This is a genomic window from Streptomyces narbonensis (genome assembly GCF_014649015.1).
Taxonomy (GTDB): Bacteria; Actinomycetota; Actinomycetes; order Streptomycetales; family Streptomycetaceae; genus Streptomyces; species Streptomyces narbonensis.
The window spans coordinates 115,343-227,608 of record NZ_BMSF01000012.1 but is presented as its reverse complement, the minus strand read 5'-3'; the positions used below and the strand labels follow the sequence as shown (position 1 = coordinate 227,608).

Annotated in this window: 108 protein-coding genes, 1 tRNA gene, 1 pseudogene and 2 riboswitches (2 of these 112 only partly in view); of the genes and pseudogenes, 69 read left to right on the top strand and 41 right to left on the bottom strand. The window is 72.7% G+C overall.

Annotated elements, in window-relative coordinates:
• The 3 genes from IE124_RS23660 to IE124_RS23650 all read right to left on the bottom strand — a co-directional run.
• Positions 1–847 carry the 5' portion of a DUF11 domain-containing protein gene (locus tag IE124_RS23660; protein WP_189509944.1) on the bottom strand. It extends 128 nt beyond the left edge of the window, so 847 of the gene's 975 nt are visible here — the first part of the coding sequence; its start codon is at positions 845–847; its stop codon lies beyond the left edge, outside the window.
• A 250-nt stretch (positions 848–1,097) separates the two neighbouring features.
• Positions 1,098–1,784 carry a TetR/AcrR family transcriptional regulator gene (locus tag IE124_RS23655; protein WP_189509943.1) on the bottom strand — a complete coding sequence of 229 codons (687 nt, stop codon included), beginning with the start codon at positions 1,782–1,784 and terminating at the stop codon, positions 1,098–1,100.
• Positions 1,785–1,851: 67 nt separating this feature from the next.
• Positions 1,852–2,643 (bottom strand): IclR family transcriptional regulator, encoded by a 792-nt coding sequence (locus tag IE124_RS23650; protein ID WP_189509942.1) that lies wholly within the window; start codon positions 2,641–2,643, stop codon positions 1,852–1,854.
• Between the two features lie 197 nt (positions 2,644–2,840).
• Between IE124_RS23650 and IE124_RS23645 the strand changes: the two genes are divergently transcribed.
• Entirely contained in the window at positions 2,841–3,098 is a 258-nt protein-coding gene (locus IE124_RS23645) for a WhiB family transcriptional regulator (protein WP_055640486.1), read from the top strand.
• A 37-nt stretch (positions 3,099–3,135) separates the two neighbouring features.
• On the opposite strand, the gene IE124_RS23640 is transcribed toward IE124_RS23645, so the two are convergent.
• From IE124_RS23640 to IE124_RS23630, 3 genes are all read right to left on the bottom strand, one after another.
• Positions 3,136–4,110 carry an acyl-ACP desaturase gene (locus IE124_RS23640; protein ID WP_125742070.1) on the bottom strand — a complete coding sequence of 325 codons (975 nt, stop codon included), beginning with the start codon at positions 4,108–4,110 and terminating at the stop codon, positions 3,136–3,138.
• Positions 4,111–4,447: 337 nt separating this feature from the next.
• A complete protein-coding gene (locus IE124_RS23635; RefSeq protein ID WP_189509941.1) occupies positions 4,448–4,690 on the bottom strand; it encodes a hypothetical protein in 243 nt (80 codons plus the stop codon).
• A 14-nt stretch (positions 4,691–4,704) separates the two neighbouring features.
• On the bottom strand, positions 4,705–5,556 hold the full coding sequence (locus tag IE124_RS23630) for a helix-turn-helix domain-containing protein (RefSeq protein WP_189509940.1): 852 nt from the start codon (positions 5,554–5,556) through the stop codon (positions 4,705–4,707).
• Positions 5,557–5,736: 180 nt separating this feature from the next.
• Between IE124_RS23630 and IE124_RS23625 the strand changes: the two genes are divergently transcribed.
• Entirely contained in the window at positions 5,737–6,210 is a 474-nt protein-coding gene (locus tag IE124_RS23625) for an ATP-binding protein (RefSeq protein ID WP_229832761.1), read from the top strand.
• 43 nt (positions 6,211–6,253) lie between these two features.
• Here the strand turns inward: IE124_RS23625 and IE124_RS23620 are convergent, their stop codons facing one another.
• The 3 genes from IE124_RS23620 to IE124_RS23610 form a co-directional block, all read right to left on the bottom strand.
• Complete coding sequence (locus tag IE124_RS23620) at positions 6,254–7,894, bottom strand: ABC-F family ATP-binding cassette domain-containing protein (protein ID WP_189509939.1); 1,641 nt, start codon at positions 7,892–7,894, stop codon at positions 6,254–6,256.
• A gap of 232 nt (positions 7,895–8,126) precedes the next feature.
• Positions 8,127–8,543 carry a spore wall synthesis regulator SsgD gene (gene ssgD, locus IE124_RS23615; RefSeq protein WP_189509938.1) on the bottom strand — a complete coding sequence of 139 codons (417 nt, stop codon included), beginning with the start codon at positions 8,541–8,543 and terminating at the stop codon, positions 8,127–8,129.
• Positions 8,544–8,685: 142 nt separating this feature from the next.
• Positions 8,686–9,198, bottom strand: coding sequence for a (4Fe-4S)-binding protein (locus IE124_RS23610; protein WP_370468807.1), 513 nt, complete (start codon positions 9,196–9,198; stop codon positions 8,686–8,688).
• Between the two features lie 173 nt (positions 9,199–9,371).
• On the opposite strand from IE124_RS23610, the gene IE124_RS23605 reads away from it, so the two are divergent.
• On the top strand, positions 9,372–10,490 hold the full coding sequence (locus IE124_RS23605) for a WD40/YVTN/BNR-like repeat-containing protein (RefSeq protein WP_189509936.1): 1,119 nt from the start codon (positions 9,372–9,374) through the stop codon (positions 10,488–10,490).
• Here the strand turns inward: IE124_RS23605 and IE124_RS23600 are convergent.
• Entirely contained in the window at positions 10,487–10,786 is a 300-nt protein-coding gene (locus IE124_RS23600) for a YciI family protein (RefSeq protein ID WP_189509935.1), read from the bottom strand. The two genes, IE124_RS23605 and IE124_RS23600, sit on opposite strands and share 4 nt — an antisense overlap.
• A 235-nt stretch (positions 10,787–11,021) precedes the next feature.
• Here IE124_RS23600 and IE124_RS23595 point away from each other — a divergent pair, with 235 nt between their 5' ends.
• The gene (locus IE124_RS23595; RefSeq protein ID WP_189509934.1) at positions 11,022–11,726 is read left to right on the top strand and encodes an endonuclease V; all 705 of its coding nucleotides are present in this window, start codon (positions 11,022–11,024) and stop codon (positions 11,724–11,726) included.
• A gap of 133 nt (positions 11,727–11,859) precedes the next feature.
• Entirely contained in the window at positions 11,860–12,231 is a 372-nt protein-coding gene (locus IE124_RS23590) for a VOC family protein (protein WP_189509933.1), read from the top strand.
• Between the two features lie 30 nt (positions 12,232–12,261).
• Here the strand turns inward: IE124_RS23590 and IE124_RS23585 are convergent, their stop codons facing one another.
• On the bottom strand, positions 12,262–13,641 hold the full coding sequence (locus IE124_RS23585; protein WP_229832759.1) for a saccharopine dehydrogenase family protein: 1,380 nt from the start codon (positions 13,639–13,641) through the stop codon (positions 12,262–12,264).
• A 181-nt stretch (positions 13,642–13,822) separates the two neighbouring features.
• Here IE124_RS23585 and IE124_RS23580 point away from each other — a divergent pair, with 181 nt between their 5' ends.
• The 4 genes from IE124_RS23580 to IE124_RS23565 are packed head-to-tail and all read left to right on the top strand — an operon-like array spanning position 13,823 to position 19,661.
• Positions 13,823–15,004, top strand: a complete 1,182-nt coding sequence (locus IE124_RS23580; RefSeq protein WP_189509932.1) for a CaiB/BaiF CoA transferase family protein — start codon at positions 13,823–13,825, stop codon at positions 15,002–15,004.
• Positions 15,001–16,143: an acyl-CoA dehydrogenase family protein gene (locus IE124_RS23575; RefSeq protein WP_189509931.1), complete on the top strand. Its 1,143-nt coding sequence runs from the start codon at positions 15,001–15,003 to the stop codon at positions 16,141–16,143. Before IE124_RS23580 ends, IE124_RS23575 begins: the two co-directional genes overlap by 4 nt.
• Positions 16,144–16,188: 45 nt before the next feature.
• Positions 16,189–17,403 carry an acetyl-CoA C-acetyltransferase gene (locus tag IE124_RS23570; protein WP_189509930.1) on the top strand — a complete coding sequence of 405 codons (1,215 nt, stop codon included), beginning with the start codon at positions 16,189–16,191 and terminating at the stop codon, positions 17,401–17,403.
• 47 nt (positions 17,404–17,450) lie between these two features.
• A complete protein-coding gene (locus IE124_RS23565; protein WP_189509929.1) occupies positions 17,451–19,661 on the top strand; it encodes a 3-hydroxyacyl-CoA dehydrogenase NAD-binding domain-containing protein in 2,211 nt (736 codons plus the stop codon).
• Here IE124_RS23565 and IE124_RS23560 read toward each other — a convergent pair.
• Positions 19,648–20,376, bottom strand: a complete 729-nt coding sequence (locus IE124_RS23560; RefSeq protein ID WP_189509928.1) for a MerR family transcriptional regulator — start codon at positions 20,374–20,376, stop codon at positions 19,648–19,650. The two genes, IE124_RS23565 and IE124_RS23560, sit on opposite strands and share 14 nt — an antisense overlap.
• A 76-nt stretch (positions 20,377–20,452) precedes the next feature.
• On the opposite strand from IE124_RS23560, the gene IE124_RS23555 reads away from it, so the two are divergent.
• Together IE124_RS23555 and IE124_RS23550 are read left to right on the top strand one after the other, a co-directional pair.
• A complete protein-coding gene (locus IE124_RS23555; RefSeq protein WP_189509927.1) occupies positions 20,453–20,935 on the top strand; it encodes a macro domain-containing protein in 483 nt (160 codons plus the stop codon).
• Between the two features lie 93 nt (positions 20,936–21,028).
• Positions 21,029–21,511, top strand: a complete 483-nt coding sequence (locus tag IE124_RS23550; protein WP_189509926.1) for a hypothetical protein — start codon at positions 21,029–21,031, stop codon at positions 21,509–21,511.
• Between the two features lie 72 nt (positions 21,512–21,583).
• On the opposite strand, the gene sph is transcribed toward IE124_RS23550, so the two are convergent.
• On the bottom strand, positions 21,584–22,588 hold the full coding sequence (gene sph, locus IE124_RS23545) for a sphingomyelin phosphodiesterase (RefSeq protein ID WP_189509925.1): 1,005 nt from the start codon (positions 22,586–22,588) through the stop codon (positions 21,584–21,586).
• Positions 22,589–22,746: 158 nt separating this feature from the next.
• Here sph and IE124_RS23540 point away from each other — a divergent pair, with 158 nt between their 5' ends.
• A complete protein-coding gene (locus IE124_RS23540) occupies positions 22,747–23,235 on the top strand; it encodes a F0F1 ATP synthase subunit B family protein (protein WP_189509924.1) in 489 nt (162 codons plus the stop codon).
• A 139-nt stretch (positions 23,236–23,374) separates the two neighbouring features.
• Positions 23,375–24,259 (top strand): oxygenase MpaB family protein, encoded by an 885-nt coding sequence (locus IE124_RS23535; RefSeq protein WP_189509923.1) that lies wholly within the window; start codon positions 23,375–23,377, stop codon positions 24,257–24,259.
• 39 nt (positions 24,260–24,298) lie between these two features.
• Here IE124_RS23535 and IE124_RS23530 read toward each other — a convergent pair whose 3' ends face one another.
• Positions 24,299–25,849 (bottom strand): M1 family metallopeptidase, encoded by a 1,551-nt coding sequence (locus IE124_RS23530; RefSeq protein ID WP_189509922.1) that lies wholly within the window; start codon positions 25,847–25,849, stop codon positions 24,299–24,301.
• Between the two features lie 213 nt (positions 25,850–26,062).
• On the opposite strand from IE124_RS23530, the gene IE124_RS23525 reads away from it, so the two are divergent.
• The 3 genes from IE124_RS23525 (at position 26,063) to IE124_RS23515 (ending at position 29,848) form a co-directional block, all read left to right on the top strand.
• On the top strand, positions 26,063–28,105 hold the full coding sequence (locus IE124_RS23525) for a Xaa-Pro dipeptidyl-peptidase (protein WP_189509921.1): 2,043 nt from the start codon (positions 26,063–26,065) through the stop codon (positions 28,103–28,105).
• Positions 28,102–29,430 (top strand): M14 family metallopeptidase, encoded by a 1,329-nt coding sequence (locus IE124_RS23520; protein WP_189509920.1) that lies wholly within the window; start codon positions 28,102–28,104, stop codon positions 29,428–29,430. Before IE124_RS23525 ends, IE124_RS23520 begins: the two co-directional genes overlap by 4 nt.
• A 118-nt stretch (positions 29,431–29,548) precedes the next feature.
• Complete coding sequence (locus IE124_RS23515) at positions 29,549–29,848, top strand: hypothetical protein (RefSeq protein WP_189509919.1); 300 nt, start codon at positions 29,549–29,551, stop codon at positions 29,846–29,848.
• 89 nt (positions 29,849–29,937) lie between these two features.
• On the opposite strand, the gene IE124_RS23510 is transcribed toward IE124_RS23515, so the two are convergent.
• Entirely contained in the window at positions 29,938–30,894 is a 957-nt protein-coding gene (locus tag IE124_RS23510; RefSeq protein WP_189509918.1) for an FAD-dependent oxidoreductase, read from the bottom strand.
• Positions 30,895–30,976: 82 nt separating this feature from the next.
• Here IE124_RS23510 and IE124_RS23505 point away from each other — a divergent pair, with 82 nt between their 5' ends.
• The 4 genes from IE124_RS23505 (at position 30,977) to IE124_RS23490 (ending at position 34,301) form a co-directional block, all read left to right on the top strand.
• Complete coding sequence (locus IE124_RS23505) at positions 30,977–31,435, top strand: hypothetical protein (protein WP_189509917.1); 459 nt, start codon at positions 30,977–30,979, stop codon at positions 31,433–31,435.
• 85 nt (positions 31,436–31,520) lie between these two features.
• On the top strand, positions 31,521–33,158 hold the full coding sequence (locus IE124_RS23500) for an ABC-F family ATP-binding cassette domain-containing protein (protein WP_189509916.1): 1,638 nt from the start codon (positions 31,521–31,523) through the stop codon (positions 33,156–33,158).
• Between the two features lie 10 nt (positions 33,159–33,168).
• Complete coding sequence (locus IE124_RS23495) at positions 33,169–33,903, top strand: 2-phosphosulfolactate phosphatase (protein ID WP_189509915.1); 735 nt, start codon at positions 33,169–33,171, stop codon at positions 33,901–33,903.
• Positions 33,900–34,301, top strand: a complete 402-nt coding sequence (locus IE124_RS23490) for a hypothetical protein (RefSeq protein WP_189509914.1) — start codon at positions 33,900–33,902, stop codon at positions 34,299–34,301. The genes IE124_RS23495 and IE124_RS23490 overlap by 4 nt, the downstream gene beginning before the upstream one ends.
• 74 nt (positions 34,302–34,375) lie before the next feature.
• On the opposite strand, the gene IE124_RS23485 is transcribed toward IE124_RS23490, so the two are convergent.
• Positions 34,376–36,832, bottom strand: coding sequence for a Tex family protein (locus tag IE124_RS23485; protein WP_189509913.1), 2,457 nt, complete (start codon positions 36,830–36,832; stop codon positions 34,376–34,378).
• A 118-nt stretch (positions 36,833–36,950) separates the two neighbouring features.
• Positions 36,951–37,817 (bottom strand): SCO6745 family protein, encoded by an 867-nt coding sequence (locus IE124_RS23480; RefSeq protein WP_189509912.1) that lies wholly within the window; start codon positions 37,815–37,817, stop codon positions 36,951–36,953.
• A gap of 140 nt (positions 37,818–37,957) precedes the next feature.
• Between IE124_RS23480 and IE124_RS23475 the strand changes: the two genes are divergently transcribed.
• On the top strand, positions 37,958–38,929 hold the full coding sequence (locus tag IE124_RS23475; protein ID WP_189509911.1) for a GlxA family transcriptional regulator: 972 nt from the start codon (positions 37,958–37,960) through the stop codon (positions 38,927–38,929).
• A gap of 72 nt (positions 38,930–39,001) precedes the next feature.
• Positions 39,002–39,646: a DJ-1/PfpI family protein gene (locus tag IE124_RS23470; RefSeq protein WP_189509910.1), complete on the top strand. Its 645-nt coding sequence runs from the start codon at positions 39,002–39,004 to the stop codon at positions 39,644–39,646.
• A 15-nt stretch (positions 39,647–39,661) separates the two neighbouring features.
• Here IE124_RS23470 and IE124_RS23465 read toward each other — a convergent pair whose 3' ends face one another.
• Complete coding sequence (locus tag IE124_RS23465) at positions 39,662–40,405, bottom strand: enoyl-CoA hydratase/isomerase family protein (protein WP_189509909.1); 744 nt, start codon at positions 40,403–40,405, stop codon at positions 39,662–39,664.
• 66 nt (positions 40,406–40,471) lie between these two features.
• Between IE124_RS23465 and IE124_RS23460 the strand changes: the two genes are divergently transcribed.
• The gene (locus IE124_RS23460) at positions 40,472–41,164 is read left to right on the top strand and encodes an HdeD family acid-resistance protein (RefSeq protein ID WP_189509908.1); all 693 of its coding nucleotides are present in this window, start codon (positions 40,472–40,474) and stop codon (positions 41,162–41,164) included.
• A 130-nt stretch (positions 41,165–41,294) separates the two neighbouring features.
• Positions 41,295–41,816, top strand: coding sequence for an ATP-binding protein (locus tag IE124_RS23455; protein ID WP_229832771.1), 522 nt, complete (start codon positions 41,295–41,297; stop codon positions 41,814–41,816).
• Here the strand turns inward: IE124_RS23455 and idi are convergent.
• From idi to IE124_RS23440, 3 genes are all read right to left on the bottom strand, one after another.
• Positions 41,782–42,402 (bottom strand): isopentenyl-diphosphate Delta-isomerase, encoded by a 621-nt coding sequence (gene idi / locus IE124_RS23450; RefSeq protein WP_189509906.1) that lies wholly within the window; start codon positions 42,400–42,402, stop codon positions 41,782–41,784. The genes IE124_RS23455 and idi overlap by 35 nt on opposite strands.
• A gap of 152 nt (positions 42,403–42,554) precedes the next feature.
• Positions 42,555–43,817, bottom strand: a complete 1,263-nt coding sequence (locus tag IE124_RS23445; RefSeq protein WP_189509905.1) for a bifunctional class I SAM-dependent methyltransferase/N-acetyltransferase — start codon at positions 43,815–43,817, stop codon at positions 42,555–42,557.
• Between the two features lie 198 nt (positions 43,818–44,015).
• Positions 44,016–44,957, bottom strand: coding sequence for a cation diffusion facilitator family transporter (locus IE124_RS23440; RefSeq protein ID WP_189509904.1), 942 nt, complete (start codon positions 44,955–44,957; stop codon positions 44,016–44,018).
• Between the two features lie 412 nt (positions 44,958–45,369).
• Between IE124_RS23440 and IE124_RS23435 the strand changes: the two genes are divergently transcribed.
• From IE124_RS23435 to IE124_RS23350, 18 genes are all read left to right on the top strand, one after another.
• Positions 45,370–47,190: a DUF5941 domain-containing protein gene (locus IE124_RS23435; protein ID WP_189509981.1), complete on the top strand. Its 1,821-nt coding sequence runs from the start codon at positions 45,370–45,372 to the stop codon at positions 47,188–47,190.
• Positions 47,187–47,939 (top strand): phosphocholine cytidylyltransferase family protein, encoded by a 753-nt coding sequence (locus IE124_RS23430; protein ID WP_141298927.1) that lies wholly within the window; start codon positions 47,187–47,189, stop codon positions 47,937–47,939. The genes IE124_RS23435 and IE124_RS23430 overlap by 4 nt, the downstream gene beginning before the upstream one ends.
• Positions 47,927–48,988 carry an iron-containing alcohol dehydrogenase family protein gene (locus IE124_RS23425; protein WP_189509903.1) on the top strand — a complete coding sequence of 354 codons (1,062 nt, stop codon included), beginning with the start codon at positions 47,927–47,929 and terminating at the stop codon, positions 48,986–48,988. The genes IE124_RS23430 and IE124_RS23425 overlap by 13 nt, the downstream gene beginning before the upstream one ends.
• Complete coding sequence (locus tag IE124_RS23420; protein WP_189509902.1) at positions 48,966–49,745, top strand: CDP-alcohol phosphatidyltransferase family protein; 780 nt, start codon at positions 48,966–48,968, stop codon at positions 49,743–49,745. Before IE124_RS23425 ends, IE124_RS23420 begins: the two co-directional genes overlap by 23 nt.
• A 47-nt stretch (positions 49,746–49,792) precedes the next feature.
• Complete coding sequence (locus IE124_RS23415; RefSeq protein WP_189509980.1) at positions 49,793–50,638, top strand: glycosyltransferase family 2 protein; 846 nt, start codon at positions 49,793–49,795, stop codon at positions 50,636–50,638.
• A gap of 48 nt (positions 50,639–50,686) precedes the next feature.
• Positions 50,687–51,616: an ABC transporter permease gene (locus IE124_RS23410; RefSeq protein ID WP_189509901.1), complete on the top strand. Its 930-nt coding sequence runs from the start codon at positions 50,687–50,689 to the stop codon at positions 51,614–51,616.
• Positions 51,609–52,394 (top strand): ABC transporter ATP-binding protein, encoded by a 786-nt coding sequence (locus tag IE124_RS23405; RefSeq protein WP_189509900.1) that lies wholly within the window; start codon positions 51,609–51,611, stop codon positions 52,392–52,394. Before IE124_RS23410 ends, IE124_RS23405 begins: the two co-directional genes overlap by 8 nt.
• A 137-nt stretch (positions 52,395–52,531) precedes the next feature.
• The gene (locus IE124_RS23400; RefSeq protein WP_189509899.1) at positions 52,532–53,182 is read left to right on the top strand and encodes a TetR/AcrR family transcriptional regulator; all 651 of its coding nucleotides are present in this window, start codon (positions 52,532–52,534) and stop codon (positions 53,180–53,182) included.
• Positions 53,183–53,494: 312 nt separating this feature from the next.
• Positions 53,495–54,406, top strand: coding sequence for a squalene synthase HpnC (gene hpnC / locus IE124_RS23395; protein ID WP_189509898.1), 912 nt, complete (start codon positions 53,495–53,497; stop codon positions 54,404–54,406).
• Positions 54,403–55,353, top strand: coding sequence for a presqualene diphosphate synthase HpnD (hpnD, locus tag IE124_RS23390; protein ID WP_189509897.1), 951 nt, complete (start codon positions 54,403–54,405; stop codon positions 55,351–55,353). The genes hpnC and hpnD overlap by 4 nt, the downstream gene beginning before the upstream one ends.
• 133 nt (positions 55,354–55,486) lie before the next feature.
• Positions 55,487–56,887, top strand: coding sequence for a hydroxysqualene dehydroxylase HpnE (gene hpnE / locus IE124_RS23385; RefSeq protein ID WP_189509896.1), 1,401 nt, complete (start codon positions 55,487–55,489; stop codon positions 56,885–56,887).
• Complete coding sequence (locus IE124_RS23380) at positions 56,884–57,984, top strand: polyprenyl synthetase family protein (protein ID WP_189509895.1); 1,101 nt, start codon at positions 56,884–56,886, stop codon at positions 57,982–57,984. Before hpnE ends, IE124_RS23380 begins: the two co-directional genes overlap by 4 nt.
• A 108-nt stretch (positions 57,985–58,092) precedes the next feature.
• Positions 58,093–60,111, top strand: a complete 2,019-nt coding sequence (gene shc, locus IE124_RS23375; protein WP_189509894.1) for a squalene--hopene cyclase — start codon at positions 58,093–58,095, stop codon at positions 60,109–60,111.
• A complete protein-coding gene (locus tag IE124_RS23370; RefSeq protein ID WP_189509893.1) occupies positions 60,111–60,800 on the top strand; it encodes a phosphorylase family protein in 690 nt (229 codons plus the stop codon). The genes shc and IE124_RS23370 overlap by 1 nt, the downstream gene beginning before the upstream one ends.
• Before the next feature lie 7 nt (positions 60,801–60,807).
• On the top strand, positions 60,808–61,830 hold the full coding sequence (gene hpnH, locus IE124_RS23365; RefSeq protein ID WP_189509892.1) for an adenosyl-hopene transferase HpnH: 1,023 nt from the start codon (positions 60,808–60,810) through the stop codon (positions 61,828–61,830).
• A gap of 10 nt (positions 61,831–61,840) precedes the next feature.
• Positions 61,841–63,226 carry an aspartate aminotransferase family protein gene (locus IE124_RS23360; protein ID WP_189509891.1) on the top strand — a complete coding sequence of 462 codons (1,386 nt, stop codon included), beginning with the start codon at positions 61,841–61,843 and terminating at the stop codon, positions 63,224–63,226.
• A gap of 145 nt (positions 63,227–63,371) precedes the next feature.
• Entirely contained in the window at positions 63,372–64,001 is a 630-nt protein-coding gene (locus IE124_RS23355; protein WP_189509890.1) for a helix-turn-helix domain-containing protein, read from the top strand.
• A 33-nt stretch (positions 64,002–64,034) separates the two neighbouring features.
• Positions 64,035–64,190 (top strand): DUF6126 family protein, encoded by a 156-nt coding sequence (locus IE124_RS23350; RefSeq protein ID WP_189509889.1) that lies wholly within the window; start codon positions 64,035–64,037, stop codon positions 64,188–64,190.
• Between the two features lie 35 nt (positions 64,191–64,225).
• On the opposite strand, the gene IE124_RS23345 is transcribed toward IE124_RS23350, so the two are convergent.
• Complete coding sequence (locus tag IE124_RS23345) at positions 64,226–65,047, bottom strand: tyrosine-protein phosphatase (protein WP_189509888.1); 822 nt, start codon at positions 65,045–65,047, stop codon at positions 64,226–64,228.
• A 388-nt stretch (positions 65,048–65,435) separates the two neighbouring features.
• A riboswitch (cyclic di-AMP (ydaO/yuaA leader) is annotated at positions 65,436–65,600 on the top strand.
• A 2-nt stretch (positions 65,601–65,602) separates the two neighbouring features.
• On the opposite strand from IE124_RS23345, the gene IE124_RS23340 reads away from it, so the two are divergent.
• Together IE124_RS23340 and IE124_RS23335 are read left to right on the top strand one after the other, a co-directional pair.
• Positions 65,603–66,613 (top strand): M23 family metallopeptidase, encoded by a 1,011-nt coding sequence (locus tag IE124_RS23340; RefSeq protein ID WP_189509887.1) that lies wholly within the window; start codon positions 65,603–65,605, stop codon positions 66,611–66,613.
• Between the two features lie 162 nt (positions 66,614–66,775).
• Positions 66,776–67,570 carry an SGNH/GDSL hydrolase family protein gene (locus IE124_RS23335; RefSeq protein ID WP_189509886.1) on the top strand — a complete coding sequence of 265 codons (795 nt, stop codon included), beginning with the start codon at positions 66,776–66,778 and terminating at the stop codon, positions 67,568–67,570.
• On the opposite strand, the gene IE124_RS23330 is transcribed toward IE124_RS23335, so the two are convergent.
• Genes IE124_RS23330 through IE124_RS23310 form a run of 5 tightly spaced genes read right to left on the bottom strand, consistent with a single transcriptional unit; the run spans position 67,557 to position 72,815 of the window.
• Entirely contained in the window at positions 67,557–68,438 is an 882-nt protein-coding gene (locus IE124_RS23330; protein ID WP_189509885.1) for an STM4011 family radical SAM protein, read from the bottom strand. The two genes, IE124_RS23335 and IE124_RS23330, sit on opposite strands and share 14 nt — an antisense overlap.
• A gap of 9 nt (positions 68,439–68,447) precedes the next feature.
• The gene (locus IE124_RS23325; protein ID WP_189509884.1) at positions 68,448–69,797 is read right to left on the bottom strand and encodes an STM4012 family radical SAM protein; all 1,350 of its coding nucleotides are present in this window, start codon (positions 69,795–69,797) and stop codon (positions 68,448–68,450) included.
• Complete coding sequence (locus tag IE124_RS23320) at positions 69,794–70,615, bottom strand: STM4013/SEN3800 family hydrolase (RefSeq protein WP_189509979.1); 822 nt, start codon at positions 70,613–70,615, stop codon at positions 69,794–69,796. The genes IE124_RS23325 and IE124_RS23320 overlap by 4 nt, the downstream gene beginning before the upstream one ends.
• A gap of 11 nt (positions 70,616–70,626) precedes the next feature.
• Positions 70,627–71,835, bottom strand: a complete 1,209-nt coding sequence (locus IE124_RS23315) for an STM4014 family protein (protein WP_189509883.1) — start codon at positions 71,833–71,835, stop codon at positions 70,627–70,629.
• The gene (locus IE124_RS23310; protein ID WP_189509882.1) at positions 71,832–72,815 is read right to left on the bottom strand and encodes an STM4015 family protein; all 984 of its coding nucleotides are present in this window, start codon (positions 72,813–72,815) and stop codon (positions 71,832–71,834) included. The genes IE124_RS23315 and IE124_RS23310 overlap by 4 nt, the downstream gene beginning before the upstream one ends.
• Before the next feature lie 184 nt (positions 72,816–72,999).
• On the opposite strand from IE124_RS23310, the gene IE124_RS23305 reads away from it, so the two are divergent.
• The 3 genes from IE124_RS23305 (at position 73,000) to IE124_RS23295 (ending at position 75,405) form a co-directional block, all read left to right on the top strand.
• Positions 73,000–73,326: a DUF8820 family protein gene (locus IE124_RS23305; RefSeq protein WP_189509881.1), complete on the top strand. Its 327-nt coding sequence runs from the start codon at positions 73,000–73,002 to the stop codon at positions 73,324–73,326.
• Positions 73,327–73,352: 26 nt separating this feature from the next.
• Positions 73,353–74,420 (top strand): DUF6745 domain-containing protein, encoded by a 1,068-nt coding sequence (locus tag IE124_RS23300; RefSeq protein ID WP_189509880.1) that lies wholly within the window; start codon positions 73,353–73,355, stop codon positions 74,418–74,420.
• 139 nt (positions 74,421–74,559) lie between these two features.
• Positions 74,560–75,405: an SIMPL domain-containing protein gene (locus IE124_RS23295; protein WP_268246750.1), complete on the top strand. Its 846-nt coding sequence runs from the start codon at positions 74,560–74,562 to the stop codon at positions 75,403–75,405.
• Between the two features lie 209 nt (positions 75,406–75,614).
• Here IE124_RS23295 and IE124_RS23290 read toward each other — a convergent pair.
• Positions 75,615–76,217, bottom strand: a pseudogene (locus IE124_RS23290) (TetR/AcrR family transcriptional regulator); the annotation flags it as partial.
• Positions 76,218–76,287: 70 nt separating this feature from the next.
• Positions 76,288–77,466 (bottom strand): glutamate dehydrogenase, encoded by a 1,179-nt coding sequence (locus IE124_RS23285; protein WP_189509879.1) that lies wholly within the window; start codon positions 77,464–77,466, stop codon positions 76,288–76,290.
• Positions 77,467–77,587: 121 nt separating this feature from the next.
• Between IE124_RS23285 and IE124_RS23280 the strand changes: the two genes are divergently transcribed.
• Complete coding sequence (locus tag IE124_RS23280) at positions 77,588–78,787, top strand: MBL fold metallo-hydrolase (RefSeq protein WP_189509878.1); 1,200 nt, start codon at positions 77,588–77,590, stop codon at positions 78,785–78,787.
• Positions 78,788–78,876: 89 nt separating this feature from the next.
• On the opposite strand, the gene IE124_RS35415 is transcribed toward IE124_RS23280, so the two are convergent.
• The 3 genes from IE124_RS35415 to IE124_RS23270 all read right to left on the bottom strand — a co-directional run bounded on the left by IE124_RS35415 (position 78,877) and on the right by IE124_RS23270 (position 80,133).
• Positions 78,877–79,011, bottom strand: a complete 135-nt coding sequence (locus IE124_RS35415) for a hypothetical protein (RefSeq protein ID WP_268246749.1) — start codon at positions 79,009–79,011, stop codon at positions 78,877–78,879.
• Positions 79,008–79,226: a hypothetical protein gene (locus IE124_RS23275; RefSeq protein ID WP_189509877.1), complete on the bottom strand. Its 219-nt coding sequence runs from the start codon at positions 79,224–79,226 to the stop codon at positions 79,008–79,010. The genes IE124_RS35415 and IE124_RS23275 overlap by 4 nt, the downstream gene beginning before the upstream one ends.
• 223 nt (positions 79,227–79,449) lie before the next feature.
• Positions 79,450–80,133 carry a TetR/AcrR family transcriptional regulator gene (locus IE124_RS23270; RefSeq protein ID WP_189509876.1) on the bottom strand — a complete coding sequence of 228 codons (684 nt, stop codon included), beginning with the start codon at positions 80,131–80,133 and terminating at the stop codon, positions 79,450–79,452.
• Between the two features lie 90 nt (positions 80,134–80,223).
• On the opposite strand from IE124_RS23270, the gene IE124_RS23265 reads away from it, so the two are divergent.
• On the top strand, positions 80,224–82,047 hold the full coding sequence (locus tag IE124_RS23265; protein WP_189509875.1) for an ABC transporter ATP-binding protein: 1,824 nt from the start codon (positions 80,224–80,226) through the stop codon (positions 82,045–82,047).
• Positions 82,044–83,759, top strand: a complete 1,716-nt coding sequence (locus tag IE124_RS23260) for an ABC transporter ATP-binding protein (RefSeq protein WP_189509874.1) — start codon at positions 82,044–82,046, stop codon at positions 83,757–83,759. Before IE124_RS23265 ends, IE124_RS23260 begins: the two co-directional genes overlap by 4 nt.
• Here IE124_RS23260 and IE124_RS23255 read toward each other — a convergent pair.
• Positions 83,711–84,520 (bottom strand): helix-turn-helix domain-containing protein, encoded by an 810-nt coding sequence (locus tag IE124_RS23255; RefSeq protein WP_189509873.1) that lies wholly within the window; start codon positions 84,518–84,520, stop codon positions 83,711–83,713. The two genes, IE124_RS23260 and IE124_RS23255, sit on opposite strands and share 49 nt — an antisense overlap.
• A 79-nt stretch (positions 84,521–84,599) precedes the next feature.
• Between IE124_RS23255 and IE124_RS23250 the strand changes: the two genes are divergently transcribed.
• The 6 genes from IE124_RS23250 to IE124_RS23225 all read left to right on the top strand — a co-directional run bounded on the left by IE124_RS23250 (position 84,600) and on the right by IE124_RS23225 (position 90,026).
• Complete coding sequence (locus tag IE124_RS23250) at positions 84,600–85,634, top strand: LysR family transcriptional regulator (protein WP_189509872.1); 1,035 nt, start codon at positions 84,600–84,602, stop codon at positions 85,632–85,634.
• 432 nt (positions 85,635–86,066) lie between these two features.
• Positions 86,067–88,040, top strand: coding sequence for a sensor histidine kinase (locus IE124_RS23245; protein WP_189509871.1), 1,974 nt, complete (start codon positions 86,067–86,069; stop codon positions 88,038–88,040).
• Between the two features lie 7 nt (positions 88,041–88,047).
• Entirely contained in the window at positions 88,048–88,482 is a 435-nt protein-coding gene (locus IE124_RS23240; protein ID WP_189509870.1) for a roadblock/LC7 domain-containing protein, read from the top strand.
• Between the two features lie 2 nt (positions 88,483–88,484).
• The gene (locus IE124_RS23235) at positions 88,485–88,856 is read left to right on the top strand and encodes a DUF742 domain-containing protein (RefSeq protein WP_189509869.1); all 372 of its coding nucleotides are present in this window, start codon (positions 88,485–88,487) and stop codon (positions 88,854–88,856) included.
• Entirely contained in the window at positions 88,834–89,457 is a 624-nt protein-coding gene (locus IE124_RS23230; protein WP_189509868.1) for a GTP-binding protein, read from the top strand. The genes IE124_RS23235 and IE124_RS23230 overlap by 23 nt, the downstream gene beginning before the upstream one ends.
• Positions 89,454–90,026, top strand: coding sequence for a GAF domain-containing protein (locus IE124_RS23225; protein ID WP_189509867.1), 573 nt, complete (start codon positions 89,454–89,456; stop codon positions 90,024–90,026). Before IE124_RS23230 ends, IE124_RS23225 begins: the two co-directional genes overlap by 4 nt.
• A gap of 82 nt (positions 90,027–90,108) precedes the next feature.
• On the opposite strand, the gene IE124_RS23220 is transcribed toward IE124_RS23225, so the two are convergent.
• Positions 90,109–91,317, bottom strand: a complete 1,209-nt coding sequence (locus IE124_RS23220; RefSeq protein ID WP_189509866.1) for an acyl-CoA dehydrogenase family protein — start codon at positions 91,315–91,317, stop codon at positions 90,109–90,111.
• A gap of 579 nt (positions 91,318–91,896) precedes the next feature.
• On the opposite strand from IE124_RS23220, the gene IE124_RS23215 reads away from it, so the two are divergent.
• The 3 genes from IE124_RS23215 (at position 91,897) to IE124_RS23205 (ending at position 93,558) form a co-directional block, all read left to right on the top strand.
• A tRNA-Pro gene (locus IE124_RS23215) sits at positions 91,897–91,973 on the top strand.
• A gap of 66 nt (positions 91,974–92,039) precedes the next feature.
• Positions 92,040–92,765, top strand: a complete 726-nt coding sequence (locus tag IE124_RS23210; protein ID WP_189509865.1) for an aminotransferase-like domain-containing protein — start codon at positions 92,040–92,042, stop codon at positions 92,763–92,765.
• A gap of 76 nt (positions 92,766–92,841) precedes the next feature.
• Positions 92,842–93,558, top strand: coding sequence for a maleylpyruvate isomerase family mycothiol-dependent enzyme (locus IE124_RS23205; RefSeq protein ID WP_189509864.1), 717 nt, complete (start codon positions 92,842–92,844; stop codon positions 93,556–93,558).
• A gap of 91 nt (positions 93,559–93,649) precedes the next feature.
• On the opposite strand, the gene IE124_RS23200 is transcribed toward IE124_RS23205, so the two are convergent.
• From IE124_RS23200 to IE124_RS23185, 4 genes are all read right to left on the bottom strand, one after another.
• Positions 93,650–94,618 (bottom strand): LysR family transcriptional regulator, encoded by a 969-nt coding sequence (locus IE124_RS23200; protein WP_370468804.1) that lies wholly within the window; start codon positions 94,616–94,618, stop codon positions 93,650–93,652.
• Between the two features lie 104 nt (positions 94,619–94,722).
• Positions 94,723–95,418 carry a type 1 glutamine amidotransferase domain-containing protein gene (locus IE124_RS23195; RefSeq protein ID WP_189509862.1) on the bottom strand — a complete coding sequence of 232 codons (696 nt, stop codon included), beginning with the start codon at positions 95,416–95,418 and terminating at the stop codon, positions 94,723–94,725.
• A gap of 166 nt (positions 95,419–95,584) precedes the next feature.
• Positions 95,585–96,229: a hypothetical protein gene (locus tag IE124_RS23190; protein ID WP_229832756.1), complete on the bottom strand. Its 645-nt coding sequence runs from the start codon at positions 96,227–96,229 to the stop codon at positions 95,585–95,587.
• A 101-nt stretch (positions 96,230–96,330) separates the two neighbouring features.
• Positions 96,331–97,656 carry an MFS transporter gene (locus IE124_RS23185; RefSeq protein WP_189509860.1) on the bottom strand — a complete coding sequence of 442 codons (1,326 nt, stop codon included), beginning with the start codon at positions 97,654–97,656 and terminating at the stop codon, positions 96,331–96,333.
• Positions 97,657–97,836: 180 nt separating this feature from the next.
• Here IE124_RS23185 and IE124_RS23180 point away from each other — a divergent pair, with 180 nt between their 5' ends.
• The 9 genes from IE124_RS23180 (at position 97,837) to IE124_RS23140 (ending at position 106,621) form a co-directional block, all read left to right on the top strand.
• Positions 97,837–98,871, top strand: a complete 1,035-nt coding sequence (locus IE124_RS23180; protein ID WP_189509859.1) for an ABC transporter substrate-binding protein — start codon at positions 97,837–97,839, stop codon at positions 98,869–98,871.
• Entirely contained in the window at positions 98,861–100,096 is a 1,236-nt protein-coding gene (locus IE124_RS23175) for a FecCD family ABC transporter permease (protein WP_229832754.1), read from the top strand. The genes IE124_RS23180 and IE124_RS23175 overlap by 11 nt, the downstream gene beginning before the upstream one ends.
• Positions 100,093–100,902, top strand: a complete 810-nt coding sequence (locus IE124_RS23170; protein ID WP_189509858.1) for an ABC transporter ATP-binding protein — start codon at positions 100,093–100,095, stop codon at positions 100,900–100,902. The genes IE124_RS23175 and IE124_RS23170 overlap by 4 nt, the downstream gene beginning before the upstream one ends.
• A gap of 11 nt (positions 100,903–100,913) precedes the next feature.
• Positions 100,914–101,852, top strand: coding sequence for a Rossmann-like domain-containing protein (locus tag IE124_RS23165; protein WP_229832751.1), 939 nt, complete (start codon positions 100,914–100,916; stop codon positions 101,850–101,852).
• Positions 101,849–102,967, top strand: coding sequence for a GHMP family kinase ATP-binding protein (locus tag IE124_RS23160; protein WP_229832749.1), 1,119 nt, complete (start codon positions 101,849–101,851; stop codon positions 102,965–102,967). Before IE124_RS23165 ends, IE124_RS23160 begins: the two co-directional genes overlap by 4 nt.
• Positions 102,888–103,943, top strand: a complete 1,056-nt coding sequence (locus IE124_RS23155) for a pyridoxal-phosphate dependent enzyme (RefSeq protein ID WP_189509857.1) — start codon at positions 102,888–102,890, stop codon at positions 103,941–103,943. Before IE124_RS23160 ends, IE124_RS23155 begins: the two co-directional genes overlap by 80 nt.
• A gap of 104 nt (positions 103,944–104,047) precedes the next feature.
• Positions 104,048–104,326: a polyprenyl synthetase gene (locus tag IE124_RS23150; RefSeq protein ID WP_189509856.1), complete on the top strand. Its 279-nt coding sequence runs from the start codon at positions 104,048–104,050 to the stop codon at positions 104,324–104,326.
• Positions 104,316–105,371 carry a polyprenyl synthetase family protein gene (locus IE124_RS23145; RefSeq protein WP_189509855.1) on the top strand — a complete coding sequence of 352 codons (1,056 nt, stop codon included), beginning with the start codon at positions 104,316–104,318 and terminating at the stop codon, positions 105,369–105,371. Before IE124_RS23150 ends, IE124_RS23145 begins: the two co-directional genes overlap by 11 nt.
• A gap of 107 nt (positions 105,372–105,478) precedes the next feature.
• On the top strand, positions 105,479–106,621 hold the full coding sequence (locus IE124_RS23140; protein WP_189509974.1) for an oxygenase MpaB family protein: 1,143 nt from the start codon (positions 105,479–105,481) through the stop codon (positions 106,619–106,621).
• Positions 106,622–106,646: 25 nt separating this feature from the next.
• Here IE124_RS23140 and metE read toward each other — a convergent pair whose 3' ends face one another.
• Both metE and IE124_RS23130 read right to left on the bottom strand, forming a co-directional pair.
• A complete protein-coding gene (metE, locus tag IE124_RS23135; RefSeq protein ID WP_189509854.1) occupies positions 106,647–108,965 on the bottom strand; it encodes a 5-methyltetrahydropteroyltriglutamate--homocysteine S-methyltransferase in 2,319 nt (772 codons plus the stop codon).
• A gap of 166 nt (positions 108,966–109,131) precedes the next feature.
• A riboswitch (cobalamin riboswitch) is annotated at positions 109,132–109,351 on the bottom strand.
• A 122-nt stretch (positions 109,352–109,473) separates the two neighbouring features.
• Positions 109,474–110,739 (bottom strand): serine hydrolase domain-containing protein, encoded by a 1,266-nt coding sequence (locus IE124_RS23130; protein ID WP_370468803.1) that lies wholly within the window; start codon positions 110,737–110,739, stop codon positions 109,474–109,476.
• A 289-nt stretch (positions 110,740–111,028) separates the two neighbouring features.
• Here IE124_RS23130 and IE124_RS23125 point away from each other — a divergent pair, with 289 nt between their 5' ends.
• Complete coding sequence (locus tag IE124_RS23125) at positions 111,029–111,676, top strand: maltokinase N-terminal cap-like domain-containing protein (protein WP_189509852.1); 648 nt, start codon at positions 111,029–111,031, stop codon at positions 111,674–111,676.
• Between the two features lie 8 nt (positions 111,677–111,684).
• On the opposite strand, the gene IE124_RS23120 is transcribed toward IE124_RS23125, so the two are convergent.
• Positions 111,685–112,266, bottom strand: partial view of a trypsin-like serine peptidase gene (locus tag IE124_RS23120; protein ID WP_189509851.1) — the 3' portion only. Its footprint extends 507 nt past the window's final position; the window shows 582 of its 1,089 coding nt (coding positions 508–1,089); its start codon lies off the right edge, out of view; it ends in the stop codon at positions 111,685–111,687.

The window sequence follows — 112,266 nt, the reverse complement described above, 5'->3', positions numbered from 1 at the left end:
CGGTGGCGGCCCCGCCCCTGGGCAGCGTGCCGAACGAGCAGGTCACGGTATCCGTGGTGCCGGTCGGCGGGGTATCGCAGTGTCCCGTGGTGGGGCTCGCGGAGGCGTAGCGCACAGAGGCGTGCAGCGGGCTAGTGAGGACCACGTTCTCCGCGGCGGTCGGACCGTAGTTGTGGACGCGCACGGTGTAGGTCAGCGTCCCGCCGTTGGCGACCGGCTCGGGGCTCGCCGCGATCGACGTCGCCAGGTCGGCCGACGGTCGGACCACACTGAGGCTGTGCTCGTCGCCGACGGCGATCGTCGTGGCGCCTTCGAGGAACCGTGTGCAGGGCGCGGTCTGGCCCTGGGCGCAGACCCGGACGGGCTCGTTGCGCCCGGTCTTGGTGCCGTCGCCGAGCTGGCCGAAGGTGTTGCGTCCCCAGGCGCGGACCGTGCCGTCGGAGCGAAGCGCGAGGCTGTGCAGACTCCCGGAGCCCGAGGCGACGGCGGTGACACCCGTCAGGACTCCCGCGCAGCCGCCCGGCGCGCACACCTGGATCGGTACGGACCGGTCGAGGTTGTGCCCGATGCCGAGCTGCCCCTGGTCGTTGTCGCCCCAGGCGACGGCGGTTCCGTCACCGCGTGCCGCGAGGCTGTGGAACGCCCCTGCCGCCACGGACTTCACGCCCGAGAGGAACGCGGTACAGGGGGCGATGTGCGCGACCGCGCAGACCGGTACGGGAGTCGTCTGCTGAGCGCCGACGCCGTCGCCCAGCTGCGCTCCCGTGCCCCAGGCGCGGACGGAGCCGTCACTGCGGGCCGCGACACTGTGGAAGACACCGCCCGCCACGGATACCGCGTTGCCCACGGCGGGCGCCGGGACGGGTGTCCGAGACGGACATACGCGCTCCTCTCACGGGGCGGACCGGACCGCGGGCGGGATCGCCGAGGGCTCCGGCCGACGCGCTCACCATGGGGGCGCGCCCCGGCGTGGACGCGTGAACGACACCCGGGCTTCACCTGATCAGTTCCCGGGCGGGAGTCGGGTGGACGGTCCGTAGTGCGGAGACCGGCGGGACGTGAGAGGAAAGACTCTTGGGGCGAGAAGGCGGAGGGGCTCAGGCCTGTTCGGCGAGTGCCGCGCGGCCCCGGTCCGTGGCCGCGGACCGCAGCCGGGTCGTGATGCCCCGCTCCGCGCGGCCGTACGCGCGGGTGTCGCCGAGCAGCACGGACTGGGCGTTGGCCGCCTCCATGAGGGCGATCACCTCGAAGGCCAGCTGCTCCACGTCCAGGTCCTCCGGGAAGTCCCCCACCGCGCGGGCCTCCGAAAGGGTCCGCTCCATGTACGCGGTCCAGTCGAGGCGCGTCCGGGCCACCGCGTCGTGGACCGGACCCGTACGGGCGTCGAACTCGGCCGAGACCGCGTAGAAGAAGCAGCCGCCCGAGAAGACGCGGTCCGAGGAGTACGTGAGCCAGTTCCGGCACAGCGTGCGTACGCGCTCCGCTCCCGGGGGCACGTCCTTCAGCGGCGTGACGACCTGTTCGGCGAAGACGGCGACGGCGGCCCTGACGGTGGCGAGCTGGAGTTCCTCCTTGGAGCCGAAGAGGGCGAAGACGCCGCTCTTGCTGAGCTCCAGCTCGGTCGCGATCCGGCCCAGGGACAGGCCTTCGAGCCCCTCGACGGACGCGATGTCCATGGTCCGGCCGAGCACGAGGCGCCGCGTCTGGTTGCCGCGCTCGACGCGTCCGTCCGTCTTGGTGTCGGTGCCGGTACCCGTGGTGCCGCTTCCGGTGCTGCCGCTCATGCCCTCATCGTACTGAACGCACGACCGTGCGGAAATCTCCCTCCGTCCGGTCGCGCCGCCGGAATCGTCAGGCCCGTCCCCGGGGGTCGCGCCGTTCCGCCGGGGTGAGCAGGAGGACCTCCAGCGCCCTGGCACACTCCTGTGCCTGCGCCAGGTACCAGCCGAGCCGCCCTTCGGTGATCAGCTCCGGCGCCGCGCGGACCGCGAGCGCGAACCGCGCGTGTCCCGCCCGCTCCAGGACCGGTACGGCCACGGTCCGCACCCCGTGGGCCGACTCGCCGTCGTCGAGGGCGTATCCCGCCTCCTGTACGCGCGCCAGCTCGGGTGTCAGGGAGGAAGGGCCGGAGAGGGGCCGGTCGGTGAGAACGGTCGGCGCCGGCAGGGCGCGGGCTTCGTCCTCGGCCCTGCGCGGCCAGGCGAGCAGCACCTTCCCGAGGGCCGTGGAGTGCAGGGGCCTCCGCAGACCGACTCTCGGTGTCACCGAACCGCCCGCCACGATCACCACGTGCGGGCCGCTGCGCAGCGCCAGGTCGGCGGTGCCGCCCGTCCGGCGGGCCAGATCGGCGAGCTCGGGCGTGGCCAGGTGCAGCCCCCGCTGGTGGTAGGCGAGACGTCCCAGCTCCGTCATCGCCGGGCCGAGCCGGTAGCGGGCGGTCCGCGCGTCCTGCTCCAGGAAGCCCGAGCCGAGCAGGGTCCGCGCCAGCCGGTGCGCCGTGGAGGTGGCGAGCCCGAGCCGGCGCGCGAGGTCGGAGGCGCTCAGATCGGGGCCGTTGTCGTGGAAACAGTGCAGCACGTCCAGCGCGCGGCGGACCGCCTGGGCGCCGGCCGGGGGTCGGACGATGCCGGCCTCGGTCGTCATAGGGTTCGCTCCCCGTGGGTGATCGGGCTCCCACGCTGCCACATGACGGGAGCCGAATCGGGTGGCCCGACGGGTCGGAAACACTTTGTTCATCGACGGCCGCGGGTCCGCTGCCGCGCGTAGTCCATTGATCGCGCGTATACGCCATTGATCGAACGTTGATGGCTCGTTTACGCCCGGCAGGCAACGTGTCGGTCATGCAGACGGATACCGACGTGCTGACCGCTCCCGACTTCTCCTGGCGTGAGAACGCCCTGTGCGCCCAGGCGGGCCCGGAGTTCTTCTTCCCGGCCCCCGGCTCGTCGACGCGCGAGGCCAAGCAGCTGTGCGGGGCGTGCGAGGGACGCGTGGCGTGCCTGGAGTACGCGATGGACCACGACGAGCGGTTCGGGGTGTGGGGCGGGCTCTCCGAGAAGGAGCGCGTGCGGCTCAAGCGGCAGCAGGGCCGTCGCTGAGCCGCACGCGCTCCTCCCCGGGGCGCCGCAGCGTGGATCAGCCGGCGGCGCGGGCCGCCATGCGGGCCTTGCGGGCCGCGAGCTTCTCGTCGAACTTGGAGGCCTCGCTGTCCAGGCCGTTCATGTACAGACCCAGCTCGTCCTGGGCCTGGAGGCCCTCCGGGCCGAGCCCCTCGATCTGCAGGACCTTGAGGAAGCGCAGGACGGGCTGGAGCACGTCGTCGTGGTGGATGCGCATGTTGTAGATCTCGCCGATCGCCATCTGCGCCGCGGCCCGCTCGAAGCCCGGCATGCCGTGTCCGGGCATCCGGAAGTTCACGACCACGTCCCGCACGGCCATCATGGTCAGGTCCGGGGCGAGCTCGAAGGCCGCGCCCAGCAGGTTCCGGTAGAAGACCATGTGCAGGTTCTCGTCGGTGGCGATACGCGAGAGCATCCGGTCGCAGACCGGGTCGCCCGACTGGTGGCCGGTGTTCCGGTGCGAGATGCGGGTCGCGAGCTCCTGGAATGCGACGTACGCCACGGAGTGCAGCATCGAGTGCCGGTTGTCGGACTCGAAGCCCTCGCTCATGTGCGACATCCGGAACTGCTCCAGCTTGTCCGGGTCGACGGCGCGCGAGGCCAGGAGGTAGTCGCGCATCACGATGCCGTGGCGGCCCTCCTCGGCGGTCCAGCGGTGCACCCAGGTGCCCCAGGCACCGTCACGGCCGAAGAGGCTGGCGATCTCGTGGTGGTAGCTCGGGAGGTTGTCCTCGGTGAGCAGGTTGACCACGAGGGCGATCTTGCCGATCTCGGTGACCTTGGACTGCTTGGGGTCCCAGGCCTCGCCGTCCTCGAAGAAGCCCGGGAAGTTCCGGCCGTCGGACCACGGCACGTACTCGTGCGGCATCCAGTCCTTGGTGACCTTCAGGTGCCGGTTGAGCTCCTTCTCCACGACCTCTTCCAGCGCGTAGAGCAGGCGCGCGTCGGTCCACTCCGCCGAGCTGCCGAGGTGGGGAGAGGTGAGCGTCACGGGGACTCCTGGGGACGGAGAGAAGGGCATAAGGGAATACCTACGGATTCGTAGGTTACGAGACCGTAGGTTAAGGCTCCGTAAGGCGTCGGCCAAGCCCGTTCGGACGATGTCCGATTACGTTCCGTTATGTGTGCTGCTCCGCCGGGGTGCTGGAGACGCAGGTCACGTCCGGATCGGCCCTTTCGCGCCGTCGGGTCGGCTACGCAGAGCAGACGATGCGGAGCGGAGGGTTCAGGGCGGACGTCGGGGTGGACGGTCGAGGGCGGACGTCGGGGTGGACGGTCCAGGGCGGACGTCGGGGTGGACGGTCCAGGACGGGCGTCGGGTGGACGGTTCAGAGCAGGTGGTCGGCCGCGCCTGCCTTCACCGCGGAGATCAGGGCGCGGAGCGCCTCCACCGAGTCGCTGACGTACTCGCCGGGGGTGAGGGTCGAGCCGATGTAGGCCCGGCCGGAGTCGTCGAGGCCGAACCGGAAGCAGTTCGCGCCCTCGCTGCAGAAGGCCTCGTTCCAGTCGATGTCGACGGCAGCCGGAGCGGTGGTGCGGGCGGTGGTGTGGGGGGTGGTGGTGACGTTCATGGTGGGGCGGTCCTTCACAGATCCTGGGCGATGGCGCGTATGAACGCGCGCGAGTCGGTCGTGGTCAGGGCGAGCCCGCGCAGCCGGTTTAGGAGCCCCCGGTAGCGGCGGAGCTGCATGTCGGCGTCGAGGAGGATCGATCCGTGGGAGGAGTCGAGCTGCACGGTGTCGAGCTGCGGCACGGGCGCGGACACATAGGTGAACGACTGGCCCGCGCCCGGGAAACCCCCCGCGGTGAAGGGGATGACGCGGACGGTCAGGGTGTCCCGCTCGGAGCACGCCAGGATGTGCTCCAACTGGGCGCGCGCGACCTTCGGCCCGCCGAACTGCATGCGCAGCGCCGCCTCGTGGATCACGACCTCGTACAGCACGGGCCGGTCCCGGTCCAGCACCTCCTGACGGCGCAGCCGCAGGGCGAGGCGGGCCTCCAGGTCGGGGCCCGGCAGGAGCGGGACGGCGGTGTCGAAGACGGCCCGCGCGTGCTCCTCGGTCTGCAGGAGGCCCGGGATGTGGGTGGTGACGGCGCTCTGCAACTCCGAGGCGTGGAACTCCAGTTCGGCGATGTCGATGAGTGCGGGCGGCAGCAGGCCGCGGTGCTCCTCCCACCAGCCCCGGTCCCGCTCCTGCGCGATGCCGGCGAGGAGGTCGACGAGTGCCGTGTCGGGACAGCCGTAGTTGAAGGCGAGGGTGCGGACGCGCTCGGCGCTGATGCCGAAGCGGCCCGACTCGATGTTGGGGATACGGGTGCGGTCGACGCCCAGGAGGGCGGCGGCCTGCTGCGCCGACATGCCCGACTGTTCGCGCAGTCTGCGCAGTTCGCTCCCGAGGCGCTGCTGTCGCGCGGTCGGGCTGCTCCTGGGTGGCACGCTCGATCTCCCCTTGCGTTGCGTGACGTCGGCGACCCCCACGGATGCCGTTTCGGCCGGAATGGCACGACTACCCGCAAGTAGTAGCACTGTGCTCCGCTTGTGCGCTACGGTCGGTAGCGCAAGTCTCACACGGGGCGACCGACCCGTGTGTGCGTACCCCCCCAATGCGCAAGAAATGTGAGCAACCCGATGAAGGGCGCACTGCGTTGCCTCCCGTCCGCCGTCGCGGCCGGCCCCATACCTCCCGCCACGGAGAACCTCAGCTACTCGATGCTCCTCCCCGGAGGCGCCTACTGCGCCGGACTCGCCCGTGAGTCGGTCAGTACGCTCCTCACCCGGCACGGTCTCTCCGAGCTCTGCGAGACCGCCGCGCTCGCCACCTCGGAACTGGTCGCCGCCGCATACCGCTTCACACCCGACCGCGAGATGATCCTGCGCGTCCGCTGGCAGTACGAGGCGCTGCGGATCGTGCTCTTCGACCAGCACCCGGCCCACTCCGCGCCCGTCGCCGCCGAGGAATGCCGCGACCGCCGCAGCCGCAGCATGTGGCTGCTGGCCGCGGCGGTCGACGCGCACGGAGGCGACTGGGGCCTCGCCCCCGTACTGACACCGGGCGGCGGCACCAAGTCCTGGGCCTTACTCCATCGTTGAGACATCAACGCCCCGCCTCCACGGTGCGCCCCGTCCCGGCGCCCTAACCCTTCGACGTCACTCCCCGGACCTCTTCCGCCGTCGTCGGCCGCAGCTCACCGTCGAGCAGCAGCCAGCGCGTGATGCCCAGCGACTCCAGGAACGTCACGTCGTGGCTCGCCACGATCAGTGCCCCCTCGTACGCGTCGAGGGCCGCCGTCAGCTTCCGGACCGACGCCATGTCCAGGTTGTTCGTGGGCTCGTCCAGCATCAGCAGCTGCGGAGCCGGCTCCGCCAGGAGCAGCGCCGCGAGCGTCGCCCGGAACCGCTCCCCGCCCGAGAGGGTGCCCACGAGCTGATCCGCCCGCGCTCCCCGGAAGAGAAACCTCGCCAGCCGCGCCCTGATCGCGTTCCCCGTCGCCGTGGGCGCGAAGCGGGCCACGTTCTCCACCACACTCAGCCCGTCGTCGAGGACGTCGAGCCGCTGCGGCAGGAAGCGGAGCGGCACCCGCGGGTCCACCTCGCCCGACAGGGGCTCCAACTCTCCCGCGATCGTCCGGAGCAGCGTCGTCTTGCCGGCGCCGTTCCGGCCGACGAGCGCGATCCGCTCCGGGCCGCGCAGCGCGAACTCGCCGTCGACCCCGGCCCCGTAGCGCAGGTCCAGGTCGCGCAGGAACAGGACCTCGCGGCCTGGCGGCACCGAGGTGCGGGGCAGTTCGACGCGGATCTCGTCGTCGTCCCGTACCGCCTCCACCGCCGCGTCGAGCCGCTCCCTCGCCTCGGAGAGGCGCTCCGAGTGCAGGGTCGTCTGCTTGCCGGCCGTGACCTGCGCGTCCCGCTTGTTCGCGTTGGCCACGAGCTTCGACGCGACCTTGTTCTCGAAGCTCTTCTGCCCGTACCGCTTCCGGCGGGCCGACTTCATGTGACTGTCGGCGAGTTCCCGCTTCTGCCGCTGGACGTCGGCCTCCGCGACCCGCACCATCCGCTCCGCCGCCTCCTGTTCGGCGGCGAGCGCCGTCTCGTACGCGGACCAGTTGCCGCCGTACCAGGTGACCTCGCCGTCCCGGAGGTCGGCGATCTGGTCGACGCGCTCCAGGAGTTCACGGTCGTGGCTGACCACGACCAGGACCCCGGACCAGCCCTCCACCGCCTCGTACAGACGGGCGCGGGCATGACGGTCCAGATTGTTCGTCGGCTCGTCGAGCAGCAGGACGTCGGGGCGGGCGAGCAGCAGCGCCGCGAGGCGCAACAGGACGGACTCGCCGCCCGAGACCTCGCCGACGGTCCGGTCGAGACCGACGCCGGAGAGCCCCAGCTGGTCGAGGGTGGCGCGGGCCCGCTCCTCGACGTCCCAGTCGTCGGCGAGTGCGGTGAAGTGCTCCTCGGCGGGATCACCCGCCTCGATGGCGTGCAGCGCGGCCCGCTTCGCCGCGATGCCGAGGATCTCGTCGACCCGGCGCGAGGTGTCCAGGACCACGTTCTGCGGCAGGTAGCCGAGCTCGCCCGTGACGCGCACCGTCCCCTCCGTCGGGGTCAGTTCTCCCGCGAGGAGTTTCAGCAGGGTCGACTTGCCGGAGCCGTTGAGCCCGATGAGTCCGGTGCGGCCGGGGCCGACCGTGAGACGGAAGTCGTCGAGGACCTCGGTGCCGTCGGGCCACGAGAAGGAGAGAGAGGAGCAGGTGAGAAAAGTGGGGTGATGCGCCATGGAGGCCTCCCGGTTGCGCGAGCGCGAGCGTGAATGGGCGACGCGAGAGACACCGGGGCGCGGGCTGTCGAAAGAACGGCTCGTACGCCGAGGTCGAGAACGGCACACGCGGCACTAAGGGGGCACGCGCGGCACGGTGTCTCGCAACCTCAGACGAGCAACGTCCTTCTCCGATCAACGACAACAAGGTCAGGTACGACCGTACGGCGTGGGCCGGGAGGGGGCAAACGAATTACGGGCGCTCGCGCAGCAGCTCCGCCAGGTCGTGGTCCCAGTCCAGGTAGTCGCGCTCGCTCCCGGCTGGCACCAGGTGCTCCGAGCGGGCCAGGAAGCGGCGCAGTTCCGAGGTCCGGACGTGCACCATCGCGACTCCCTCCGGGGCGTGGAACTCGACCACCGTACGGTCGTACCCGTACGGCCGCAGGCGGACGTCGCCGACCCCCGCCGGGCGGTCGACGCCCTGGACGAGCAGTTCACGGGCGAAGGCCCAGGAGACCTCGACGCCCTCCAGGGTCGCCGGAGGCGGGAAGGCCATGCTCACGGCGTACGGGTCCTGGCGGTCGTACCGCAGGGTGGCGGGGACCGTCTCCATTCGGGGGGCGGATGCGACCAGACGGGCCTGGACGGACTGCTCGATGACGGCGGGCAAGACCGGCTCCTCTCGCGCGGGCTGCGGATCCTGTGCGTCTCCCCGACACCGGGGCACCTCACACAAGGGAAGACGAGCGGTGCGGCCGGAACGTGCACTCGGTGACCACGTGACCTGCGTCACCGCGTGGGGGCGTCCGAGGTCAGCGCCGCTCCGCGTCGTCGTCGTCCGGCTCGGCGCAGGGGCCGGAGTGGTCGCAGTACGGCTGATTCGCGGAGGCGCCGCAGCCGCACAGCATCACCCGGGTCTCGTGCCGCTCCCCGTACGAGCCGGCCACGAGCAGGTCCCCGCGCAGAACGAGCTGGCCGGAGGGGGTGCGGCGCACGGAGACGGGGGAGTCCGGGGGTTCGGCGGCGGCCGTCTCCGCCGGGCGGTGGTGGTACTGGAGCGCCCCCGAGGGGCAGCGGCGGATCACCTCGGCGACGAGGCCGGGCTCGGCGGCGTCGGGCATCACCCACGGGCGCCGGGACAGATCGAAGACCTGGGGCAGGCCGCGTACGCACTCGGCCGCGTGCAGACAGCGGCGTGGCTCGAAAGTGACGGTGATGCCCTCGCCGTCGTACTCCTTGAGCTTCGGCTTCCCTTCTAGCTCGGGCTTTCCTTCGAGCCCGGAATTCCTCTCCGGTCGCGGCTCCCCTTCGAGCCCGGAATGCACCTCCGGCCGGGGCTCGCCTTCGAGTCCGGCCTGCTCCTCGCCCGGCGCGCGCTCGTCCGTACGATCGCTCATGCCACTCAGCCTAGGAACGCCCGGCTGGGGTCGCACCCCGGACCGCACCCGGGGGACGCACCCTGGACGGGGACCGCCCCGGGGCACTAGCTTCCGGCGCCATGACGTCCATGGGGAAGACGAGACGAACGATGTCGGTGGGGCTGATCGGGGCGGCGCTCGCGCTGAGCCTGGCGGCCCCGGCGCGCGCCGGGGAGACCCCCACGGCCGCGGCCGGCTGGCAACTGACACCGACCGGCACCGACGCCCGCTTCCGCGGGCTCGCGGCGGTCGACCGCAGGACCGCCTGGGCCGCGGGCTCCAAGGGAACGGTGCTGCGCACCACGGACGGCGGCCGAAGCTGGCGAAACGTCTCGCCCCCCGGCGCGGGCGAGCTCGAGTTCCGCGATGTGGAGGCCTTCGACGCCCGCCGGGCCGTGGTCCTCGCCATCGGCGAGGGCGAGGCCTCGCGCCTGCTGCGCACCGAGGACGGCGGCGTCACCTGGACCGAGTCCTTCCGGAACACCGACCCGCGCGCCTTCTACGACTGCGTCACCTTCTTCGACCGGCGGCACGGGCTCGCCATGAGCGACCCCGTCGACGGGAAGTACCGCATCCTCTCCACCAGCGACGGCGGCCGCTCCTGGCGGGTGCTGCCGAACGCGGGGATGCCGGACGCGCTCCCCGGCGAGGCCGGCTTCGCCGCGAGCGGCCAGTGCCTGGTGTCCTCCGGACCCCGGGACGTCTGGCTCGCGACGGGCGGCGGCGCCACGGCCCGCGTCCTCCACTCCGCCGACCGCGGCCTCACCTGGACCGCGACCGCCACGCCGATCCCCGCCGGGGACCCGGCAAGGGGCGTCTTCGGACTCGCCTTCCGCGACCGCACGCACGGCATCGCGGTCGGCGGCGACTACCGCAAGGACCAGGCGTCGCCGCAGGCCGGCGCCGTCACCCGGGACGGGGGCCGCACCTGGCGGGCATCCGACGCGGCCCCGCCGGCCTACCGCTCCGGAGTCGCCTGGCTCCCGCACAGCAAGTCGGCCGCGCTGGCCGTCGGCCCGACCGGCACGGACCTGACGACCGACGGCGGCCGCACCTGGCGCACGCTCGACACCGGCTCGTACGACACGGTGGCCTGCACGAACGACGGCTCGTGCTGGGCCTCCGGCGAGAAGGGCCGCATCGCCCGCCTCGACCGCGGCCTCGGCCACGGTCTCGGCCCGGGCTTCGGTCGGAGCTAGGAGGGCAGCTGCTCCCGGTACGCGGCGATCCCGTCGGCCGTCTTGGTCGCGTAGAACTCCGTGATCCGGTACGCGCACACGCCCTCGGTGCTGAACGGGTCGGCCGCCGTGATCTCCTCGATCTCCGCGCGGCCGACCCCGGCGGCCAGGATCACGCCGCCGTCGCGCGGGTTCTTCCGCCCCGAGGCGAGGAAGACCCCGGCGGCGTACTGGGCGTCGAGCCACTCGACGTGCGCGTCGAGCAGCGCGTCGACCCGCTCGACGGGCGCGGTGTAGGTCAATTCCAGTACGAACATGATCGCCAGGCTACCGGCCGCCCGGCCCGCGCCGACGGGCCGTCCCCAACCTCGGAACGGCGGCCGGACCCGACCGGAAGCCGACCGGATACGGGACCTGAAGAGGGACCGGAAGCCCAACGGATACGGGACCTGAAGAGGGACCGGAAGCCGAACATATACGGGACCGGAAGAGGAACCGGAATGGGAAACCGGAAAGGGCCCGACGCTGGGGGACCGTAGGGTGGCCCGCACTATGACGATCATCGGCATTCCGGCGGGCTGGCCCGCCGACGAGGACACCGCGCGGGACGTCCAGCGGGAGCTGCGCGGGCGGATCGTGCTCGACGAGCCGGGACCGGCCGTCGGCGAAGGGCACGTCACCGGGCTCGACGTGGCCTACGACGACGAGCGCGACCTCGTCGCCGCCGCGGCCGTCGTCCTCGACGCCCGCACCCTCGACGTGGTCGAAGAGGCCACGGCCGTCGGCCACGTCTCCTTCCCCTACGTCCCGGGGCTCCTCGCCTTCCGGGAGATCCCGACCGTGCTCGCCGCGCTCGACTCCCTGACCGCCGACCCGGGCCTGCTCGTCTGCGACGGCTACGGCCTCGCCCACCCGCGCCGCTTCGGACTCGCGAGCCACCTCGGGGTGCTCACCGGGCGTCCGTCCATCGGCGTCGCCAAGAACCCCTTCACCTTCACGTACGAGCAACCCGGCGCCGCTCGCGGCGACTTCGCCCCGCTCCTGGCCGAAGGCGAGGAGGTGGGCCGGGCCCTGCGCACCCAGTCCGGGGTGAAGCCGGTCTTCGTCTCCGTCGGCCATCGGGTCTCCCTCGCCAACACCTGCGCCCACACCCTCCACCTCGCCCCGCGCTACCGCATCCCCGAGACCACCCGCCACGCCGACTCGCTCTGCCGCCGCGCCCTGAAGGAGGCGCTCGGCGGACCACAACTCCCGTGACCTAGGCGCGTGGGGTCGAGTACCTCAGGCGGTTCTGAGTATGTGTACGGATGTCGGCCCCGACACGGCCCGGCATAGTGGGGTTCATGACAACACCCCTTTCCCTGTACGTCCTCGTCGTCCGGACCCCGGTGTGATCGGGCGGCTGCGGAGCCTTGTGCTCGATTGTCCGGACGCCCGGGAACTCGCGGAGTTCTACCGGGAGTTGATAGGCGGTCAGGTGGAGAGTCCGGAAGCCCGGTGGGCCGTCGGTGAGGGTTCCGCCGTGCTGCGGGGCGAGCGCGGACCGGTCCTCGCCTTCCAGAGCGTGGCGGACCACCGGCCGCCCGTCTGGGGTGCGCCCGAGCAGCAGTTCCACCTCGACGTGCGGGTCGAGGACCTGGGCACCGCCCATGAGGCCGTCCTCGCGCTCGGGGCCGTACCGCTCGGCGACGGAGGCGGTGACGCGGCCTGGCGTGTCTATGCCGACCCTGCCGGTCACCCCTTCCGTCTCGTGCGGTTCTGAGGCCGGCCGCGCCCCGATCCGCTGCGCGGATCACCCCCGGTGCGCCACCCGGAAGCCGATGCCCGCCGCGCGGAGCCGCTCGATCAGCGCGTCGCCCATCGCGACCGCCGTCGTCACCTGGCCCGCCGTCTTCGGCAGCGCGTCGAAGGCCAGGCAGAGCGCCGACTCGGCGAGCATCTTGGCCGTCTCGTCGTACCCCGGGTCGCCGCCCGACACCTCGGTGAACACCCGCCGCCCGCCGCCCTCGCCGACGAACCGCACCGAGAACCAGCTTCGGGCGCGCCGCTCCTCCGACGGCCCCTGGCCCGGTCGGTAACGGTCCATCAGCCAGCGCCGCACGGGCGGCAGTTGGGCCGCCGCCACGCCGGCACCGACGGCCGCCGTGCCGCCGAGGGCCATCGGGAGCGTCTTCACGGAGGCGTAGTGGCGGTAGCGGAAGTCCGGCCCGTACCGGTCGAGGGCGGCGGCCGAGCGGGCCACGACCTGCGGGTCGAGGGTCGGCAGCGGCAGGGCCCAGGTGCCCGTCTCCCGGCTGAAGCGGGGGCTGGCCAGCGGCGCGCGGGCCCGCCGCCCCACCAGCCTCGGCGCGTACAGCCGCCGCTCGCGGGCGGCCTCCAGGACCTGCCGGCCCCGGCCGAGCGCGGTCAGCGCCGAGGCGAAGGTGCCGCCGGAGAAGGTGGCCCCGACCCGCACGAAGCCGTCGACGCGGAGCGGTACGTCCTCCGGGAGCTGCTGCACGGTGAAGTACGCGCCCAGGTCGTGCGGGACGGAGTCGAAGCCGCAGGCGTGCACGATCCGGGCCCCGGTCTCGCGGGCGCGCGCGTCGTGCCGTACGTACATGAGGTCCACGAACTCGGCCTCGCCGGTGAGGTCCACACAGTCCGTCCCCGCCTCCGCGCAGGCGGCGACCAGCCCCTCCCCGTACCAGACGTAGGGGCCGACGGTCGTCGCCACCACCCGGGCGGACTCGGCGAGCGCGCGCAGCGCGTCCTGATCGTCGGCGTCGGCGACGATCAGCGGCAGCTCCGCGCAGTGCGGCCACCGGGCGGCGAGGCGCTCGCGCAGGGCTTCGAGCCCGGTGCGACTCCGCCCCGCGAGCGCCCAGCGGCACTCCGCGGGGGCGTGCTCGGCCAGGTACTCGGCGGTGAGCGCGCCCACGAAGCCGGTCGCCCCGAAGAGCACGACGTCATAGCGCCGGCGAGCGCCGTCCCCGGCAGGCGAGCCGTCCCCGGCAGGCCCGAGGCCCTCAGCCGACGTGACGCCCTCAGCCGACGTGACGCCCTCCGCCGGTGCGCCGCCGTCCGCCCGTGCGCCGCCGTCCGCCCGCGCGCCGTCCTCCGCTCCCGCGCCGTCCGACGTGCCGCCCGGTCCCGACCCGGCCTCGCGTCCCGTGCCCGCCCCTGTCTCCATCCAGCCCCTCATTTCGGCCGTACCGCGGCGCCGCGCGCGGTTGTCGTCGGCGGAGAATAGCGGAACGCAGCGCCGACGTGATTTCCAAGCGCTTGCTCGGCCGGGGGGCTTGTGCCGAGTGGAACACGTTCCTAGCATCTCCGGTGTTACATCATTGGTGTCACACACTCCTGGGGGCTCGATGAGCACGACGCACACCGCCCGGAACGGCCCGCTCGCCGGGGTGCGCGTGGTCGAACTCGCCGGCATCGGCCCCGGCCCCTTCGCCGCCATGCTCCTGGCCGACCTCGGCGCCGACGTCGTGCGCGTCGACCGCCCCGGCGGCGCCGGCCTCGGCATCGACCCGGCCCGCGACCTCACCAACCGCAACAAGCGCTCCGTCCTCGTCGACCTCAAGGCCGAGGACGGCCCCGCCACCGTGCTCGACCTCGTCGCACGCGCCGACGTCCTCGTCGAGGGCTACCGCCCGGGGGTCGCCGAACGCCTCGGCGTCGGCCCCGAGCCCTGCCTCGCCCGCAACCCCCGGCTCGTCTACGGCCGGATGACCGGCTGGGGTCAGGACGGGCCGCTCGCCACGACCGCGGGGCACGACGTCGGGTACATCGCGATCACCGGCGCCCTCGGCATGATCGGCCCCGACCCGGACGGCCCGCCCACCGTCCCCGCCAACCTCGTCGGCGACTACGCGGGCGGCTCCCTCTACCTCGTCATCGGCGTCCTGGCGGCCCTCCAGCACGCGCGGACGCACGGCGAGGGCCAGGTCGTCGACGCCGCCATCGTCGACGGCACCGCCCACCTCACCACCATGATCCACGGCATGCTCGCGGCCGGCGGCTGGCAGGACCGCAGGGGAGTCAACCTCCTCGACGGCGGCTGCCCCTTCTACGGCGTCTACGAGACCTCCGACGGCGGCCACATGGCTGTCGGCGCCCTGGAAGGGCAGTTCTACGCGGAGTTCGCCCGCCTCCTCGGCATCGAGGAGGCCGCCGCCCTGCGCGGCGACCTCGCCCGCTGGCCCGAACTGCGCGCGGCCGTCGCCGAGCGTTTCCGGAGCCGTACGCGCCAGGAGTGGACGTCCGTCTTCGAGGGCACCGACGCCTGCGTCGCGCCGGTCCTCTCGCTCCGCGAGGCACCCGCCCACCCGCACCTCGCGGCCCGCGGCACCTTCACCGAGCACTCCGGCCTCACCCAGCCCGCCCCCGCACCCCGCTTCTCCGTCACCCCCGGCACGCTCCGCACGGGCCCCGCCCTGCCCGGTGCCGACACCGCCGAGGTCGCCCACGACTGGGCCGTACCGGCGCTCGGAAAAGCGCTCCCGACTCCGACTCCGCCCCCGACTCCGACCCAGGAGACCGAAGCATGAAGCGTCAGCTCTACACCGCCGACCACGAGGCCTTCCGGGCGACCGTCCGCACCTTCCTGGAGAAGGAGGTGCTGCCGCACTACGAGCAGTGGGAGAAGGACGGCGTCGTCTCGCGCGAGGTCTGGCTCGCCGCCGGAAGGCAGGGGCTGCTCGGGCTCGCCGTCGACGAGGAGTACGGCGGCGGGGGCACCCCCGACTTCCGCTACGGAGCCGTCCTCGCCGAGGAGTTCACCCGGGCCGGCGCGCCCGGACTCGCCATCGGCCTGCACAACGACATCATCGGCCCGTACCTCACCTCGCTCGCCACCGACGAGCAGAAGCGACGCTGGCTGCCCGGTTTCTGCTCCGGCGAGACCGTCACCGCCATCGCCATGACCGAACCCGGCGCGGGCTCCGACCTCCAGGGCATCCGCACCACCGCCGAGGACCACGGCGACCACTGGATCCTCAACGGCTCCAAGACCTTCATCTCCAACGGCATCCTGGCCGACCTCGTGATCGTCGTCGCCCGCACCACCCCGGAGGGCGGCGCGCACGGCCTCTCCCTCCTCGTTGTGGAGCGCGGCGCCGAGGGCTTCGAGCGCGGCCGGAACCTCGACAAGATCGGCCAGAAGTCCCAGGACACCGCCGAGCTCTTCTTCCACGACGTCCGCGTCCCCAAGGAGAACCTGCTCGGCGAGCTCAACGGCGCCTTCCTGCACCTGATGACCAACCTCGCCCAGGAGCGCCTGGCCATCGCCGTCGCCGGCATCGCCGGCGCCGAGCACCTCCTGGAGATCACCAGCCGGTACGTCAAGGAGCGCGAGGCCTTCGGCCGGCCGCTCGCCAAGCTCCAGCACGTCCGCTTCGAGATCGCCGAGATGGCCACCGAGTGCGCCGTCACCCGGACCTTCGTCGACCGCTGCATCGAGGAGCACGCGAGCGGCGCCCTGGACGCTGTCCACGCCTCCATGGCCAAGTGGTGGGCGACCGAGCTGCAGAAGCGCGTCGCCGACCGCTGTCTGCAACTGCACGGCGGATACGGCTACATGAGCGAATTCCCGGTCGCGCGCGCCTACACCGACGGCCGGATCCAGACCATCTACGGCGGCACCACCGAGATCATGAAGGAGATCATCGGCCGTTCCCTCCTCGGCTGACGTCGTCCCCTCCCGCTCGACCACCCTCATCGCGAAAGGCTTTACGTGAGCACCGAAGCGTACGTGTACGACGCGATCCGCACCCCGCGCGGACGCGGCAAGGCCAACGGCTCCCTGCACGGCACCAAGCCGATCGACCTGGTCGTCGGCCTCATCAGGGAGATCCAGGCCCGCCACCCCGAGCTCGACCCGGCGGCCATCGACGACATCGTCCTCGGCGTCGTCGGCCCGGTCGGCGACCAGGGATCCGACATCGCCCGGATCGCCGGCATCGCCGCCGGTCTCCCCGACACCGTCGCCGGCGTCCAGGAGAACCGCTTCTGTGCCTCCGGCCTCGAAGCGGTCAACATGGCCGCGATGAAGGTCCGCTCAGGCTGGGAGGACCTCGTCCTCGCCGGCGGCGTCGAGTCCATGTCGCGGGTGCCGATGGCCTCCGACGGCGGCGCCTGGTTCGCCGACCCGATGACCAACCTGGAGACGAACTTCGTCCCGCAGGGCATCGGCGCCGACCTCATCGCCACCATCGAGGGCTTCAGCCGCCGCGACGTCGACGAGTACGCGGCCCTCTCCCAGGAGCGCGCCGCCGCCGCCGTCAAGGACGGCCGCTTCGCCCGGTCGATCATCCCCGTCAAGGACCGCGCCGGACTGACCGTCCTCGATCACGACGAGTTCCTGCGCCCCGGCACCACCGCCGACTCCCTCGCCCGCCTCAAGCCCTCCTTCGCCGACATCGGCGAGCTGGGCGGCTTCGACGCCGTCGCCCTGCAGAAGTACCACTGGGTCGAGGAGATCGACCACGTCCACCACGCGGGCAACTCCTCCGGCATCGTCGACGGCGCCTCCCTCGTCGCCATCGGCTCGAAGGAGGTCGGCGAGCGGTACGGACTGACCCCGCGCGCCCGGATCGTCTCGGCCGCCGTCTCCGGCTCCGAGCCGACCATCATGCTCACCGGCCCCGCCCCGGCCACCCGCAAGGCCCTCGCCAAGGCCGGCCTCACCATCGACGACATCGACCTGGTCGAGATCAACGAGGCCTTCGCGGCCGTCGTCCTGCGCTTCGTCAAGGACATGGGCCTCTCGCTGGACAAGGTCAACGTCAACGGCGGCGCCATCGCCCTCGGTCACCCGCTCGGCGCCACCGGCGCGATGATCCTCGGCACCCTCGTCGACGAGCTGGAGCGCCAGGACAAGCGCTACGGCCTGGCCACCCTCTGCGTGGGCGGCGGCATGGGCATCGCCACCATCGTCGAGCGCGTCTGACGGTCCCGTCCGAACCCCTCTTCACGGATCCACGGAGAAGCAGAGACATGAGCGAGAGCACCACCATCCGCTGGGAGCAGGACGCGACCGGGATCGTCACCCTCGTCCTCGACGACCCGAACCAGTCCGCCAACACCATGAACCAGGCCTTCCGGGCCTCGATCATCGCGATCGCCGACCGCCTGGAGGCCGAGCGGGACTCCGTCCGCGGCGTCATCTACACCTCCGCGAAGAAGACCTTCTTCGCGGGCGGCGACCTCAAGGACATGGTCCAGGCGGGCCCCGAGCACGCCCGGGACATCTTCGAGGGCGCCCTGGAGATGAAGAACGCGCTGCGCCGCATCGAAACCCTCGGCAAGCCCGTCGTCGCCGCCCTCAACGGCGCGGCCCTCGGCGGCGGCTACGAGATCGCGCTCGCCTCCCACCACCGCGTCGCCCTCGACGCCCCCGGCTCGAAGATCGGCCTCCCCGAGGTCACCCTCGGCCTGCTGCCGGGCGGCGGCGGCGTCACCCGCACCGTACGCCTCATGGGCATCACCGACGCCCTGCTCAAGGTGCTGCTCCAGGGCACCCAGTACACCCCGAAGCGCGCCCTCGACAACGGCCTCGTCCACGAGGTCGCCGCCACCCCCGAGGAGATGATGGCCAAGGCCATCGCCTTCATCGATACGCACCCCGAGTCCGCGCAGCCCTGGGACGTCCCCGGCCACCGGATTCCCGGCGGCACCCCGTCGAACCCGAAGTTCGCCGCCAACCTGCCGGCCTTCCCCGCCAACCTGCGCAAGCAGCTGAACGGCGCGCCCTACCCGGCGCCCCGCGCCATCATGGCCGCCGCCGTCGAGGGCTCGCAGGTCGACTTCGCGACCGCGAGCACCATCGAGAGCCGGTACTTCACCGAGCTGGTCACCGGGCAGACCGCGAAGAACATGATCCAGGCGTTCTTCTTCGACCTCCAGGCCGTGAACTCGGGCGCGAGCCGCCCGAAGGACGTCGAGAAGCGGCAGGTCCGCAAGGTCGCCGTCCTCGGCGCCGGCATGATGGGCGCCGGCATCGCGTACTCCTGCGCCCGCGCGGGCATCGAGGTCGTCCTCAAGGACGTCTCCGACGAGTCGGCGGCGAAGGGCAAGGCGTACTCCGAGAAGCTCTGCGCCAAGGCCGTCGCCCGGGGCCGCACCACCCAGGAGAAGGCCGACGCGCTCCTCGCCCGCATCACCGCGACCTCCGACGTCCAGGCCCTGGCCGGCTGCGACGCCGTGATCGAGGCGGTCTTCGAGGACACCTCGCTCAAGCACAAGGTCTTCCAGGAGATCCAGGGCGTCGTCGCCCCCGACGCGCTGCTCTGCTCCAACACCTCGACCCTGCCGATCTCCGTCCTCGCCGAGGGCGTCGAGCGGCAGGCCGACTTCATCGGCCTGCACTTCTTCTCGCCCGTCGACAAGATGCCGCTCGTCGAGATCATCAAGGGCGAGCGCACCGGCGACGAGGCCCTCGCCCGCGCCTTCGACCTGGTCCGGCAGATCAACAAGACGCCGATCGTCGTCAACGACTCGCGCGGCTTCTTCACCTCGCGGGTGATCGGCCACTTCATCAACGAGGGCGTCGCCATGGTCGGCGAGGGCATCGAGCCCGCCTCGATCGAGCAGGCCGCGGCCCAGGCCGGTTACCCGGCGAAGGTCCTCTCCCTCATGGACGAGCTGACCCTGACCCTGCCCCGCAAGATCCGCAACGAGAGCCGGCGGGCGATCGAGGAGGCCGGCGGCGTCTGGACCACCCACCCGGGCGAGGCCGTGATCGACCGCATGGTCGACGAGTTCGGCCGCCCCGGGCGCAGCGGCGGCGCGGGCTTCTACGACTACGCGGAGGACGGCAAGCGCGGCAGGCTCTGGCCCGGTCTGCGCGAGCACTTCGGGGGTTCCGGGGGTCGTCCCCCGGGCCGGCACAGCACGAAGCCGGGACACGAGATCCCCTTCCGCGACATGCAGGAGCGGATGCTGTTCTCCGAGGCGCTGGACACCGTCCGGCTCCTGGAGGAGGGCGTCCTGACCTCCGTCGCCGACGCCAACATCGGCTCCATCATGGGCATCGGCTTCCCGGCCTGGACCGGCGGCGTGCTCCAGTACATCAACGGCTACGAGGGGGGTGTCGCCGGCTTCACGGCACGCGCGCGCGAACTGGCCGCGACGTACGGCGAGCGCTTCGAGCCCCCGGCGCTCCTCGTCGAGAAGGCCGACCGCGGCGAGGTCTTCACCGACTCCTGAACGCGGCGCGCAGCTCCTCGCGGAGCGAGCGCTGGAAGGCCGTGACCAGGGCCTGGACCACCATCGGCTGCATATGGGCCGAGAGCGAACGCATGGCGCTCAGGTGGTCCGGGTCCTCGGCGCTCTCGCGGTACGGGTTCCACACCTCGTCCCGGAAGAGCCGGGAGAGCTCCTGGGCGGCGGAGCGCGCGTGCTCCACGAGCACGGTGCGGGAGGCGAGGATCGTCTCGTGCTCGATCGGCACGTCCAGCAGCTCGACCCCGAGCCGCAGCAGCGTCCCGTCGAGCCGGAAGGCCTCCCGCCCCTCGATCGGCTCCAGCACACCCATCGCGGCGAGCCGCTCGACGTCCTGCCCGGTGAGCGCACGCCCGGCCCGCCGTTCCAGCTCGCGCAGCGTGATCTCCTCGGCGGACTCGGGCGCCCAGGAGGCCACGAGGGCCCGGTGGATGGCCAGGTCCTGCTCGCTGAGGTCGGCCGGCAACTGCTCCAGGTACCGCTCGATCGCGGCCAGCGTCATGCCCTGCCGCTGCAACTCCTCGATGAGCGCGAGCCGCGCCAGATGCCCGGCCCCGTAGTGCCCGACCCGCCGCGCCCCGATGACGGGCGGCGGCAGCAGCCCCCGCGTCCCGTAGAACCGCACGGTCCGCACCGTCACCCCGGCCCGGGCGGCCAGCTCGTCGACCGTATACCTCGGCTCGTGCTCCTCGTCGCTCACTTGGACAGTATTGCTGTCTCACCAGCTGTGTAAAAGACCGCGGCCTGTGTCAGTGGCTGCCCGTAGCGTGATCGACATGAACGTGATCACGTACGTCCACGGCGACGCGACCGCCCCCCTGGGCGAGGGCGCGCGGATCATCGCCCACGTCTGCAACGACGCCGGGCACTGGGGCAGAGGCTTCGTCGTCGCCCTCACCCGCCGCTGGCCCGAGCCGGAGAAGGCCTTCCGGCAGTGGTACCGCGACCGGGCGGGGAACGACTTCGGGCTGGGCGCCGCCCAGTTCGTCAGGGTCGAGACCGATGTGTGGGTGGCCAACCTCGTGGGCCAGCACGACATACGGAGGGTCCGTAACCAGGCCGTGCCCGTGCGGTACGGGGCGATCGACACCGCGCTCGGGCTGCTCGGCGACAAGGCGGCCGAGCTGGGCGCGTCCGTCCACATGCCCCGCATCGGCTGCGGGCTGGCGGGCGGGACCTGGGGCGAGGTCGAGCCGCTCGTCGTCCGCAGGCTGGTGGAGCGGGGGATACCGGTCACCGTGTACGACTTCGACGCGTAAGGGGCGTCGGGGCGGGGCATCGCCGACGTAGTGGGCGGCGGAGGCTAGAGTCGGCGGCTGTTCGAATCGGGGGAACGGCAGCAGGGGAGTCAGATGTACGTGCAACTCAGGGAGACGGCCGACGAGTTGGCCCGAGTCCTGTGGCGGGAGCACGCCGTGTACCGGGAGCGGGGTGGCGGTGTGGTCATCCGGGGGGAGCACGTGCGCCGCTGGATCAGTCTCGCCCCGACCGGGGGCAAGGACCGGGCGCTGCTGCGCGCCGGGCGGATTCTCGACGGGGGGACCACCGCTCCGGCCCGGAGCGAGATCGTGGTCGACCTGACGGCCGGGACGGCGGAGCTGGCGACGGTCTGCCGGCGGCTGCTCGCCGACGTCGCCGCCGGCGCCGACGCGGCCCCCGGGCCGTCCCGCGCGGGACGGCCCAAGGAGAAGGCGGCCAAGCCCGGCAAGCGGGCGAAGCCTTCCCGCCCCCGCAGATCGCGGCACACGAGCCCCGGCTCCTGGTTCGTCCTGCTCTGCGTCGCCGGGGTCCTCGGTGCCTGGCTGTACAGCCTCTTCGGGCGAGGGGGCTACTAGGGTGTCTTGTCGATCATGCCGGGCTCGCGGCGTGATCCGGCCTGATCGGCAGGACACCCCCTCTATGGCCTGTCAGAAGCCGGTGACCGGGTAGTGGTCGGAGAGGTTGGTGTACGTGTAGCGCGTGCCCCAGCTGGAGACCGTCCACGGGGCGCTCTGCTCCAGGACCACGTGGTTGGTCCAGCCGGCGGGGCGGGTGTTCCCGGCGCGGTGGAGGACGTAGTCGAGGTCCTCGCGCGGGTCGTCCGGGTAGCGCTCGGAGGCGATCGAGTTCAGCTCGGTGTCGAAGGAGTACGGGTGGCCGGTGCGGGCGTCGGCCCCGACCAGCCCGGCGTCGGCGAGCATCGTGCCGTACTCGGGCGTGCGCGAGTCGACGTTCATGTCGCCCGCGACGATCACCTGCTCGTTCGCCGGGATGTTCTTGGCGTCGAGGAAGGCGTCCATCGCCTTGAACTGGCGGCTGCGCATCTGCGCGGCCTCGCCCGCCGAGCAGCCCGGGTCGGTGGACTGGGCGTGGGTGCCGACGACGTGGACCCGGCTGCCGTTCACGTCCAGGACGGTGTAGACGAAGCCCTTGTTCGAGTACCAGTCGGCGCCGCAGGCGTCCTTGTAGACGTACTGCTCCTTGCGGACGATCGGCCACTTGCTCAGGACCGTCACCCCGCCGTCCTCGGGCGTGGTGGCCGAGTAGGCGCCGCTCGTGGCGTCCCAGCCCGTCTTGGAGCGGCCCATGACCGGCGTCTGGTGCGGGTACTGCGCGGCGGCGTTCGCCTTGAGCGCGTCGGAGGAGGAGTTGTCGAAGGCCTCCTGGACCACGACCACGTCCTGCCCCTGGAAGAAGGACGCGGCGGGGATCGCCTTGGCCCGGTGGTCCTGTCCCCAGTTCGGGTACAGCGTCTTGGAGAAGAGGAACGCGTTGTACGAGAGCACCTTCAGGCGCGGCGTCTCGGCGTTCGCGCCGGCGGAGGCGGCGCCCGCCGCCGGGGCGGTCGCCGCGAGGGTGGCGGCGGCGAGCGCGAGCGAAAGGGCCGCGCCGGGGGCGCGGCGGAGCACGGCGAAGGACACGGGAACTCCCATGGAAGAGTGGGGGGTTGGCCTGGCGCCGCACATACAATCAGTCGTGGTTACCTTCCGGTAGCCTTTGGATGCCGGGAATCTTGCCGATCTCGCACAAGCGCGCCAACTCTCGTTGCAGTGTCTGAATTGTCCTTATTTGAACCAGGTAGAATGCGCGCATGACCCTCGCCAGTAACCCCACTGTCTTCGAAATGGACCTTGGTCCCCTCAACCCCGTCTGGGCTGAGCTCATCCTCGGACTGGTGCTGTTCGCGCTCACCTTCCTCATCCTGGCGAAGGGGATCCTGCCCAAGATCCGCCGCACGCTCGACGAGCGTGAGGACGCCATCGACGGCGGCACCGGGCGCGCCGACGACCTGCGCTCCGAGGCCACGCAGATCCGTGAGCAGTACGAGGCGGAGCTCGCCGAGGCCCGCCACGAGGCCGCGCGCATCCGCTCCGCCGCCATCGAGGAGGGCTCGGCCGCCATCGCCGCCGCCCGTGCCGAGGGCAGCGCCGAGCGCGACGCCATCATCGCCGCCGGTACCCAGAAGATCGCCACCGAGCGCGCCGCCGCCGAGCGCGAGCTCAACGCGGACGTCGATGCCTGGGCGCACGCCCTCGCGGCCCGCATCGTCGGCGAGCCGGTCGGGGCCGACCGCGCCTGACCCACCGGTCCTCGCGAAGGGGCCGTCGCCCGGGCAGCAGAACGTCTGCCCGGGCGACGGCCCCTTCGCCATGGGACGGGTGCAGCCTGGATGTGTGAGACCGGTCGCCCACGGCCGGACGCGTGAGGAGAGCGACCGCATGAGCCACCCGCAGGAGCCCGCCGCCCGAACCCCGGCCGCCGACCCCGCGCCCCCGCCCGTCGGCGGCGTGCTGTGGAGCGTCGCCGGCGACGTCCGAGCGCTCCTGATGCTCCCCGCCGCCCTCGTCATGCAGGTCGCCCACCCCGCGATCGGCGCCGGGGTCGACGAGCACTCCGTCTTCCGCACCGACCCCTGGGGCCGCGGCGAGCGCTCCCTGCGATCGGTCCAGCTCTGGGTGTACGGAGGCGAGGACGCCGCCGAGGAGGGCCGCCGCCTCCGCCGCCTGCACCGCGACATCCAGGGCACCGACGCCCACGGCCGCGCGTACCACGCCCTCACCCCCGCCTACTACTCGTGGGTGCACGCGACCGGCTTCCCCGTCTACCGGCACGGCCTCGGCCTCCTCGCCCGCCCGCTCACCGAGGCCCAGGAACGGCAGCTGTACGCCGAGTGGCTCCAGGTCGGGCGGATTCTCGGCATCCACGACCGGGACATGCCGCAGACGATCGACGAGTTCTGGCCGTACTACCGCAAGGTCCTCGCCGACGAGCTGGAGGCGACCGTCGTCGTCCGGGAGCTGCTCGACCCCGACCTGCCGGTGCCCGCCCCGGACCGTGGCCCCCTGCCCCTCCGGTTCGCCCTCCGGCTCGTCTGGCCCGTGCTCCGCCGCCCGGTCCTGCGCCTGCGGGCCTTCCTCACCGTGGGCCTCATGCCGCCGGACGCCCGCGAGGCCATCGGCCTGGAGTGGACGGACGCGCAGGAGCGCGCGCTGCGCCGCTTCGCCCGGGTCGTCCGGGCCGTGGTCCCCGTCCTGCCCGAGCGGCTGCGCTATCTGCCCCTGGCCCGGAAGGCACGCGAGGCCGCCCGCCGCGCGAAGCGCTGACGGACGGCCCGCTCACCGCACGAGAAGCGTGCTCGGAGCTCAGTGCTCGTCGTGGTCGTGCACCGTGTTCGTCGCCGCGATCTTCTTCCACGACTTCGGCTGCACCGGCCGCGGAGCCGCCGACCGGGCCGCCGACCGCGCGGCGGGGCCAGTGGCGGGCGCCGCCGTGGGGGCGGACAGACCGGCCGCGGCAGCCGTCGACGCGGCCGGCTTCGACGGCTCGTACAGCCAGGTGTCGAAGAGCCCGGCCAGCGGCTTGCCCGAGACCCGCTCCGCGTACCGCACGAAGTCGCCGACGCGCGCGTTGCCGTAGGCGAACTCCTGCGGCCAGCCCTTCAGGATCGCGAAGAAGTCCTCGTCGCCGATCTCGTTGCGCAGGGCCTGGAGTGCCAGCGCGCCCCGGTCGTAGACGGCGATGTGGAACTGGTTCTCCGCGCCCGGGTCACCCGGCTTGACCGTCCAGAAGGGGTCATCGGCCGTCCGCGTGGAGTACACGTAGTCCGCCAGCTCCTGGGCCGTGCCCTCGCCCTCCTTCTCCGACCACAGCCACTGGCTGTAGCGGGCGAAGCCCTCGTTGACCCAGATGTCCTTCCAGTCCCGTACGGAGACGCTGTCGCCGTACCACTGGTGCGCCAGCTCATGGACGACGACCGACACGTTCGCGCCGTTCGCGAACTGCCGCGGGCTGTAGAACGGGCGGGTCTGCGTCTCCAGGGCGAAGCCGCTCGTCACGTTCGGCACGTATCCGCCGAGGGAGTTGAAGGGGTACGGCCCGAAGACCCCCTCCAGCCACTCCGCGACCTCGGTCGTGCGCTCGATCGAGGCGCGCGCCGCGCCCGCGTTGTCGCCGAGGTCCTTGCTGTAGGCGTTGAGGACGGGCAGTCCGTTGGCCGTCTTGTCCGTCGTGATGTCGAACTTGCCGACGGCGAGCGTGGCCAGGTACGTCGCCTGCGGTTTGTTCGAACGCCAGTTGAAGCGCGTCCAGCCGAGCCGCGAGGACTGCGACTGGAGCACGCCGTTGCTGATGGCCTGCGTGCCGTCCGGCACCGAGACGGAGACGTCGAAGGTGGCCTTGTCCAGCGGGTGGTCGTTGGACGGGAACCACCAGACGGCCGAGTCCGGCTCCTGGGCGGCGACGCCGCCGTCCGGGGTACGGGCCCAGGCCGACCAGCCGTCGACCTTGAACTCGGAGGGCTTGCCGGCGTACCGGACGACGACCGAGATCGTCCTGTTCTTCTCCAGCGGGACGGCCGGGGTGACCTCCAGCTCGTGGTCGCCCGAGGTCGCGAACTTCGCGAGGCGCCCGTTCACCCGGACCTCGCTGACCTTCAGACCGAGGTCCAGGTTGAAGCGGGACAGGTTCTGCTTCGTCGTGGCGACGATCGTCGCCGTGCCTTCGAGAAGGTCGGTCTCCGGCTGGTACTTCAGCCGCAGGTCGTAATGGGAGACGTCGTAGCCGCCGTTGCCGCTGGCGGGGTAGTAGGAGTCGCCGATGCCCGGGGCGCCAGGCTGGAAGTCGGCCGCCGATGCCGGGATCGCCAGCAGCAGGGAGGCCGCGAGGGCGCTCGGAACGATGATTCTGCGGTGCAAGGGTGCTCCCCAAGTCATAAGAAACGTAAGACGCGCGGATGGTCGTCGGTCCTTAGCTGGGACCCTATTCAGCCCTCCGACGCACCGTCACGTCCAGAGGACCCGCTGTCACACGATCGCCATTCGGCCGACATGAACCGTCCGTCCCCCGAATCGCCCTGAATCCCTCCCGCACTCTTTTACGCGGGAGTTGACCGGGGTACGTTCCGGCGCATGCCGATGCGAAAGCGGAGAACCCGCGGAGCCCGACTGCCGTACGGAGCCCTCGTGACCGCGGCCACGGCCGCCCTGCTCGCGACCCTGGTCACCCCGGCGGGCGCGGGCCCGGAGCCCTCGGCGCCCACCGCGCCGTCGTCCTCCGCCGCGGCGTCCCCGCGCGAGTCCCGGCCCGTCCATTCCTACGCCGGCGCGATCCGCGAGTCCGTCTGGGTCGACACCGGCCTGGACGGCGACGGGGACGGGCGCGCCGACCGGGTCGCCGTCGACATCATCCGGCCCCGGGAGCCCGCCGCGACCGGCCGGAGGATCCCGGTCATCATGGATGCCAGCCCGTACTACGCCTGCTGCGGGCGGGGCAACGAGAGCCAGAAGAAGACGTACGACGCCGACGGGAACCCGGTGCAGTTCCCGCTCTTCTACGACAACTACTTCGTCCCGCGCGGCTACGCCTTCGTCGGCGTCGACCTCGCCGGCACCAACCGCTCCGACGGCTGCGACGACGTCGGCGGGCGCTCCGACGTCCGGTCCGCCAAGGCCGTCGTCGACTGGCTGAACGGCCGCGCCCGCGGCTACACCACCCGCACCGGCACGACCCGGGCCGGGGCCACCGGCTGGAGCACCGGCGACGTCGGCATGATCGGCAAGAGCTGGGACGGCACCGTCGCCAACGGCGTGGCCGCCACCGGCGTGGAAGGGCTGAAAACGATCGTTCCGATCGGTGCCATCTCGTCCTGGTACGACTACTTCCACTCCCAGGGCACCCCGCTCTACAACGCCAACCCCAGCTGGCTCTCCGACTACGTGAGCAGCCCCGACGCACGGGCCCGCTGCGGGGCCGTCCAGGAGCGGATCGCCGCGGCCACCCCGTACAGCGGCGACTGGACGCCCGCCTGGAGCGAGCGGGACCACGTGCGCGACGCCTCGAAGGTGAAGGCCAGTGTCTTCGTCGTCCACGGGCAGCAGGACCTGAACGTCCGGGCCAAGCAGTTCGGGCAGTGGTGGGACGCGCTCGCCGCGCACGGCGTCGAGCGCAAGATCTGGCTCTCCCAGACGGGTCACGTCGACCCCTTCGACTTCCGGCGCGCCGACTGGGTCCGCACCCTGCACCGCTGGTTCGACCACTACCTGCTCGGCTACGACAACGGCATCGACCGCGAACCGGTCGCCGACATCGAGCGCGCCCCGGACCGCTGGACCATCGACCGGCAGTGGCCGCCGCGCGGCACCGCCGCCACCACCCTGCGCCCCGCCCCGGGCGCCGAGCCCGGCGTCGGCACCCTCGGCAGGACGCCCGCCGCCCCCGGCTCCACCGCGACCTTCACCGACGACCCCGCCCTCGGCGAACTGGACTGGGCCGCCCGCGTCGACACCCCGACCCCCGAGAAGGCGGGGTTCGTCACCCGGCCGCTCTCCCGCGACCTGCGGATCTCCGGCTCCTCGAAGGTGACGGTCACCGCCACCCCGACGACCGCCACCGCGCACCTCTCCGCCGTCCTCGTCGACCTCGGCCCCGACACGATCCGCGACTACGGAGCGGCGGGGGAGGGCATCACGACGCTCACCGAGCGGAGCTGCTGGGGCGCGAGCACCCCCGGCGACAGCTCCTGTTTCAAGGAGACCAGGGCCAGGACCGCCGACGTCGGGTACACGGTCGTCAGCCGCGGCTGGGCGGACCTCGGCACCTGGGCCGACCCCCGGACGGAGCGGCCGCTGACCCCGGGCAGGGCGTACACCCTCACCCTCGACCTCGCGTCCGCCGACCACGTCGTCCCGGCGGGCCACCGCCTCGCCCTGATCGTCGGCGGCACCGACCGGGACCTGATCGACCCTCCGTCGACCACACCGAAGCTGACGCTCGACCTCGGCCGTACGTCGGCGAAGCTGCCCCTGGTCGGCGGCCCGGCCGCCTTCGCCCGGGCGACGACGGGAGCGGCCCCGGCCCTGCCCGCGCCCACCGCCAGGCCGTCCCTGACCGGTCCCGTACCCCCGGCCGCGGTCAGCGGACCGCGCCTCCCCGCGGCAGGAGCGACCCGATGACTCCTTCGGCGACACCGACGGGAATCCGTACCGCGCACCGGAGTTCGCGCCGGATGCTCGCCCTCGCGGCGGGCGCCGCCGTCCTCGCCCTGCCGCTCGTCACCGTCCCCGCCAAGGCGGCGGACAGCGCGCCCCCGCGCCCCGTCCCGCGCACCGGATTCGAGACGAGCCTCGGGGCCCGGTGGACCACGGAGGCCGAGGAGCGGGACTTCCTCGCGGCGGTCGACCGGGGGAGCGACCGGGTGTCGCTGCGCACGATCGGCACCACCTCGCAGGGCAGACCGCTGCGGCTCGCCACCCTCGGCACGGGCCGCACCACGGTCCTCCTCGTCTGCAGCCAGCACGGCGACGAGCCGGCGGGCCGCGAGGCCTGCCTGAGCGTGCTGCGCGACCTCTCCACCGCCCGGGACGCGGAGACCTCGCGCCTCCTCGCCAGGACCACCCTCCTCGTCGTCCCGACCGCCAACCCCGACGGACGGGAGGCCGACACCCGGGGCAACGGCGACGGCGTCGACATCAACCGCGACCACATCGCGCTGCGGACGGCCGAGGCCCGGGCGATCGCCGCCGTCATCCGCGACCGGCGCCCCGAGCTCGTCTACGACCTCCACGAGTACGGGGCCACCCCCCGCTACTACGACAAGGACCTGCTCGCCCTCTGGCCCCGCAGCCTCGACGCCGACCCGCACGTCCACGACGAGTCCCGGACCCTGTCGGAGTCCTACGTGCGGCCCGCCGCGGGGCTCGCCGGCTACAGCACCGGCATCTACGGCATCTGGACCGACCCCCTCACCGGCAAGCCGGTCAAGCAGGTCGCGGGCGACGGCCAGGAGCGGATCCTGCGCAACACCGTGGGCATCAAGCACGCGGCGGGCCTGCTCGTCGAGACCCGCGTGGACGCCCTCGACGAGGTCGAGAAGGACGACCCGGCGCGCAACCACCTCCGGCGGGTGGCCACCCAACGAGCGGCGCTGGAGGGGGCTTTCGCCTATGTCGACGAGCGGCGTGGACCACTCACCGCCGTCACGGCCGCCGCCCGGCTCCGGGGTTTCGCCGACCAGGGGCCGGTTTATCTCCGCGGGGCCGACAACGACCCGCCGGAGCCCGGGGAGATCCTCGCCGACCCGCCCTGCGGCTACCGCCTGGACGCCGCGCAGTACGTCGAGGCGGGCGACGAACTCGCCCTGCACGGAGTCACCGTCAGACCGGACGGCACCGGGGTCTTCGTGCCGCTGCGCCAGTCGCAGCGCGCGCTCGTCCCGCTCCTCCTCGACGGGCGTGCGACCTATCACCTCGTCAGTGGGAGTCCTGTGAAGGAATGTTGACGGTCCGGCACCCGAGCCGCGCATTGGCGTGAAACCGACTTGCGGGCCGGTAAAGTTACCGGTCGGTATTGACCATGCCTCAAACCGGCGTCCAACGCCGGGAAGTTGGAGAACCACCATGCGCCACACGCTGAACCTGCGCCGCACCCTGACGGCCGTGCTCACCACGACGCTGCTCGCCGGGGGCGTGCTGCTCGGACAGGCCGTCACCGCGGAGCCCGCGGCTGCCGCCAAGATGACCTGCAACATCGACGAGCTGCGGGCGGACGCCCGCAAGGAGCGCGACCGCGCCGCCCAGCTCCGCCGCCTCGGCGCCCGCACGGAGGCCAACCGGGCCGCCGCCCGCGCCGACGCCCTGGAGCGGCGCGCGCAGCAGTGCCACGACGCGGAGAACAACAACCGCCCGATCTGGAAGTAGCGGCTCGCGCGGGGCGGGTGCTGTCCGAAAAGGACCGCACCCGCCCCGCGGCCGTTCCCCGGCCACCGCCCCCGCGTCCTACGCGCGCGTCAGCCGCCCACCAGTTCCGCCGCCCGCTCCGCACATCCCCAGGCGACCGTCACGCCCGCGCCCCCGTGCCCGTAGTGGTGCACCAGCCGCCCGCCGTCCGGCAGCGGCACCGCCTCGATCCGGACGCCGCCCGCCCGCGCCGGCCGCAGGCCCACCCGGTGCCCCAGGATCCGCGCCCCCGCGATCTCCGGCCGCACCCGCGCGCACCGCGCGACGATCGCCGCCGCGGTCGCCGGGTCGGCGTCGAGCCGCTCCGCCCCCTCCTCGGCCGTCCCGCCGAGCACCAGCCGCCCCGGCTGCGGGAAGAAGTACGTCGTCTCACCCGCCCCCTCGTCCGCCGCGGTGAACCACTCCTCGACACCCGGGTTCTCCACCAGCACCAACTGCCCGCGCACCGGCAGCAGCCCGGCGTCCGGTACGAGCTCCCGCGCCCCGAGCCCCGTGCAGTCCACGACCACCCGTGCCCGGGCCGCCGGCTCCGCGAACCCCGTGACCGCACGCTGCTCGAAGACGCCTCCCGCGGCCTCGAACCGGCCCCGCAGCCACGCCAGATGGACCGGCATGTCGATGAGCGGGAGCCGCGCCGCGAGGCCCGCGCCGTACGGCCCCGGCACCTCCTCCGGAGCCAACTGCCGCAGGTCCGGCACCTCCCGCGCCCACGGGCCCAGCGCGTCCAGGGCGGTGTCCGCGTGGACCCCGGCCACCCACCGCACCCCCGTCCGCTCAGGATCGGCGGCCAGCTCCCCGTACACCCGGAGCGAGGCGAGCGCCCAGGCGCCGGCCTCCGCCGCCGGCTCGATCCGGTACGGCCACCACAGGGCACCCGCCACGGCCGAGGTCGTCGCCGTCACGTCGTCCCGCGACCAGACCCGTACGCGCAGCCCGCGCTCCGCCAGGGTCACCGCCGTCGTCAGCCCGACGACTCCGCCGCCCACCACGATCACGTCGCTGTCCATGGCGGGGACCGTACCGGGACCGGGACATTTCCGGGACCGGACAGCCATGGAACGGGACCGGGGGCGGCGAAATACTTCAGGCATGCCGTCCGCGTACACCACCCTCGACCTCACCGGCCCTCACCGCGACACCCCCGATCTCGTGGTCGACGGCAGGCCCCTGCTCCACCGGCTCGACGAGGTCGACGGAGTCGACGCCGTCTCGCCCCTGGCCTCGGACCTCCCGCCCGCGCTCCGGGCCGACTCGGTCCGCACGCTGCTCCACGCCACCGGCCGCCGGATCGTCCACTCCTGCCCCGACTGCCAGGACCCCGGCTGCGGCGCCGTGACCGCCGTCGTCGAGCACGACGGCGAGGACGTCGTCTGGCGCGACTTCGCCTGGCAGACCGGCGACCTCACCGCCCCCGTGGACCTGGAGCGCGACGGCTACCCCGGCGTGGGCCCGTACCGCTTCCCCGGCGACACCTACCGCGCGGTCCTGCGCCGCCTCCTCGACGGCACGACGACAGGTCCCCGGGCAGCCCGCCTCACCGCGGCCTGACCACGGCCCGCCCGGGCCCGCCCGCGTCGCGCCTCCGCGGCCGGGCGGAACCGCGGCCGCGGGGTCGCCTAGGATTCGTACTCTCATGACTGCAACCCTCGTCGCCAAGGACCTCGCCGCCGGCCACGGCGAACGCACCCTCTTCGCCGGGCTCGACCTCGTCGTCGCCCCCGGTGACGTCATCGGCCTCGTCGGCGTCAACGGCGCCGGGAAGTCGACGCTGCTCCGGCTGCTCGCCGGGCTCGACACCCCGGAGGAGGGCGAGCTGCGGCTCTCCCCGCCCACCGCGAGCGTCGGCCACCTCCCGCAGGAGCCCGAGCGGCGCGCGGGCGAGACCGTGCGCGAGTTCCTCGCCCGCCGCACCGGCGTCACCGCCGCCCAGACCGCCATGGACGAGGCCACCCAGGGCCTCGTCGACGGCACGCCCGGCGCCGACGACGCGTACGCCGAGACGCTGGACCGCTGGCTGAACCTCGGCGGGGCGGACCTCGACGAGCGCGCCGAGGAGGTCGCCGACTCCCTCGGCCTCACCGTCGGCCTCGACCAGCCGATGACCTCGCTCTCCGGCGGCCAGGCCGCCCGTGCCGGCCTCGCCTCGCTTCTCCTCTCCCGCTACGACGTCTTCCTCCTCGACGAGCCCACCAACGACCTGGACCTCGACGGTCTGGAGCGCCTGGAGGCCTTCGTGAAGGGGCTGCGCGCCGGGACGGTCGTCATCAGCCACGACCGCGAGTTCCTCACCCGCACCGTCACCAAGGTCCTCGAACTCGACCTGGCCCAGCAGCAGATCACGCTGTACGGCGGCGGTTACGACGCCTACCTCGACGAGCGCGACACCGCCAGGCGGCACGCCCGCGAGGACTACGAGGAGTACGCGGGCAAGAAGGCCGCCCTCGAAGCCCGCGGCCACATGCAGCGGTCCTGGATGGCCCAGGGCGTGAAGAACGCCCGCCGCAAGGCCACCGACGGTGACAAGCTCGGCCGCAACGCCCGCAGCGAGGCCAGCGAGAAGCAGGCCGCCAAGGCCCGCCAGACCCAGCGCATGATCGAACGCCTCGACGTCGTCGACGAGCCCCGCAAGGAGTGGGAACTCCGCATGGAGATCGCCTCCGCACCGCGCTCCGGCTCGGTCGTGGCGACCCTGCGCGAGGCCGAGGTGCGCCGCGGCGACTTCTCCTTCGGTCCCGTCACGCTCCAGATCGACTGGGCCGACCGGGTCGCCGTCACCGGAGCCAACGGCGCCGGCAAGTCGACGCTGCTCGCCGCCCTGCTCGGCCGCCTCCCGCTGGACTCCGGCGACACGGTCGTCGGCTCGGGCGTCGTCGTCGGCGAGGTCGACCAGGCCCGCAAGCTCTTCCACGGCACCGAGAAGCTCCTGGAGGCGTTCTGCGCGGCCGTGCCCGAAACCGAGCCCGCCGAGGTCCGCACCCTCCTCGCCAAGTTCGGCCTGAAGGCGGAGCACGTCCTGCGGCCCGCGACCACGCTCTCCCCGGGCGAGCGGACCCGCGCCGCGCTGGCGCTGCTCCAGGGCCGGGGCGTGAACCTGCTCGTGCTCGACGAGCCGACCAACCACCTGGACCTGCCGGCCATCGAACAGCTGGAGTCCGCCCTCGACTCGTACACCGGCACCCTGCTCCTGGTCACCCACGACCGGCGCATGCTCGACGCCGTCCGCACGACCCGCCGCATCGAGGTCGCCGACGGCAAGGTGACCGAGCTCTGATGGCGACCGCATGACGATCTCCTTCGGCTGGGGGCCCGTCGAGGCACGGGCCCTCGCCCGGGCGGCCGCCTGCGTCGTCGTGGTCGACGTCCTCTCCTTCACCACGTCCGTCGGCGTCGCCGTCGAGGCCGGCGCCGCCGTCCACCCGTACCGCTGGCGGGACGCCACGGCCCTCGCGTACGCGGAGCGCGTCGGCGCGACCCTCGCCGTCGGCCGCCGGGAAGCGACGCCCGACCACCCGTGGACGCTCTCCCCGGCCGCGCTGCGCGCCGCGCCGATGCCGCCGCGGCTGGTCCTGCCCTCCCCGAACGGCTCCACGATCGCGGCGGAGGCCGCGGGGTGCGGCGCGACGGTCGTCGCCGCCTCCCTGCGCAACCGCACCGCCGTCGCCCGCCTGCTCGCCGACCGGGGGTACGGCTCCGCGGACCGTCCGCTCGCCGTCATCGCCTCCGGCGAGCGGTGGCCGGACGGCTCGCTGCGCCCCGCGCTCGAAGACCTGCTGGGCGCGGGAGCGGTGCTCTCCGCCCTCGTGAGCATGGGCACCCCGACGCCGGAGGCGAGCGCGGCGGCCACGCTGTGGACGGCGACGGAGGACCCGGTCGCCGCCTTGCACGGCTGCGACTCGGGCCGTGAACTGTACGAGTACGGCTTTCCGCAGGACGTGGCCGTGGCCGCCGAGATCGACAGCTCGACGACCGTCCCCGTCCTCGTGGACGGTGCATTCCAGGAGGCAGCAGCACCATGACCGACCTACTGACCCGACTGACCGAGATGCTGGACGATCTCGACGCGGACGTCGACGAGACGATCGACCTCGCCGACGAGATCGCCGCCTCGGGCGACGCCGCTCTCCTGCCCCGTCTCCAGGCGGAGCTGGACCGTGCTCTCACCGACCGGAACGCCTACGCCCGCGAGCTCCTCGGCGGGGTCCTGGCGGCCATCGGCGGCCCGGACGCCCTCCCGGCCCTGATCCGCGCCTCTGCCGTCGACCTCGGTGACGACCAGGACGGCCTGGCGGCCGAGATCGTCGACCTGGTCCAGGCGGACCCGAAGTCGGCCGCCGACGTCCTGCGGCCCCTCACGGAGGACGACGACCTCTCCGTCGCCAACCGCGCCGAATGGGCACTGCGCTTCGTGCCGTAGAGGTGTGACGTACGACGTGAGGCCGCGACCCGGAGGGGTCGCGGCCTCTGTCGTTCCCTCGGGCGGGACGGGCCCTACTTGCGCTTGCCGCCGCCCTCGCCCAGGAGACCGGCCTTGCGCAGGGCGTCCGCCATCGCGCTGTTGCCCGGTGCGGGGGCCGACGAGCGGTCGCGACCGCCCCGGTCGTCCCGGCCGCCGCGCTCGCTCCGGCGGCCACCGCCGCCGGCGCCGCCACCGGCTGCGCCGCCCTGCCGCTGCTGCGGCGGACGGCCGCCCCGGTCGGCTCGGTCACCGCCCCGCTCGCCCCGCTCGCCCCGCTCGCCACGCCTGGGCGCGCCGGCCTGCGCGTCCGCGCCCGCCTCGTCGTCCAGGCGCAGGGTCAGGGAGATCCGCTTGCGCGGGATGTCCACGTCCATGACCTTGACCTTGACCACGTCACCGGGCTTCACGACATCGCGCGGGTCCTTGACGAAGGTCCTCGACATCGCGGAGACGTGCACCAGGCCGTCCTGGTGCACACCGATGTCGACGAACGCCCCGAAGGCGGCCACGTTCGTGACGACCCCCTCCAGGACCATCCCCGAGGCCAGGTCGCCGATCTTCTCGACGCCCTCCTTGAAGGTGGCCGTCTTGAACGCCGGGCGGGGGTCGCGGCCGGGCTTCTCCAGCTCGCGCAGGATGTCCGTCACCGTCGGGAGACCGAAGGTCTCGTCGACGAAGTCGCCGGCGCGCAGCGAGCGCAGCGTGCCCGTGTCGCCGATCAGCGCCGCGACCTGGCCGCCGGTCGACTTCGCCATCCGGCGCACCACCGGGTAGGCCTCGGGGTGCACGGACGAGGAGTCGAGCGGATCGTCGCCGCCCCGGATGCGCAGGAAGCCCGCGCACTGCTCGTACGCCTTCGGGCCGAGCCGGGCCACGTCCTTCAGCGCCTTGCGGGAGCGGAAGGGGCCGTTGGCGTCGCGGTGCGCGACGATGTTCTCCGCGAGGCCCGCGCTGATGCCGGAGACCCGCGAAAGCAGCGGCGTGGAAGCGGTGTTGACGTCTACGCCGACGCCGTTCACACAGTCCTCGACCACGGCGTCCAGCGAGCGCGAGAGCTTCACCTCGGCCAGGTCGTGCTGGTACTGGCCGACGCCGATCGACTTCGGGTCGATCTTCACGAGCTCCGCCAGCGGGTCCTGGAGCCGCCGCGCGATCGAGACGGCGCCGCGCAACGACACGTCGAGGTCGGGGAGTTCCTGGGAGCCGAAGGCGGAGGCGGAGTAGACCGAAGCGCCGGCCTCCGAGACCATCACCTTCGTCAGGTTCAACTCGGGGTGCTTGGCGAGCAGTTCGGCCGCGAGCTTGTCGGTCTCCCGGGAAGCCGTGCCGTTGCCGATCGCGACCAGCTCGACCGCGTGCTGCTTCGCGAGGCGTGCCAGCCTGTCGAGCGCCTGGTCCCATTTGTTGGCGGGGACGTGCGGGTAGATCGTGTCGGTGGCCACGACCTTGCCGGTCGCGTCGACGACGGCGACCTTCACGCCCGTACGGAAGCCGGGGTCGAGGCCGAGGGTCGCCCGTGTGCCGGCCGGCGCGGCCAGCAGCAGGTCGCGGAGGTTCGCCGCGAAGACGCGGACGGCCTCGTCCTCGGCGGCCGTCCGCAGCCGCAGCCGCAGGTCGATCCCGAGGTGGACCAGGATCCGGGTCCGCCAGGCCCAGCGGACCGTGTCCTGGAGCCACTTGTCGCCGGGGCGTCCCCGGTCGGCCACGCCGAAGCGGTGCGCGACGATCCCCTCGTACGAGGACGGGCCGGGCGTCTCGGAGGGCTCCTCCGGTTCGAGGTCCAGGCTGAGCACGTCCTCCTTCTCGCCGCGCAGCATGGCGAGCACCCGGTGCGAGGGCAGTGCGGTGAACGGCTCGGCGAAGTCGAAGTAGTCGGCGAACTTCGACCCCGCCTCCTCCTGACCCTCGCGGACCTTGGCGGCCAGCCGGCCCCGGCTCCACATGCGCTCGCGCAGCTCGCCGATGAGGTCGGCGTCCTCGGAGAACTTCTCGGTGAGGATCGCCCGCGCGCCCTCCAGGGCGGCGGAGGCGTCCGCGACGCCCTTGCCGGCGTCCACGAAGGCGGCCGCGGCGGCCGTCGGCTCCACCGACGGGTCGCTGAGCAGCCCCTCCGCCAGCGGGGTCAGACCGGCCTCGCGGGCGATCTGGGCCTTCGTCCTGCGCTTCGGCTTGAAGGGCAGGTAGATGTCCTCCAGGCGCGCCTTGGTGTCGGCGGCCCGGATGCGGGCCTCCAGCTCCTCCGTCAGCTTGCCCTGCTCGCGTACCGAGTCGAGGATCGCCGCCCGGCGGTCCTCCAGCTCGCGCAGATAGCGCAGCCGCTCCTCCAGGGTGCGGAGCTGCGCGTCGTCGAGCATCTCGGTCGCTTCCTTGCGGTAGCGCGCGATGAACGGCACGGTCGAACCGCCGTCGAGCAGCTCGACGGCCGCCTTCACCTGTCGCTCGCGTACGCCGAGCTCCTCGGCGATCCTTGCTTCGATGGACGTCGTCACGGTGTCCCGACTCGCCTTCTCGTGCCTCAAGCTTGCGAGTGCATTGTGCCGGGTCGGTCACCCGGATGCGGCAACCGACCCGTCCCGCGCGCGTCCCCGCGCCCTCGTCGGGCGCTCGTCAGCCCTTGCCGACGAGGTCCGCGGGGAAGGCGCCGGCGACCGCCGCCGTCACCAGGAAGCCGCGCCCCAGCTCGGTGAGCCGCTCGACCCCGGCCGCGCCGAGATGCTCGTACGGGGCGGAGTCCAGCCGGTCGGTCCGCTCCTCCAGCTCGTCGCGGAGCGCCGTACCCGCCTCGGTGAGCTCGCCCTCGGCGTCGAGGAGCCCCCGCCCGCGGAGCCGCTCCGTTGCCCCCTCCCAGTCGGCGCGCTTCCAGCCGCGCGAGCCGAGCACCCAGCGCGGGGCCATGCCCTTGCCGGTGGCCGTGTGCGAGACGAGGGCCTCGACGGGGTCGAGTCCGACGGTGAGCAGCGCCGCGAGGTGGCCGTCGCCCCGGTGCTCGCGCAGCAGGGTGGCGGCGTACCAGTAGGCGAGATGCGGGGCCTCCGGCACCGACAGGTCGGCGTGGGCCGAGTAGAGCGGCCGGGCGTGCCGGGTGCAGGCCTCCGTGGCGCGCAGGGCCAGCATCGCGGCCTCGGCCATCTCCGGGGAGGAGACGGTGTCCTCGCCCAGGAGCCGGCGCAGGGTCGCGTCGACGGTCCGCAGCCGCGCGGCCAGGACGTCGGCGGGGGAGGCGATGTCCCAGACCGCGGGGAGGTGCCGGGCGAGCAGCTCGTGGTTGTAGTTGTAGAAGGTCGCGGCGACCGTGCCCGCGCCCACCGCGCCGAGCGCGGCGCTCCGCGCGGCGAGCCGCATCGCGCTCTGGTCGGTGAAGCCGAGGGCGCTGAACTCGCGGTCCAGGTCGGGCGAGAAGTAGAGCGTGGAGTGCAGCGGGTTGAGGGCGTTGTGGCAGCGGCGTCCGGCGCGCGGCGGCAGGGCAGTCGTCATGGACCGAAGGTTACCGACTGGTCGGTACGACGGGAACAGCGAGGACCGGTGGGGACCGAGGAGAAGGCCTGCCGCCCGATGGCAGGAAAGGTGGGATCCACGTCGTTGCGGACGCCACCGGGGCGGCCAAGGATGGAGTCATGACGCAGCGACCCGTTCTCGTCGTCCTCTTCGACGACGTGCAGAGCCTCGACGTCACCGGCCCCTTCGAGGTGTTCGCCGGTGCCGGCCGCGCCGCCGGCGACCCGGCCGCGTACCCCCTCCGGACCGCCTCCCTCGACGGCGGGCCGGTCCGCACCCAGAGCGGACTGCGCCTGCTCCCCGACACCACCCTCGAAGAGGCGGTCGCCGACGGCCCGCCGCACACCCTCGTCGTCCCGGGCGGCGAGGGGACCCGGACGCCCGACCCGGCCCTCGTCGACTGGCTGCGCACGCACGCCCCGCGGGCCGGACGCCTGGTCTCCGTCTGCACCGGGGCGCTGCTCCTCGCCGAGGCCGGACTCCTCGACGGGCACCGGGTGACGACCCACTGGATCGCCTGCGACCACCTCGCCCGCCGCTATCCGGAGGTCGACGTGGACCCGCACCCCATCTTCGTCCGGGACGGCCGCCTCTCCACCTCCGCCGGCGTCACCGCCGGCATCGACCTCGCGCTCGCCCTGGTCGAGGAGGACCTCGGCCGGGACGTCGCCCTCACCGTCGCCCGCCATCTGGTCGTCTTCCTGCGCCGCCCGGGCAACCAGGCCCAGTTCAGCGTCCAGCTGTCCGCCCAGACCGCCCACCGGGAGCCGCTGCGCGACCTCCAGCAGTGGATCACCGAGCACCCCGGCGGCGACCTCTCCGTCGAGGCCCTCGCCGCCCGCGCCCGGCTCTCGCCCCGCCACTTCGCCCGCGCCTTCCAGGCCGAGACCGGCACGACGCCGGGCCGCTACGTCGACCTGGTCCGGCTCGAACACGCCCGCCGCCTCCTGGAGGAGACCTCACGCGGCGTCGAGGAGGTCTCCCGCGCCTCCGGCTACGGCACCCCCGAGGCGATGCGCCGGGCCTTCGTCAAGGCGCTCGGCACCGCCCCGGCGGAGTACCGCCGCCGCTTCCACATACCGGTCACCTGACCGCCGCGACCCACCGACACCACCGACGGACACCACCCACCGATACCACCGACCGACACGAAAGGCACCACCGTGCAGATCGCCGTCCTGCTCTACGACCGCTTCACCACGCTCGACGCCGTCGGGCCGTACGAGCTCCTCGCCCGTCTCCCCGGAGCCGAGACCGTCTTCGTGGCCAAGGAGGCCGGGCCGGTCCGAAACGACCAGGGCAGCCTGGCCCTCGTCGCCGACAAGAGCCTCGCCGAGGTCCCGAGCCCGGACATCGTGCTGGTCCCCGGGGGACCCGACGCGCGCGTGGCCATGCACGACCAGGAGACCCTGGAGTGGCTGCGCGCAGCCGACGCCACGAGCACCTGGACCACCTCGGTGTGCACCGGCTCGCTGATCCTCGCCGCGGCCGGCCTGCTCGACGGCCGCCGGGCGACCACCCACTGGCTCGCCTTCGACGAACTGCGCGCCCAGGGCGTCGAGCCCACTGGTGAGCGGGTCGTCTTCGACGGCAAGTACGTCACGGCCGCCGGGGTCTCCTCCGGCATCGACATGGCACTGCACCTGCTCGGCCGGATCGCCGGCGACGAGGTCGCCCAGACGATCCAGCTGCTCACCGAGTACGACCCCCAGCCCCCCTACGACGCGGGATCCCCCGAGAAGGCCCCGGCAGCGATCGTCGCGCACTGGCGGGGCACGGACACCAGGGACCTCGTCAAGGAGGGCTGAGACCCGCTCGCGGGCTCAGACCCCGTACGTGAAGCGGGGTGCCCGGCGCTCCAGGAAGGCGGCGACCCCCTCCGCGGTGTCGCCGCTGCCGCGTGCCTGCTCCGCCCAGTGGGCGTCCCGGTCGGTGTGCCCGTCGGCGAACTCCTTGGCCGCGGCCTGGGTCAGCAGCGAGCGGGAGACGAGGACCCGGGCGAACTCGCCCACCCGCTTGTCCAGTTCGCCCGCCGGGTGGACCTCGTCCACGAACCCGGTCCGCAGCGCCCGCTCGGTGTCCATCAGCTCGCCGGAGAACAGCAGGTACTTGGCGGTCGACGGGCCCACGAGGGCGGTCAGCCTGCGGGTCGACGAGGACGGGTAGACGATGCCGAGCTTCGAAGGGGTGATCCCGAAGCGGGCCCCCTCCTCGGCGAAGCGCAGGTCGCAGGCGGCGGCCAGCTGGCTGCCGCCGCCGACGCAGAAGCCCCGGACGGCCGCGAGCGTCGGCTTCGGGAAGGCTGCGAGGGCCTCCTCGGCCCGCACCGCGAGGCTCTGCTGCTCGTCACCGGGCTCGCGCAGCGTCGAGATGTCCGCCCCGGCGCAGAAGGTGTCGCCCTCGCCGGTCAGGACCAGGGCCCGGACCGCGCGGTCGGCGGCCAGCCGGTCCAGCACACCGGGCAGCGCGCGCCACATGGCGGCGCTCATCGCGTTGCGCTTGGCGGGGTTGGCGATGACGACGGTGGCGATCCCGTCGGTGACGCTGTCCTTCAGCTGCGGCTCCATGGGCCGGATGCTATCCGCCCTACCCGAACGTACGATCAGGAAGGGGGCGCCCCGAGGAGGCACCACATGGCGAAGGACGCACGCGAGACGCACGCCGGCCCGGACCCCGTCGGGGACATGCGGCGTGAGGGGAAGCGGCTCCGCCGCGACTTCAGCTGGCTCGCCGTGCTCGGCGCCCTGCTCGTCCTCGGCGGTGTCGTCGGCCTGGTCTACACGGGCCTCGCCACCCTCACCTCGATGCTGCTCTTCGGCTGGCTGCTGCTGATCGGCGGCGTCGTGGGCCTGCTCCACGCCATCCAGTCGCGGGGCACGAGCTACTTCTGGCTCGCCGTCGTGGTGGCCGCGCTGAACATCGCGGCCGGAGTCGTGGTGATCCGTCACCCGGAGGGCTCGGCGGAGGCCCTGACGATGTTCGCCGCGCTGCTCTTCCTCACCGGCGGCCTCTTCCGGCTCGTCGGCAGCGTGGTGGTGCGCGGCCCGCAGTTCGGCTGGACCCTGCTCCAGGGAGCGTTCGGCCTGCTGCTCGGACTGCTCGTCCTCTTCGACTGGCCTGAGAGCAGCCGGTACGTCCTCGGCGTCTTCTTCTCGCTGGCACTGCTCTTCGACGGCCTCGGCCTGATCGCGATCGGCGTCGGCGGCAGGCGCATCGTCGGTATGGTGACGCCGCCGCCGGCGGAACCGGAACCGGCGCCGGCCGCCCCGGCGGAGCCGTCGGATCCGGGGCCTTCAGAAAGCGCACACGATCAGTCGAAAAACTGACGTTGGCATACCCACCCGATCAGAAGGTGGCCGATAAGTGTCGACTTCTGGTCAGTAGGCCGGTCCGCCCGCGCGCATTGCCAAGACTCGATCCGTGGCGAGAATCGAGCACGAGGGTGGGAACCGTACCGTGGACACCCACGGGGGTGTACCCACCCGGTCACCGTCCTACGAAGGAGTCTGGCGCTTCACCGCACCCGCGGTCGACGTCTCCGTCCCGCAGGCCCGGCACGCCGTACGCGACCTGTTGGTCCGCCAGGGAGTCCCTGTCCATGAGGAGATCATGGACGGCCTGCTGCTGATCGTCTCCGAGCTGGTCACCAACGCCGTGCGGCACGCGGCGCTGCTGTCGCCGGAGATAGCGGTGGAAGTCGCGATCGGCCCCGAGTGGATCCGGGTGTCCGTCGAGGACAACCACCCGTACCGCCCCAAGGCGCTGGAGGCGGACTACGGGCAGACCGGGGGGCGCGGACTGCTCCTGGTCCGGGAGGTCGCCCAGGAGGCCGGCGGAGCCTGCGACGTGGAGCACACGGCGAGCGGCGGCAAGATCATCTGGGCGGCACTGCCCCTGGCTCCGATGGCACCGGGGCCAGGGGGCGCAGCTCACCTGCCGATGGTCACCAGCCCCCGGACGGACCCGTCAGCTCCCTGACGGCCGGACGCGCCGCGTCGAGCACCGTCATGAACCAGGCGGAGAACGGCGCGGCGGCGTGCCGCTCGGCCAGCTCGGCTGCGGTCACGAAGGCCGTGTCCTCGATCTCCTCCGGGTCCGGCTCCGGCTCGGCCTGCACCAGGCCCACGAAGAGGTGGTTGAACTCCTGCTCCACCAGACCCGAGGCCGGGTCCGGGTGGTTGTAGCGGACGGTGCCCGCCTCGGCGAGCAGCGTCGGCGAGACGCCGAGCTCCTCGAAGGTCCGCCGGGCGGCCGCCGCGAAGGGAGCCTCGCCCGGGTAGGGGTGGCCGCAGCAGGTGTTCGACCAGACGCCGGGGGAGTGGTACTTGCCGAGCGCCCGGCGCTGGAGCAGCAGCCGGCCGGACTCGTCGAAGAGGAAGACCGAGAAGGCGCGGTGCAGCAGGCCCGGTGCCTGGTGGGCGGCGAGCTTCTCCGCCGTGCCGATGGTGGTCCCGTCCTCGTCGACCAGTTCGAGCATGATCGGCGCCGGGGCTCCCGACGGCTGGACGCCGTTCGACGTGATCTCCGGCGAGATCTGAGCCGCTGTGGCTGGTGTGGTCGGCATACCCGTCCTTCGCTTCGGTCCTCGGCCCGGTGGGGCAACCCCAGTCTGCCGTACAAAAGCGGCTTGTCCCCACTTCGTCGGCCGGACGTCGCCGCTCCCACCGCACCGGAGTACGCCGGCGCGGCGGGAGCGGAGGGACCTTCAGAAGGACGTCAGACCCCGAAAGCCGCCGGATAGACGATCGTGCCCGAGGGGACGGGCACGGAACCGTCCAGCACGAGCGCCATCATGACCTCGTCCGGAACCTCGAAACCTGGCTTGATTCCATACTCGGACGCCCGTACGAACCCGAACCGTGGGTAGTACTCCGCGTGTCCCAGGACGAGGACGAGGGACTCTCCGCGGAGCCGGGCCGCGTCGAGCACCGCCCGGACGACGGCCTGTCCGGCCCCCGTCCGCTGGTACGCCGGTGCCACCGAGACCGGCGCGAGCGCCGCCGCAGGGGCGCCGCCCACCCGGCAGCGGGTGATCAGGGCGTGTGCCGCGATCGTGCCGTCCGGGGCCTGGGCCACGTACGACAGACCGGGCAGCCAGGCGTCGGCGTCCAGCCGGAGGCCGTCGACCAGATCGGCCTCCGTCTCCGAGGGGGCGTCCACCGACCCGAAGGCCGTCGAGACGACCCGACGCACCGTCGGAGCGTCCTCGGCGGCCTCCTCGCGGAGGCGCCAGCGCGGATCGGCCGGCTTCAGGACGAAGCCGGTGTAGCCGTAGTCGGAGCCGTGCTCGCGCCGCAGCGCGATCTCGGCGCGCGCGCCGGCCACGGCCTCCGCCATGCCGGGCACGGTGGTGTCGGCCGCGTCGGCGTGCGCGGCGAGCGGGACGTAGTACTCGTCCCAGTCGCTCTCCGGCTGCGGGACGGTCCCCAGGACGTGGTAGCCGGCCCCGACCGCCGCCGCCGCGTTCCCGGTGACGGTACGGAGCGGGTAGTGCTCCTCCCAGAAGGCGCGGGCCGCCGGGCCCGGCTCCTCGGTGGTCCAGACGCACTCGGTGAGGACCAGCGTGCCTCCGGGGGCGAGCAGCCTGCGCCACTCGGCGAGCGCCCGGTCGAAGCCGAGGACGAAGACCGAGCTCTCGGCCCAGACGAGGTCGAAGGAACCGTCCGGGAAGGGCAGCGCGCCCATGTCGGCGCGCAGGGTGCGGATCGAGCCGTCGAGCCCGTGGGCGGCCGCGGTCTCGCGCAGTTCGGCGAGGAACGGCTCGTGGGTGTCGACGGCGGTCACCTCGGCGTTCGCCTCGGCGGCCAGGAGCAGCGCGGAGCGACCCGGGCCGCAGCCCAGGTCGAGCACGCGCGGACGCTCCGGAAGCCTCCCCGCGAGCGCGAGGAGACGTCGGGTGGTGGAGTCGGAGCCCGGGCCCTGCCGCGGAAGACCGTGGTGCAGGGCGAAGAAGGCGTCGTGCAATGCGTTGTCGGACAACGTGGGAAACCCTTGTGTGAGAGGGCCCCGGCCGACGACGTGACGTACCGGTGGGAAGACCGGGATCAGGTCAGCCGGTGACCCGGGAGCTGAAGCTGGACCGGGCGCTGCCGCACTGGGCAGCCTCCATCGCGACGGTCATCAACCTCAGCTCCTCTCCACACGTGCACGTCCGACGAGCCTAACAGGGCGGGTGTCTCAGAGGCAGAGCTTCGCCTCGTGCTGTGCGTGGCCGGCCGGCTCCAGCTGGAAGGTGCAGTGCTCCACGTCGAAGTGGGAGCCGAGGCACCCCTGGAGGTCGTGCAGCATCTTCTCGTGCCCGACCGAGTCCAGCGCGCCCTGGTCCACGACCACGTGGGCGGAGAGCACCGGCATGCCCGAGGTGATCGTCCAGGCGTGCAGGTCGTGGACGTCCTCGACGCCCGGCAGGGCCAGGATGTGGGCCCGTACCTCCGCCATGTCGACGCCCTTGGGCGCCGCCTCCAGGAGCACTTCCAGCGTCTCGCGCAGCAGCTTGATCGTGCGGGGCACGATCATCAGGCCGATCACGATCGAGGCGATCGGGTCGGCGTACTGCCAGCCGGTGGCCAGGATGATGCCGGCCGCGACGATCACCGTCACCGAGCCGAGCGCGTCCGCGAGCACCTCCAGATAGGCCCCGCGCACGTTGAGGCTGTCCTTCTGGCCGCGGGCGAGCAGCGAGAGGGAGATCATGTTCGCCACGAGGCCGACCACGGCGAAGGCGATGGTCAGTCCGCCCTTGGTCTCGGCCGGCTCCACGAACCGCTGGATCGCCTCGTACAGCACGTAACCGCCGACGACGAGCAGCAGCAGACAGTTGGCCAGCGCCGCCAGGATCTCGGCCCGGGCGAAACCGAAGGTGCGGTTGCCGCTCGGCGGCCGGTTCGCGAAGTGGATCGCGAGCAGAGCCATCGCGAGGCCGACGGCGTCCGTCGCCATGTGGGCCGCGTCGGCGATCAGCGCGAGCGAGTCGGCGACCACACCGCCGATGATCTCGATCACCATCACGGAGAGCGTGATGCCGAGCGCGATCCGCAGTCGGTTCTTGTACGCGGCCCCCGCGGTGCCCGTGGGAGGGGCCCCGCCGTGGCTGTGTCCGTGGTCGTGTCCAGCCCCCATGAGATGGCCTCCCGGTCGAGTCGTTCCGTCTGCCCCAAGTGGCAAGTGAACTACGGGTGGGGGGTATGTGCAACACGGTACTGAACACCGTTGTCATATGCTCTGACCTGCGGTGATGTCATCAGGACCGGCCATGGCGGGAACTGGTCGGCGGGGGCCCCGCACGGCAGGCGCCGCCAGGGACCCCCGGCCCGGGCCACCAGCCGCCCGGGCCGATCTCCCCACTGCCTCTCGCACCCGCGAGGCCGCGGGTGGGCCCGGGGGAGTCCTGCCCGCGAAGCCTCGGTGAACTCACGCTCCGTTCATCCGATAGCCTCAGCCGACGTGCCGCCGCCCGGCGCCGGGCCGCACCGCCGCGCCCCGGGCCGCCACGGCCCGCAGGCCCCTCGTCAGCTCCAAGGAGTGAGTTCGTCTGTCGACCGCCATCCTCACCGGCCCGCCGGCACCCGGATCCTCGCTCGACGCTGATCTGCGGTCGCTCGGCTTCGACGTCCGGATCGCCACCGGCACCGAGGAGACCGGCACCCTGCTGGCATCCGTCCCGGCGGGCGAGCGCGTCGCGCTCGTCGACCCCCGGTTCGTCGGTCACCTCCACGCCCTGCGCCTCGCCCTCACCGACCCCCGGTTCCCGGCCGAGGCCGTGCCCGGCGCGCTCACCGCGCAGAGCGAGGCCCGCCCCGCGCTCAGCCGCGCCCTGACCGCCGCCGCGGCCGTGACCGTGCCCGCGGGAGCCGCCGGCACCGACGGCCCCGCCGCCGATCTGACCGGCACCCTCGCCGACGCGCTCGACGCCGAGGGCGTCGCCGTGCACCGCCCCCAGCTCGGCACCCTCGTCGCCACCGTGCCCACCGACGCCGAGGCCCGCCGCGAGGCGCGCGCCGCCGTCGAGGCCGTCGACGAGGAAGCCGTACGCCTCCGCTCGGCCGTCAAGGCCCAGGACGGCTTCTTCACCACCTTCTTCATCAGCCCGTACTCGCGCTACATCGCCCGCTGGTGCGCGCGCCGCGGCCTGACCCCCAACCAGGTCACCACCGCCTCGCTGCTCACCGCGCTGCTCGCGGCCGGCTGCGCGGCGACCGGTGAGCGCGGCGGCTACGTCGCCGCCGGCGTCCTCCTCCTCGTCTCCTTCGTCCTCGACTGCACCGACGGGCAGCTCGCCCGCTACTCGCTGCAGTACTCGACGCTGGGCGCCTGGCTCGACGCGACCTTCGACCGCGCCAAGGAGTACGCCTTCTACGCGGGCCTCGCCCTCGGCGCCGCCCGCAACGGCGACGACGTGTGGGCCCTCGCGCTCGGCGCCATGGTCCTCATGACCTGCCGGCACGTCGTGGACTTCGCCTTCTACGAGGCCACCTACGACTCGACGGCGGGCAAGAGCGCCACCGCGGCCCTCTCCGGCCGGCTCGACAGCGTCGGCTGGACCGTCTGGGCCCGCCGCATAATCATCCTGCCGATCGGCGAGCGCTGGGCGATGATCGCCGTCCTCACCGCCGCCACCAGCCCCCGGATCGTCTTCTGGGCGCTGCTCGTCGGCTGCGCGTTCGCCGCCTGCTACACCACCGCCGGCCGGGTCCTGCGCTCCCTGACCCGTAAGGCGAAGAGGACCGACCGGGCCGCCCAGGCGCTCGCCGACCTCGCGGACTCCGGCCCCCTGGCCGGCCTGGTGGCCCGCGTCCTCGGCCGCCCGGGCGCCCGCGGCGCCGGGGTCGTCTTCGCCGCCGTCGCGACCGGCGGGCTGCTCTTCGCCGTGCTCGACCGGCCGTTCGGCGACCGGCAGACCGTGATCGCCGCCATCGGCTACGCGGTCCTCGCCGGCGCGGCCGTCGCCCGCCCCCTCAAGGGCGCCCTCGACTGGCTCGTGCCCCCGCTCTTCCGCGCGGCCGAGTACACCACCGTCCTGGTGCTCGCCGCCCGGTCCGACTCCGCGCACGCCCTTCCGGCGGCGTTCGGCCTGGTCGCGGCGGTCGCCTACCATCACTACGACACGGTCTACCGCATACGCGGTGGCACCGGCGCGCCGCCCGCGTGGCTGGTGCGCCTCACCGGCGGACACGAGGGGCGCACGCTCCTCGTGGTCGCTCTCGCCGCCCTCCTGGCGGACCGCGGTGACGACTTCACCCTGGCACTGACCGCCCTCGCGGTCGCCGTCGCGCTCGTGGTGCTCGTGGAGTCCATCCGTTTCTGGGTCTCCTCCGGAGCACCCGCCGTTCACGACGAAGGAGAAACAGCATGATCGGCCTCGTACTGGCAGCCGGTGCCGGACGCCGTCTGCGCCCTTACACCGAGACGCTTCCGAAGGCCCTCGTGCCCGTGTCCGGCGAGGGCACCGAGAACGAGCTGACCATCCTCGACGGGACACTGAAGAACTTCGCCGAGATCGGCCTCACCGAGGTCGCGATCGTCGTCGGCTACCGCAAGGAAGCCGTCTACGACCGCAAGGACGCCCTGGAGGCCAAGTACGGCCTCAAGATCACCCTCGTCGACAACGACAAGGCCGAGGAGTGGAACAACGCCTACTCCCTGTGGTGCGCCCGTGAGGTCCTCAAGCGCGGTGTGATCCTCGCCAACGGCGACACGGTCCACCCGGTCTCCGTCGAGAAGACCCTCCTCGCCGCCCGCGGCAAGGGCCAGAAGATCATCCTCGCCCTCGACACGGTGAAGAAGCTCGCCGACGAGGAGATGAAGGTCATCGTCGAGGAGGGCAAGGGCGTCCAGCGCATCACCAAGCTCATGGACCCGGCCACCGCCACCGGCGAGTACATCGGTGTCACCCTCATCGAGGCCGAGGCGGCCGAGGAGCTCGCCGACGCCCTCAAGGCCACCTTCGAGCGCGACCCCGACCTCTACTACGAGGACGGCTACCAGGAGCTCGTCAACCGCGGCTTCACCGTCGACGTCGAGCCCATCGGTGACGTCAAGTGGGTCGAGATCGACAACCACGACGACCTCGCGAAGGGCCGTGAGATCGCGTGCCAGTACTGACCCGGCTGATCCCGTCGCCGGTCGTCGTCGACATCCGCCGAGGAGCGCTGGAGGACCTCTCCGCGCTCCTGGCGGACCAGCGGATCTCCAGCAACGGCAAGATCGCCGTGGCCATCAGCGGCGGTTCGGGCCTGAAGCTGCGTGACCAGTTCGCGCCCGAACTGCCGGGCGCGGACTGGTACCCGGTCTCCGGCGGCACCATCGACGAGGCCGTGAAGCTCGCCGACGCCATGCGCGGCAAGCGGTACGACGCCGTGGTCGCCCTCGGCGGCGGCAAGATCATCGACGTGACGAAGTACGCGGCGGCCCGTGTCGGCCTGCCGCTGGTGGCCATCGCCACCAACCTGTCGCACGACGGGATCTGCTCCCCGATCTCGACCCTGGACAACGACAACGGCCGGGGTTCGTACGGTGTGCCCACCCCGATCGCCCTCGTCATCGACCTGGACGTGATCAGGGACGCGCCGATCCGCTTCGTGCGCTCCGGCATCGGCGACGCGATCTCCAACATCTCCGCCCTCGCCGACTGGGAGCTGTCCCACCAGGTGAACGGGGAGCCCGTCGACGGCCTCGCGGCCGCGATGGCCCGAAGCGCCGGCGAGGCCGTGCTCCGCCACCCCGGCGGGGTCGGCGACGACGACTTCCTCGTCACGCTCTCCGAGGGCCTGGTGATGTCCGGCATCGCCATGTCGATCAGCGGGGACAGCCGTCCCTCCTCGGGCGCCTGCCACGAGATCAGCCACGCCTTCGACCTGCTCTTCCCGACCCGGGCCGCGAGCCACGGCGAGCAGTGCGGTCTCGGCGCGGCCTTCGCCATGCACCTGCGCGGTGCCCCCGAGGGCTCCGCCCAGATGGTCGAGACCCTGCGCAGGCACGGGCTGCCCGTGCTGCCGGAGGAGATGGGCTTCACCGTGGACGAGTTCGTCCAGGCGGTGTCCTTCGCCCCGCAGACCCGGCCGGGCCGCTTCACCATCCTGGAACACCTCGACCTGTCCGACGACGAGATCAGGGACGCGTACGCCGACTATGCAAAAGCCATCGGTAGCTGAGCTCCGCCCGGTCGTCCACCCCCCGGGTGTGAAGGACCGGCGGAGCGGTGAGCACTGGGGTGGCCGCCTGTACATGCGGGAGATCTCCCTCCGCATCACCCGGCGGCTCGTGACCACGAAGGTCACCCCCAACCAGCTGACCTACCTGATGACCGTCTGTGGCGTGCTCGCTGCCCCGGCGCTGCTCGTGCCGGGCATCGCGGGCGCCGTCCTCGGCGTCCTGATGGTCCAGCTCTACCTGTTGCTCGACTGCGTCGACGGCGAGGTGGCCCGCTGGAAGCAGCAGTTCTCGCTGCAGGGCGTCTGGCTGGACCGGGTCGGCGCGTACCTGTGCGACGCGGCGGTCCTCGTCGGCTTCGGCCTGCGCGCCGCCGACCTGTGGGGCTCGGGCCGCGTCGACTGGCTGTGGGCCTTCCTCGGCACCCTGGCCGCCCTCGGTGCGATCCTGATCAAGGCCGAGACCGACCTCGTCGGCGTCGCCCGGCACCAGGGCGGACTCCCGCCGGTCAAGGAGTCGGCCTCCGAGCCGCGCTCCTCCGGCATGGCGCTGGCCCGCAGGGCCGCCGCCGCGCTCAAGTTCCACCGGCTGATCCTGGGGATCGAGGCCTCCTTCCTGATCCTGGTCCTCGCGGTCGCGGACCAGATGCGGGGCGACCTCTTCTTCTCCCGGCTCGGTGTCGCGGTCCTCTGCGGCATCGCGCTGCTCCAGACCGTGCTGCACCTGGTGTCGATCCTGGTCTCCAGCAGGCTGAAGTGAGGCCGGCCGTGAGTTCTCCGCTCAAGGTGGGAGCCGTCGTCATCACGATGGGCAACCGCCCCGACGACCTGCGCGCGCTGATCGACTCGGTCGCCAAGCAGGAGGGCGACCCCGTCGAGGTCGTCGTCGTCGGGCAGGGCACCCCGGTCACCGGGGTGCCCGACGGGGTCCGCACCGTCGACCTGCCGGAGAACGTCGGCATCCCCGCCGGCCGCAACGTCGGCATCGAGGCCTTCGGCCCCGGCGGCACCGACGTCGACGTCCTGCTCTTCCTCGACGACGACGGACTGCTCGCCCACACGGACACCGCCGAGTTGGTCCGCCAGGCCTTCACGGCGGACCCGCGCCTCGGCATCATCAGCTTCCGCATCGCCGATCCGGAGACCGGGGCCACCCAGCGCCGGCACGTGCCGCGGCTGCGCGCCTCCGACCCGATGCGCTCCTCGCGGGTGACGACCTTCCTCGGCGGCGCCAACGCCGTCCGCACCAAGGTCTTCGCCGAAGTGGGCGGTCTCCCGGGGGAGTTCTTCTACGCGCACGAGGAGACCGATCTCGCCTGGCGCGCGCTCGACGCCGACTGGATGATCGACTACCGTTCCGACATGGTGCTGTTGCACCCCACTACGGCACCTTCCCGCCACGCCTCGTACCACTTCAACGTGGCCCGTAACCGAGTGTGGCTGGCACGTCGCAATCTGCCCGCGCCCCTGGTGCCGGTCTATCTCGGCGTCTGGCTGCTGCTCACCCTGGCACGTCGGCCCTCGCTCTCCGCGCTCAAGGCGTGGTTCGGCGGTTTCCGCGAGGGGTGGACGACTCCCTGCGGGCCGCGCCGCCCGATGAGGTGGCGTACGGTGTGGCGCCTGACCCGGCTGGGTCGCCCCCCGGTCGTCTGACATCGTGGTACCGACGTGCCGCGCATCTTGAACACGAAAGTTTCGACTGTGAGTGACACACACCAGGGCGGGGCGGTCGCGACGAGCGCGCCCCCGTCCGTCGACGAGGGCCTGGCCCCGGCCGAGCTGGCCGCGAAGTACGGTCTCTCGGTCAGCGGCGCCCGGCCCGGGCTGTTCGAGTACGTACGCGAGCTGTGGAGCCGCCGCCACTTCATCCTGGCCTTCTCCTCGGCCAAGCTGACCGCCCAGTACAGCCAGGCCAAGCTGGGCCAGGTGTGGCAGGTGGCGACCCCGCTGCTCAACGCCCTGGTCTACTACCTGATCTTCGGGCTGATCCTGGGCGCAGGGCAGGGGATGACCAAGGAGGTCTACATCCCCTTCCTGGTCACCGGCATCTTCGTGTTCACCTTCACCCAGAGCTCGGTCATGGCCGGCGTGCGGGCGATCTCGGGCAACCTCGGACTGGTCCGGGCCCTGCACTTCCCGCGGGCCAGCCTCCCGATCTCCTTCTCGCTCCAGCAGCTCCAGCAGCTGCTGTTCTCGATGATCGTCCTCGTGGCGATCGTGCTCTCCTTCGGCAGCTTCCCCACGCTCCGGTGGCTGCTGGTGATCCCGGCGCTCTTCCTGCACTTCGTGTTCAACGTGGGACTCGCCATGATCGTGGCGCGGATGGGCTCCAAGACGCCCGACCTCGCCCAGCTGATGCCGTTCATCATGCGGACCTGGATGTACGCGTCCGGCGTCATGTTCTCGATCCCGGTGATGCTCGCCGACAAGCCGGCCTGGATCGCCGACGTCCTCATGTACAACCCGGCGGCGGTCTACATGGACCTGATCCGCTTCGCCCTCATCGACGGCTACGGCGCGCAGAACCTTCCGGACCACGTCTGGATGACCGCCCTCGCCTGGGCCGTGGTCGTCGGTGCCGGCGGTTTCGTCTACTTCTGGAAGGCCGAGGAGAGGTACGGCCGTGGCTGACCCGAACCCGAGCAACGTCCCCACCGTCATCTGCGACGACGTCCACATCGTCTACCGGGTCAACACGGGCGGCGGAGGAAAGGGCAGCGCCACCGCGGCGCTCAGCCGGATCGTCGGCCGCGGCAAGGCCGAGGTCAGCCGTGGCGTCCGCAAGGTCCACGCCGTCCGCGGCGTCACCTTCACCGCCTACCGGGGCGAGGCCATCGGCCTCATCGGCTCCAACGGCTCCGGCAAGTCCACCCTGCTGCGCGCCGTCGCCGGACTGCTCCCCACCGAGAGCGGCAAGGTCTTCACCGACGGTCAGCCCTCGCTCCTGGGCGTCAACGCGGCCCTCATGAACGACCTGACGGGCGAGCGCAACGTCATCCTCGGCGGCCTCGCCATGGGCATGAGCCGAGAGGAGGTGCGCGAGCGGTACGAGGGCATCGTCGACTTCTCCGGGATCAACGAGAAGGGTGACTTCATCAGCCTGCCGATGCGCACGTACTCCTCCGGTATGGGCGCCCGGCTCCGGTTCGCCATCGCGGCGGCCAAGAACCACGACGTCCTCCTCATCGACGAGGCCCTCGCGACCGGTGACCGCAAGTTCCAGATCCGCTCCGAGGAGCGCATCCGCGAGCTGCGCAAGGAGGCCGGCACGGTCTTCCTCGTCAGCCACAGCAACAAGTCCATCCGGGACACCTGCGACCGGGTGCTCTGGCTGGAGAAGGGGCAGCTCCTGATGGACGGCCCCACGGACGAGGTCCTCAAGGCGTACGAGCGGGAGACCGCCCGCTGACAGCGCCCCGCATCGCGTGTGCCGCCCCCACCCTCCGGTGGGGGCGGTTCCGTTTTTCGCGCGCCGTGTGTCCGTTTCTCGCGCGTCGCGTGTCCGCCTGGAATGTTCATGTGGTCAACATCGGGCAGGATGAGTCCATGGCAGCGATCTCGGGGGGAAAGACCTATCACCACGGCGACCTGCGCAATGCGCTGATCTGCGCCGCCGTCGACCTGGCCACCGACGGGGGACCCGAGCGGGTCGTCCTGCGCGAGGCCGCCCGCAGGGTCGGCGTCTCGCCCACCGCCGCCTACCGGCACTTCGACGGGCGGGGCGAGCTGCTCCGTACGGTCAAGCTCCACGCGCAGTGCCGGCTCGCCGACTCCATGGAGCGCGCCGCCGCCGGCGAGCCCGGCGCCGACGATCCCGCGCTGGCCGCCGAGCGCCGGCTCGTCGCCCTCTGCCGGGGTTACGTCGGCTTCGCCGTGGACGAGCCCGGCCTCTACCGGGCAGCGTTCTGCGTCCCCCGCCCTGCCGAGGCCGAGGAGTCCGTCGTCGGCCGAGCGGCTGCGACCGAGCCCGAGATCCGCGCGTTCACCCTGCTCAGGGAGGCCCTGGAGGGTCTCGCCAAGGTCGGCGTCCCCCGGCCCGAGGGCCGGACCGCGGCCGGAGCCGCCGCGTGGTCGGCCGTGCACGGACTGTCACTCCTGCTCCTCGACGGCCCCCTGCGACGGCTGCCCGCGCAGCGCAGGGACGACGTCGTCGAATCCACCCTCGCCATGGTCGTCTCCGGCACGCGCGGGCTCTGACCTGGATCGGAGTTCAACTCCCTTTTCCCGCAGGGGTGTTGGCGGCATGTCCGGACGAAGTCCCGGCTCCCCGCCACCCCGGAACGACGACTGCCGTCGTACAACGTAAGCTGGACCGGTCTGTTTCGAGGCAAGTAGGGCGATACCCCGCGGCCATCGGGTCGTCGGGAGACGGCCCGGCGGGCAGGAGTCGGCGGCGTGTCCGAAATAGGATGGATTGGATCGGCAGTGTAGAACGGGAGTCGTGACGGCCATGACGCAGCATCTCCAGCTCCACCAGGGTCTCGCCGTCCCTCCGGCGGGCAGCGACCTGTGACGGACACCCGGCAGGCGCGCCCCGACGCCTCCTCGCGCGCCACCCTCGGCAAGGCCGCGGAGGAGAACTTCCCCGTGGCCCCCTTCTTCCTGCCCCGGGCCTGGCGTGACGACCTGATGGCGGCCTACGGCTTCGCCCGGCTCGTCGACGACATCGGCGACGGCGACCTCGCCCCCGGCGGCGCCGACGCCCGGCACCTCGGCCTCACCCCCGAGGAGGCGGAGGACCGGCTCGCCCTCCTCGACGCCTTCGAGGCCGACCTCCGCCGCGTCTTCGACGGCAGCCCCCGCCACCCCCTCCTCCAGGGCCTCCAGCCGACCGTCCGGCGCCGCGGCCTCACCCCCGAACCCTTCCTCGGGCTGATCGCCGCCAACCGCCAGGACCAGCTGGTCAGCCGGTACGAGACCTACGACGACCTCCTCGCGTACTGCGAGCTCTCCGCCAACCCCGTCGGCCGCCTCGTCCTCGCCATCACCGGCACCGACACCCCCGAGCGGATCCGGCGCTCCGACGAGATCTGCACCGCCCTGCAGATCGTCGAGCACCTCCAGGACGTCGCAGAGGACCTCGGCAACGACCGCGTCTATCTGCCGGCCGAGGACCTCAAGCGCTTCCACGTCACCGAGGACGACCTCGCCAGGCCCACCGCCGGCGCCTCCGTGCGCGCCCTGATCGCCTTCGAGGCCGGGCGGGCTCGCGAGCTGCTGGACGCGGGCGCCCCGCTCGTCGGCAGCGTCCACGGCCGGCTCCGCCTGCTCCTCGCGGGCTTCGCCGGCGGAGGTCTCTCGGCGCTCGACGCCATCACCGACGCCGGATACGACGTGCTGACCGGCCCACCGAAGGCCACCAAGCCGAGCCTGATGCGCCAGGTGGGAGCGGTCCTGCTCCGGGCGCGGAGAGAGGGGTGAACGCGACCGTGGAGGGACAGCCCCAGCCGTCCGCACCGGTACTGGCCGCCTACAGCTACTGCGAGGCGGTCACCGGGCAGCAGGCCCGTAACTTCGCGTACGGGATCCGGCTGCTGCCGACCGACAAGCGCCAGGCGATGTCCGCGCTGTACGCCTTCTCGCGGCGCGTCGACGACATCGGCGACGGCACGCTCCCCGTCGAGGCCAAGCGGGAGCGGCTCGAAGGCACCCGCGTGCTGCTCGACCGCGTCCGCGCGGGCGAGGTCGAGGACGACGACACCGACCCCGTCGCCGTCGCGCTCGCCGACGCGGCGCGACGCTTCCCGATCCCGCTCGGCGGTCTCGACGAACTCATCGACGGCGTCCTCATGGACGTGCGCGGCGCGACCTACGAGAGCTGGGACGACCTCAAGGTCTACTGCCGCTGCGTCGCCGGCGCCATCGGAAGGATCTCGCTCGGCGTCTTCGGCACCCAGCCCGGTGCCCAGGGTGCCGACCGCGCCCCCGAGTACGCCGACACCCTCGGCCTCGCGCTCCAACTCACCAACATCCTCAGGGACGTCCGCGAGGACGCCGGGAACGGCCGCACCTACCTGCCGTCCGACGACCTCGCCAAGTTCGGCTGCGGGGAAGGCTTCGGGAGCGCGACCCCGCCGGCCGGCGCCGACTTCGCCGGGCTCGTCCACTTCGAAGTCCGGCGCGCCCGCGCCCTGTTCGCCGAGGGCTACCGGCTGCTGCCGATGCTCGACCGGCGCAGCGGGGCGTGCGTCGCGGCCATGGCGGGCATCTACCGGCGGCTCCTCGACCGCATCGAGCGCGACCCGGGGGCCGTTCTGCGCGGCCGGGTCTCGCTGCCGGGCCGGGAGAAGGCGTACGTCGCCGTCCGAGGGCTCTCCGGGCTCGACACCCGTCACATCGCCCGCCGTACGGCCAGGGGGCGTGCCTGATGCGCCCCCGCGCCTCCGTCCGCCGGGCAACCCGGAGCGCCGCCCCGGCGTCCCTGCCTGCGGCATCCTTCCTGCCCGTGGGGATCCCGGCCGGGGTGTTCCCGCCGACAGACCCGACCCGAACGGAGGCCGCGTGACGACCGACGGAACCGAGCACAGCTCCCGGCAGCCCCACGCCGTCGTCGTCGGCGGTGGGCTCGCCGGCGTCACCGCGGCCCTCCAGCTCGCCGAGGCCGGCGTCCGGGTCACGCTGCTCGAAGGCCGGCCCCGCCTCGGCGGCCTCGCCTTCTCCTTCCGCCGTGGCGACCTCACCGTCGACAACGGCCAGCACGTGTACCTCCGCTGCTGCACCGCCTACCGCTGGTTCCTCGACCGCGTCGACGGAGCCCGGCTCGCCCCCCTCCAGGACCGCCTCGACGTCCCCGTCCTGGACGTCGGGCACCCCCGCGGCCCCCGGCTCGGCCGGATCCGCCGCGACGCCCTGCCCGTGCCGCTGCACCTCGCGCGCAGCCTCGCCACGTACCCCCACCTCTCCCTCGCCGAGCGAGCGTCCGTGGGCCGCGCCGCGCTCGCCCTGAAGAAGCTCGACCCCGCCGACCCGGCGCTCGACGGCATCGACTTCGCCACCTGGCTCGGCCGCCACGGCCAGTCCCCGCGGACCGTCGAGGCCCTCTGGGACCTCGTCGGCATCCCCACCCTCAACGCCCCCGCCGGGCAGGCCTCCATGGGGCTCGCCGCGATGGTCTTCAAGACCGGACTCCTCTCCGAGCCCGGCGCCGCCGACATCGGCTGGGCCCACGTCCCGCTCGGCGAACTCCACGACACCCGGGCCGCGAAGGAGCTCGACGCCCTCGGCGTCCGCACCGCGCTGCGGACCAAGGCCGAGCGGATCTCCCGTACGGATGACGGGCGTTGGACCGTCGAGGTACCGGGGGAGACCCTCGATGCCGACGTGGTCGTCCTCGCCGTACCGCAGGCCGAGACGCACGCCCTGCTGCCCGATGGCGCCCTCGACGACCCCGACCGGCTGCTCGACATCGACACCGCGCCCATCCTGAACCTCCACGTCGTCTACGACCGCAAGGTGCTGAAGCGGCCCTTCTTCACCGCGCTCGGCTCCCCGGTCCAGTGGGTCTTCGACCGCACCGACTCCTCCGGACTGAAGGGCGGCGGCCAGTACCTCGCCGTCTCCCAGTCCGCCGCCCAGGACGAGATCGACGAGCCCGTCGCCGCCCTGCGCGAGCGCTACCTCCCGGAGCTGGAGCGGCTGCTGCCCGCCGCCCGCGGCGCGGGGATCCGCGACTTCTTCGTCACCAGGGAGCGGACGGCCACGTTCGCCCCCTCCCCGGGCGTCGGCCGGCTCCGCCCCGGCGCCCGCACCCGGGTTCCCGGCCTCTACCTGGCCGGATCCTGGACCGCCACCGGCTGGCCCGCGACCATGGAGGGCGCCGTCCGCAGCGGCTTCAGCGCAGCGGGCGCGGCGCTCTCCACCCTCGGCCGCCGTCATGACCATCCGCTGCAGGAGGCGGCATGACTGTGAGTACCGGAACTAGAGGAGAGACCGTGCCGACTGTGCCGCCGGGTAATCCGGCCGTCGACACCGCGGACGTGTCCGCACTGCTGGAGCGGGGGCGGACCCTGTCCACCCCCGTACTGCGGGCGGCCGTCGACCGCCTCGCCGCGCCCATGGACACCGTGGCCGCCTACCACTTCGGCTGGATCGACGCCGGCGGCAACCCCGCCGACGGCGACGGCGGCAAGGCGGTCCGCCCCGCGCTGGCCCTGCTGTCGGCCGAGGCCGCGGGCGCCGCGCCCGAGGTCGGCATCCCCGGCGCCGTCGCCGTGGAGCTCGTCCACAACTTCTCACTGCTCCACGACGACCTGATGGACGGCGACGAGCAGCGCCGCCACCGCGACACCGTGTGGAAGGTGCACGGCCCCGCCCAGGCCATCCTGGTCGGCGACGCGCTGTTCGCCCTGGCCAACGAGATCCTGCTGGAGCTCGGCACCGTCGAGGCCGGCCGCGCGACCCGCAGGCTCACCACCGCCAGCCGCAAGCTCATCGACGGCCAGGCCCAGGACATCTCCTACGAGCACCGCGAGCGGGTCACCGTCGAGGAGTGCCTGGAGATGGAGGGCAACAAGACGGGTGCCCTGCTCGCCTGCGCCGTCTCCATCGGCGCCGTCCTCGGCGGCGCCGACGACCGCACCGCCGACAAGCTGGAGGAGTACGGCTACCACCTGGGGCTCGCCTTCCAGGCCGTCGACGACCTCCTCGGCATCTGGGGCGACCCGGAGGCCACCGGCAAGCAGACCTGGAGCGACCTGCGCCAGCGCAAGAAGTCGCTGCCGGTCGTCGCGGCCCTCGCCGCGGGCGGCCCCGCCTCCGAGCAGCTCGGCCGGCTGCTCGCCGAGGACGCCAAGTCCAACGACTTCGACACCTTCTCCGAGGAGGAGTTCGCCTTCCGGGCGGCCCTCATCGAGGAGGCCGGAGGACGCGAGTGGACCTCCCAGGAGGCCCGCCGCCAGCACGCCGTCGCGATCGCGGCCCTGCACGAGGTGGACATGCCCGCCCGCGTGCGGGAACAGCTCACCGCGCTGGCCGACTTCGTGGTCGTACGGAAGAGATGATCACCATCGCCCTGATATGAGTTCGCGGTCGCCGGCCGGTGCCTTCCGGCGCCGGCCGACGGCAGACCCGTAGAAGCAGAAGTAACCGACTGCCGCAAAGGGGAAGCCATGACAGCGACGACCGACGGAAGCGCCGGGGCCGTGAGCCCCAGGGCGGCCGCGGCCAGTACCACGCACGACACCGACGCCCCGGCGTCGGGACTCGACGCAGCCGCCGCACGGGCCGCGGAGCGCGCCGTCGAGAACCTGCTCGCCCGCCAGGACCCGGAGGGCTGGTGGAAGGGCGACCTGGAGACCAACGTCACCATGGACGCCGAGGACCTCCTCCTCCGCCAGTTCCTCGGCATCCTCGACGCCGACACCCTCCGCGCCGCCGCGCTCCACATCCGCCGCGAACAGCGGGAGGACGGGGCCTGGGCCACCTTCTACGGCGGACCCGGCGAGGTCTCCGCCACCGTCGAGGCCTATGTCGCCCTGCGGCTCGCCGGGGACCCGCCCGAGGCCCCGCACATGGCCCGCGCCTCCGCATGGGTGCGCGCCCGAGGCGGTATCGCCGCAGCCCGGGTCTTCACCCGGATCTGGCTGGCCCTCTTCGGCTGGTGGCGCTGGGAGGACCTGCCCGAACTGCCCCCCGAGCTGCTCTTCCTGCCGAAGTGGTTCCCGCTCAACATCTACGACTTCGGCTGCTGGGCACGGCAGACGATCGTGCCGCTCACCGTGGTTTCCGCGAAGCGCCCGGTCCGCCCCGCGCCCTTCCCGCTGGACGAGCTGCACACCGACCCGGCCCGGCCCAACCCGCCCCGGCCGCTCGCCCCGGCCACCGGCTGGGACGGGATCTTCCAACGGCTCGACAAGGCGCTGCACGCCTACCACCGGATCGCCCCGCGCGCGCTGCGCGGGACCGCCATGAACGTGGCCGCGCGGTGGATCATCGAGCGCCAGGAGAACGACGGCTGCTGGGGCGGCATCCAGCCCCCCGCCGTCTACTCGGTCATCGCCCTCCACCTCCTCGGCTACGACCTCGACCACCCGGTCATGCGCGCGGGCCTGGAGTCCCTGGACCGCTTCGCGGTCTGGCGGGAGGACGGCCCTCCGGGGCCCGACGGGCAGGGAGGTGCTCCCACCCGCATGATCGAGGCCTGCCAGTCGCCGGTCTGGGACACCTGTCTCGCCGCCATCGCGCTCGCCGACGGGGGGCTCCCGCCCGACCATCCGGCCCTGGTCAAGGCCGTCGACTGGATGCTCGACGAGGAGATCACCCGGACCGGGGACTGGGCGGTGCGGCGTCCCGGGCTGCCCCCGGGCGGCTGGGCCTTCGAGTTCCACAACGACAACTACCCCGACATCGACGACACCGCCGAGGTGGTCCTCGCCCTGCGCCGGGTCAGGCACCCCGACCCGGCGCGGGTGGACGCGGCGGTGGCCCGGGGCACCCGCTGGACCCTCGGCATGCAGTCGCGCAACGGCGCCTGGGCCGCCTTCGACGCCGACAACACCAGCCCCTTCCCCAACAAGCTCCCCTTCTGCGACTTCGGTGAGGTCGTCGACCCGCCCTCCGCCGACGTCACCGCCCATGTGGTGGAGATGCTGGCCTACGAGGGGCGGGCCCAGGACCCCCGTACCCGCAGGGGCATCGAGTGGCTGCTCGCGAACCAGGAGCCGAACGGCGCCTGGTTCGGCCGCTGGGGCGTCAACCACGTGTACGGCACCGGTTCGGTGCTCCCCGCGCTCACCGCCGCCGGGCTGCCCGTCTCCCATCCGGCGGTCCGCCGGGCCGTCCGCTGGCTCGGGACCGTCCAGAACGAGGACGGGGGCTGGGGCGAGGACCTCCGCTCGTACGAGGACGAGGCGTGGATCGGCCGCGGTGCCTCGACAGCCTCCCAGACCGCGTGGGCGCTCATCGCCCTTCTCGCGGCCGGCGAGCGCGACTCCGAGCCCGTCCGGCGGGGCATCGCCTGGCTGGCCGAGACGCAGCGCGAGGACGGCACGTGGGACGAGCCGTACTTCACCGGGACCGGCTTCCCCTGGGACTTCTCCATCAACTACCACCTGTACCGGCTGGTCTTCCCGCTCACGGCGCTCGGGCGTTACGTGCACGGGGAGCCCTCGCCCGGCAAGGAGCGCTGATGGGCGGCGAGCCGGGTCGGGACCCGGCCTCCCGCCCCGGCACCGCCCCGCCGCTGCTCATCGCCTGCGCGCTCGGCATCGAGCGGTTCGCCCTGCGCAGCGGGGACCGCGGCGGCGCCCCGGGCCCGGTCACCGTGGTGCGTACGGGCATGGGGCCCGCCCACGCCCGCCGGACCGTCGCCCGGGTGCTCGGTGAGGAGCGGTGGGCGGACGCCGCCGTCATCGCCTCCGGCTTCTGCGCGGGTCTCGCCCCGGGCATGCACCCCGGGGACCTGATCGTCGCGGAGGAGACCCGCGGCCCCGACGGCACGACCCCCTGCGTCGGCACCGAGCTCCTGGTGAAGGCGCTGGTCAGGGCGGTGCCCGGGCGGACCGTCCACACCGGCCCGCTGAGCGGCTCCGACCACGTGGTGCGCGGTCCCGAGCGGGCCGCGCTGCGGGCCACCGGCGCGATCGCCGTCGACATGGAGTCCGCGGCGACCCTGCTGACCGCGCGGGAGGCCGGCCGGCTCGGGAGCGGGCCGGACGCGCGCCCGGTTGCGGCCGTCCGGGTGGTCGTGGACGCTCCAGAACATGAACTGGTCCGGATCGGCACGGTACGCGGGGGAATATCAGCCTTCCGTGTCCTTCGTGCCGTCCTTCCCGCGTTCTTCGAATGGCACCGTTCTTTGCTGCTCCCCAGGAGGTGAACGAGTTATGGCCATGCCGCTCCGTCAGTCCATCAGGGTCGGGACCTACCTCTTCGAACAGAAGCTCCGCAAGCGGGACAAGTTCCCGCTGATCGTCGAGCTGGAGCCGCTCTACGCCTGCAACCTCGCGTGCGAGGGCTGCGGAAAGATCCAGCACCCGGCGGGTGTGCTCAAGCAGCGCATGCCGGTCGCGCAGGCGGTCGGCGCGGTCCTGGAATCCGGTGCGCCCATGGTGTCCATCGCCGGCGGCGAACCCCTGATGCACCCCCAGATCCACGAGATCGTGCGCCAGTTGGTGGCGAGGAGGAAGTACGTCTTCCTCTGCACCAACGCGATGCTGCTCCGCAAGAAGCTGGAGAAGTTCACACCCTCCCCGTACTTCGCCTTCGCCGTGCACATCGACGGCCTGCGCGAGCGGCACGACGAATCCGTCGCCAAGGAGGGTGTGTTCGACGAGGCGGTGGCGGCCATCAAGGAGGCCAAGCGGCGCGGCTTCCGGGTCACCACCAATTCCACCTTCTTCAACACGGACACCCCGCAGACCATCATCGAGGTGCTCAATTACCTCAACGACGACCTGCAGGTCGACGAAATGATGATCTCTCCCGCCTATGCCTACGAGAAGGCCCCCGACCAGGAGCACTTCCTCGGCGTCGAGCAGACCCGCGAACTCTTCAAGAAGGCCTTCGCGGGCGGAAACCGGCGCCGCTGGCGCCTCAACCACTCCCCGCTCTTCCTGGACTTCCTCGAAGGAAAGGCCGATTTCCCCTGCACGGCCTGGGCCATTCCCAACTACTCGCTCTTCGGCTGGCAGCGCCCCTGCTATCTGATGAGCGACGGATACGTCCCCACGTACCGCGAACTCGTCGAGGAGACCGACTGGGACAAGTACGGCCGCGGAAAGGACCCGCGCTGCGCCAACTGCATGGCGCACTGCGGCTACGAACCCACCGCCGTCCTCGCCACCATGGGTTCCCTCAAGGAGTCCCTGCGCGCGGTCCGCGAGACCGTCTCCGGGAACAACCGGTGAGGCGGCCGACATGAGCGGGGAGTTCGACCTGCGGGCGCTGCTCGCCGAGCGCGGCGGCGAGCGCTACGAGCTGCACGCCAGGTACCTCAACCACCAGCTGCCGCGCATGCTCCACACCATCGGCTTCGACAAGGTGTACGAGCGGGCCGAGGGCGCCCACTTCTGGGACGCCGACGGCGTCGACCACCTCGACATGCTCGCCGGCTTCGGCGTGATGGGCCTCGGACGGCACCACCCCGTCGTCCGCAAGGCCCTCCACGACGTCCTGGACGCCCAGCTCGCCGACCTCACCCGCTTCGACTGCCAGCCCCTGCCCGGACTGCTCGCCGAGCGGCTGCTCGCGCACAGCCCGCACCTCGACCGCGTCTTCTTCGGCAACAGCGGCACGGAGGCCGTGGAGACCGCCCTCAAGTTCGCCCGGTACGCCACCGGGCGGCCCAGGGTCCTCTACTGTTCCCACGCCTTCCACGGGCTCACCACCGGCTCGCTCTCCGTCAACGGCGAGCAGGGCTTCCGGCAGGGCTTCGACCCGCTACTGCCGGACACCGCGATCGCCCTGGGAGACCTCGACGCCCTGGAGCGGGAGCTGCGCAGGGGCGACGTGGCCGCCTTCGTCGTGGAGCCGATCCAGGGCAAGGGGGTCCACGAGCCGCCGCCCGGCTTCCTGCGCGCCGCCCAGGAGCTGCTGCACCGGCACGGCGCGCTGCTGATCGCGGACGAGGTGCAGACCGGCCTCGGCAGGACCGGGGACTTCTACGCGTACCAGCACGAGGCCGGGGTCGAACCCGACCTGGTCTGCGTCGCCAAGGCGCTCTCCGGCGGCTACGTGCCGGTCGGCGCCACCCTCGGCAAGGACTGGATCTTCAAGAAGGTCTACTCGTCGATGGACCGGGTCCTCGTCCACTCGGCGAGCTTCGGGTCGAACGCGCAGGCCATGGCGGCCGGGCTCGCCGTCCTGTCGGTCATGGAGGACGAGGGCACGGTCGCCCACGCCCGCCGGATCGGCGACCTGCTCTCCGGCCGCCTCAAGGAGCTCGTGCCCCGCTACGAGCTCCTCCACGAGATCCGCGGGCGCGGTCTGATGATCGGGATCGAGTTCGGCCGGCCGTCCTCGCTGGGGCTGCGCAGCCGCTGGACGATGCTGCAGGCGGCCCGCAAGGGACTCTTCGCGCAGATGGTCGTGGTGCCGCTGCTCCAGCGGCACCACATCCTCACCCAGGTCTCCGGGGACCACCTGGAGGTGATCAAGCTGATCCCGCCGCTGATCATCGACGAGGCGGACGTGGACCGGTTCGTCACCGCCTTCACGGCGGTCATGGACGAGGCCCATGGGGGCGGCGGGCTGATGTGGGACTTCGGGAGGACGCTGGTGAAGCAGGCGGTGGCACAGCGCTGATCCGCACGGATCACGGTCGTCGTCGCCGTACGGCCCGCGGGTCGTCGTCCCCCGTACGGGCCACGGGACGGCATCGGTCCTCGGTGATCTTTGCCTCTGAGGCAAGAAACTTGCCTCAGAGGCATGATCCTGGCGCAATGGACGCATGGACCACGTCCCCGGGGAAACCTCCCCGGACCCCGCCACCCTCGGCGTCCTGCCCGACGTCGCCCCGCAGCTGAGGGCCCTGCGCCGCCGCCGGGGGCTCACCCTGGAGGCCGCCGCCCAGCGGGCCGGCCTCTCGCCGGCGCACCTCTCCCGGCTGGAGACGGGGAACCGGCAGCCTTCACTGCCGATGCTGCTCGGCCTCGCTCGTATCTACGGTACGACGGTCTCCGAGCTGCTCGGCGAGGCGCCGCCCGAGCGGGACCCCGTCGTCCGGGCCGGCCGCTCCGAGCCGGTCGAGGCCGACGGCTGGATCTACCGGCAGGCCGGCGGCGCCGGGCGGGCGCTGCAGTGCCTGCGCGTCCACGTGCCGTACGCCACCCGGGCCGACATCGTGCGGGTCCACCCCGGCGAGGAGTGGATCCACGTCCTGGAGGGGCGGGTGCGGCTCGCGCTCGGCGAGGCCGTCCACGTCCTCGATCCCGGGGACAGCGCGCACTTCGACTCGCTGACCCCGCACCGCATCGGCGCCGCCACCTCCGGCGGGGCCGAGCTGCTCTTCGTGCACACCCTGATGCAGAGTCCCGTCGCCGAGCTGTGCCTCGGTGACGGAACCCCGCACCGGCGCTGAAACCGCGCGATCCTCCGAGAAGAAAGGGCCGACATGTCCGACAAGTCCGCACCGGTCACCGGCGAAGAGCGCGGTGAAGGCAAGTTCCCCAAGGGGCTCGTGCTCCGCCTCTTCGCCTACCTGATCGCCGGTCACCTCTTCGCCGGCTTCCTCTACCTGCTCTTCATGCTGGGCGGCCAGAACCAGTAGGGGTCAGGGCCCGGTGAGGCCCTGACCCGGCCGGGTCACGCCTCGGTGAGCAGGCTCTCCCGCAGTCGCTCACGGGTCTCGGGGGCCAGCTTGAGCCCCTCCGCGAGGTAGGTCTCCACCGAGCCCCAGGTCGCCTCGATCGTCTCCAGGGCGGCCCGCAGATACTCCACCCGCGCGTCGAAGAGCGGGCTCAGCAGCTCCATCACCTCGGGCGACATCGCGTCCGCGGCGGTGGAGCTGCGGCGCACCTTGTACCGGCGGTGCGGGTCGTTCGACTTCACGTAGTCCGCCTCGATCGCCTCGCGCTCGACGCCGACGGCGAGCAGGGTGATCGCGATGGAGAGGCCGGCGCGGTCCTTGCCCGCCGCACAGTGCATCAGTGCCGGGACGCTCTCCTCGGCCATGGAGTGCAGGATCCGGCTGTGCTCCGAGGTCCGCTCGACCACCATCTTCCGGTACGAGTCGGACATTCGGGTCGCGGCCTTGCCGTCGCCCAGGATCTCCCGCAGCTGCGCTATGTCGCCGTCGCGCACCAGCTTCCAGAACTCCTTGCCGTCGGCCGGGTCGTTCAGGGGGATGTTCACGTTCCGTACGCCGGGGAGCTCGACGTCCGCCCCCTCGACCTTGCGGTCGGCCTCGTTGCGGAAGTCGAAGACGGTGTGCAGGCCCAGCGAGGCGAGGAAGGCGGCGTCGGTCTCGGTGGCGTGGGCGAGGTGGCCGCTGCGGAAGAGGCGGCCGGGTCGCACGGCACGCCCGTCCGTCGTCGGCAGGCCGCCCACGTCCCGGAAGTTGCGGACCTCGGCCAGCTCGGGTTCGTTCGCTTCGGTGGGCGGGACCTGCGGCAACTGCTGCGTCACGGATGCTCCTGGGGGGTCGTCGTTCGGGGGCCCGATGCGAGATCGGTGCCTCGGACAATCATCCAGGTGGGGCGGGGTCTGCGCACCCCCTCGGACGGTAATGGGCGATCTGTCCGAAATTGACCGTTAGGTCGAACGCGCCCTGTTTACAGGCGAGATGGGGGTCGGTGCGTGAGCAGGGTCATAGAAGTGACGGATCGTGGCCGAGGGCCCCGGGCAATTGCCGTACGGAAAAAGGAAATCGAGGGACCGTCATCGACGGAGGGTGACCGGAATTCCGTGCGGAATGCAGCCCGTGTAATGCCGGTGGAAATCTGCGGCTTGTTCGCTCCGACCCCGCTCGTCTAGCGTCACCGTCAATCCGGTCGGACCGCCGAATCCTGCCACCGTCCGGAATCCGCACTCATCCCATGTGTGGCAGGAGCGGGGGACCCAGGTAGTACGCCGGTCCCGCGACAACAGGACGGCTCGGGGTGAAGCCGCGTGAGAACGCGGCCGGGCATCTCCAGTCCGAACCCGACAGCTCACCTCGTAGGCGCCGGAGAGGAATTCGCCATGCCCGCGAAGGGTAAGCACCGCCGTCCCAGGATCAACCCGCTCACGCGTGGACTCGTCGCCGCCGGTACGGGAGGTGCCGTCGTCGCGCTGCCGCTCTTCGGCGCCACCGGAGCCCACGCCGCCGAGCAGGCCGCCCCGGCCGCCGTCCCCGCCCAGGCCGTCGCCGCGCAGGCCAAGGCTCCCGCCGCCCTCCAGGCCGCCCCCGCCGCCGCGAAGGCCGCGCCGAAGACGTACTCCGTCGTCAGCGGCGACTACCTGTCGAAGATCGCCGCCGAGCACCACCTCGCGGGCGGCTGGCAGAAGCTCTACGCGGACAACCGCCAGGTCGTCGGCGAGAACCCCTCGCTGATCCTGCCCGGGATGAAGCTCACCCTCGGCGCGAAGAACACCGCCGCCGCTCCGAAGAGCGCCGCGCCCAAGGCCGCCGCCCCGAAGGCCGCTCCGAAGGCCGCTCCGAAGGCTGCCGAGAAGAGCGACTCGTCGCAGGGTTCCGCCGATGAGACCCGCGCCTCCCGCAGCAGCCAGCGCTCCTCCGCGCCGGCCGCCACCGCCGCGCAGTCGGACGCCGGCTCCTCCTCCGCCGCGCAGTCCACCGGCTCCTCGACCGGCTGGGTCGCCCCCGTCAGCGGCGGCATCTCCACCCCGTACCGCGCCTCCGGCTCCATGTGGTCCTCCGGCTACCACACGGGTGTCGACTTCATCGCCTCCTCCGGTACGACCGTCCGCGCCGTCGGCGCCGGCAACGTCGTCTCGGCCGGCTGGAGCGGCGCCTACGGCAACGAGGTCGTCATCCAGCACGCCGACGGCACCTACTCGCAGTACGCCCACCTCTCCTCCCTGTCCGTCTCGTCCGGCCAGTCCGTGAGCGGCGGCCAGCAGATCGGTCTGTCCGGTTCGACCGGCAACTCCACCGGCCCGCACCTGCACTTCGAGATCCGCAGCTCGCCGAGCTACGGCTCCGACCTGGACCCGCTGGCGTACCTGCGCCAGCACGGCGTCTCCATCTGACGCAGCTCTCCACCCGAGTGGCCCGGCACCCCTGTGCCGGGCCACCGGTGCGCTCCGGCCTATTCCGGCTTGGCAATTTCTTTATCGGTGGCATATGTCACCCTCCGTCAACCCCTCCTTACGGTCGCGTAGGTCACATCCGAAGAGGAAGGATGTGCCCCTGTGGCAGACGATTCGAGATCAAGAGACAAGAACGCATTCGGGTCGTACGCGGCGATCGGTGACAGCTTCACCGAAGGCGTCGGAGACCCCGGGCCCGACGGGACGTACGTCGGCTGGGCGGACCGCTTCGCGGTGCTGCTCGCCGACCAGCTGCCGGAGCACGACGAATTCCGCTACGCCAACCTGGCCGTGCGCGGACGCCTGCTCGACCAGATCGTGGCGGAACAGGTCCCCCGGGCGAAGGAACTCGCCCCCGACCTGGTGACCTTCTGTGCCGGCGGCAACGACATCATCCGGCCCGGTACCGACCCCGACGACGTGGCCGAGCGCTTCGAGCGCGCCGTCGCGGACCTGACCTCCGCCGTCGGCACCGTGATGGTGACCACCGGCTTCGACACCCGCGACATCCCCGTGCTCAAGCACCTGCGCGGGAAGATCGCCACCTACACCGCCCACGTCCGGTCCATCGCGGACCGCTACGACTGCCCGGTCCTCGACCTGTGGTCCCTCAAGTCCGTGCAGGACCTGCGGGCCTGGGACGACGACCGGCTGCACCTCTCGCCCGACGGTCACACCCGGGTCGCCCTGCGCGCCGCCCAGGTCATCGGCCTGTCGGTGCCCGCCGACCCGGATCAGCCGTGGCCGCCGCGTCCCCCGCGCGGGACGCTGGAGGTGCGCCGCGACGACATCCACTGGGCCAAGGAGTACCTCGTGCCCTGGATCGGGCGCAGGCTGCGCGGCGAGAGCTCGGGCGACCACGTCGGGGCGAAGCGCCCCGACCTCATGCCCCTCTGAGGAGCGTCGCTCCGGGGGACGACGGACCGCCGGCCGGGATCCGCTCCAGGACCCCGCCGGCGAACACGTCGTACAGCGGCAGCGTCTCAAGATGGACGTAGCCGATGTGACAGTCGCAGACGGCGAGGGGGCAGGCCCGGGGGCGCAGTGCGGCGCGGTACGAACCGTCGTACAGGTTCCCCAGCTCGGCCTTGACGAAGTGGCAGCGCCGCACCGTCCCCTCGCCGTCCACCGAGATCACCGACTCGCCGGTACGGCAGGGCAGCCCCGCCGAGCGGTGTGGCCGTCTGCTGTACGGGAAGAGCGGATCGATCCCGGTCCACTCCTCGGCCTCCGCGTCCGTGTACGTGTGCCCCTCGGCCGCGTTCACCCAGAGGTAGACGTGCGGCGGCAGGGCGGCGCGCAGCCGGCGGGCGTCCTCCCGGTGCTCCGGCAGGCCGACCACGCCGACGCTGAACCGGATGCCCCGGTCCGCCAGCTCGCGGCACTTGCCGAGGAACCGCTCGTACGGCGTCTGGCCCGGGTGGTACGTGCACCAGAGGGCGACGGTCTCCGGGTCCGCCTCCGCCAGCCAGTCGGTCCGGCAGCTCAGGTTGGTCTGGATCGCCACCCTCTCGACGTGCGGGAGCCGTGACAGGTCGACGAGCGCCCGCCGGTACCAGGAGCGCACCAGGCCCTCGCCCCACGGGGTGAAGAGGATCCGCAGCCGGTCGCCGGTCTGCCCGGCGGCCCACCCGGTGAAGCGGTCGAGTGCGGCCCGGTCCGCGCGGAGCTGCTCGCGGCTGTCCCGGCGCTTGGCGAAGGGACAGTAGGGGCAGTCGAAGTCGCAGGAGGCGAGCGGGCCGCGGTAGAGCAGCGTCAGATCCACGGCCGCCCCCTACTTCGGCTCGTACGCGGCCATGGCGGCCCGCACGTCCGGCGAGAACAGCTCCGGGCCGAGCCCGTCCGAGTACGCGAGCCCTTCCGGCGAGAGCCGCAGCAGCCCCGCCGGGGCGTCCGCGTCGAGCCAGCCGAGGGCCTCGAAGCGGGCCAGCTCCGCGGGGAAGTCGGCGAACGGGGAGGAACCGAACCGCTCCTCGTAACCGGCGACCGGCATGCCCTCCGCCTGGAGCAGCGACTGGAGCAGATGGCGGCGACGGGCCTCCTCCGCGTCGACCCACCGGCCCACCTCCACGCGGGAGAAGTCCGCGCTCTCCGTGTAGGCGTCGATGATCGAGCGGATCTCGCGCATGTCGACCGCGTAGTCGAAGGAGTAGTGCAGCGCCGAGGTGTACGAGCGGGCCCCGCAGCCCAGGCCGATCATCCCGTCCGTCTGGCACGCGTAGTCGTCCGGGCCGAGGGGAGCGGCGTCCGTCCGCCGGAACATCCGCATCGACACCTGTTCGTAGCCGTGGGCGAGGAGGTGGTCCCGGCCGTACCGGTAGAGACGCAGCCGGGTCTCGTCCCACGCCCGGTCGGCCCGCTCCCGGTCCGCCGGGGAGATCCGACCGAGACCGGTCAGGGGGCGGACGTACAGCGGGTAGAGGTACAGCTCCTCGGGGCGCCAGGCGAGCGCCGCGTCGAGCGAGGAGCGCCAGGACCGCTCGGTCTGGCCGTCGATCCCGTAGATGAGGTCGATGTTCAGCACCGGGACCCCGGTGTCCCGGATCCGGCCGAGGGCCGACTCGACGTCCGCGCGGCGCTGCGGCCGGACGGCGGCCCGCGCCTCCGCCTCCACGAAGCTCTGCACCCCGATGCTGAGGCGCGTCGCGCCCCGCTCGGCGAGGAGCGCGAGCCGGTCGGCCGTCGCGGTCGCGGGGGAGGTCTCGACGGAGAGGGGCACCGCCCGCAGATCGACCCCCATGCGCTTCTCGGAGATGTCGCAGAGCCGCTCCAGCTCGGCGGCGGTGAGGAAGGTGGGCGTGCCACCGCCGAACGCGGCCGTCGCGAACCGCACCGGGGCCGCGTCGCCGAGCGCCTCGCGGACCGCCGCGGCCTGGCGGTCGAGGGCGTCGAGGTAGCGGGTGGTCAGCTCGTCGGGGGCGCCGATCCGGGTGAAGAGGTTACAGAAGCCGCAGCGGACCTCGCAGAACGGTATGTGCGCGTAGAGGGAGAGCGCGTCCTTCGGCTCGTCCCGCCAGAGGTCGGAGAGGGAGGGCGCGGGGGCGGGCAGCGGACGGTACGCCGTCTTGTGCGGGTAGGCGTAGACGTAACTGCGGTACGGGCGTGGGGTGGCCGGCTCGCTCATGCCGCCACCTCCCGCTCCGGGCCCGCCAGCTCGAACTGCGCGTACGGCACGGTCCACACGACCTCGTGGCCGAGGCGGTGCCCGGTGTGGCCGTCCTCCCCGTACGCCGTGCCGTGGTCGGAGCAGACGATCGCGAAGCAGGGACGCCGGCTGCTCATCGCGGCGAAGAGCCGGCCGATGTGCCGGTCGACGTATTCGAGGGCCGCCGCGTGGGTGGCCCGGGAGTCCCCGGCCTCGCGGGTCGCCCCCGGCTGGTGGAACCAGTTCGGCTGGTGCAGCGCGGAGACGTTGACGAAGAGGAAGAGCCGCCGGTCCTGGGGGAGCGCGGCGACGACCTCCTCGGCGCGGGTCACCTGGGACTCGAAGGAGGTCGGGGAGGCGACGCCGAAGGACGGCTCCCAGTGGCTCTCCTGGAAGAGGCCGGGGAGGACGGAGCCGAGGGGCGGCTGCTTGTTGAAGAAGCCCACGCCGCCGACACAGACCGTCCGGTAGCCCTCGCCGGCGAGGGCCGAGACCAGGTCCGGGGTGTCGTGGACGAAGGTCCCGCCGGCGGTCGACTCGCTGCCCGCGAACCGGGCGGCGAACAGCCGTGGGTGGGGTCCCGGGGTGTCCGGCGTCGGCAGGAAGCCGGCGAAGATCGCCTGGTGGGAGGCGTACGTGAAACTGCCGGGCGCGTGCCGCCGCTCCCAGGCCCCGCCGGGCAGATGCCGGGCCAGATTCGGGATGCGCCCCTCGGCCGCCAGCTCGGCCGCCACGTCGTACCGCAGCGTGTCGAGGGTGACGAGGAGCAGATCGTGGCTGCCGACGATCGCGTTCATGTCGGGCTGGTTCACGTGGTGCTCGTTCCTGTGGTGCTCGTTCGTGCAGTGATGGTGCGTGTGGCGCGGGTTCGTGCCGCGCTCGTTCGCTCCGGGTGGGGGACCTCGGGTGCGGGGCGGGCTGCCGGGAACTGCGCGGCGACCTGCGCCGCGTACGTGTCGAGGCCCTCGGCGCCGCTGCCCGGAAGACCCTTGAGGCCGGGCAGCAGATCGCCGAAGGCGTTGACCTCGCCCACCGCGAAGCGGCGCCAGCCGGTGGCGGGCAGCAGATCGACGCCCACGCACCGGGTCCCGGGGAAGGCCGCGGCGGCCCGCTCGCACACGCCGAGCGCGTCCTCCCAGCGCCCGCCGGCCGCGACGATCGCGGCCCGGGCGGCGGCCAGGTCGCCCCGGGCGCCCCCCAGATGCAGATTGGTCATCGGCGAACGGCTCGTGCGGACGACGGCATGGGTGGCCCGGCCGTCGATGACCACCACCCGCAGGTCGGCGGCCCGGCCGTCCTGGGTCGCCTTGGGCAGCCAGCGCTCGACGTGCAGCCCGTCGGGGGCGAGCGCGTCCACGATCGCGGCGATCTCCCGCTCGCCCGTGTAGCGCCGCACCCGCAGGGAGTTGAAGAGGCGCCCGTCCGGGCCGCGCTCCACCGAGGTCGTCGCCTGGATCCTGCCCGCGCCGTTCGACTCCACCGCGAGCACCCCCGAGGCGGAGGAGCCGTGCGCGAGCTTCACGAACACCCGCCGCAGCCCCGCCGCGTCGAGCAGTGACCGGAGCTCGTCCCAGCCGCCCACGGCCGGGGCGGCGGGCCCCGAGGTCGGGGACTCGGGCACCGGCACACCGGCCGCCCGCAGCCTGCCGTGGCTCAGCCGCTTGTCGAACAGGACCGCGAGCTCGCCGGGATCGTCCACGAGCGCGGCGCCCGCGTCCCCGACGGTCCCCGCGAGCGCGGAGACGGCGGCGGTGAACCGGGTGTACCAGCGGCCGGAGCCCTCGACCCGGGCCGGGTCGTCGACCCCGCGCAGCAGCCGGTCTGCCTCCGGGTCCTCACCGGGCGAGTCCAGCCTTACGGTCTCGCCGGCGGCGAACCGCGCCCGGCCGCACAGGACGTCCGGCCAGGACACCACCCGCGCCCCGGGCAGCCCGGCGGCCCGCAGCGCGTCCTGGAAGAACGCGACGCGACGACCCGCCGGATCGCCGACGACGACGAGGCGCGGGTGGACGGTCATTCGGCTACCGCGACGTACCGGTAGACCTCGCCGTCACCGTCGTCGTCCGGCTCCTGGGCGTCGTCCAGGTCGACCGTCACGCCGTGCGGGACGAGTGCGGCGCGCACCCGCTCGCTCATCGCGTCCGACAGGTAGTGGTGCGAGAGGTCGAGGTGGCCGAGGTGGGTCAGCGGCTGCCCGTCGAGCAGGGCGGTCGCGCCCTCGTCGGTCAGCACGCCCATGGAGAGGTCGAGCCGCTCGATCCGGGCGACGACCGGGGCGCCGGCCACGGCGGCGGCGATCTCGTCCTGGATGACGCTGTTGCACAGCCCCAGGTGGCGCAGGGCGGGGAAGCCCGTGCCGGCGAGCAGCGGCGCGAGGTCCTCGGCGGTGGCGTCGCCGCCGTACTCGTCGGTCCCGAGCCAGAGTTCGAGGTTCTCCAGCGCGGGCAGCTCGCTGCCGACGATCCCGCGCACGACCGTGGCGGGGAGGCCGCCCGTCTCGACCGTCAGGGCCTCCAGACCCTCGTGCCGGACCGGAGGGAAGAGCAGTCCCGTGCCCCCGCGCACCCCGAACTCCCGCAGGGCCGGGTACGCGGTGAGCAGCGGCGTCACGTCCGACTGCACGATCCAGGAGATCTCGCAGTCCTCGCCCGTCATGTCCCCGAGGAACACCGCGCGCAGGTTCGTGAGCCGGTCGCGGGCGGCGACCAGCGCTTCGACGACGAACGCGGACGAGGTCTCGTACGGCTCGTCCCAGCCCCCGACCACCAGCGCGCGCACCCGCTCCGCGTCGACCGTCTTGAGGAACCGCTCGAAGAGCGGCTCCCAGTGCTCGTCCCCGGGGTCGCTGTAGGTAGGGGCGGAGATCCGCCAGGCGACCGCCTCCGCGTCGGGCAGCTCGGTGACCGAGGCCGTGCTCTCGTCGGGGTCCGCGAGCACGCCCGGGAAGTCGAACACGGGAAGGCCGTGGAACTCGTGCTGGTAGATCCCGATGGGCATGACAGTGCTCCAGACAACGGACGACGCTGAACGGCTGATGCCAAGAGTTGTACCAAGCGGCACCGACAACGCCCTCCGCCGGGGCTGCCCCACCGGAACCCGCTACGAGTATCAATGTCAGACCCTGCCCCTAGCGTCGGTTCTCGTGTTCGGCGGATCGGTGCCGAACGGGGAGGGGAGAGCCATGTACCGGCAGGGAGACGTGCTGATCGCGCCCGTCGAGGAGACGGCCGTACCGGCCCGGGCGAAGGGCGCGGCGGGGGAGCCGAGGGACGCCAGGGGCCGCCTGGTCCTCGCCCTCGGCGAGGTGACCGGGCACGCCCATGCGATTCCCGGGCCCGGCCGGCTCGTGCGGGAGCCGGGGCCCTTGGGTCCGCTGCTCCTCGAACTGCCGGAGGGCGGCCGGGTGGTGCACGAGGAGCACGCTCCGATCCCGCTGCCAAAGGGCTGGTACCGGGTCGTGCGCCAGCGGGAGTACGTCCCCGGCGCGTACCGGATCGTCGCGGACTGACCGAGAGAGACCAGGGGGACATCGACATGAACCACACCACCGCACAGGACAAGTGGCGGGCCGTCGCCGCGGCCACCGGACCGGCCGACCGCGCCGCCGCTGAGGCCGGGGTCCGGCTCGCCTACCGCGCGGCGGGGCTCGCCGAGCCCTCACGCGTGCTGTGGGCGGCCTCGCCGCTCGCGGCCGTCGCGCTCGTCCGGGGGCTCACGGACCCGGGCCGTTCGGTACGGGACGAGGTGCGCACCCGGCCCTGGGCCGAGGAGCGGCGGCGCCTCCACGACGCGCTCGGCCCCGCGGGCTGGGCGGCGCACTGGCAGGCGACCGGCGCGGGACTCTGGGACCTCACGCGGGCGCTCGCCGAGCGGATCCGGGCCGGGGTGACGGAGGAGGTAGGGGCAGAAGGGGAGGCGGGAGAGGCAGCAGAGGGGGCGGGAGAGGTAGCAGGGGAGGCTCGGGGAGATCGGGAGGCGACCGCCGTGCGGCTCGTGCTGCTCGACGCGGTGCTCGGCCAGCACGACGCCGCCTGGCTGGCCGCCTTCGACGGGCGGGGCGAGCGGCTCACGGGTCTCGCCGCCGTCGCCGAGCACGCCGGCTGGTGGTGGCCCTACGAGGACGTCGCCGTGGTCTGCGAGCGTCCCCTGGAGCTCCACCGGGACGAGGCCGGCCGCCTCGACCGAGGTGACGGCCCGGCCCTCGCGTACGCCGACGGCTTCGCCCTCCACGCCTGGCGCGGGATGCCGGTCGCCGCCGACTTCCTCGCCGGTCTCGCCGGCCTCACCCCGGAGCGGATACGGGCGGAGGAGAACGCCGAACTGCGGCGCGTGATGCTGGAGCACTACGGCTACGACCGCTACCTCGCGGAATCCGGCGCCCGGCACGAGCACCGCGACGAGACGGGTGTCCTGTGGCGCGTCGAACTGGCCGACGACGAGGACGTGGTGATGGTGGAGGTGGTCAACTCCACGCCCGAACCGGACGGCAGCCACCGCACGTACTGGCTGCGGGTGCCGCCCGCGACCCGGACCGCCCGGGAGGGCGTCGCCTGGACCTTCGGACTCTCCGCCGAGGCGTACGAGCCGCTCGTCCAGACCTGAGCGGGGCCCGGTGCGCGGAACGGCTGGTACGGAGAGGTGAAGGGTGCCGCCCGTCAGGAGTGGCGTGCGGGAGGCGGCGGTGCCGGGTGCTGGGATGTGCCCGCCGGAGCCCCGGCACCCACCCCCGAAGGGACCGCCTGTGACGACCCGCCAGCCCCGGACCGCCCGTTCCGCGACGATCGCCCACGCCACCTCGAAGACCACCAGCACCTCGAAGAGCGCCCGCGCCTCCACGGCCGCCCGCGCCGCCCGTCTGTTCGCCGCCACCGCCGTCCTCGGTGGGCTGCTCGTGGGCACGGCCGCCCCCGCCCTGGCCGCGGCGCCCGGGCGGACGGCCCCGCGGCCCGCCGCCCAGGAGGCCGCGCCCGCCACGGTCAGTGTCAGCGGGAGCGGCCGGGCGGCCGCCGCACCGGATCTGGCGGTCCTGTCCGTCGGGGTCGAGGCGAGCCGCAAGACGGCGAAGGAGGCGATGGCCGCGCAGAGCGCCGCTGCCAAGTCCCTGCTGGACGTGCTGCGCAAGGAGGGGATCGAGGACAGGGACATCCGGACCGACAGCCTCTCGCTGGCTCCGGTCTACACGCAGAACACCGCCGGGGAGAGCAAGGTGACCGGCTACCAGGCCGGCCAGTCCTTCTCCGTGAAGGTCCGCGACCTCGACAGGACCGGGCCGGTCATCGGCGCGGTGAACGAGGCCACGGGGGACGAGGGCCGGGTCAACGGCGTCGTCTTCGACGTCGCCGACCCGTCGGCGCTGCGGGCGAAGGCGCGGGAGGCCGCCTTCCAGGACGCGTACGAGAAGGCCTCGCAGCACGCGCGGCTCAGCGGGCACCAGCTCGGCCGGCTGGTCTCCCTCAGCGAGGGCGACTCGGTGCGCCCCGGCCAGGGCGCCCTCCCCTCGATGCCCGCGGACGAGCCGGGCGTCCCGCTGGCGCCCGGCGAGATCGAGGAGCAGGTCACCGTCTCGGCGGTCTTCGAACTGGTCTGAGGCTACGGACCGGGCGGTCCCGCCGCCCTGTCCGTTCCTTCCTCTCCGACCTCTCCGACCTCTCCGACCTCTCCGACCTCTCCGACCTCTCCGTCCTCGCGGTGGGGACCGGTACCGCCCGGGTCCTCCGGCCGGCCCGGTACATCCGGCTCGCCCGGCACCTCCGGCACGTCCCGCACCTCCAGGGACGCGGCCGCCGGGGCCCCGCCCACCGTCTCCTCCGGCAGGCCCAGCTCCCGGGCGAGGGCGGCGTCCGCCCACCGCAGCAGCGTGGCGCGCGAGAGGGAGCCGTCGTACGCCGTCGTCTGTACCGCGAGCCCGTCGAGGAACGCGGTGAGCCGCCAGGCCGCCGCGGTCGGGTCCGGACAGCGGAACTCGCCGGCCTCGACCCCCTCCGCGATCACCCGCGCCAGCGCCGCCTTCCACTCCCGGTCGAGCGAGGCGGCGACCTCGCGCAGTTCGGGGTCGCGCAGCGAGGCGGCCCACCCCTCGATCCACAGGCGCCAGCCCTTGGCCTGCCCCGTCGGCGCGTACCAGCGGACGGCGGCGCGCAGCCGGCGCCCCGCCGTGGAGCGCCGGCCGAGCAGCTGTCGGAGGCGGGCGAGGTCGGCCTCGGCCGCGTGCGAGAAGGCGGCCGCGACCAGCTGTTCCTTGGTGGAGAAGTGGTAGAGCACCAGGGCGTTGCTCACGCCGAGTGCCGAAGCCACGTCGGAGATCCGGACGGCGGTCACGCCCCGGGCCTCGATCTGGTCGACGGCGGCCCGCAGCAGGTCCTCCCGCCGCTCCGCCACGCTCAACCGCACTCTCGCCACGCGGAGCAGCCTACACAGCACATGACAAGAGCATGATCGTCAACGGCGGGGTCGGGCGCCGGCCCGGCGCTCAGTACCAGCCGTAGCGCTCGGCGATCACCGGAAGGCGCTCCGCGACCAGCGCGTGCGCCGCCGCGCGAGGGCTCGTGCCGTCCGCCTCGGCTCGGTCGAGCAGGCCGCCCACCAGCTCCCGCATGGACCGGCGTACCCGGTCGAAGGCCTGATCCGCGTCTGCCTCGATGTCACCGAAGAGTGTCCACCACCACCAGGCGTTGGTGCACGAATTCACGACCACGTCGGGCAGCACGGTCACTCCGCGCGCGGCGAGGGCCTCCTCGGCCTCCGGAAGGACCGGCATGTTGGCCGCCTCAGCGATCCAGCGGGCCGTGATGCGTCCCTCGTTCCCGGCGTCGATCGCGTACGAGACGGCTGCCGGGACCAGGACCTCCGCGTCGACGGCCAGCCAGGCGTCGCGGGGCTCCTCCCGGTCGCCGGGCCGCAGTGCCGTGCGCTCTACCGTGCCGTGGCCGTCGCGGGCGGCGAGGAGCGCCTCGACGTCCAGGCCGTCGGGGTTCACGATCGTGCCCCGGACGTCGGCGACGGCCACCACGCGCAGCCCGGCCCGGGCCAGGAACCGGGCGGTCGCGCCGCCCATCGTGCCGAGTCCCTGCACCGACACCCGGGTCCCGGCGCGCTCCCGCCCGGCCCGGTCGAGGGCGACGAGCACGGACTCGGCCACGCCGAGGCCGCCGACCAGGGCGTCGAGCCCGATGCCGTCCACCTCGATCGCGAAAGCGTCGGCGAGCCGCTTCCGGGCCGCCGCCTCGTCGTCCAGGAGCGGGAACACGGCCTGCACGGAGGAGACGAGCCCGGCCTCGGCGGCGGCCCGGTCCACCAGGTCCTGGGTCAGCCCCAGGTCCTCCCCAGTCGTCCAGAACCGCTCGACGTACGGCCGCATGGCCCGCAGGTAGCGCACGAGGACGCCGTACGCCTCGGGGGAGCGGGGGTCGCAGTCGATGCCGCCCTTGGCGCCGCCCAGCGGGACGTACCGCGCGGCGGGGTCGTAGTGCAGGGCCTCCTTCATGGTCATGCCGCGGGCGAGCCCGGCGACCTCGTCCACCGTGCATCCCTCGCGCATCCGGAGGCCGCCGCTGGCCACTCCGCGCACCAGCCGGTCGACGACCAGATGCCCCCGGCGGCCGGTCACGTGGTCGGTCCAGTCGACGGACAGGAGGGGGGTGGGGCTCATCGCGGGGTCTCCTCGTGCGGGGCTGTTACTGAACAACTGTTCAGTATGACCGGTCTCCCCGACCGTACGGGTCGCGGGCCGCCCATAATGGAACGACCCCCCTCAGAGATCAGGAGGTCCAGTGACCGGTACCGGCTCCGACCGTTCCCCACGGGCCCGGCTGCGCGCGCTGCGCCCCGAGGCCTTCGGCGCGGACCCCGCGGGCGAGCGCCTCGCCCGTATCCGCCGCTCGCCGAACTTCGCGGACGGGATCTTCCAGAACCCCGAACCGGCCCGCCGAGGCCCCTCGGGCTCCACCCTGGAGTTCGCCAAGATCTACTTCGAGAAGGAAGGACGAGCGCGCCGAGCCCCCACCGGCACGATCCCCGTCCACCCCACCACCGTCGCCGACCTGGCCAAGGCCCCGGCCACCGGGCTGCGCATCACCTGGATGGGGCACTCCGGCGTCCTCGCCGAGATCGACGGGCACCGGGTCCTGTTCGACCCCGTCTGGGGAGACCGCTGCTCGCCGTTCCCCTTCGCCGGCCCCAAGCGGCTCCACCCGGTGCCCGCATCGCTCGCCGCGCTCGGCCCGGTCGACGTCGTCGTGATCTCGCACGACCACTACGACCACCTCGACCTGCCGACGATCAAGGCGCTCGCCACCACGGACACCGTCTTCGCGGTGCCGCTCGGCGTCGGCGCCCACCTGGAGCGCTGGGGCGTGGCCCCCTCGCGTCTCCGGGAGCTGGACTGGAACGAGTCCACCGAGGTCGGCGCGCTGCGGCTCACGGCCACCCCGGCCCGCCACTTCTGCGGTCGCGGCATCCGCAACCGCCAGATGACGCTCTGGGCTTCCTGGGTCGTCCAGGGCCCCGAGCACCGGGTCTTCCACAGCGGGGACACCGGCTACTTCTCCGGCTTCAAGGACATCGGCGCCGCGCACGGCCCCTTCGACGCCACGATGATCCAGATCGGTGCCTACTCGGAGTTCTGGACCGACATCCACATGACTCCCGAGGAGGGCGTACGCGCCCACCTGGACCTCCAGGGCGGCGCGGCGTCCGGCGTGCTGCTGCCGATCCACTGGGGCACCTTCAACCTTGCCCCGCACCCGTGGGCGGAGCCGGGCGAGTGGACGAAGGACGCGGCCGAGGAGGCCGGCCAGGCGGTGGCGTTCCCCCGCCCCGGCGAGCCCTTCGAGCCCGCGGGGAAGCTGCCCGGCGACCCCTGGTGGGGCTCGGTGTCCGCCCCGATCGCCCGCCCCTGGCGCCGCCCCCGGCTCGCCGAGACCCCGACAGAGACGCGCAGCGACGACCTCGACCTCGCGGGAGAGCGGTGACACCCGCCTGAGGGCCGCGGGCGCGTGGCGCGGCCCTCGCGCGGGCGCCGCGGGCCGTCCGGGCCGCCCGCCCCCGCCTGGGGCGGTGCTCAGCCGACCGTGAGGAAGGTGTGCCGGTCGCCCTCGTCCCGGTCGCCCTCGTCCCGTCCGTCCTCGTCCCGTCCGTCGGCGGCGCGCATCCGGCGCGGCGACGTGGGTGACGGCGGCCCGGTCGGGTCGCTCATGGCGCGCCTCCGCCGCTGCGCGCGTCGTGTCCGACGGCGGGAGGGGGTGCGAACGGTCCGGCCCTGTTGGCGACGAGGATCAGCATCGTCCCGACGCAGAGCAGGGTGACGACGATCAGGACGAGGGCGAGGCCGACGGGGTTCCGAGGGGTGTCGTACGAGCGACTGGTGGCCCAGCTGCCGCGTGTGGAGCCGGGCTTGTCGTCGAGATGCACAGGTCTCCCCCGGGTCGAAGATGATGGGCGGTCATCACCGTCACCATCGCGCGGGCCGAATCCGCTCCGCACGGCGATGGAGCCCTCCACCCTCCGCCCGTGGAAGGCCGCTGCCCATCCGTGATGACACCCATCTTTCGGCTGCGCGGAAGGCGGAGCGGGTTGTCCGGCGGTCCCCGGCGCGCGTACGCCTCTGTCCCGATCTTGATGCGCCGGGCAGGTCTCAGGGGCGGCCCTCGCGGGGGTCGGCCCGTGTCAGGAGGGCGTCGACGAGAGTGGCGAGGCCCTCGGGGTAGATGTCCCGGGCGGCGAGTGCGGCCCAGCGGGTGCCGATGGCGGCCAGGTGGGGGACCTGGGAGGGGTCGAGGTCGTCGCGGTAGGCGAAGGGGTGGCCTTCGGACTCGCGGCGGGCGGAGCGGGCGCGGACGAGGACCTCGCCGACCGTGAAGTACCAGATGCTGCGGAAGACGTCGACGCTCTGGTCGGGGGTGCATCCGTGGTCGGCGGCTCCGGCCAGGACGTCCTCGACCATCCACATCGCCGATTCGTCGAGGAGGCCGACGAAGCCGTCGGCCGAGAGGACATCCGCCGCCCATGGCCAGGCCGTGAGGGCGTCGCGCATCGCGGTGGCGGCCGTGACGATCCGGTCCCGTGGGGCACTGGGCGGCTGGGGGCGCTCGATCTGCCCGATGTGGTGATTGAGCAGGTGGAGCAGCAGATCGTCCTTGCTCTGGATGTGGTGGTACAAGGTCGTCGCCCCGACGCCCACCTCGGTCGCCAGGCGGCGGATCGTCAGCTTCTCCCAGCCGTCCTCGTCGATGAGCCGACGGGCCGTCGCCAGGATCTGCGCACGGGAGGTCAGGGGCGGCCGGCCGGTGCGACCGTGCGGTGCGGGCGTGCGGGACATCGCTCCATCATGCCGTGCCCGGTCCCTCCGTCCGTGAACGGGTGCTCGGAACGCGTGCTCGGGCGGGCTGTCGCATGCTACTTTCGGAACATGTTCGCAAAGTTAAGAGACCGCCCTGGAAAGGGTGTTGAGGACGGGTCGGACGAGACCCGTGACGCCGAGGTGCCGCGTCCGTTCCTCCCGCGCTTCGCCGCCGTGGTGATCCTCCAAGTCGTCGGCGCCCTCGCGGGACTGCTGCCGTTGCTCGCGGTCGTCGAGGTGGGCCGGGCCCTGTCGGCGCCCGGGCCGGCAGATCGCGAGCACGTCTGGGCCGCCGTGATCGTCGGTGCCGTGGGCATGCTGGTCCGGCTGGCGTTCACCTCCGCCTCGTCGGGGGTCGGACATCTCCTCGACAGCCAGGTGCAACTGACACTGCGTCGGCGGCTCGCCGCGCACCTGGGGCGCGTGCCGGTCGGCTGGTTCTCGCGGCGCCGGACCGGCGAGCTGGCGAAGGTGGTGGGGGAGGACGTCAGCGCGGTGCACCCGTTCATCGCCCACACCCCCGGCGAGCTCGTCTCCGCCTTCGTGGTGCCGCTGGCGTCGCTGGTCTACCTGTTCGCCGTCGACTGGCGCATGACGCTGATCACGCTGATACCGGTGGTCCTCGCGATGGCCCTGGTCCCCCTGATGATGACCCCGACCCGGCTGCGCGAGCAGGAGGAGTTCGACGCCGGCATGGGGCGGATCGCGAGCTCGGTCGTCGAGTTCGTGCTCGGCATCTCGGTGGTCAAGGCGTTCGGCGGAGGCGAGCGCGCCCACCGCGCGTTCCTCACGGCCGTCGACGACTTCGTCGGCAGCTTCCTCCGGATGGTGCGCGGGCTCGCCGGGATCGCCGCAGCGATGCAGGTGGCACTGTCACCGCCGTTCGTGCTGCTGGTCGTCCTGACCGGAGGTGCGGCACGCATCGGCGCCGGCGATCTGCCCGCGGCCGACCTGCTGCCCTTCCTGCTGCTCGGACTGGGCCTGACCGCCCCCGTGGCTGCGCTGGGTCACGGCTTCGACGACATGCAGGCCGCCCGTCGCGCGGTCGGCAGGATCCGGGAGGTGCTCGCCGTGCAGCCCCTGCCGGAGCCCGCACACCCCACCGCACCCCAGGGACACCGGGTGGAACTGCGTGACGTCCGCTTCGGCTACGAAGCCGGCCACGAGGTGCTGCGCGGGATCGACCTCGTCCTCGAACCGGGGACGGTCACCGCACTGGTCGGGCCCTCGGGCAGCGGAAAGTCCACGCTGGTACGGCTGTTGCCGCGGTTCTTCGACCCGACGCACGGTTCGGTGACCCTCGGCGGCGTCGATCTCCGCGAGATCGACAGCCGGGAGCTCCACCGGAAGGTCTCCTTCGTCTTCCAGGACGTCCGGCTGCTGCGCACGTCGGTCGCGGACAACATCGCCCTCGCGGTCCCGCACGCCGACTTCGACGACGTCGTACGCGCCGCCCGACTGGCGCACATCCACGATCGGATCCTCCAACTCCCCCGCGGATACGCGTCGGTGATCGGCGAGGACGCCGGCCTCTCGGGGGGCGAGGCGCAGCGGATCTCCCTCGCCCGCGCCCTGCTCGCCGACGCGCCCGTCCTCGTCCTCGACGAGGCGACCGCCTTCGTCGACCCGCAGACGGAGCAGGCGGTGCGCCGCGCACTGGCGACGCTGGAGGGGACCAGGACGACTCTGGTCATCGCCCACCGCCTGGAGACCATCGCCGAGGCCGACACCGTCGTGATGCTGGACGGAGGTTCGGTCGTCGAGCGCGGCAGCCCGGCCGAACTGCTGGCGCGCGAGGGTGAGTTCGCCGCGTTCTGGCAAGCCCAGCGATCGGCCACCGCCGATCGGTCCGGCGCCCACGGAGGCGTACCGCGAGGAGGCCGGTCCCGATGATCCGCATGCTGCTGCGCGTGCTCGGGCACGAGTACGCCGGGCCGGTGCGCCGCACCGTGGCCCTGATGACGGCGACCGCCCTCGTCGAGGGCCTGTCCTACGCCCTGCTGGTCCCCGTGCTGCGGGCGCTGTTCGGAAGCACGCCCGGGGACGCCTGGCCCTGGCTGTACGCGTTCGGCGGCGCCGTCGCCGGCTACGCGCTGCTGCGCTACGTCAGCGACCGTTCCGGATTCCTGGCCGGTTCCACGCTGCTGCGCGGCACGTACCACCGTCTCGGTGACCATCTGGCCCGGTTGCCCATCGGCTGGTACGAAGGCGGTCGCCTCGGGGAGGTTTCCGCCCTGGCGAGCCGCGGCGTCCTGCAGGCCATGGCCGTGATCGCGCACCTCCTGGCGCCGTTCATCTCCGCCTGCGTGACCCCTCTGACGATCGTCGCCGTCATGTCGGCCTTCAACTGGCAGATGGGCCTTGCCGCGTCGGCCGCCGTGCCGATCGTGGCGGCGATCCAGATGCGGGCGGGCCGCTCCATGGCCGCCACGGACCGGGAGCGCCACGAACGCGACCACGAGGCCACCGGACGAGTCATCGAATACCTCCAGGCGCAGCCGGTGCTGCGGGCCGGCGGCCGGACCGCCGAACGCTTCCGGATGCTCGACGACTCGCTGCGTGACGTCCGGCGCGCCTCCCGCCGCACCGCGCTGTCGGCGCTGCCCGGCGTGGTGGGTCTGGCGCTCGCGGTGCAGGCGATGTTCACCGTCCTGCTGGCCCTCGGCACCTACCTGGCGCTCGGCGGGAACATCGGCGCGGCCGAGCTCCTGGCCCTCCTGGTGCTGGCCGCCCGCTGCGCGGATCCCCTGCTGTCCCTGTCGGACATCGGCGGCCGGCTCCGCGGCGCGCGCTACGAACTGACGCGACTCGACGAGGTGCTGCGTACCGAGCCACTGCCGGTGCCGGCCGACCCGGTCCAACCGGTGCTCCATGACCTGGAGTTCGAGTCCGTCACCTTCCGGCGCGGCGGCCGCACCGTCATCGACGGCTTGTCGTTGTCCGTTCCGCAAGGGCAGCGGCTGGCCGTCGTCGGGCCGTCGGGTTCCGGCAAGAGCACCCTGCTGCAGCTGGCGGCGCGGTTCCACGACGTGGACGGGGGTGCGGTGCGCCTGGGAGGAGTGGACGTCCGCGCGATCGACCCCGACGACCTGATGGGGCGGTTCGCCATCGTCTTCCAGGACGTCCGTCTCTTCGACGGCACGATCGAGGAGAACGTCCGTCTCGGCCGCCCCGACGCCGACGAGGCCGACGTGCGGGCGGCGGCGACGGCGGCGCGGCTGGACGAGGTGATCGAGCGGCTGCCCGGCGGATGGTCGGCACACGTCGGCGAGGGCGGCGCCCGGCTGTCGGGCGGCGAACGCCAGCGCGTCTCGATCGCGCGCGCCCTGCTGAAGGACGCGCCCGTCGTGCTGCTGGACGAAGTGACCTCCGCGCTCGACCCGGTGAACGAGGCGGCCGTCCACGAGGGCATCGAGCGACTCATGGCGGGCCGGACGGTCGTGATGGTCGCGCACCGGATGCGGACCGTCCGGCGTGCCGACCGCGTCGTCTTCCTGGACGGCGGCCGGATCGTGGAGGAAGGCAGCCACGACACACTGCTGAGCCAGGGCGGACGTTACGCCGAGTTCTGGGACGTCTCCCTGACGCCGGCGGCTGGCGAATGAGCCGGCATCACGACCGGAGGCCGCTGGGGGAGGGGTGAGGAGGTCAGTTCGTCGACGAGCCGGGCGAACTCGGCGCGTTCCCGGTCGGTCAGCACCGCGTAGAGGGGTGCCTGCAGTTCGTCGGTGAGCCGTTCGGCCCGTCGCCACAGCGGAACCTCGTGCGCGGCGGCGGGGTCCGGCTGGTCCCAGCCGTAGTGGACAGCCTGTTCCACGCCGAGGTTGACGACCATGGCCGACCGCGCGCTCAGTCCGCAGAGGCGTACGGCCGCCAGGTGGCACGCGCCGCGGTGTTCCCGCAGGACGTGTAGGCGCTGCATGGCCGCGCCGACCGCGTCGTCCTCTGGGCAGGACTGAGCGCGCCAGCCGGCGAACAGGGGCAGCGCGTCGCCGTCCGCGGCCTCGATCAGGCGGCGCGCCAGGTGGCCGAAGCGCTCCACGTCGACCTCGGCGGGGATGTGGGCGCGCCCCCACTGCCGGACGGCGAGCGCGTACCAGGCGGCCGCCTCCGCCGCCGGCATCACGGCGCGCCCCGCACGCCAGCCCTCGGTGACCAGACCGGGCCCGAGGAACCCCTGGACGGACCGCACCACCTCCTCCGGCGCCTCGCCGAGCACCCCGAACCGGCCGCGGCAGTAGAAGGCGCGCCCAGGAGGGAAGCCGGCACGCAGGCCCACGGCCGCGGTCGCGGCATCGGACATGAACTCGTCCCCGAAGTCGTGGATGGGGCGGGCGACCCTGGTGACGCAGTCGATGATCTCCATGCGCCGAAGGTCGCCCACCGTGACCCGACAGGTCAAGGGGATGATTCCTCATGGAACCCTTTAGGTAATCTATTGATTCATGCTGGATGTACGCCGTCTCCACATGCTCAGGACCGTCGCCGCCCGGGGCTCCATCACCGCGGCCGCGCAATCGCTGGACCTGACGGCCGGAGCGGTGTCCCAACAGCTGGCCGCGCTGCGCAACGACGTGGGCGTCGACCTCCTGCGCCCCGACGGGCGCACCGTGACGCTGACCGCGGCCGGCCGGGTCCTCGTCGAACACGCCGACCGGATCCTCGCCGCCGTCCGAGAGGCCGAGAGCGCCGTCGCCGCGGTGAAGGGAGCCGTGGGCGAAGCCGTCACCCTCGCCGCCCTGCCGTCGACCGTCGCCCGCATCGTGGCACCGGCGCTCACCGCACTGGGAGAGCGTCATCCCCGGCTCACCGTGACCTGCCTCGTCACCGACCAGGCGCAGCTACGGGAACTGGCCCTCGGCACCGTCGACGTCGTCCTCGGGCAGAGGTACCACCACCTGCCGGAAGAGAACCCCCGGGGTGTCGAGATCACGCCGCTGCTCGACGACCCCCTGCTCGTCGTCACCGCGGCGGACCGGGCGGGCGAGCGGCCCGTCGTGCTGCGCGAACTCGCCGGCCACAGCCTCGCCCTGCCACCGTCCGGCACGGACTGCGGCCAGGCCGTCCTGCAGGCCTGCCGCGAGGCCGGCTTCACACCCACGGCGCGTTACGTCACCGCCGACATCGCCGCCCAGCTCGCCCTCGCCCGCGCCGGCCTCGCCACCGCGCTCGTCCCCCGGACGGCTCTCGACCCGGACGCACCCGGAATCCGCGTCGCGTCCATCGAGGACCGTCCGATCGTTCGCCGACTGTTCGCCGCGACCCGTCGGACCGAGAGCGCGGACCCCACGACGGCCGCCGTCGTCACGGCGCTGCGCACGGCACTGCTCGAAGGCCGGGACGGTTCCGCTCTCACCGACGGTCACGAGCGACGCGACGTCGCCACCGGAGCGAACGCTGATCCGGGGAGCGGACGGACGTCCCGGGAACTCGATGTCGCCGCCGGTCCCGCAGCTTCGGAGGGCATGCGCACGACGTGACGGGCGGGCGTACGAGCGGGTCCGCGCCGCCTCCGGGGGATTCCGGTGGGGGGCTGTTTCCGCAGAGGGCGGAGGTGCGCGAGCACCTCCGCCCTCTTCCGCTCCCGTCGCTCGACGCCCTGCCGGAACCAAGTCGTCGAGTTTCGGCCAGACGGTTCTCGGCCTGTCGTGCGAAGGGCGATACCAGACCGGGCCGCACTCCGGGTAAGTTTGCCAACTGCGCACCGCACATGAACGGTTGACGACTACAGTGTGTGGTTGGTGATCATCGGTAGGCTCATCGCACCCTCGCAGTACCCCGAGCACGACACCCGTACGGCACCCCCCGTACGACACCCCGCACGACCCCCTGAACGACTCGTCCGAAGCACCCCGAAGTCCACCCCTGTTCCCCGCAGTACGCCGATTCCTGGGCACGTACCAAGGACACTCATGTCTCAACTTCGCGCACCCGCCTCGCGGTCCGATCGACGCGAGGGCGGGCGGCACGGCCGGTCGGGCGCCCGCTCCGCCTCCGGCACCCCCGGCACCGCCCCGGCGCAGACGTCCGCGCCGCTCCCGACGGAAGCCCGCATACGCCCCCAACTCCTGCGTACCTCCGTGCTCCCCGCCGTCGCGGTGGCACTGGGCGGCGCGGCGGCCGTCCTCTTCACCATCCGCTCCACAGGGGCCAGCCCCACACCTGGCCTCTGGGCCGCGCTGACCGGCGCGGCCGCCCTCACCGTCGCCTCCGTGACAGCCGCCGCACTCGGCGCCGACCGGGCGGCCAAGGCGGTCCTGGACCGCTGCAACGCCCTGCGCCGCTCCAGCGCCCGCGGCCAGAGCGAACTGCGTACGGTTGTCGAACAGTTGCGCAGGGGAGAAGGGCTCCCGCCCCGCCCCGCGCTGCCGTCCGGGCCCGCCACAGGTGACGAATTCGACCTGCTGTCTCAGGAGTTGAACCGCTCGCACGAGGCCGCCGTCGCGGCCGTCGTCCAGGCGTCCCGACTCTCCAGCAGCGTCGGCAACGAACAGAAGGTCGAGGTCTTCGTCAACCTCGCCCGGCGCCTGCAGTCCCTCGTCCACCGCGAGATCCAGCTCCTCGACGAGCTGGAGAACGAGGTCGAGGACCCGGAGCTGCTCAAGGGCCTGTTCCACGTCGACCACCTGGCCACCCGCATCCGCCGGCACGCCGAGAACCTCGCCGTCCTCGGCGGCGCCATCTCCCGCCGCCAGTGGTCGAACCCGGTCACCATGACCGAGGTGCTCCGCTCCTCGATCGCCGAGGTCGAGCAGTACCCGCGCGTGAAGCTCGTACCGCCGATCGACGGTACGCTCCGGGGCCATGCCGTGGCCGACGTCATCCACCTCCTCGCCGAACTCGTCGAGAACGCGACGCTGTTCTCCGCCCCGCACACCACGGTGCTGCTGCGCGCCCAGTACGTCACGGCCGGCCTCGCGATCGAGGTCGAGGACCGCGGCCTGGGCATGCCCGTCACCGAGCAGAACAAGATGAACGCCCTGCTCGCCGACCCCGACCAGGTCAACGTCGCGCATCTGCTCCAGGACGGCCGCATCGGCCTCTTCGTCGTCTCGGCGCTCGCGCGTCGGCACGGCATCGCCGTACGACTCCAGTCGAACATCTACGGTGGCGTTCAGGCCGTCCTCGTCCTGCCGCAGGGCCTCCTCGGCGCCGACCCCGAGGGCCTGGCACAGCACGAGCGCCAGGCCGCCGCGGCCGCCGGCTCCCCGGCGGTCCCGCAGGGCCAGGTGCAGATTCAGCCCCAGCCCCAGTCCCAGCAGCAGGCACAGGCACCGGAGCCGGTCCAGGCCCCCGAGCCGGTCCACGCTCCGGCCCCGGTCATCGCTCCGGCGCCCGTCCAGGCCCCGGTCCACGCTCCGGCGCCGGTCCAGGCCCCGGCCCACGCCGAGGTCCCGGGCTCCGACCGGCACTACGAGGCCCCCCACACGGTCCCGGCACACGCCCAGGCCTCCGCGCCGATGACCGCGTCCGTGCCCCCGCCTTCCCCGGAGCGGGTCCTCGCCCGTCACGAGGAGGCTCCGTCGTCGGACCCGCTCGCGTACCCCCGTACGAGCCTGAACAGCCACCTCAACGGCCACGCGGACACCGGTTCCACCCCCTCGATACCGGCACAGTCGTTCGGCGCCGAGCACCAGGCCCCCCTGCTGCCCCCGGCGCCCGTGGCTCCTCGCACCGAGCCCACCGGCCGGCCCGACCTGCCGAAGCGGCGCGCCCAGGAGCACCTGGTCCCGCAGCTGCGCGACGAGCCCGCGGTGCGCAAGCCCGAGGAGCACGCCCTGCACGACCCCGGTCTGATGGCCGCCTTCCAGCGCGGAATCGGCCTCGCCGAATCCCAGCCCGCCCCCCACGAACCGCTGCGTCCAGGCGACGCGCACAAGGAGTAGATGCACCATGGCGAGCAATGTGCCGACCGGCCATTCCTCGGACCTCGACTGGCTGCTGAGCGGACTGGTCCAGCGGGTCCCGTACACGCGCAACGCCGTTCTGCTCTCCTCCGACGGCCTCGTGAAATCCGTCCACGGCCTCGACCCCGACGCCGCGGACCACATGGCGGCCCTGGCCTCCGGTCTCTATTCGCTCGGCCGGAGCGCGGGCGCCCGGTTCGGCGACGGCGGTGAGGTCCGACAGGTGGTCGTGGAGCTCGACTCCACGCTCCTGTTCGTCTCCACCGCCGGCTCGGGCACCTGCCTGGCCGTCCTCGCCGGACGCGAGGCGGACGCCGCCGTGCTCGGCTACGAGATGGCGATGCTCGTCAAGAGCGTCCGGCCGTATCTGGTCACGCCGGCCCGACAGTCAGCGGGCGCGGCGGGTGGCCTCGGGCGGTGAACATGACATCCCATCAGGAAGGGCCCTGGCTCGACGACGCGGCGGGCCGGCTGATCCGGCCGTACACCGTGAGCGGCGGCCGGACCAAGCCCAGCACCACGCTGGACCTGCTCTCGATGGTGATGGCGACCGGTTCGATCCCGCAGGCTCACATGGGTCCCGAGCACAGCCTGGCCCTCGGGCTGTGCGGGGGACCCACCTCGGTGGCCGAGATCGCGGCGCACTTACGGCTGCCGGCCGTCGTCACCAAGGTCCTGCTCTCCGACCTCGTGGACTGCGGGGCGCTCACCGCCAGGGCCCCCCGGTTCCACGCCAACCCAACCGACCGTTCCTTGCTGGAGGCAGTGCTCGATGGCCTACGACAACGGCTCTGAGCGCCACGAGAGTTTCGCGTCCGACCCCTTCCCCACCGCGCTCAAGATCCTCGTGGCGGGCGGGTTCGGCGTGGGCAAGACGACCTTCGTGGGCGCGGTCAGCGAGATCGAACCGCTCAGCACCGAGGAGCTGCTGACCTCGGTCAGCGCGGCCACCGACAGCCTGGAGGGCGTGGAGTCCAAGACCACGACCACCGTGGCTATGGACTTCGGGCGCATGACGCTCGACGACCGCCATGTGCTGTACCTGTTCGGCACCCCCGGACAGGAGCGTTTCTGGTTCATGTGGGACGAGCTCTCCGAAGGGGCGCTCGGTGCGGTCGTCCTCGCCGACACCCGCAGGCTCCAGGAGTGCTTCTCCGCCGTGGACTTCTTCGAGCGGCGGGGCATCCGCTTCGTCGTGGCGGTCAACGAGTTCGACGGCGCCTACCGCTACGAGCCGGACGAGGTACGGGCCGCGCTCGACCTCAAGCCGGAGGTGCCGGTCGTCGTCTGCGACGCCCGGATCTCCAGCTCCGGCATCCGTACCCTGCTGACCCTCGTCCAGCATCTGATCACCAACATCCCGGCCACCGTGCCGAGCTTCGGAGCCACGCCATGACCTACGACCCGACCGGTCATCTCCTGCTGACCCCCATCGACAAGGACGCACCCGCGCGGGTGCAGCGGCTGCGTGAGCTCGGGCTCGGGGAGCGGCCGGACGCGGCGTTCGACGAGTTCGCCCACCGGCTCGCGGACGTGACCGGCGCCCCGTTCTCGATGGTCAACTTCATCGACGAGAACCGGCAGTTCTTCGCCGGGCTGCACACTCCCGAGGGCACCCACTCGGGCAGCGACCTGGGCGCCGCCGCGGCCAACACCGGTGGTGTCGGCCGCTACATGGCCCGCGACCACGGCTACTGCCCGCACGTGGTGGTCCGGCGCAAGGCGCTCGTCCTGGAGGATGTCTGCGACTACCCGCGCTTCGCGGGGAACCCGGTCGTCGACGAGATCGGGATCCGCTCCTACATGGGGGCGCCGCTGATCGACCGTACGGGCGTCGCGCTGGGCACGATCTGCGTGGTCGACACCGACGTCCGGCCGTGGGGGCGCGCCGGTCTGGAGACGATTAAGGCGATGGCGGCGGAGCTGGTGGAGCAGATCCACCGCCGCGAGGACGGCATGTTCTGACCCGTACGAACGGGGATACGGCCGGGGCCCCGGTACGGCGACGCACGCCGTACCGGGGCCCCGGCCGTATCCCCGCGCGCCCTCAGGCGTGCGCCGGTTCGAACTCCGGGGTGCGGACCAGCTCGGAGAGCCGCTCCGACCAGCTGCCCTTGTCCTGGCCCAGGGCGACCTCGGCCAGCCGCAGGAGCTGGATGTCGGAGGTGCCGGCCGGGGCGAAGATGTGGTGCGCGTCGCGGAGGTACCGCTCGATGGACCGGTCCGTGAAGAGACCGGCGGCAGCGTGGATCTCCATGGCGTTGCGGCCGGAGTCCATCGCCGACTCGACGTTGACGAGCTTCGCGTTCATCAGCTCGGCGTCGCAGGACAGGCCCTGGTCGAGCAGGTGGACGGCGTGGTACGCGGCGAGCCGGGCCGTCATCAGCCGGGACTGCATCTGGCCCAGCTTCAGCTTCACCGTGGGCAGGTCGTGGAGCGGCTTTCCGTAGCGGATGCGTTCGGAGGCGAAGCGGGTCGTCTCCTCCAGGATCGCCTGGTGGATGCCGAGGGAGACGGCGGTGAGGTTGGCCCGTCCGTACAGGACGCTGGAGGAGTAGGCGACGGCGAGGCCGTCGCCCTCGTCGCCGAGGCGGTTGGAGGCCGGGACGCGGCAGTTCTCGAAGATCAGCTCGCCGAAGCTGAAGCCGTGGAGCCCCATGGCGGGCTGCTGCGGACCGGTCCTGAAACCAGGGCGATCGGATTCGACCAGGAAGGCCGTGAGTCCCTTCGAACCGGGGCCGGTCCTGACCACGACGCCGTGCAGATCGCCGACATGGCTGTTGCCGACGTAGACCTTGCTGCCGTTGAGGATGTAGTCGTCGCCGTCCCGGACGGCGCTGGCGCTCATGCCGAGGACGTGGCCGCCGGACTCGGGCTCGGTGACCGCGATGGTCGGCAGGCACTCCCCCGCGGCGACGGCCGGCAGCCAGGTCTTGCGCTGCTCGTCGCTGCCGAAGTGCACGATCTTGGCGGTGCCGAGCTGCGAGGCCTGGACCATGGCGCCCATGGCACCGCTGACCCGGGAGAGCTCCTCGATGATGATCGTCTTGGCGAGGTGACCGGCGCCCATACCGCCGTATTCCTGGCTGATTGTCGCGCCCAGCCAGCCCTGCTCGGCGATGAGCCGGGAGAGCTCGTGGTGGACCGTCCGGGACGCTTCCATCTCGGCTATTCGTGGCCGAACCTCACGCTCTGCGAAGTTGCGGACCGTCTCCCTGAGTTGATGATGCAACCGACTGCTGAAGTAGCCGTCCATTCGAGCCTCCCCTGCGAAACGCCTGCTCGCTCTGTCGATCAAGCAGGTGGTGCATCGGCAGTGGTCCCGTCCCGAACAGGCCGACGTCTTCATGGTGTTGATCTTTCCGGGACGGAGCAATATCGCCACGACTTTTGTCTGAAACACGAGCTGTTGACGATTGAAACTGACTGTGTTTCGTGTGGTCTTGGCCCCCTTCAGCCGATCAGGAGTCCATTCCCTCTGGGCATCTTTCTGCCACATGCCAACGGCAACGGATCCCGGGGCATATGGTCATGAGCTATCCGAGGTCGTCACATGAGCCCCTTCCTCACCATGGAGGCGACATTCCGCATCGTGTCCGACCCGGCTCCCGCCCCCGGGAACACGGGCCTCGCCCCCGCCCTCCCCACTCCACGGGCCTCTGCCACGGGCGCGCGAGCTCACTGGGGGGCGCATGGATGCATTACGGAGAGTGAGCGTTTAGGTGCCGGCGCGCACTCTCCCGTGGGCGCCGGAAAGCGTTCGTGACCACCGTCGAAAGTGCGGTATTGTTCTCATGCGCGTTCGGCCAGGGGGAACCCCAGGTCAGACGGGCACCGGGACGTGGCGCAGCTTGGTAGCGCACTTGACTGGGGGTCAAGGGGTCGCAGGTTCAAATCCTGTCGTCCCGACCACGCTTTTAGCTGGTCGGAGGCCGTTCTCTCATCCACGAGAGGACGGCCTTTCGTGTATCCGGGGCCATGGTGGTCGCAGTGTGGTCGCAGCCACGCCGGGCGGCTCGTGTCGGCGTCGGCCTTCTCTGCTCCGGTTGGGGTGCTGTCGATGGTGTCGGTCATGGCCTCGGACCGGCCGCCCTGATCGACTGGGCCAGGCGCCGGGACGCGATCGTCATCGAGGACGACTACGACGCGGAGTTCCGCTACGACCGGGAACCGGTCGGCGCGCTGCAGGGCCTCGCCACCGACCGCGTGATCTCCATCGGCACCGTCAGCAAATCCCTCGCGCCGGCCATGCGCATCGGCTGGATGCTCTGCCCGCCGGCTCTCGCCGAGCAGATCATCCAGCTCAAGCAGCTGCACGACCGCGGTTCGCCCACGCTCGACCAACCCGCCCTCGCCAGGCTGATCGAGTCGGGCCGCTTCGACCGGCACCTGCGCCGGATGCGGAAAGCGTACGCGGCGCGGCGCACCGCCCTGCTGGCCGCGCTCGCCGAACACGCCCCCGACATCATGGTGACGGGCCTCGCGGCCGGCTTCCACGCCGTCGCGCAACTCGACGCTACGGTCGATGAACAGGACCTCATTGCCGCCGCCCGGGCGCGCTCCGTCAGCCTCTACGGCATGAGCACCTGCCGCTCCTCACACGCAACCACACCGGTACAGCTGGTCCTCGGGTTTGGCAACGTCAGCGAACGCGCCATCACGGCAGGCATCGCCGCGGTCGGCGACCTGCTCAGGAGCCGGTAAATCTGCGGCCACGAGCCCATCTGAAGCCCACCGACCACTGGCCGGTGGGCCATCGACTCGCCGCTACAGTACGGATGTGTTCGGCATCACCGACGAAGTCGCCCGCTCCGGCGCCAGGATCGCCGCCGCCGTGCATGCCCTGAGCGACACGGAGGTCCGTGCCCCCTCAACGCTGCCCGGCTGGAGCCGCGGGCACGTCATCACCCACCTCGCCCTCAGCGCGGACGCCTACCTGCGGCTGCTGGCCGTGGCCCGCACCGGTGCCGAGCCCACCCCGAGGGCCGACGCCGCAGCGCTCGCCCGTGCCCTCCAGGAAGGCGCCGGCCGCCCCGCCGCCGAGCTCGCCGCCGACTTGCTCAGCCGCATCGAACTGTTGGCCAACGATGCTGCGTCCATGCCCGCCGAACGCTGGGACACCCTGGTCACGGCACTGGCAGGCTGGCGACACCCCGCCTGGTACACCCTCCACCGTTGCCGGCGCGAGCTCGAAACCCACCACGTCGACCTGAACGTCGGCTACCGCACGAGCAACTGGCCGAACACGTACGTGAGGTGGGCCCTCGGCGACACCCTCGCCGCGCTGACTGCATGCGACTTCCCCATCGCCCGTGTCGACGCCGTCGACCTCGGCCGATCCTGGACCCTGTCCCCGACCGGCCCCACTGTCACCGGCTCCGGCCACGCCATCCTCGGCTGGCTCAGCGGTCGCGCGACGGACGCCCCGCTCTCATCGGACCATCCTCTGCCGGACCCGCCGAACTGGCCCCTGCCACCAGCCCCCGCCTGGACCTGATCGGGCGACCCCGTGTGCCGAGCGCACTCCACCGGTTTCCGGCTGGTGGTGGCCGGACTGATGGCCCGGCTGTCGCGTCGCATGGGCGTCCTCACCAGGTGGGGCCGAGGTGCAGAAGGTGGTCGCGGACCCGGGTGGTGTGCGGGTTGTCGGGGAGTCCCGGACGCTGGACCAGATAGGCGGTGTTGATGGGCGGGTCGTCCGTCTCGTGCAGGGCGACCAGTGCGCCGGAGCCCAGTTCGGCCTGGCAGAGGTAGCGGGGCAGGACCGAGAAGCCGGCGCCCGCGGTGACCGCCGACAGGACTCCGCGCAGGTCGGGCACGGTGACGGAGGCGCGGCGGGTGAGGCGCCGGTCGAAGACGTGCCGCCAGTAGCGGCGGGCGATGGGGAGGTCCTCCGCGTACGTGACGAGGGGGACCGTGTGCAGGACGCCGGGGCCTTCCGTGGTCACCCGGCCGTCGAGGCGCTCGGCCCACGTGGGCGCGGCGACCAGGACGAACTCCTCGTCGAGCAGCGGCACGGCCGTCAGGGTCCGGCCGCGCGGGCGGCTGGTGGCGATGGCCAGATCGTGGCGGCCGGCGCGGAGTTCGTCCAGGAGGGGCTCGGTGAGCCCGGTCGCCACCCGGAGTTGGACCCCGTCCGCCACGAGCGGCGCGAGGGCGGGGAGGACGCGCGTGCACAGCAACTCGGCGGGGCCCGCCAGGTGTACCGGCGCCGTCGCACCCTCCGTCGCCGGGCCGTGGCCGGTGGCCGCCATCAGGGCGTCGAGCGGGTCCATGACGCGCGCCGCCAGATCGTGCGCGTACTCCGTCGGGGCGACGCCCCTCGGCAACCGGGCGAACAGCTCCCGGCCGGCCTGCCGCTCCAGTGTGCGGACCTGTGTGGTCACCGTGGGTTGCGAGATGCCGAGCAACTGACCGGCGGCGGTGAACGAGCCGGAGCGGTAGACCGCGAGAAACGTGCGTACGAGGTTCAGGTCCAGCGGCGACGAGCGCGCGGGAGAGGAGGGGAGGGGCGGACCCGACGCCGCCCCCGGGCCATCGGGATTCCTATGGGTCACGTGAGTGAGCATAGTCAGGGGAATGGCCTGGAAGGGGGCGGTGCTTTCGGTTCGTGGTCGTGGTCGTGGTCGTGGTCGGTGGTGGGACCGGGCCGGGGCCGCGGTCAGTTCAGCTTCTTGAGGACCTCCGTCGCGAGCGGGGCGGAGGAGGACGGGTTCTGGCCGGTGACCAGATTGCGGTCGACCACGATGTTCGGCACCCACGGCTCGCCGACCTGGACGTCCACGCCGGCCTCGACGAGGCGCGTCTCCAGGAGCCACTTGGCCTTGTCGGCGAGGCCGGCCTGGGTCTCCTCGGCGTTGGTGAAGGCGGCGACCTTGTAGCCGGCGAAGGCGTTGGTCCCGTCGTCCTTCGTTGCGGCGAGCATCGCGGCGGGGGCATGGCAGACGACGGCGAGGGGCCTGCCAGAGGCGAGGGCGTCGACCAGGATCCGGCCGGAGACCGGGTCGACGGCGAGGTCCTCCATGGGGCCGTGGCCGCCGGGGTAGAACACGGCCGCGTAGTCGTCGAGGCGCACGTCCTCCAGGGTGATCGGGTGCTTGATCTCGTCGATGGAGGCAAGGGTGGCGGCGACCTTGTCGGCGCCCTCCTGGCCGCCGTTGACCTCGGGGGCGAGGCTGCCCCGGTCGACCGTGGGGACGACGCCGCCGGGCGTGGCCACGACCACCTCGTGACCGGCGGCCTTGAACACCTCGTACGGCGCCACGGCCTCCTCCGCCCAGAAGCCGGTGGGGTGCTTGGTGCCGTCGGCGAGCGTCCAGTGGTCGGCGCCGGTCATCACGAAAAGGATCTTGGACATGCGAGGGGCTCCCAGGGTCGTCGGTGCGGCGATGTCTTCGACGCTATGCCCGCCGCCGAGAGGTTTCCAATGGAGAAACCGATGTCCGGCATGGGAAGTCCGATGGCTCCGGGGGGAATACCGTCCCGTCGGCTCCGACCTGTGGATTCGTGCATCCGGGGGTGGGTCAGGGAGCCGCCGCCGGGACGGTGAGGCCCGCGAGGGCCAGGGCCCTGGCGACGGCCGGGAGGTCCAGCGGTTCGCCGTCCGGGCCGGTGGGACGCAGCCGCTCCAGCAGCTGTCCCGGCTCCAGCCGGTGCGCCTCGGCCGCGGCCAGGAGCGTGTCGGCGCTCGGCCCGTCGGTGCTGCCGTCGACGCGGTCGGACAGGTCGGACAGTGCCCGGGCCCGGTCGACGAAGTCGCTCATGCCGCAGTCCAGGCCGTCGTCACGCAGGTCGGCGGGGTACGGCGCGCGGGCCCAGGTCCCGTGCTCGTACCAGTAGACACAGCCCAGCTCGTTGCCTTCGAGCCGGTCGCGCAGTTCGTCGTAGGGGAGCCATTCCGGGCCGCCCGTGAGCATGTCGATCGGCGGCTTGTGCCACTTGACGTCGCTGGACTCGTCCTCGCCGTAGAGCACGAACCGTCCTTCACCCATCCGGGACAGGGTCCACCAGGTGCAGCCGGCGTCGTCGTAGTGGAGGCCCTCGGCGTCGATCCAGACTCCGGTGCGGTAGCCGCTCCGGCGCTGTTCGTCCTCGGTGGTCGCGCCGACCGCGGCGAGCAGTGCCCACCGGGCCCACAGCGCCTCGCCCGTCGGAAGGTCCTCCGGCAAGCCCGGACGGTGAATGGTCATTCCTGCCCCCGTGTGTCGTCGTAGACCAGAGACCGTATCGGAGGGGTCCGACACGGTCTCCGCTCACCTGGGGCGGCCCGTCAGTCCGTCGCAGTCGTAGTCGTAGTCGTAGTCGGGGTGGGGGTCGGCGTTGTAGCGGGAGCCGGGGCCGTGGGGGCGAAGTGGCGGGCCGTGGGGGTCAGTGCCGCCGCTGCCGGTACGAGGAAGCAGGCGGCGGCGCAGACGCCGAGCACCGGCGTGACCCCGAAGGCGTCGATGGCCGGAGCGATCAGGGCCAGGCCGACCGGGGCGAGGCCGTACGACACGAGGAAGTCCAGCGACGAGACGCGGGCCAGCTTGTCCGGGGCGACCTCGCGCTGGGTGGCCGTGAACCAGGGCACGTTGAACAGCTCGATCCCGATCCCGGCGACGGCGTACGCGGCGACGACCACGAGCGGGTGCACGGGCAGCATCAGGCTCAGCGGCGCGAAGCCGTACGCGGCGAGTCCGGCGAAGGCGGCCCAGCCCTGGGATCGCGGACGCAGCCGGGCGATGACCAGCGCTCCGGCGAGCGCGCCCACGGTGTACGCGGTCATGGCCGCGGCCAGCACCCACTGGGTGTCGTAGCGGTCCCTGCTGATGAGGGGCAGCGCGACGCTGGTCGCGGAGTAGCCGAGGGCGATGACCGCGACGAGGGCGGCCAGTCCGGCGAGGAACCACGGGTGGCGCCGCGCCTCGCGTATGCCCTCCAGGAACTCGGCGCGGAAGCCGGCGCGCGGTGCGGATGCGACGGCCGGGTCCGTCGTGGTGGCCGGGCCGGTCGCGGCGCCCTTGCCGGGGACGAGCGCGGCGACGAGCCAGAGCAGGCCGATGCCGAGCAGCAGTGTCCCGATGTCCAGGAAGGCGGCGAGCAGTGCGGTCAGGGCGGGGCCGGCGAGGGTGGAACCGCGTACGGCCATGGTCATGGCGGCGTTGGCCTGCTGGCGGCGCTCGGGGTCGACGGTTTCGGCGGTGAGCGCCTGGAACGCCGGGCGGCACGCGCCCTGCCCGGCGCCGGCGAGTGCGGCGGCGGCCGTCATCAGCACCAGCGAGCGGCCGAGTCCGGCGGCGAGCAGGGGCGCGGCGGCAGCCGCAGCGAGGGCCGACCAGAGGACGACCGCGCGGCGGGAGTGGCGGTCGGCGAGCACGCCGCCGACGGCGACGGCGGCGAGGAAGCCGGCGGTGCGCGCGGCGAGGACCAGGCCGAGGCCGGCGGCGCCGAGGTCGCGGTGCAGCACGGCGAGTCCGAGGACGAAAGGCAGGGCCCAGGTCGCGAGTCCGGAGGCGGTGGTGCCCGCCCACAGACGCAGGAATGCGGTGTCGCGGAGGACCGAACGCGGTCGCGGGGTCGTGGACTTGGGTGCTGTGGGCGTGGGTGTGGTCGCCACGGTGTGGGTGCTCCTCGGAGACAGGGGGGCGCACCCCCCGGAGTAGTTAATGAAAATGAATACCATTACAGTACCCTTCGAACGCGGCACTCCTGCCCGGTGCACGACAACAGCCACGCCCGAAACGCCTGCCCGGCATCCACGCCTGTCCAGGCCCCCCCCGCAGACCGGAGACCTTCCATGCGCCACCCCACCCGCCTCGGCATCGCCCTGGCCGTCCTCCTCGCCACCGCGGGCTGCTCCACGGCGAGCGGCGACCGCTCCGCGCCGGACGCCAGTCCCGCCGGCGGGGCGTCCGCCGTGGCGGGTTCCGTCACCAGCTGCGGCCGCGAGATCCCCCTCGGCGGGTCCCCGAAGCGGGCCGTCGCCCTGGACCAGTCCTCGACCGAGACCCTCCTCGAACTCGGGCTCCAGGACCGGATGGCGGGAACGGCCAACCTCAAGACGAAGATCCCGGCGCGGTACCAGGCCGCCTATGCCGAGGTGCCCGTCATCGCACCGAAGATCGCCACGGCCGAACAACTCCGCTCGGCCACACCCGACTTCGTCCTCGCCGGATCCGCCGACCTGTTCACCCAGGACCGGGCCGGCACCCGTGAGGAACTGGACGCGCTCAAGGTCCCCACCTTCGTGAGCGCCGTGGACTGCCCGGAGCGGAACCAGGCCGGCAAGACCCCCTTCGAGCTCCTCTTCTCCGACTACGAGAACCTCGGCAAGGTCTTCGGGGCCGAGAAGCGGGCCGGTGCGCTCGCCGCAGGCCAGCGAGCCGCCGTCGCCAAGGCGGGGGCGACCGCCTCCAAGGTCCCCGAAGGTGCGGACCGGCCGACCGTCGTCTACCTCTACTCCGTCTTCAACGGCATGCCGTACGTGGCGGGCGGGACCGGCCTGCCCAGCGAGATGAGCCGGATCGTCGGCGCGAAGAACGCCTTCGACGACGTCGACGAGGACTGGCCGGAGGTCTCCTGGGAGGAAGTCGCCAAGCGGGAACCGGACTTCATCGTGATCGGCGACCTGTCCGAGCGCGGCCGGCCCGGCGACAGCGCCGCCGAGAAGCGGGCCTCGATGGCCGCGCACCCGGTGATCTCCCGGCTGGCCGCGGTCCGCGACGACAAGATCCTCGAAGTGCCGGGCATCGAGCTGGACCCCTCGGTGCGCTCGGTGCACACCCTGGGACTGCTCGCGGACGGGATGAAGGACCTCGGGTATGCGCGCTGATCCGGTCGGCCGGGGGGAGGCCGCCGACCTCCTGGCCGTGGGGTCCGCCGGTGCCGTCGCGTCCCCTGCTGCCGTCGGGTCCGCCGGTGCCGTCGCGTCCCCGGATGCCGTCGGGTCCGCCGGTGCCGTCGCGTCCCCGGATGCCGTCGGGCCCTCTGGCGCAAACGGTTACCTCGGTTCCGTCGGTTTCGGTTCCGCCCGGACCGCCCGTCGGTCCGTGGTGGCCAGGGTGGCGGTCCTCGTCCTCGCCGTGGGCGTCCTCTTCGGCTCCGTCGCGGTCGCCGTCCGCGTCGGCACCGCCGATGTGGGCTGGACCGGTCTCGGCCGTGTCCTCGGCGCCCGTCTCGGCCTGGACGTCGAGCCGTTGCCTCCACTGATGGACTCCCTCGTCTGGGACCTGCGGCTGCCGCGCGTGCTGATGGCCGCCCTCGTCGGCGCCTCGCTCGCCGTGTGCGGCACGGTGCTCCAGGCGGTCACCCGCAACGCGCTCGCCGACCCCTACCTGCTCGGCGTCTCCTCGGGCGCCTCGACCGGAGCCGTCACCGTCGTCGTCCTCGGCGTGGGCGCGAGCGCGCTCGGGGTCACCGGCGGCGCCCTCGTCGGCGCCCTGCTCTCCTTCGCGCTGCTCCTCCTGTTGCTGCGCCGCAGCGGGCTGGACTCCGTCCGCATCGTCCTCACCGGCGTGGTCGTGGGCCAACTGTTCACCGCCCTGACCTCCCTCGTCCTCATGGCCTCGGCGGACGCCGACACCACACGGGCCGTCACCCACTGGCTGCTGGGCTCGCTGGCCCCGGCCCGCTGGAACTCCGTCGTGGTCTGCGCGATCGTCACTCCGCTCGGGCTCGCGGTCGCGTGGCTCTGCTCCACCGCCCTCGACGGGCTCTCCTTCGGAACCGACACCGCGGCCTCCCTGGGGATCGGCGTGCGGCACACCCGGACGCTGCTCCTCGTGGTCACGGCCGCGCTGACCGCCGTGGCGGTGGCCACCGTCGGGGCCATCGGCTTCGTCGGGCTGATCGTCCCGCACGGGGTGCGCTTCCTCGTCGGTCCGCTCCACCGGGTGCTGCTGCCCTGCGCGGCGCTCGCCGGAGCGGTGTTCCTGGTCTGGACGGACGCGCTGGCGCGGATCGCCTTCGCGCCCCGTGAGGTGCCGGTGGGCGTCATCACCGCCCTCCTCGGCGTACCGCTCTTCCTCCTCGTCCTGCGCAGGAGGGGGGAGCTGTGAGGATCACCGCCGAAGCGCTCCGCTGGTCGGTGGGCGGCACGCCGGTCGTCCGCGACGTCAGCGTGGACATCGCCCCCGGCGAGACCGTCGGACTGCTCGGCCCGAACGGCTCCGGCAAGTCGTCGCTGCTGCGCTGTCTGGCGGGCCTCCGGGTCCCCGACGCGGGCGAGGTCCGCTACGACGGGGAGTCCGTACGCGACTGGAGTGCGCGCCGCATCGCCCGCCGAGTCGCCTTCGTCGCACAGGACTCGGGCGCGGACAGCGACCTGAAGGTCGGCGACGTCGTGGGCCTGGGACGGACCCCCTACCGGGACCGCTGGCGCGGACCGGACGCCACCGACCGGGCGGTCGTCGCCGCCGCGCTCGAACGGCTCGGACTCACCGCCCTCGCCGACCGCTCCTGGAAGGCGCTGTCGGGAGGCGAGCGGCAGCGTGCCCACATCGCCCGCGCGCTCGCCCAGCAGCCGTACGCGCTCCTCCTCGACGAGCCCACCAACCACCTCGACGTGAAACACCAGTTGGAACTGATGGAGCTGCTGGCCGGCACCGGCCGGACGGTCCTTGTCGCGATGCACGACCTGTCGCTCGCCGCCCGGTACTGCGACCGGCTGCTGCTCCTGCACCACGGCCGGCTGATCGCCTCCGGCCCACCCGCCACCGTGCTGACCGCCGACCGGCTCGCGGAGGTCTTCGAGGTGGACGCCGAACTCACCGTCGACGCCCTGGGGAACCCCCAGGTGACCTACCGAGGTCCGCTCAGCGGCGACGCCCCGCCGGTGCCGGCAAGCCGGCAACCCGTTCTCTGAAAAGGAAAGCCATGAACCGGATGATCCGCACCCCTTCGACCTATTCGACCCCTTCGACCCCTTCGAGCTCTTCGACCCCTTCCACCCTTTCGAGCTCTTCCACCCCTGCCACTCCTTCCGCCCCTCCCGCCGCAACGTCCGTCGACGGACTCGTCGAGGCCGTCCTCGCCGGTGAGCACGGGCCGCTGCCCTCCGAGCTCGTCGCGACCAGCGTCTTCTGGATCCACCACGGCACCCGCCTCGCCGGCGGTGACACCACCTACCTCAACCAGTACGTCCTCGTCCGCCTCGGCGGCTCGTTCGGCGGCTGCGCCTTCGAGGCAGGGGAGATCGACCCGGCGATCTGCCGCGACTCCTCCGGCACCCCGCTCGACGTGCTCCTCCGCGAGGCCCCGCGCCCGCTGCGGATCGCCGCGCTCGACGCCTACCTCTCCGAGGTCCGCCCGCACCGGGCGGCCGGCGCGGCGGGCGACGCCGAACCGGTCACCCTCCCCGCCGGGACCCCGGAGGTCCGTGCGAAGGCCCGGGACGCGGCCATCGCCGGCCTGCTGGACATCGAGGAGGGTGCCGAGGTGGGCCTCATCGGCGTCGTCAACCCGCTCGTCGCGGCGATCCGAGCGCGCGGCGGCCGGCCGCTGCCCTGCGACCTCAACCTCAGGACCACCCAGTGGGGGGACCCCGTCACCGCCGACATGCACGAGGTGCTCGACCGGGCCGCGGCCGTCGTCGCCACCGGAATGACCCTGAGCAACGGCTCGTTCGACACGATCCTCGACCGCTGCCGCTCCCGCGGTATCCCCCTGGTCGTCTACGCGCAGACCGGCAGCGCCGTCGCCCGGGCCTTCCTCGGCTCCGGTGTCACCGCGCTCTCCGCGGAACCCTTCCCCTTCTCCCAGTTCAGCGCCGAGGAGACGGTCCTCTACCGCTATCGGACGGTGAGCGGCGCGTGATCCCCGCCGCTCGCCCCCGCCACGACCCTCGCTCCCGTGCCGCCGGCACCGTCACCGGCGCTGTCACCGTCACCGGCGCTGTCACCGTCACCGGCGCCGTCACCGTCACCGGTGCCGGGTCCGCCCTCTGTCACCACGGCGAGATCCTCCAAGGCGTCTTCCTCGATGACGACGGACGGCGGTGCGCCGGACTGGTCACCCTCCCCATGGCCGGACCGGGCAGTGGCGCCGAGTTCGTCCGCGCCCCCGGCACGCCGCCCGAGGCGCTCACCGTCGTCCCGGCCGGCCGGAGCAAGGCCGCGCGGGCCGCGGCCCTCGCCGTGGCCGCGTGCGCTGAACGGGCCGGACAGCCGCCCTGCGGCGGGGAGTTGCGCCTCACCGGTGAGATCCCGGTGGGGCTGGGCATGGGCAGTTCCACCAGCGACGTCATCGCCGCGATCCGCGCGGTCGCGGACTCGTACGGTGCGTGCCTGTCACCCGGGACGGTCGCCCGCCTGGCGGTCCGCGCCGAGACCGCCTGCGATCCGCTGATGCTGGACGGAGGCGGCCCCGTGCTCTTCGCCCAGCGGGAGGGCCGGGTCCTGGAAGCCCTCGGCCCCTCACTGCCGCCGCTGGTCGTGGTGGGGTGCGTGCTCGGCGGCGGGGCGCCCGTGGACACGCTCGCCCTGCGCGCGTCCGAACCCGACGCCGACGACGTACGCGCCTACGAGCGGCTGCGCGCGCGACTGCGACTCGCCGTGGCGACCGGCGACGCCGCCCTGCTGGGCGAGGTCGCCACTGCCAGCGCCCGACGCGGCCAACAGGTGCTCGGACACCCCGAGTTCGACGCCCTGACCGGCATCGCCCGCCGCGTCGGGGCGGTGGGCGTGCAGATCGCGCACAGCGGCGCGGTGGCGGGCGTGCTCCTCGACCCGGCGGCGCCGGGCGTGCGGCGCCGCGTCCACGGCTGTCTGCGCGCCCTGGCGGCCCACGGGATCCCCGCCACCCGCACCTTCACGACCCCCACGACCGACACCACCACCAAGGAGCTCCGGAATGGACCAGCACATCGCGGAGTCGATCGGCCGGCCGGACCTGATACGTCTCGACGACCGGCTCGTCTGCCTGCGCTTTGAGACGATGAAGGTGGTCTCCGCGCTCGCGGCGGTACGCCACCTCCTGGACACCGGCACCGTACGCCGCGGGGACACCCTCCTGGACAGCTCCAGCGGCATCTACGCGTACGCCCTCGCCCTGGCCTGCCACCGGTACGGAATGCGCTGTCACATCGTCGGCTCGACCACCGTGGACCACACCCTGCGCACCCAACTCGCCGTGCTCGGAGCGACGTTGGAGCAGATGGAGCCGTGCAGCGACCTCAAGCTCGACCAGAAGCGGCGCGTCGAGCGGATCCACGAGATCCTCGCCGAACACCCCGAGTACCACTGGATGCGGCAGTACCACGACGACATCCACTACCTCGGCTACCGCGCGATCGCCGACCGGATCCGGGAGGCGACCCGAGCGGCCGGCCCGGACGGGACCGCCGGGCTCACCGTCGTCGGCGGGGTCGGCTCGGGCGCCTCGACCGGAGCCCTGGCCCGCTACCTGCGCGCCGCCCCGGGCGGCCCGGCCGATGTCCGGCTCGTCGGCGTCCAGCCGTACGGCAGTGTCACCTTCGGCGCCGAGCACGTCTCCGACCCCGAGATCATCATCGCCGGGATCGGCAGCTCCATCCCCTTCGGGAACGTCTCCCACGAGCTGTACGACACCCTGCACTGGATCTCCTTCGACGCGGCCCTGGCCGGCAGCGTCGACCTGCTGCGCCGGCACGCCGTCTTCGCGGGACTCTCGACCGGGGCCGGCTACCTCGCCGCCCGCCACGAACGCGAGCGCACCCCCGGGCGCACGGTCCTCTTCATCGCCGCCGACACCGGCCACCGCTACGTCGACACCGTCTACGCCCGCCACCGCGAGGCGGCGCCCCTCGCGGCCCTCGCCCCCCGCGACGTGACCGACCGCAGCGAGCTGGCGCTGCCGTGGTCGCGGATGGAGTGGAACCGCGCCCCCGCGGAGGCCGGCGCGGCGGACTCGTACGTTCCAGCGAGATGATCACTCGTTGGTGAGTTCACCTGCCGTGCCCGCCGGTCCGGCGCGAGCCTGGGGGGAGTGACAGCGATCGTGCGGCCGGGACGTGCCGCGGGTGGGGGAGCGGTGTGACGAGGGAAGCGGGACCCCGCGAGGGCCTGGACGAGCGGGCGGTGCTGCTGGCGGCGGGGCTCGCGGACCTGGCGGTGAGCACGGTGAGTACGGGACTCGGGCTCGTACGGGGCCTGTTGAGGCGCTCGGACGCCGCCGAGGTCGCGGCGGAGGCCGAGCGGGACCTGGAGGCGCGCGGCCGTCTCCTGCTCGACAGATACGCCTCGCCGCCACCGGCACACCTGGAGGTCCTCGCCCGGCACGTGCTGGCCCGGCGGGCCGGCCATGACGGCTGAGCGCTGGGAGCCGGCCGCCTTCAAGACACGCGTCGACGACGTGCTCCGGCGGTACGTCTCCGAGGAGGCCGACCTGCTGTCGGCGGTCGACCCCGCGCTGGGCCCCGTGGCCGGACAGCTGGAGGCGGCGGTCGCGGACGGCAAGCGGCTGCGCGCGGCCTTCTGCTACTGGGGCTGGCGCGCGGTGGGTCAGCCCGACAGCGAGGCGCTGCTGCGGGCGGCGGCCTCGATGGAGATCGTGCACGCGGCGGCCGTCGTCCACGACGACCTCATCGACGACAGTCCGCTGCGCCACGGCCGGCCCACCCCACACCTGGCCCTGCGCGACGCCGTGGGGCACCACCCGCGGCCCGCCGCCGGCGCCCGGTCGCTGGCGATGCTCGTCGGGGACCTGCTCATGTCGCTCGCCGGCCAGCTGTTCGTCACCAGCGGAGTCCCGGCCGCCTACCTCGGCCGGGCCCGTCCGCTCTGGGCGGCGCTGGCCCGGGACCTGATCGCCGGCGAGTGCCTGGAGATCCTGCACACCGGCGCCGCCCCGGACACGGCGGCCTCGCTGAAGGTGATCCGCTACAAGACCGCCAAGTACACCGTCGAGCAGCCGCTGTTGATCGGCGGAGCACTGGCGGGTGCAGGCCGCCGACTGCGCGAGGGGTACTCCGCCTACGGGCTGCCGCTCGGTGAGGCCTTCCAACTGCGGGACGACCTGCTCGGCCTCTTCGGAGACCCGGAGACCACCGGCAAGGCAGGCGCCGACGACGTCCACGGCCGGCGCCCCACGGCGCTGCTCGAGGAGACCTGGCGGCTCGCCGGGGACGAGGAGCGCGGTCGCCTGCGCGACCTGCTCGGCCGGCCCCGCCCCGACGGGGAAGCGCTGGATGCCGTACGCGCGCTGATGCGACGGCTGAAGGCGCCCGACCGGGTCGAGGCGATGATCACCGCGCGGGTCGAGGAGGCCCTCCGCGCCCTCGACGCACTGAACCTGCCCGCGCCGCCCGCCGCCGCGCTCACCGCCCTGGCGCACTCGGCGGCGGCCCGCCGTTCCTGACGGAGAACAAGGAGCCCTGTCCCATGACCCCGCCCACGCCTCCGCCCGCGACCCCTCCACCCGTGACCCCTCCCGCCACCCCTCCCGAGCTCCGGACCGAGGCGTCGATGGACGCCCTGCGGCGGGCCGGCGACGAACTCGCCGACGCCACGGTCGCCACGCTCTTCGAGCGGGGCGAGGTCGGCACGTTCAACACCCTGATGCGGTACGTCTCCACGGCCGGCGCGCCGCTCCCCGACGGGCTGCCCGACGTCGCCCGGGAGTACCTCCACGCGACGAGCACCCCGCCGTCCTGGGTGGACTGGGGGGAGATGGAGAAGGCCCGGCTGTTCTTCATCGACAACAACGTGCACATCTCCACCGCGCTGTCCTTCGCCTCCATGCCCGCCTGCTACCTCGTCCCGCACGTGGCGAAGCTGCTGTCGGCGACGCACGGACTGAGCTACCCGTCCAAGCGCATGGCGGAGACCGGGCAGTTCACCGTCTACCTGATGCAGCCCGACGCCTTCGAGGCCGGCAGCCGGTTCATCCCCGCCGCGCAGAAGGTCCGGCTGCTGCACGCCTCCATCCGCCACCACCTCACGCGCGAGAACCGCTGGGACGCGGCGGCGTCGGGGGTGCCGATCTGCCAGGAGGACATGATCGGCGGGCAGATGTTCTTCTCCATGCTCGTCCTCGACAGCCTGCACCGCCTCGGCATCCACATGACCTCCGAGGGCGCCGACGCCTACTACTACGCCTGGCGCGTGGTCGGCGCCATGCTGGGCGTCGACCAGGAGGCCGTGCCGAAGACCCTCGACGAGGGGCGGGGCTTCCTCGACCTGTACATGATCCGCCACATGGGGCCCTCCCCCGAGGGGTCCCATCTGACACGCCAACTGATCGATCTCTACGAGGAGATCGTGCCCGGCACCCTCTTCGACCCGATCGTGTCCGCGCTCATCCGCTACCTCGTCGGCGACACCTGCGCCGACTGGCTCGACGTGCCCCGCACCCGCTGGGACACCCTCGTCAAGTCCGTCCCCCACCTCCTCGGCGTCCTGGAGAGCATCGAGGACAGCTCCCCACTGGGTGCCTGGGCCCTGGACCGTCTCGGCCACCTCACCACCGTCCTCGAACTGTCCTCCCTCACCCGCGGACGCGTCATGCACTACGCCATCCCGGAGCACCTCAGGAAGGACTACGGCGTCTCGTCCGCCCCGGCGCGCACCCGCCGCTGGGCGCCTCCGGCCGCCACGGTCTCCCCGTGACGGCCGGGTGACGTCCGAACGGCCGTCAGGGAATGGTGAGTTCGGCCCGGACGGTGCGGGCCGCCGCCACCAGGTTCTCCAGTGAGGTACGCGTCTCGGGCCAGCCGCGGGTCTTCAGGCCGCAGTCGGGGTTCACCCAGAGCCGCTCGGCGGGGATGGCCTTCAGGCCGGTGCGGAGCAGCTCCGCGGCCTCGTCGGCGCTCGGGACGCGCGGGGAGTGGATGTCGTAGACGCCGGGTCCCGCCTCGCGTGGGTAGCCGTGGGCGGCGAGCTCCCGGGCGACCTGCATGTGGGAGCGGGCGGCCTCCAGGCTGATGACGTCGGCGTCGAGGTCGTCGATGGCCTGGACGATGTCGCCGAACTCGGCGTAGCACATGTGGGTGTGGATCTGGGTCTCCGGCCGCACGCCGGCGGTGGTGAGACGGAAGGACTCCGTCGCCCAGGCCAGGTAGTCCCCGTGGTCGGCCGAGCGGAGGGGCAGGGTCTCGCGAAGCGCCGGCTCGTCCACCTGGATGACCGAAGTCCCTGCTGCCTCCAGGGCGTTCACCTCGTCGCGCAGGGCGAGGGCGACCTGCCGGGCGGTGTCGGCGAGGGGCTGGTCGTCGCGGACGAACGACCAGGCGAGCATGGTGACGGGTCCGGTGAGCATGCCCTTGACGGGCTTGGCGGTGAGGGACTGCGCGTACGTCGTCCAGCGGACCGTCATCGGCTCGGGCCGGGAGATGTCGCCCGCGAGGACGGGCGGCCGGACGTAGCGGGTGCCGTAGGACTGGACCCAGCCGTGCTGGGTGGCCAGATAGCCCGTGAGCTGCTCGGCGAAGTACTGGACCATGTCGTTGCGTTCGGGCTCGCCGTGGACGAGGACGTCCAGCCCGGTCTTCTCCTGGAAGGAGACGACCTCCTGGATCTCGGCCCTGATGCGCTCCTCGTACCCGGCATCGTCGATCCGGCCCGCACGCAGGTCGGCCCGTGCGGTCCGCAGGTCCGCGGTCTGCGGGAACGAACCGATGGTCGTGGAGGGCAGCAACGGAAGCCGGAGGGCGGCATGTTGGGCGGCGGCCCGGTCACCGTACGGCTGGGAGCGGCGGGTGTCGGCGGCGGAGACGGCCGCGGCGCGGGAGCGGACGGCCGGGTCGCGGGTGATCGGGGAGCGGGCGCGGGAGGCGAGGTCGGCGCGGTTGGCGGCCAGTTCGGCGGTGATGGCCCCGGTGCCCTGCGAGAGCCCCTTCGCGAGGGTGACGATCTCGGCGGTCTTCTGGCGGGCGAAGGCGAGCCAGCGCAGGATCTGCGGATCGGTGTCGCGTTCGGCCGCCGCGTCGAGCGGGACGTGCAGCAGGGAGCAGGAGGCCGCGACGTCCACGTGGTCGGCGAGGCCGAGGAGGGTGCCGAGGGTGGTGAGCGAGGCGGTCAGGTCGTTGACCCAGACGTTGCGGCCGTTGACCACCCCGGCGACGAGCCGCTTGCCCGGCAGGCCGCCGACGGCGGCGAGGGCGTCGAGGTTGGCGGCCGCCCGCTCGGTGAAGTCGAGGGCGAGACCCTCGACCGGGGCCTTGGCCAGCACCGGCAGGGCGTCGCCGAGCCGGTCGAAGTAGGAGGCGACCAGGAGCTTCGGCCGGTCCTTCAGTGCGCCGAGCTCGCGGTAGGCGCGGGCGGCGGCGTTCAGTTCCGCGGGGGTGCGGTCCTGGACGAGGGCCGGCTCGTCGAGCTGCGCCCACTCGGCGCCGGCCGCCCGGAGGTCGGCGAGGACCTCGGCGTACACGGGGAGCAGCCGGTCGAGGAGGGTGAGCGGATCGAAGTCGGCCGCCACGCCGGGCGCGGGCTTGGCGAGCAGCAGGTAGGTGACGGGTCCGACCAGGACGGGCCGGGCGCCGAGGCCTCCGACCAGGGCCTCGCCGAGGGCATCGACCTGCCGGGAGGAGTCGGCCGTGAAGACCGTGTCAGGCCCCAACTCCGGTACGAGATAGTGGTAGTTGGTGTCGAACCACTTGGTCATCTCCAGCGGTGCGACGTCCTGGGTGCCGCGCGCCATGGCGAAGTAGCCGTCGAGCGGATCCGCCGCGAAGGCGGCGCGGTGGCGTTCGGGGATCGCGCCCACCATGACGGTGGTGTCGAGGACGTGGTCGTAGTACGAGAAGTCGCCGGTGGGGACCTCGTCGATGCCGGCGGCGGCGAGCTGCCGCCAGGTGGTGCGGCGCAGGTCTGCGGCGGTGGCCCGGAGGGCGTCGGCGGTGACGCGGCCCTTCCAGTAGCCCTCGACCGCCTTCTTCAGTTCCCGGTCGGGCCCCTGGCGGGGGTACCCGTACAGGGTGGACTGCGCTGCCGCGGCTGCGGACTTGGTGGTCACGGAGATCTCCTTCGCGAGATGAATCCCTGAGATCCCGGAGACGGGACGGGGCGCAAAGGGGTGACGGAACGGCCGGTACGACCCGGCGTGGTGCGATGGGGTCGTCCTGCTCGTTCTGTACGCCGACCCGCCCTCGAGGTCACCGGAATGTCCGCGCGCGGAATCGTCCGCGTGCGGGCAACGGGCAGGTCTTCGGACTCGCGGGCCCGTCCTCACGAAGGAGGACACCTAATGGCCGTCGCTTCCCAGACCCTTCCCGGGCCCAGTGCTGATGACGGCGGTCGTTCCCGCTCACCGCTGCGGGGCAGTCCCGGATTCCCACCGGGTTCCCTCTTACGACGCATCCCGTCCGGCTGACGGGGCGAACCAGCTGCACCGGCAGCGTAACCCGGCCCTCCGGCTCTCCGCACGCGATTGGACCCCGGGACCCGACAGGGCCCCGGAGTCCGTCAGGTCACGACGCGGGCGCCGCGCGCCCTTTCCGCGGCGGCTGCTCACCCGGGCGGCGTCAGCCGCCGCTCGGGCTCGCCGGGGTTTCCGGCGCCGGGGCCGGGAGGTCGTAGACGTGGTCCGGGGTCACGACGGAGGTGACGGCCTTCCCGAGGAGGGTGCTGGGTGCCGTGCCGTCGTCCGTGGTGATGTCGGTGTTCAGCAGGACGGCGAGGGTCGCCTGCGCCTCCGGGAGGTAGATCGTCAGTGACTGGTATCCCGGCAGGGAGCCGTTGTGGCCGATCCACCCCTGGATGTTGAAGATGCCCAGGCCGTAGCCCGAGCCGTCGGGGGAGCCCGGGGGGATCTTGAGGCGTTCGGCCTGGGTCTCCGGGGTGAGCAGCGTGCCCGTGGCGACGGTCTTGGCCCAGGAGCGCATGTCCTGGAGGTTCGAGATCATCGCGCCGGCCGCCCAGCCCCAGGACGGGTTCCAGTCGGTGGCGTCCTCGACCTCGCCCGACGCGGTCTGGTTGGTGTAGCCGTGGGCGTGCGGGCGGGGGAAGGCGGCGTCCGTCGGGAAGCTCGTGTGCCGCAGGCCCGCCGGTTCCACGACGTTCTTCTGGATGTAATCGTGCAGGGGCGTGCCCGTGACCTTCTCGATGGCGAGGCCGAGCAGGACCGTGTTCGTGTTGGAGTACTGGAACTCCTCGCCCGGCGGGAACTCCACCGGGTGTGCGAACGCGTAGTCCAGCAACTGCCGGGGAGTGAACTGGCGTTCGGGATTCGTGGTCAGCGCCTTGACGAAGTTCTCGTCCGCTGTGTAATTGAACAACCCGCTGCGCATGCCTGCGAGTTGGCGCAGCGTGATCTTGTCGCCGTTCGGCACGCCGTCGACGTACTCGGAGATCGGGTCGTCCAGGCCGACCTTGCCCTCGTCGACCAGCTGGAGCACGCCGGTCACCGTGAACGTCTTGGTCTCGCTGCCGATCCGCATGTAGAGACCCGGGCTCATGGCCGTGCCGGTCGCGGTGTCCGCCTCACCGAAGGACCGGATGTACGTGCCCTTCCCCGGCGCCGACAGGGCGACCGTCACGCCCGGGACGTTCGCGTCGCGCATGACCCCCTGGATCGCCTTGTCCAGCTCGGTGGCCACGGCCGGTGTGAGCTCCCGGAACTCCGTCTCCGCCGGGGAGGCCGGCGAAGAGGTGGTCGCGGTCGTCATGAACGCGGCGGGGCCCGGAGGCTCGGTGGCCACCGCGGTGCCCGCGCCCAGCGGGGCCGCGAGAATCCCGAGTGCCGCGAGACCGGCGCAGACGCGCCGCCGACGGCTGGATGAGTACGTCACGGCAGGCCTCCTGTCGACCGGGGACAGCACACCGTCTTCCAGGCTAGATCCGGAGGGCCGGGCCCGCGCGGCGGGACTTCGGCGGGAGGGCGGGACCTCGCGGTGGTGGTCCGGCGGGGAGGCGTGACTGCGCAGTGGTGGTTCGGCGGGAGGGTCGGGACGGCGCGGTGGCGGGTCGGTGGGCGGCGGAGAGCCGGAGGGGCGTCTGTTAGGTTCCGGAGGCCCAGGGGTTCCGGCGCGGACGGGGGCTTCACGTCCCCGGCCGCCGGTCGAGAGGAAGAGTCGCACGATGGCCGTCATCCACCACACCACGATGCAGCCCACCAAGCTGGAGCTGCTCGCCTCGTGGCTGCCCACCCGTGACTGGTACGCCGGCCGGGAGGGCGGGCCGAGCCCGGAGAAGGCGGGAGGCTTCCGGCTCGACGACCCGGCCGGTGAGGTGGGCATCGAGTTCATGGTGGTGACCGACGGCACCGAGGAGGGTGCCGCCGCCTATCTCGTGCCCATGACCTATCGCGGGGCCCCGCTGGAAGGCGCCGAGCATGCGCTCATCGGCACGTCCGAGCACGGGGTGCTGGGCACGCGCTGGATCTACGACGGCGCCCACGACCCCGTACTCGTCGGGGAGTTGACCGCCCTGCTGCGGGGGAACGCGGTGGCGCAGCACCAGTCCGTGGACGACACGCCGGACCTGACGGTCTCCGTCACGGCCCCCGCCGGGGACGCGGCCGGCGCGGAGCTCGTACGGGTCGTGGACGGGACCGACCACACCGCCGTGGTCGTGCGGGCGCCCGGCGCACCCGAGGAACTGACGCTGCGCGTACGGCGCGTCCTGCGCGCCGCCGAGGAGAGCGGCACCCCTGAGCCCGGCCGCGTCACCGCCGAGTGGCGCCTGCCGGACGGAAGCACCGCCCGCGGCCCCTACGTCACGGTGTAGGGCGCTCCTCAGACCCAGTTGACCTCCGCCTTGGCGAGCAGCGGGTCGTCGACCAGCTCCCACAGCGGGACCGCGAGGTTCCCGCTGCGGTAGCGGCCGCCGAAGTGCAGGCCGAGGACGCGGTGGTCGGTGAGGTCGAAGACGGGGGAGCCGCTGTTGCCGCCCAGCGTCGAGCAGTCGTGCTTCATCACCAGGCTGCCGGGGGTGAACTCGGTCGCCGCGCCCGGCTGGAGCCGCTTCACGTTGTACACGTCCATGAAGATCCGGCGCATCGACTCGGGCTCGTTGCGCCGGCCGTCCCAGGCCGGGTATCCGACCACGTACACCGGGCGGCCCGGCAGACTCGCGGGGGCGTCCGCGGCCACCGCGAGCGGGGCGGGCAGCCCGCCGGAGGCCGAGGGCTCGATCCGCAACAGGGCCATGTCGACGTCCGGGTGGATGCCGATGATCTCCGTGATCTCGTACGTGACCGAGGGCGGAGCCGCGGCCGGGTCGTCGCCGTCCGTGGGCAGCTCCTCCGCCGGGTCCACCCGCGCGGACATGCCGAACTCGAACGACCAGTGGTCGCGGTCCGCCTCGAATCGGGCGAA

What these genes read in the sequence shown, in the direction of transcription:
- IE124_RS23310 (WP_189509882.1), bottom strand. Translation starts at nt 72,815, where the DNA reads ATGCCCATCGGGATCTACCAGCACGAGTTCCACGGCCTTCCCGTGTTC.
- hpnH (WP_189509892.1), top strand. Translation starts at nt 60,808, where the DNA reads ATGGCCATGCCGCTCCGTCAGTCCATCAGGGTCGGGACCTACCTCTTC.
- IE124_RS23355 (WP_189509890.1), top strand. Translation starts at nt 63,372, where the DNA reads ATGGACCACGTCCCCGGGGAAACCTCCCCGGACCCCGCCACCCTCGGC.
- IE124_RS23340 (WP_189509887.1), top strand. Translation starts at nt 65,603, where the DNA reads ATGCCCGCGAAGGGTAAGCACCGCCGTCCCAGGATCAACCCGCTCACG.
- IE124_RS23300 (WP_189509880.1), top strand. Translation starts at nt 73,353, where the DNA reads ATGAACCACACCACCGCACAGGACAAGTGGCGGGCCGTCGCCGCGGCC.
- IE124_RS23305 (WP_189509881.1), top strand. Translation starts at nt 73,000, where the DNA reads ATGTACCGGCAGGGAGACGTGCTGATCGCGCCCGTCGAGGAGACGGCC.
- IE124_RS23180 (WP_189509859.1), top strand. Translation starts at nt 97,837, where the DNA reads ATGCGCCACCCCACCCGCCTCGGCATCGCCCTGGCCGTCCTCCTCGCC.
- IE124_RS23575 (WP_189509931.1), top strand. Translation starts at nt 15,001, where the DNA reads ATGAAGCGTCAGCTCTACACCGCCGACCACGAGGCCTTCCGGGCGACC.
- IE124_RS23380 (WP_189509895.1), top strand. Translation starts at nt 56,884, where the DNA reads ATGACTGTGAGTACCGGAACTAGAGGAGAGACCGTGCCGACTGTGCCG.
- idi (WP_189509906.1), bottom strand. Translation starts at nt 42,402, where the DNA reads ATGCCGACCACACCAGCCACAGCGGCTCAGATCTCGCCGGAGATCACG.
- IE124_RS23515 (WP_189509919.1), top strand. Translation starts at nt 29,549, where the DNA reads ATGCGCCACACGCTGAACCTGCGCCGCACCCTGACGGCCGTGCTCACC.
- IE124_RS23635 (WP_189509941.1), bottom strand. Translation starts at nt 4,690, where the DNA reads ATGAACGTCACCACCACCCCCCACACCACCGCCCGCACCACCGCTCCG.
- IE124_RS23265 (WP_189509875.1), top strand. Translation starts at nt 80,224, where the DNA reads ATGTTCGCAAAGTTAAGAGACCGCCCTGGAAAGGGTGTTGAGGACGGG.
- IE124_RS23650 (WP_189509942.1), bottom strand. Translation starts at nt 2,643, where the DNA reads ATGACGACCGAGGCCGGCATCGTCCGACCCCCGGCCGGCGCCCAGGCG.
- IE124_RS23325 (WP_189509884.1), bottom strand. Translation starts at nt 69,797, where the DNA reads ATGAGCGAGCCGGCCACCCCACGCCCGTACCGCAGTTACGTCTACGCC.
- IE124_RS23245 (WP_189509871.1), top strand. Translation starts at nt 86,067, where the DNA reads ATGTCTCAACTTCGCGCACCCGCCTCGCGGTCCGATCGACGCGAGGGC.
- IE124_RS23145 (WP_189509855.1), top strand. Translation starts at nt 104,316, where the DNA reads ATGACGGCTGAGCGCTGGGAGCCGGCCGCCTTCAAGACACGCGTCGAC.
- IE124_RS23495 (WP_189509915.1), top strand. Translation starts at nt 33,169, where the DNA reads ATGACGATCTCCTTCGGCTGGGGGCCCGTCGAGGCACGGGCCCTCGCC.
- IE124_RS23475 (WP_189509911.1), top strand. Translation starts at nt 37,958, where the DNA reads ATGACGCAGCGACCCGTTCTCGTCGTCCTCTTCGACGACGTGCAGAGC.
- IE124_RS23140 (WP_189509974.1), top strand. Translation starts at nt 105,479, where the DNA reads ATGGACGCCCTGCGGCGGGCCGGCGACGAACTCGCCGACGCCACGGTC.
- IE124_RS23260 (WP_189509874.1), top strand. Translation starts at nt 82,044, where the DNA reads ATGATCCGCATGCTGCTGCGCGTGCTCGGGCACGAGTACGCCGGGCCG.
- IE124_RS23175 (WP_229832754.1), top strand. Translation starts at nt 98,861, where the DNA reads ATGCGCGCTGATCCGGTCGGCCGGGGGGAGGCCGCCGACCTCCTGGCC.
- IE124_RS23270 (WP_189509876.1), bottom strand. Translation starts at nt 80,133, where the DNA reads ATGTCCCGCACGCCCGCACCGCACGGTCGCACCGGCCGGCCGCCCCTG.
- IE124_RS23285 (WP_189509879.1), bottom strand. Translation starts at nt 77,466, where the DNA reads ATGAGCCCCACCCCCCTCCTGTCCGTCGACTGGACCGACCACGTGACC.
- IE124_RS23210 (WP_189509865.1), top strand. Translation starts at nt 92,040, where the DNA reads ATGGTGGTCGCAGTGTGGTCGCAGCCACGCCGGGCGGCTCGTGTCGGC.
- sph (WP_189509925.1), bottom strand. Translation starts at nt 22,588, where the DNA reads ATGGGAGTTCCCGTGTCCTTCGCCGTGCTCCGCCGCGCCCCCGGCGCG.
- IE124_RS23125 (WP_189509852.1), top strand. Translation starts at nt 111,029, where the DNA reads ATGGCCGTCATCCACCACACCACGATGCAGCCCACCAAGCTGGAGCTG.
- shc (WP_189509894.1), top strand. Translation starts at nt 58,093, where the DNA reads ATGACAGCGACGACCGACGGAAGCGCCGGGGCCGTGAGCCCCAGGGCG.
- IE124_RS23525 (WP_189509921.1), top strand. Translation starts at nt 26,063, where the DNA reads ATGCCGATGCGAAAGCGGAGAACCCGCGGAGCCCGACTGCCGTACGGA.
- IE124_RS23220 (WP_189509866.1), bottom strand. Translation starts at nt 91,317, where the DNA reads ATGGACGGCTACTTCAGCAGTCGGTTGCATCATCAACTCAGGGAGACG.
- IE124_RS23430 (WP_141298927.1), top strand. Translation starts at nt 47,187, where the DNA reads ATGATCGGCCTCGTACTGGCAGCCGGTGCCGGACGCCGTCTGCGCCCT.
- IE124_RS23465 (WP_189509909.1), bottom strand. Translation starts at nt 40,405, where the DNA reads ATGGAGCCGCAGCTGAAGGACAGCGTCACCGACGGGATCGCCACCGTC.
- IE124_RS23580 (WP_189509932.1), top strand. Translation starts at nt 13,823, where the DNA reads ATGAGCACGACGCACACCGCCCGGAACGGCCCGCTCGCCGGGGTGCGC.
- IE124_RS23605 (WP_189509936.1), top strand. Translation starts at nt 9,372, where the DNA reads ATGACGTCCATGGGGAAGACGAGACGAACGATGTCGGTGGGGCTGATC.
- IE124_RS23240 (WP_189509870.1), top strand. Translation starts at nt 88,048, where the DNA reads ATGGCGAGCAATGTGCCGACCGGCCATTCCTCGGACCTCGACTGGCTG.
- IE124_RS23370 (WP_189509893.1), top strand. Translation starts at nt 60,111, where the DNA reads ATGGGCGGCGAGCCGGGTCGGGACCCGGCCTCCCGCCCCGGCACCGCC.
- IE124_RS23510 (WP_189509918.1), bottom strand. Translation starts at nt 30,894, where the DNA reads ATGGACAGCGACGTGATCGTGGTGGGCGGCGGAGTCGTCGGGCTGACG.
- IE124_RS23250 (WP_189509872.1), top strand. Translation starts at nt 84,600, where the DNA reads ATGCTGGATGTACGCCGTCTCCACATGCTCAGGACCGTCGCCGCCCGG.
- IE124_RS23255 (WP_189509873.1), bottom strand. Translation starts at nt 84,520, where the DNA reads ATGGAGATCATCGACTGCGTCACCAGGGTCGCCCGCCCCATCCACGAC.
- IE124_RS23655 (WP_189509943.1), bottom strand. Translation starts at nt 1,784, where the DNA reads ATGAGCGGCAGCACCGGAAGCGGCACCACGGGTACCGGCACCGACACC.
- IE124_RS23460 (WP_189509908.1), top strand. Translation starts at nt 40,472, where the DNA reads ATGGCGAAGGACGCACGCGAGACGCACGCCGGCCCGGACCCCGTCGGG.
- IE124_RS23505 (WP_189509917.1), top strand. Translation starts at nt 30,977, where the DNA reads ATGCCGTCCGCGTACACCACCCTCGACCTCACCGGCCCTCACCGCGAC.
- IE124_RS23490 (WP_189509914.1), top strand. Translation starts at nt 33,900, where the DNA reads ATGACCGACCTACTGACCCGACTGACCGAGATGCTGGACGATCTCGAC.
- IE124_RS23550 (WP_189509926.1), top strand. Translation starts at nt 21,029, where the DNA reads ATGTACGTGCAACTCAGGGAGACGGCCGACGAGTTGGCCCGAGTCCTG.
- IE124_RS23480 (WP_189509912.1), bottom strand. Translation starts at nt 37,817, where the DNA reads ATGACGACTGCCCTGCCGCCGCGCGCCGGACGCCGCTGCCACAACGCC.
- IE124_RS23500 (WP_189509916.1), top strand. Translation starts at nt 31,521, where the DNA reads ATGACTGCAACCCTCGTCGCCAAGGACCTCGCCGCCGGCCACGGCGAA.
- IE124_RS23540 (WP_189509924.1), top strand. Translation starts at nt 22,747, where the DNA reads ATGACCCTCGCCAGTAACCCCACTGTCTTCGAAATGGACCTTGGTCCC.
- IE124_RS23360 (WP_189509891.1), top strand. Translation starts at nt 61,841, where the DNA reads ATGAGCGGGGAGTTCGACCTGCGGGCGCTGCTCGCCGAGCGCGGCGGC.
- IE124_RS23415 (WP_189509980.1), top strand. Translation starts at nt 49,793, where the DNA reads ATGGGCAACCGCCCCGACGACCTGCGCGCGCTGATCGACTCGGTCGCC.
- IE124_RS23520 (WP_189509920.1), top strand. Translation starts at nt 28,102, where the DNA reads ATGACTCCTTCGGCGACACCGACGGGAATCCGTACCGCGCACCGGAGT.
- IE124_RS23595 (WP_189509934.1), top strand. Translation starts at nt 11,022, where the DNA reads ATGACGATCATCGGCATTCCGGCGGGCTGGCCCGCCGACGAGGACACC.
- IE124_RS23230 (WP_189509868.1), top strand. Translation starts at nt 88,834, where the DNA reads ATGGCCTACGACAACGGCTCTGAGCGCCACGAGAGTTTCGCGTCCGAC.
- IE124_RS23600 (WP_189509935.1), bottom strand. Translation starts at nt 10,786, where the DNA reads ATGTTCGTACTGGAATTGACCTACACCGCGCCCGTCGAGCGGGTCGAC.
- IE124_RS23565 (WP_189509929.1), top strand. Translation starts at nt 17,451, where the DNA reads ATGAGCGAGAGCACCACCATCCGCTGGGAGCAGGACGCGACCGGGATC.
- IE124_RS23620 (WP_189509939.1), bottom strand. Translation starts at nt 7,894, where the DNA reads ATGGCGCATCACCCCACTTTTCTCACCTGCTCCTCTCTCTCCTTCTCG.
- IE124_RS23315 (WP_189509883.1), bottom strand. Translation starts at nt 71,835, where the DNA reads ATGACCGTCCACCCGCGCCTCGTCGTCGTCGGCGATCCGGCGGGTCGT.
- IE124_RS23195 (WP_189509862.1), bottom strand. Translation starts at nt 95,418, where the DNA reads ATGTCCAAGATCCTTTTCGTGATGACCGGCGCCGACCACTGGACGCTC.
- IE124_RS23645 (WP_055640486.1), top strand. Translation starts at nt 2,841, where the DNA reads ATGCAGACGGATACCGACGTGCTGACCGCTCCCGACTTCTCCTGGCGT.
- IE124_RS23585 (WP_229832759.1), bottom strand. Translation starts at nt 13,641, where the DNA reads ATGGAGACAGGGGCGGGCACGGGACGCGAGGCCGGGTCGGGACCGGGC.
- IE124_RS23155 (WP_189509857.1), top strand. Translation starts at nt 102,888, where the DNA reads ATGGACCAGCACATCGCGGAGTCGATCGGCCGGCCGGACCTGATACGT.
- IE124_RS23225 (WP_189509867.1), top strand. Translation starts at nt 89,454, where the DNA reads ATGACCTACGACCCGACCGGTCATCTCCTGCTGACCCCCATCGACAAG.
- IE124_RS23235 (WP_189509869.1), top strand. Translation starts at nt 88,485, where the DNA reads ATGACATCCCATCAGGAAGGGCCCTGGCTCGACGACGCGGCGGGCCGG.
- IE124_RS23535 (WP_189509923.1), top strand. Translation starts at nt 23,375, where the DNA reads ATGAGCCACCCGCAGGAGCCCGCCGCCCGAACCCCGGCCGCCGACCCC.
- IE124_RS23165 (WP_229832751.1), top strand. Translation starts at nt 100,914, where the DNA reads ATGAACCGGATGATCCGCACCCCTTCGACCTATTCGACCCCTTCGACC.
- IE124_RS23400 (WP_189509899.1), top strand. Translation starts at nt 52,532, where the DNA reads ATGGCAGCGATCTCGGGGGGAAAGACCTATCACCACGGCGACCTGCGC.
- IE124_RS23350 (WP_189509889.1), top strand. Translation starts at nt 64,035, where the DNA reads ATGTCCGACAAGTCCGCACCGGTCACCGGCGAAGAGCGCGGTGAAGGC.
- IE124_RS23555 (WP_189509927.1), top strand. Translation starts at nt 20,453, where the DNA reads ATGAACGTGATCACGTACGTCCACGGCGACGCGACCGCCCCCCTGGGC.
- IE124_RS23320 (WP_189509979.1), bottom strand. Translation starts at nt 70,615, where the DNA reads ATGAACGCGATCGTCGGCAGCCACGATCTGCTCCTCGTCACCCTCGAC.
- IE124_RS23420 (WP_189509902.1), top strand. Translation starts at nt 48,966, where the DNA reads ATGCAAAAGCCATCGGTAGCTGAGCTCCGCCCGGTCGTCCACCCCCCG.
- IE124_RS23440 (WP_189509904.1), bottom strand. Translation starts at nt 44,957, where the DNA reads ATGGGGGCTGGACACGACCACGGACACAGCCACGGCGGGGCCCCTCCC.
- IE124_RS35415 (WP_268246749.1), bottom strand. Translation starts at nt 79,011, where the DNA reads ATGAGCGACCCGACCGGGCCGCCGTCACCCACGTCGCCGCGCCGGATG.